Annotated in this window: 80 protein-coding genes, 1 tRNA gene and 1 pseudogene (2 of these 82 running past the window's edge); 32 read left to right on the plus strand and 50 right to left on the minus strand. The window is 36.9% G+C overall.

Annotated elements, in window-relative coordinates; all coding sequences use genetic code 11:
* Both ACSHWW_RS03495 and trmB read right to left on the minus strand, forming a co-directional pair.
* A protein-coding gene (locus tag ACSHWW_RS03495) for a LysE family transporter (protein WP_435681030.1) crosses the window boundary here: on the minus strand, positions 1-137 show its beginning. The gene continues 493 nt to the left of window position 1, outside the view; only the first 137 of its 630 coding nucleotides appear in the window; it begins with the start codon at positions 135-137; the stop codon falls past the left edge of the window.
* The gene (gene trmB, locus ACSHWW_RS03500) at positions 138-806 is read right to left on the minus strand and encodes a tRNA (guanosine(46)-N7)-methyltransferase TrmB (protein ID WP_435681031.1); all 669 of its coding nucleotides are present in this window, start codon (positions 804-806) and stop codon (positions 138-140) included.
* A gap of 69 nt (positions 807-875) precedes the next feature.
* Here trmB and ACSHWW_RS03505 point away from each other — a divergent pair, with 69 nt between their 5' ends.
* Positions 876-1,976: a glycosyltransferase gene (locus ACSHWW_RS03505; protein ID WP_435681032.1), complete on the plus strand. Its 1,101-nt coding sequence runs from the start codon at positions 876-878 to the stop codon at positions 1,974-1,976.
* On the opposite strand, the gene ACSHWW_RS03510 is transcribed toward ACSHWW_RS03505, so the two are convergent.
* Together ACSHWW_RS03510 and ACSHWW_RS03515 are read right to left on the minus strand one after the other, a co-directional pair.
* Positions 1,889-2,980, minus strand: a complete 1,092-nt coding sequence (locus ACSHWW_RS03510; protein WP_435681033.1) for a sensor histidine kinase — start codon at positions 2,978-2,980, stop codon at positions 1,889-1,891. The genes ACSHWW_RS03505 and ACSHWW_RS03510 overlap by 88 nt on opposite strands.
* Positions 2,970-3,656, minus strand: a complete 687-nt coding sequence (locus ACSHWW_RS03515) for a response regulator transcription factor (RefSeq protein ID WP_435681034.1) — start codon at positions 3,654-3,656, stop codon at positions 2,970-2,972. The genes ACSHWW_RS03510 and ACSHWW_RS03515 overlap by 11 nt, the downstream gene beginning before the upstream one ends.
* A 228-nt stretch (positions 3,657-3,884) precedes the next feature.
* Between ACSHWW_RS03515 and ACSHWW_RS03520 the strand changes: the two genes are divergently transcribed.
* The 3 genes from ACSHWW_RS03520 (at position 3,885) to ACSHWW_RS03530 (ending at position 9,657) form a co-directional block, all read left to right on the plus strand.
* Positions 3,885-6,488: a T9SS-dependent M36 family metallopeptidase gene (locus ACSHWW_RS03520; protein WP_435681035.1), complete on the plus strand. Its 2,604-nt coding sequence runs from the start codon at positions 3,885-3,887 to the stop codon at positions 6,486-6,488.
* A gap of 123 nt (positions 6,489-6,611) precedes the next feature.
* The gene (locus ACSHWW_RS03525) at positions 6,612-8,603 is read left to right on the plus strand and encodes a lamin tail domain-containing protein (protein ID WP_435681036.1); all 1,992 of its coding nucleotides are present in this window, start codon (positions 6,612-6,614) and stop codon (positions 8,601-8,603) included.
* 82 nt (positions 8,604-8,685) lie between these two features.
* Entirely contained in the window at positions 8,686-9,657 is a 972-nt protein-coding gene (locus ACSHWW_RS03530) for an acyl transferase (protein WP_435681037.1), read from the plus strand.
* Here ACSHWW_RS03530 and tyrS read toward each other — a convergent pair whose 3' ends face one another.
* A complete protein-coding gene (gene tyrS, locus ACSHWW_RS03535; protein WP_435681038.1) occupies positions 9,658-10,956 on the minus strand; it encodes a tyrosine--tRNA ligase in 1,299 nt (432 codons plus the stop codon). It lies immediately after the preceding gene.
* An 82-nt stretch (positions 10,957-11,038) separates the two neighbouring features.
* Here tyrS and ACSHWW_RS03540 point away from each other — a divergent pair, with 82 nt between their 5' ends.
* Complete coding sequence (locus ACSHWW_RS03540; RefSeq protein WP_435681039.1) at positions 11,039-12,040, plus strand: NAD-dependent epimerase/dehydratase family protein; 1,002 nt, start codon at positions 11,039-11,041, stop codon at positions 12,038-12,040.
* On the opposite strand, the gene ACSHWW_RS03545 is transcribed toward ACSHWW_RS03540, so the two are convergent.
* From ACSHWW_RS03545 to ACSHWW_RS03555, 3 genes are read right to left on the minus strand one after another with little or no spacing between them, the layout of a single operon-like run.
* Entirely contained in the window at positions 12,019-12,462 is a 444-nt protein-coding gene (locus ACSHWW_RS03545; RefSeq protein ID WP_435681040.1) for a DUF4296 domain-containing protein, read from the minus strand. The genes ACSHWW_RS03540 and ACSHWW_RS03545 overlap by 22 nt on opposite strands.
* Positions 12,459-13,799 (minus strand): dihydroorotase, encoded by a 1,341-nt coding sequence (locus ACSHWW_RS03550; protein WP_435681041.1) that lies wholly within the window; start codon positions 13,797-13,799, stop codon positions 12,459-12,461. Before ACSHWW_RS03550 ends, ACSHWW_RS03545 begins: the two co-directional genes overlap by 4 nt.
* Positions 13,796-14,524: a polyprenol monophosphomannose synthase gene (locus ACSHWW_RS03555; RefSeq protein WP_435681042.1), complete on the minus strand. Its 729-nt coding sequence runs from the start codon at positions 14,522-14,524 to the stop codon at positions 13,796-13,798. The genes ACSHWW_RS03550 and ACSHWW_RS03555 overlap by 4 nt, the downstream gene beginning before the upstream one ends.
* Positions 14,525-14,599: 75 nt before the next feature.
* On the opposite strand from ACSHWW_RS03555, the gene ACSHWW_RS03560 reads away from it, so the two are divergent.
* Together ACSHWW_RS03560 and ACSHWW_RS03565 are read left to right on the plus strand one after the other, a co-directional pair.
* Complete coding sequence (locus tag ACSHWW_RS03560) at positions 14,600-15,259, plus strand: DUF4271 domain-containing protein (RefSeq protein ID WP_435681043.1); 660 nt, start codon at positions 14,600-14,602, stop codon at positions 15,257-15,259.
* A gap of 17 nt (positions 15,260-15,276) precedes the next feature.
* The gene (locus ACSHWW_RS03565; protein WP_435681044.1) at positions 15,277-16,017 is read left to right on the plus strand and encodes a uroporphyrinogen-III synthase; all 741 of its coding nucleotides are present in this window, start codon (positions 15,277-15,279) and stop codon (positions 16,015-16,017) included.
* Between the two features lie 85 nt (positions 16,018-16,102).
* Here the strand turns inward: ACSHWW_RS03565 and pckA are convergent, their stop codons facing one another.
* Positions 16,103-17,713 carry a phosphoenolpyruvate carboxykinase (ATP) gene (pckA, locus tag ACSHWW_RS03570; protein ID WP_435681045.1) on the minus strand — a complete coding sequence of 537 codons (1,611 nt, stop codon included), beginning with the start codon at positions 17,711-17,713 and terminating at the stop codon, positions 16,103-16,105.
* Between the two features lie 62 nt (positions 17,714-17,775).
* Positions 17,776-18,171, minus strand: coding sequence for a DUF423 domain-containing protein (locus tag ACSHWW_RS03575; RefSeq protein ID WP_435681046.1), 396 nt, complete (start codon positions 18,169-18,171; stop codon positions 17,776-17,778).
* A gap of 53 nt (positions 18,172-18,224) precedes the next feature.
* Here ACSHWW_RS03575 and ACSHWW_RS03580 point away from each other — a divergent pair, with 53 nt between their 5' ends.
* Positions 18,225-19,589 (plus strand): saccharopine dehydrogenase family protein, encoded by a 1,365-nt coding sequence (locus ACSHWW_RS03580; protein WP_435681047.1) that lies wholly within the window; start codon positions 18,225-18,227, stop codon positions 19,587-19,589.
* A gap of 72 nt (positions 19,590-19,661) precedes the next feature.
* Here the strand turns inward: ACSHWW_RS03580 and ACSHWW_RS03585 are convergent, their stop codons facing one another.
* Positions 19,662-20,348, minus strand: coding sequence for a zinc metallopeptidase (locus ACSHWW_RS03585; RefSeq protein ID WP_435681318.1), 687 nt, complete (start codon positions 20,346-20,348; stop codon positions 19,662-19,664).
* Between the two features lie 133 nt (positions 20,349-20,481).
* Here ACSHWW_RS03585 and ACSHWW_RS03590 point away from each other — a divergent pair, with 133 nt between their 5' ends.
* Positions 20,482-20,898, plus strand: coding sequence for a group III truncated hemoglobin (locus tag ACSHWW_RS03590; RefSeq protein WP_435681048.1), 417 nt, complete (start codon positions 20,482-20,484; stop codon positions 20,896-20,898).
* Here ACSHWW_RS03590 and ACSHWW_RS03595 read toward each other — a convergent pair.
* The 10 genes from ACSHWW_RS03595 to ruvB form a co-directional block, all read right to left on the minus strand.
* Positions 20,873-22,987 carry a gliding motility protein RemB gene (locus ACSHWW_RS03595; protein ID WP_435681049.1) on the minus strand — a complete coding sequence of 705 codons (2,115 nt, stop codon included), beginning with the start codon at positions 22,985-22,987 and terminating at the stop codon, positions 20,873-20,875. The genes ACSHWW_RS03590 and ACSHWW_RS03595 overlap by 26 nt on opposite strands.
* Positions 22,988-23,092: 105 nt before the next feature.
* Entirely contained in the window at positions 23,093-23,929 is an 837-nt protein-coding gene (locus tag ACSHWW_RS03600) for an energy transducer TonB (RefSeq protein ID WP_435681050.1), read from the minus strand.
* Positions 23,930-24,037: 108 nt separating this feature from the next.
* Positions 24,038-24,766: an energy transducer TonB gene (locus ACSHWW_RS03605; RefSeq protein WP_435681051.1), complete on the minus strand. Its 729-nt coding sequence runs from the start codon at positions 24,764-24,766 to the stop codon at positions 24,038-24,040.
* 60 nt (positions 24,767-24,826) lie between these two features.
* Positions 24,827-25,243 (minus strand): VanZ family protein, encoded by a 417-nt coding sequence (locus tag ACSHWW_RS03610; RefSeq protein ID WP_435681052.1) that lies wholly within the window; start codon positions 25,241-25,243, stop codon positions 24,827-24,829.
* Positions 25,236-25,616 carry a glycine cleavage system protein GcvH gene (gene gcvH, locus ACSHWW_RS03615; RefSeq protein ID WP_435681053.1) on the minus strand — a complete coding sequence of 127 codons (381 nt, stop codon included), beginning with the start codon at positions 25,614-25,616 and terminating at the stop codon, positions 25,236-25,238. The genes ACSHWW_RS03610 and gcvH overlap by 8 nt, the downstream gene beginning before the upstream one ends.
* A gap of 62 nt (positions 25,617-25,678) precedes the next feature.
* On the minus strand, positions 25,679-32,938 hold the full coding sequence (sprA, locus tag ACSHWW_RS03620) for a cell surface protein SprA (protein WP_435681054.1): 7,260 nt from the start codon (positions 32,936-32,938) through the stop codon (positions 25,679-25,681).
* 3 nt (positions 32,939-32,941) lie between these two features.
* A complete protein-coding gene (gene ruvA, locus ACSHWW_RS03625) occupies positions 32,942-33,523 on the minus strand; it encodes a Holliday junction branch migration protein RuvA (RefSeq protein WP_036583929.1) in 582 nt (193 codons plus the stop codon).
* A 46-nt stretch (positions 33,524-33,569) separates the two neighbouring features.
* On the minus strand, positions 33,570-35,894 hold the full coding sequence (locus tag ACSHWW_RS03630) for an NADP-dependent malic enzyme (RefSeq protein ID WP_435681055.1): 2,325 nt from the start codon (positions 35,892-35,894) through the stop codon (positions 33,570-33,572).
* 247 nt (positions 35,895-36,141) lie between these two features.
* On the minus strand, positions 36,142-37,491 hold the full coding sequence (locus ACSHWW_RS03635; protein WP_435681056.1) for a cytochrome P450: 1,350 nt from the start codon (positions 37,489-37,491) through the stop codon (positions 36,142-36,144).
* Entirely contained in the window at positions 37,491-38,519 is a 1,029-nt protein-coding gene (ruvB, locus tag ACSHWW_RS03640; protein ID WP_435681057.1) for a Holliday junction branch migration DNA helicase RuvB, read from the minus strand. The genes ACSHWW_RS03635 and ruvB overlap by 1 nt, the downstream gene beginning before the upstream one ends.
* A gap of 150 nt (positions 38,520-38,669) precedes the next feature.
* On the opposite strand from ruvB, the gene ACSHWW_RS03645 reads away from it, so the two are divergent.
* On the plus strand, positions 38,670-39,176 hold the full coding sequence (locus tag ACSHWW_RS03645; protein ID WP_435681058.1) for a peroxiredoxin-like family protein: 507 nt from the start codon (positions 38,670-38,672) through the stop codon (positions 39,174-39,176).
* 60 nt (positions 39,177-39,236) lie between these two features.
* On the opposite strand, the gene ACSHWW_RS03650 is transcribed toward ACSHWW_RS03645, so the two are convergent.
* The 8 genes and pseudogenes from ACSHWW_RS03650 to ACSHWW_RS03685 all read right to left on the minus strand — a co-directional run bounded on the left by ACSHWW_RS03650 (position 39,237) and on the right by ACSHWW_RS03685 (position 50,746).
* Entirely contained in the window at positions 39,237-41,057 is a 1,821-nt protein-coding gene (locus tag ACSHWW_RS03650) for a cytochrome c oxidase subunit I (protein ID WP_435681059.1), read from the minus strand.
* Positions 41,058-41,062: 5 nt separating this feature from the next.
* Positions 41,063-42,139, minus strand: coding sequence for a cytochrome c oxidase subunit II (locus ACSHWW_RS03655; protein WP_435681060.1), 1,077 nt, complete (start codon positions 42,137-42,139; stop codon positions 41,063-41,065).
* A 22-nt stretch (positions 42,140-42,161) separates the two neighbouring features.
* Positions 42,162-43,535, minus strand: coding sequence for a quinol:cytochrome C oxidoreductase (locus ACSHWW_RS03660; RefSeq protein ID WP_435681061.1), 1,374 nt, complete (start codon positions 43,533-43,535; stop codon positions 42,162-42,164).
* Between the two features lie 21 nt (positions 43,536-43,556).
* Positions 43,557-44,264, minus strand: a complete 708-nt coding sequence (locus ACSHWW_RS03665; RefSeq protein WP_435681062.1) for a c-type cytochrome — start codon at positions 44,262-44,264, stop codon at positions 43,557-43,559.
* Between the two features lie 44 nt (positions 44,265-44,308).
* Entirely contained in the window at positions 44,309-44,842 is a 534-nt protein-coding gene (locus tag ACSHWW_RS03670) for a DUF3341 domain-containing protein (RefSeq protein ID WP_435681063.1), read from the minus strand.
* 53 nt (positions 44,843-44,895) lie between these two features.
* Positions 44,896-46,287 (minus strand): annotated as a pseudogene (nrfD, locus tag ACSHWW_RS03675) (NrfD/PsrC family molybdoenzyme membrane anchor subunit); the annotation flags it as partial.
* Between the two features lie 28 nt (positions 46,288-46,315).
* Positions 46,316-49,384: a TAT-variant-translocated molybdopterin oxidoreductase gene (locus ACSHWW_RS03680; RefSeq protein WP_435681064.1), complete on the minus strand. Its 3,069-nt coding sequence runs from the start codon at positions 49,382-49,384 to the stop codon at positions 46,316-46,318.
* A gap of 21 nt (positions 49,385-49,405) precedes the next feature.
* Complete coding sequence (locus tag ACSHWW_RS03685) at positions 49,406-50,746, minus strand: c-type cytochrome (protein ID WP_435681065.1); 1,341 nt, start codon at positions 50,744-50,746, stop codon at positions 49,406-49,408.
* Between the two features lie 185 nt (positions 50,747-50,931).
* On the opposite strand from ACSHWW_RS03685, the gene ACSHWW_RS03690 reads away from it, so the two are divergent.
* Positions 50,932-51,306, plus strand: a complete 375-nt coding sequence (locus tag ACSHWW_RS03690) for an SPOR domain-containing protein (RefSeq protein WP_435681066.1) — start codon at positions 50,932-50,934, stop codon at positions 51,304-51,306.
* Positions 51,307-51,381: 75 nt separating this feature from the next.
* Here ACSHWW_RS03690 and infB read toward each other — a convergent pair whose 3' ends face one another.
* Genes infB through rimP form a run of 3 tightly spaced genes read right to left on the minus strand, consistent with a single transcriptional unit; the run spans position 51,382 to position 55,955 of the window.
* The gene (infB, locus tag ACSHWW_RS03695) at positions 51,382-54,216 is read right to left on the minus strand and encodes a translation initiation factor IF-2 (protein ID WP_435681067.1); all 2,835 of its coding nucleotides are present in this window, start codon (positions 54,214-54,216) and stop codon (positions 51,382-51,384) included.
* A gap of 29 nt (positions 54,217-54,245) precedes the next feature.
* A complete protein-coding gene (gene nusA, locus ACSHWW_RS03700; RefSeq protein ID WP_435681068.1) occupies positions 54,246-55,478 on the minus strand; it encodes a transcription termination factor NusA in 1,233 nt (410 codons plus the stop codon).
* A gap of 9 nt (positions 55,479-55,487) precedes the next feature.
* Positions 55,488-55,955 (minus strand): ribosome assembly cofactor RimP, encoded by a 468-nt coding sequence (gene rimP, locus ACSHWW_RS03705; protein WP_435681069.1) that lies wholly within the window; start codon positions 55,953-55,955, stop codon positions 55,488-55,490.
* Positions 55,956-56,100: 145 nt separating this feature from the next.
* Between rimP and ACSHWW_RS03710 the strand changes: the two genes are divergently transcribed.
* Positions 56,101-56,922: a universal stress protein gene (locus tag ACSHWW_RS03710; RefSeq protein WP_435681070.1), complete on the plus strand. Its 822-nt coding sequence runs from the start codon at positions 56,101-56,103 to the stop codon at positions 56,920-56,922.
* 227 nt (positions 56,923-57,149) lie between these two features.
* Here the strand turns inward: ACSHWW_RS03710 and ACSHWW_RS03715 are convergent.
* A tRNA-Gln gene (locus ACSHWW_RS03715) sits at positions 57,150-57,220 on the minus strand.
* 198 nt (positions 57,221-57,418) lie between these two features.
* Here ACSHWW_RS03715 and ACSHWW_RS03720 point away from each other — a divergent pair.
* Together ACSHWW_RS03720 and ACSHWW_RS03725 are read left to right on the plus strand one after the other, a co-directional pair.
* A complete protein-coding gene (locus ACSHWW_RS03720) occupies positions 57,419-60,775 on the plus strand; it encodes a protein O-mannosyl-transferase family (protein ID WP_435681071.1) in 3,357 nt (1,118 codons plus the stop codon).
* Positions 60,776-60,779: 4 nt separating this feature from the next.
* Positions 60,780-61,418, plus strand: coding sequence for a polysaccharide deacetylase family protein (locus ACSHWW_RS03725; RefSeq protein ID WP_435681072.1), 639 nt, complete (start codon positions 60,780-60,782; stop codon positions 61,416-61,418).
* On the opposite strand, the gene ACSHWW_RS03730 is transcribed toward ACSHWW_RS03725, so the two are convergent.
* On the minus strand, positions 61,393-61,689 hold the full coding sequence (locus ACSHWW_RS03730) for a thioredoxin family protein (RefSeq protein ID WP_435681073.1): 297 nt from the start codon (positions 61,687-61,689) through the stop codon (positions 61,393-61,395). The genes ACSHWW_RS03725 and ACSHWW_RS03730 overlap by 26 nt on opposite strands.
* Positions 61,690-61,726: 37 nt before the next feature.
* Positions 61,727-62,965 carry a metallophosphoesterase gene (locus ACSHWW_RS03735; RefSeq protein WP_435681074.1) on the minus strand — a complete coding sequence of 413 codons (1,239 nt, stop codon included), beginning with the start codon at positions 62,963-62,965 and terminating at the stop codon, positions 61,727-61,729.
* 127 nt (positions 62,966-63,092) lie between these two features.
* On the opposite strand from ACSHWW_RS03735, the gene ACSHWW_RS03740 reads away from it, so the two are divergent.
* The 5 genes from ACSHWW_RS03740 to polA all read left to right on the plus strand — a co-directional run bounded on the left by ACSHWW_RS03740 (position 63,093) and on the right by polA (position 75,546).
* On the plus strand, positions 63,093-63,965 hold the full coding sequence (locus tag ACSHWW_RS03740; RefSeq protein ID WP_435681075.1) for an alpha/beta hydrolase fold domain-containing protein: 873 nt from the start codon (positions 63,093-63,095) through the stop codon (positions 63,963-63,965).
* Between the two features lie 161 nt (positions 63,966-64,126).
* Positions 64,127-66,061 (plus strand): tetratricopeptide repeat-containing sensor histidine kinase, encoded by a 1,935-nt coding sequence (locus tag ACSHWW_RS03745; protein WP_435681076.1) that lies wholly within the window; start codon positions 64,127-64,129, stop codon positions 66,059-66,061.
* Positions 66,062-66,158: 97 nt separating this feature from the next.
* On the plus strand, positions 66,159-66,842 hold the full coding sequence (locus ACSHWW_RS03750; protein ID WP_435681077.1) for a LytR/AlgR family response regulator transcription factor: 684 nt from the start codon (positions 66,159-66,161) through the stop codon (positions 66,840-66,842).
* Between the two features lie 138 nt (positions 66,843-66,980).
* Positions 66,981-72,476 (plus strand): tail fiber domain-containing protein, encoded by a 5,496-nt coding sequence (locus tag ACSHWW_RS03755; RefSeq protein WP_435681078.1) that lies wholly within the window; start codon positions 66,981-66,983, stop codon positions 72,474-72,476.
* Between the two features lie 214 nt (positions 72,477-72,690).
* On the plus strand, positions 72,691-75,546 hold the full coding sequence (gene polA, locus ACSHWW_RS03760; RefSeq protein ID WP_435681079.1) for a DNA polymerase I: 2,856 nt from the start codon (positions 72,691-72,693) through the stop codon (positions 75,544-75,546).
* Positions 75,547-75,683: 137 nt separating this feature from the next.
* On the opposite strand, the gene ACSHWW_RS03765 is transcribed toward polA, so the two are convergent.
* Positions 75,684-77,192 (minus strand): family 16 glycosylhydrolase, encoded by a 1,509-nt coding sequence (locus tag ACSHWW_RS03765; RefSeq protein ID WP_435681080.1) that lies wholly within the window; start codon positions 77,190-77,192, stop codon positions 75,684-75,686.
* A gap of 166 nt (positions 77,193-77,358) precedes the next feature.
* Positions 77,359-78,432 carry an aminotransferase class V-fold PLP-dependent enzyme gene (locus tag ACSHWW_RS03770; RefSeq protein WP_435681081.1) on the minus strand — a complete coding sequence of 358 codons (1,074 nt, stop codon included), beginning with the start codon at positions 78,430-78,432 and terminating at the stop codon, positions 77,359-77,361.
* A 35-nt stretch (positions 78,433-78,467) separates the two neighbouring features.
* Here ACSHWW_RS03770 and ACSHWW_RS03775 point away from each other — a divergent pair, with 35 nt between their 5' ends.
* Both ACSHWW_RS03775 and fabD read left to right on the plus strand, forming a co-directional pair.
* Positions 78,468-79,391, plus strand: coding sequence for a dihydrofolate reductase (locus ACSHWW_RS03775; RefSeq protein ID WP_435681082.1), 924 nt, complete (start codon positions 78,468-78,470; stop codon positions 79,389-79,391).
* Between the two features lie 376 nt (positions 79,392-79,767).
* A complete protein-coding gene (gene fabD, locus ACSHWW_RS03780; RefSeq protein ID WP_435681083.1) occupies positions 79,768-80,655 on the plus strand; it encodes an ACP S-malonyltransferase in 888 nt (295 codons plus the stop codon).
* A gap of 80 nt (positions 80,656-80,735) precedes the next feature.
* Here the strand turns inward: fabD and ACSHWW_RS03785 are convergent, their stop codons facing one another.
* The 3 genes from ACSHWW_RS03785 to ACSHWW_RS03795 all read right to left on the minus strand — a co-directional run bounded on the left by ACSHWW_RS03785 (position 80,736) and on the right by ACSHWW_RS03795 (position 85,912).
* On the minus strand, positions 80,736-81,719 hold the full coding sequence (locus tag ACSHWW_RS03785; RefSeq protein ID WP_435681084.1) for an SMP-30/gluconolactonase/LRE family protein: 984 nt from the start codon (positions 81,717-81,719) through the stop codon (positions 80,736-80,738).
* A 148-nt stretch (positions 81,720-81,867) separates the two neighbouring features.
* Positions 81,868-83,160 carry a 2-oxoglutarate dehydrogenase complex dihydrolipoyllysine-residue succinyltransferase gene (gene odhB / locus ACSHWW_RS03790; protein WP_435681085.1) on the minus strand — a complete coding sequence of 431 codons (1,293 nt, stop codon included), beginning with the start codon at positions 83,158-83,160 and terminating at the stop codon, positions 81,868-81,870.
* Positions 83,161-83,164: 4 nt separating this feature from the next.
* Positions 83,165-85,912: a 2-oxoglutarate dehydrogenase E1 component gene (locus ACSHWW_RS03795; protein ID WP_435681086.1), complete on the minus strand. Its 2,748-nt coding sequence runs from the start codon at positions 85,910-85,912 to the stop codon at positions 83,165-83,167.
* A 113-nt stretch (positions 85,913-86,025) separates the two neighbouring features.
* On the opposite strand from ACSHWW_RS03795, the gene ACSHWW_RS03800 reads away from it, so the two are divergent.
* Together ACSHWW_RS03800 and ACSHWW_RS03805 are read left to right on the plus strand one after the other, a co-directional pair.
* On the plus strand, positions 86,026-86,568 hold the full coding sequence (locus tag ACSHWW_RS03800; protein ID WP_435681087.1) for an alpha-ketoglutarate decarboxylase: 543 nt from the start codon (positions 86,026-86,028) through the stop codon (positions 86,566-86,568).
* A 90-nt stretch (positions 86,569-86,658) separates the two neighbouring features.
* Positions 86,659-87,408 (plus strand): hypothetical protein, encoded by a 750-nt coding sequence (locus ACSHWW_RS03805; protein ID WP_435681088.1) that lies wholly within the window; start codon positions 86,659-86,661, stop codon positions 87,406-87,408.
* Here ACSHWW_RS03805 and ACSHWW_RS03810 read toward each other — a convergent pair whose 3' ends face one another.
* Complete coding sequence (locus ACSHWW_RS03810; protein ID WP_105070377.1) at positions 87,409-87,714, minus strand: hypothetical protein; 306 nt, start codon at positions 87,712-87,714, stop codon at positions 87,409-87,411.
* Positions 87,715-87,798: 84 nt separating this feature from the next.
* A complete protein-coding gene (locus ACSHWW_RS03815) occupies positions 87,799-88,782 on the minus strand; it encodes a polyprenyl synthetase family protein (protein ID WP_435681089.1) in 984 nt (327 codons plus the stop codon).
* Positions 88,783-88,955: 173 nt separating this feature from the next.
* Between ACSHWW_RS03815 and ACSHWW_RS03820 the strand changes: the two genes are divergently transcribed.
* From ACSHWW_RS03820 to ACSHWW_RS03835, 4 genes are read left to right on the plus strand one after another with little or no spacing between them, the layout of a single operon-like run.
* Positions 88,956-89,573, plus strand: coding sequence for a TetR/AcrR family transcriptional regulator (locus ACSHWW_RS03820; RefSeq protein WP_435681090.1), 618 nt, complete (start codon positions 88,956-88,958; stop codon positions 89,571-89,573).
* Complete coding sequence (locus ACSHWW_RS03825; protein WP_435681091.1) at positions 89,574-90,944, plus strand: TolC family protein; 1,371 nt, start codon at positions 89,574-89,576, stop codon at positions 90,942-90,944. It begins immediately after the preceding gene.
* 24 nt (positions 90,945-90,968) lie between these two features.
* On the plus strand, positions 90,969-92,141 hold the full coding sequence (locus tag ACSHWW_RS03830; protein ID WP_435681092.1) for an efflux RND transporter periplasmic adaptor subunit: 1,173 nt from the start codon (positions 90,969-90,971) through the stop codon (positions 92,139-92,141).
* A gap of 2 nt (positions 92,142-92,143) precedes the next feature.
* Positions 92,144-95,668 (plus strand): efflux RND transporter permease subunit, encoded by a 3,525-nt coding sequence (locus ACSHWW_RS03835; protein WP_435681093.1) that lies wholly within the window; start codon positions 92,144-92,146, stop codon positions 95,666-95,668.
* A 236-nt stretch (positions 95,669-95,904) separates the two neighbouring features.
* Here the strand turns inward: ACSHWW_RS03835 and ACSHWW_RS03840 are convergent, their stop codons facing one another.
* From ACSHWW_RS03840 to ACSHWW_RS03855, 4 genes are all read right to left on the minus strand, one after another.
* A complete protein-coding gene (locus ACSHWW_RS03840; protein ID WP_435681094.1) occupies positions 95,905-98,151 on the minus strand; it encodes an inorganic phosphate transporter in 2,247 nt (748 codons plus the stop codon).
* Between the two features lie 81 nt (positions 98,152-98,232).
* Complete coding sequence (locus tag ACSHWW_RS03845) at positions 98,233-99,453, minus strand: porin (protein WP_435681095.1); 1,221 nt, start codon at positions 99,451-99,453, stop codon at positions 98,233-98,235.
* Positions 99,454-99,746: 293 nt separating this feature from the next.
* Positions 99,747-100,889, minus strand: coding sequence for a hypothetical protein (locus ACSHWW_RS03850; RefSeq protein WP_435681096.1), 1,143 nt, complete (start codon positions 100,887-100,889; stop codon positions 99,747-99,749).
* A gap of 89 nt (positions 100,890-100,978) precedes the next feature.
* Positions 100,979-103,714, minus strand: coding sequence for a TonB-dependent receptor domain-containing protein (locus ACSHWW_RS03855; RefSeq protein ID WP_435681097.1), 2,736 nt, complete (start codon positions 103,712-103,714; stop codon positions 100,979-100,981).
* Positions 103,715-103,871: 157 nt separating this feature from the next.
* Here ACSHWW_RS03855 and dgt point away from each other — a divergent pair, with 157 nt between their 5' ends.
* Positions 103,872-105,209, plus strand: coding sequence for a dGTP triphosphohydrolase (gene dgt / locus ACSHWW_RS03860; RefSeq protein ID WP_435681098.1), 1,338 nt, complete (start codon positions 103,872-103,874; stop codon positions 105,207-105,209).
* Positions 105,210-105,243: 34 nt separating this feature from the next.
* The gene (locus tag ACSHWW_RS03865; RefSeq protein ID WP_435681099.1) at positions 105,244-108,090 is read left to right on the plus strand and encodes a T9SS type A sorting domain-containing protein; all 2,847 of its coding nucleotides are present in this window, start codon (positions 105,244-105,246) and stop codon (positions 108,088-108,090) included.
* Here ACSHWW_RS03865 and ACSHWW_RS03870 read toward each other — a convergent pair.
* The gene (locus ACSHWW_RS03870; RefSeq protein ID WP_435681100.1) at positions 108,080-109,909 is read right to left on the minus strand and encodes a 1-deoxy-D-xylulose-5-phosphate synthase; all 1,830 of its coding nucleotides are present in this window, start codon (positions 109,907-109,909) and stop codon (positions 108,080-108,082) included. The two genes, ACSHWW_RS03865 and ACSHWW_RS03870, sit on opposite strands and share 11 nt — an antisense overlap.
* Positions 109,910-109,963: 54 nt before the next feature.
* Positions 109,964-110,908 (minus strand): energy transducer TonB, encoded by a 945-nt coding sequence (locus ACSHWW_RS03875; protein WP_435681101.1) that lies wholly within the window; start codon positions 110,906-110,908, stop codon positions 109,964-109,966.
* A gap of 171 nt (positions 110,909-111,079) precedes the next feature.
* Between ACSHWW_RS03875 and ACSHWW_RS03880 the strand changes: the two genes are divergently transcribed.
* Positions 111,080-111,529 carry a nucleoside deaminase gene (locus tag ACSHWW_RS03880; RefSeq protein ID WP_435681102.1) on the plus strand — a complete coding sequence of 150 codons (450 nt, stop codon included), beginning with the start codon at positions 111,080-111,082 and terminating at the stop codon, positions 111,527-111,529.
* Positions 111,530-111,532: 3 nt separating this feature from the next.
* Here ACSHWW_RS03880 and ACSHWW_RS03885 read toward each other — a convergent pair whose 3' ends face one another.
* Together ACSHWW_RS03885 and aspS are read right to left on the minus strand one after the other, a co-directional pair.
* Positions 111,533-111,763, minus strand: a complete 231-nt coding sequence (locus tag ACSHWW_RS03885; RefSeq protein ID WP_435681103.1) for a hypothetical protein — start codon at positions 111,761-111,763, stop codon at positions 111,533-111,535.
* A gap of 411 nt (positions 111,764-112,174) precedes the next feature.
* A complete protein-coding gene (aspS, locus tag ACSHWW_RS03890; protein WP_435681104.1) occupies positions 112,175-113,923 on the minus strand; it encodes an aspartate--tRNA ligase in 1,749 nt (582 codons plus the stop codon).
* A gap of 233 nt (positions 113,924-114,156) precedes the next feature.
* Here aspS and ACSHWW_RS03895 point away from each other — a divergent pair, with 233 nt between their 5' ends.
* Complete coding sequence (locus ACSHWW_RS03895) at positions 114,157-114,516, plus strand: toxin-antitoxin system YwqK family antitoxin (protein WP_435681105.1); 360 nt, start codon at positions 114,157-114,159, stop codon at positions 114,514-114,516.
* 172 nt (positions 114,517-114,688) lie between these two features.
* Positions 114,689-115,343, plus strand: the 5' portion of a protein-coding gene (locus tag ACSHWW_RS03900; RefSeq protein ID WP_435681106.1) for a TetR/AcrR family transcriptional regulator. Its footprint extends 29 nt past the window's final position; the window shows 655 of its 684 coding nt (coding positions 1-655); the start codon lies at positions 114,689-114,691; its stop codon lies off the right edge, out of view.

The following is a 115,343-nucleotide window of genomic DNA, read 5'->3' on the forward strand; positions in this document are numbered from 1 at the left end:
CCTAAAGCAAATACAATTGCCGCGCGGCGGTTTTGTTTTACACTTATTTTGGCAGCTGTTAAATTGAGCAGTCCCGGCGGTATTACACCTATAAAACCGATTCCAAAACCAAAAATAATATGTAAAAATGTAAGCATCTAGCGCAGGCGGAATTTGATGTAAGTTATCGCTTTGTTTTGCTCAAGATACTGCTTTTCATAAAAAGTTTGTGTTCCTATGACTTCCTCGGGTGCTTCAGTATTTGTATAAACATCGTGATGCGCATAGATAATTTCTTCTCCTCTACCTTGTAAAAGCCCTAGCGTGTAGCCATGCATGAACTCTGAATCTGTTTTTAAGTTTATACATCCACCTTCTACAAGAATATTTCTATAACTCGCTAGAAAATCTGGATTAGTCATGCGGTGCTTAGTACGTTTATATTTGATTTGCGGATCTGGAAACGTGATCCATATTTCATCGATTTCATTTGCTCCAAAAGCATCTTCAACCAGCTCAATTTGAGTTCTCAAAAAAGCTACGTTTGTTAAGCCTTCTTCAATTGCCGTTTTTGCTCCACGCCAGAAACGTGCACCTTTAATATCTATTCCTATAAAATTGCGGTCAGGATATTTGCGAGCGAGATCTATGGTGTATTCTCCTTTTCCACAACCTAGTTCTAGTGTAATAGGATTGTCATTTTTAAAAAAAGAAGCCCATTTTCCTTTCCATTTGAAATCTGTAGTCATCTCTTCACGAGTAGGCTGGATGACGTTTTCAAACGTTTCGTTTTCGTTAAATCTCTTTAATTTATTCTTTGATCCCAATACAATTATTTAATAGATGATTAATATATGCTTCATGTCATGAGTCCTAAAGACTCTTACATTTGCAGTATGCAAATATCTAAAAACATTCTGGTTGCACCACTAAATTGGGGACTAGGTCATGCAACTCGTTGCATTCCTATCATCAACGCGATCCTTGCAAACGGCGACACGCCTATTATAGCAAGCGATGGAATGGCTTTAGCACTTTTAAAAAAAGAATTTACTCGACTACAATTTGTTGAATTACCTAGCTACGGAATCGTATATCCTGAGAATGGAAAGTTTCTAAAGCTTAAAATGCTCCAAAATACTCCACAAATATGGAATGCCGTGAGAAAAGAACATGCTTTACTTAAACAATTGATTACAGATTATCAACTCAATGGTGTGATATCTGATAATCGATTAGGTCTGTACAGTAAGTTAATTCCTTGTGTTTACATGACTCATCAACTTAAGGTGATGTCCGGTAATACTACATGGCTGAGCACGCAATTGCATTTAAATTATATTAAAAAATTTGATTCTTGCTGGATACCAGATTTTAATGAGCCTCAAAATCTATCAGGCTTATTATCCCAGAATGATGACATGACTATTGATAAAGTTTATTTAGGTCCGTTGAGTAGGTTTAAACGCAGCGCAATAACTCAAAAGAAGTATGATTTAATGGTACTGCTCTCTGGACCAGAACCTCAACGAGGAATTTTAGAACGCAAACTCTTTAATGAAGTAAAACACTTTAATGGTAAGGTTCTTTTCATCGCTGGAAAGGTGAAAGGTGAGCAAGAAATGATTAAAAAAGGCAACGTTACTTACTACAATTACCTTTCTACTCAAGGCTTACAAAAAGCTCTAGATCGCAGTGAAGTTATTCTATGCCGTAGTGGATATACCACTATTATGGATTTACAAAAACTCGGTAAAAAGGCCTTTTTTATCCCAACTCCTGGTCAGTTTGAACAGGAATATCTTGCAAAGCATCTAGAGCAACAAAGACTGGTTCCCTATGCCACACAGGAAAACTTCAATATTGAAATGCTGGATATGGTTCAAGAATATAAAGGACTGGCTCAAGTTTACTCTTCTAGGACTATATCAATATCGGCTATGTTAACGGAGACCTTTTCTAAGGTGAAAGAAAATTCAGATCCTATTCCAAATTGACTTTCTACATAAACGCTTTCATCATGCGCTTCAATAATGTGCTTAACAATTGCTAGGCCAAGACCAGATCCACCTTCACGTCTAGAACCGCTCTGATCAACTCTAAAAAATCTTTCAAACAACCGCGGAATGAATTCTTTTTTGATTCCTTCACCATTGTCAGTAACTCTTATGATGACTTTATTATTGATAAGATCTTCAACGGCAACCTCAGTAGTTCCATTTTTCTTACCATATTTTATAGAGTTGACGATAAGGTTTGCTATGACTTGCTGGATACGATCTTGGTCTGCTACTACGTTTATAGCATGATCATAATTCATATCTAAGGTTAATGTGATATTCTTTTTTGCTGCTTTCATTTCCAGCTGGTCAAACACCTGTTTGATCAGTTCAACTACATTAAACTCTGTTTCATCTAGAGACATATCACCTATTTCTAATTTGGTAATCATGTCTAGATCTTTAATAATGTAGGTAAGTCTTTCTACTCCTTTTTGAGCACGAAGCAGGTATTTTTTTCTGATTACTTCGTCCTCGTGTGCTCCATCTATGAGTGTATCTATATAACCTTGAACTGTAAATAGTGGTGTTTTGAGCTCGTGAGAGATATTCCCTAAAAACTCTTTTCTGTATGACTCTCTCACTTTAAGAGATTCAATTTCAATTTTTTTATTCTTTGCAAATCGTTCTACTTGCTCTGTAAGAGAACGCATGTCTGTAGCAATCTCGCGATCAGGTAAGTTAGTAGTCTCTAATAAACTTACATCTTCATATATTTTTTTAATACGACGGTATATAAATCGTTGTACTCGAAACTGAATAATAAAAAAAGAGCTGGCAAAAAGTAGGAGAATCATCAACAGTTCATGCCACCATGCTTGAAACTCAAGTTTAAAAACTAAATGAAACAGCACTAGCAGTAACCCAAAAACAATGGATAGGAAGAGTGATGATCTTAATGCAAATCTATAGCTGCGTTTTGATGAGGTATTATTTGACATATTTATAACCTACTCCTTTTACCGTCTTAAAGCTATCGTCTCCCAGTTTCTCTCTGAGTTTTCTTATGTGAACATCAATAGTTCTACCACCTACGATTACTTCATTTCCCCATACCACGTCTAGAATTTCTTCTCGTTTAAAGACTTTTCCTGGCTGAGATGTGAGTAGTGAAAGTAGCTCAAACTCCTTGCGAGGTAATGAGATTTCTTCTTTTTTGTAAATAATTTTATATTGATCTCTGTCTATAACTAGATCTCCTATTTTAAGGACGCCACCTTGCTCACTTTTAGGCGCAGAATTGCGCCTTAATAGGGATTTTACTTTACTTACTAGGACTCGAGGCTTGATAGGTTTAGAGATATAATCGTCTGCTCCAGCATCAAAACCTGCAATCATTGAATAATCTTCACTACGCGCTGTTAAGAATGTAATTATAGTATGGTCTAATTCTGGAATTTTACGGATTTTCTCGCATGCTTCAATCCCATCCATCACTGGCATCATCACATCAAGTATGATAAGATCTGGCTTTTTCTTTATAGCTTTTTGAACTCCTTCTTTACCATTCTCTGCGGTAAAAACTTGATAACCTTCATTTTTCAAATTGTAACTTACAATTTCTAGAATATCTGGTTCATCATCTACTAGTAAAATTTTTGCAATGGCATCTTTCATCGTAGTGTTGTGTAAAATGCTAAGTTAATAAGTTTTTGAGCAACTAGAATCAATTCAGTGTTAGGTTAAGGTTAAGTCTATTTTAAAAGAATAAAGTCGTGATTAGATCCGCTTTCGCGAAAGCGTAATCAACAACTATCCAGTTCATAAACAATCTCTTGTGATACATTTATGACATTCCTTGCGTATATTGTCAACCCATTAAAAGATTAAGTTGATTAAGTCCCTATGAAAATTTTACTTCCATTACTCCTTTTATTTTTATGTCTAAAAGGAATTGCTCAAGATTATACTAGTGCTGCGCATTCTTTCTTAAAACAAAATGAAAAAACATATAATTTTGATAATCAGGATATTGCAAGCCTTAAAACAAGCTCTAGCTCATTCTCTAGTAGCTTAAATGCACAAACAGTTTACATCTCACAATATTATCGAGGTGTTGAAATTTTAAATAGTTCATCCCTTTTTCTGATAAGAGAAAATGAAGTGCTTCATGCCGCCTTATCTTTTGAAAAAGGACTATCTACCCGAGTAAATAGTACAAATGCTAGTTTAACGGCGGCAACAGCCATTAATTATGCTCTTAATTTTAAAGACATCTCTATAACTGGACCGTTACAGGTTGTTGAATCTCAAATAGATGGTGCATTTCAATATAAAAATGAATCTGTTTCTGTTAAACCTATGACTGTTAAACCGGTTTATGTTGCAGTAGGAGAAGAATTTATACTAAGCTGGGAAGTTTATATCGAGACTATAGATAATCAGCACATGTACCTTCTTTATGTAAATGCTTTAACTGGAGCGTTAATTAAAGAGCAAGACCTAGTGATTAACTGCACTTTTTCTTCGCATAGTGAGCCTAATCACGTTCATAGCAATTCAAAGAGTTATTCTTTTCAAAAAGCGGCTTCTGTAAGCACTGCTATGTTTATGGATAATTCAAAATATAATGTATACGCTCTACCATTAGAAAGTCCTAATCACGGGAATGAAACTCTAGTTAATAGTCCTGCAAACGTTACAGCATCTCCTAATGGATGGCATGATACTGATGGAATGGCTGGACCAGAGTTTACGATTACTCGTGGTAACAATGTTTATGCACAAGAGGATTTTGATGGAGATGGAAATACTTTAGGAGCTGCTCCTGATGGAAATCTAGTGCTCAATTTCAATTTTCCCCAGCAACTTGATGTGCCAGCAAGAGATAATATAAATGGCTCAACGATTAATCTATTTTACATGAATAACATGATGCATGACATCTGGTATTCTTACGGATTTGATGAAGCTAGTGGTAATTTTCAATCTAACAATTACGGGAATGGTGGTTTAGAAAACGACTTTGTAGTTGCAGATGCTCAAGACGGAAGCGGTTTTAACAACGCTTCATTTGGTACACCAGCAGATGGTGGTAATCCTAGGATGAATATGTTTTTATGGAATGCGCCTACTACTGGTGGTGTAGACCCTATAACTCTCAACAATGGTAATCTTGCAGGAACTTACTCAGGAGTTACAGCAGGTTTTGGACCTAGTTTTCCTAACCCATCAAGTGCTATTAATGCTGACCTAGCACTAGTTATAGATAATAATTCTGGCGGCGTTTCCACTGATGCTAATGATGCATGTGACGTCATCACAAATGGTGCTTCTCTTTCTGGGAAAATCGCAGTAATGAATCGTGGTAATTGTCAATTTGGAACAAAGGTATTAGCTGCCGAAAACCAAGGAGCCATTGCTGTAATAGTAATTAATAATGCCGCAACTGCTCCTTTTACAATGGGCGCAGGAAACGATGGTGGAGCAGTTACGATTCCTTCGATTATGATAAGTCAGGCAGACGGAAATCTACTTTTAGCAGAGTTACAAAACGGAGCAGTAATAAACGCCAATTTAAATAATACAGGACTATTCCGTAAAGATGGTAGCCTAGATAATGGGATAGTCTCACACGAATATGGACATGGAATCTCCACAAGATTAACCGGTGGACCTGCAAATCCTGGATGTCTAGGTAGTATTGAGCAAATGGGTGAAGGCTGGAGTGACTGGTTTAGCCTAATAATTACTATTGAACCTGGTGATGCAGGAACAGACACCAGAGGTATAGGGACTTTTGCTATAAATCAACCTATAACTGGAGGCGGAATCAGAAACTTTCCGTACAGTACAGATATGAGTGTTAACCCAGTAACTTTTGCAGACACAAATAATACAAACTTCTCCGTTCCACATGGAATGGGATCTATATGGGCAAGCATGCTATGGGATTTATCATGGCGATTTATTGATGATTTTGGATTTGATCCAGACCTTTATAATGGAACTGGTGGTAACAATATCGCTATGCAACTTATTATGGACGGTATGAAATTACAGCCTTGTAATCCTGGTTTTCAAGATGGAAGAGACGCTATCTTACAGGCAGATGCCATCGCAAATGGCGGTGCAAATAGAGATAGAATCTGGGAGGTTTTTGCAAACAGAGGTTTAGGTTTCAGCGCTAGTTCTGGTGATGTGAATAATCGTTTTGATCAAGTTGAAGCGTTTGATACTCCACCACCATTGAACATCTCTAGTGAAAATGCTACGGTATTTAATATTTCACCTAATCCTTCTGATGGAATTATTTCTATCTCGACGACTAATACAATTAAAAATGGAATAATAACTGTTTATGATTTTAACGGTAGATCAGTTTTCACTAAAAATGCTGAGTTTGATTCCATTGAAAAATTAAATTTAGGTACACTGAACTCTGGAATTTATCTTATTTCCATTAAAGGTGATGATGTAAATCATGTTGCTAAAGTGATTATCAACTAGCTCATAAATAGATAATTATTAACATGAATACATTATAACTACTTATGTTATGTTAATATTAAATCGTTTAAAATCAAGGTTGCAGGCTACTGAAAATCGTATATTTGCAAAAAATAATAAACGATGAAACAAATTTACTTTAGCGTTGCAATGTTTTTCTTTGCAGCAATTTCCTTTGCACAAACTACTGATTTACTAATTAGTAAATACGGTGAAGGAACTTCAAACAACAAATTTTTTGAGATCTATAATGGAACTGGTGCTGCTGTCAGCTTAGATGGTTATGCATTTCCAAGTGTTTCTAACGACCCTACTGTTATCGGAGAATATGAGTTTTGGAATACTTTCACACCAGGTGCTGTAATAGCAAATGGAGATGTTTATGTAGTAGCTCACGGTAGTGCAGATGCTCAAATTCTAGCGCAAGCAGATCAGACTTTTAATTTCCTAAGTAATGGTGATGATGGAATGGCTTTGGTACTAAACGATGGAACATTTAACGATGCAAACATGGATGGTGTTGTTGACGCTGGTGAAATGACTGGTTATACAATACTCGATTTCTTGGGAGATTTCAACGGTGATCCAGGTTCTGGATGGGACATTGCTGGTGTTACTAATGGAACTGCAAATAATACTTTAACTAGAAAATCTTCAATTTGTAGCCCTAATAATAATTGGGACTCCTCAAGAGGTTATGATGCTACAACCATGTTAACTACCGCTGCAGCTGCAGAATGGGTTGTTACAGGTTCAAATAGCGGATGGAATACTATCGGTTCTTTTGTAGGATGTTCTACAGCAGCTGTATTGAATATTACTTCACCAGCAGATGGAACTGCTTTACCAGGCGGAACAACAAGTGCTGATATCGTATTTAGCGCTCAAAATGCTCCAGCGTCTTCAACCTTTGATATCATAGTAGATGGTATGACTACAACTGGTGTAACATCACCTTTTGCTGTAACTGTTCAAGATGGTGGATCTTATATGGTTACTGTAAATCTAGTTGATGGTGGTGCTACTATCGCGTCAGATGTTACCAACTTTACGGTGGCTTTCCCATGTGATTTACAAATAGGAACAATTACTGAAACTTGTCAAACGAGTACATCTGGAGTTGACTTATACGATGTAACAATAGACTATACTGGTGGAGGAACTTCTACTTATACTATTGACACAGCTGGAAATGGTACTGTTGCTGGTGATGACCCATCAACAGTTGCTGCTGGTCAAATCACAATCACAGGCGTATCAGAAGGAACTAACTTTACTGTAACTTTCTCGGGAGACCCTGCAGATAGCAGCTGTAGTTTTACACGCAGCATCACGAGCCCATCTTGTATTGGAAACGTAGTTTGTGCTAACCCAGGAGACATTATTATCACTGAAATAATGCAAAATCCAAATGCTGTAGGCGATAGTGTAGGTGAGTATTTTGAAGTATACAACACTACATCTACTGCCATAAACATGCAAGGATGGGAAATTAAAGATGACGCTACTGCATCAGAAATGCACGTAATAAGCAATCTTACTGTTCCTGCAAATGGATATGCCGTATTAGGCTTGAGTGCTGACATGACTATAAATGGTGGTATCGCTGTAGATTATGAATATAATGGAGTGAGCTTAGGTAATGGTACAGACGGAATAATGATTGAATGTACAGGAACTGTTATAGATGTAGTTATATATGATAACGGAGCTACTTTCCCTGATGGAACTGGAGCAAGTATGGAGCTGGCAGTTTCTAAATATAATGCTACTGACAATGATTTAGGTGTAAACTGGGGTCTTGCTGTAAGTACTTATGGAGCTGGTGATCTGGGAACTCCTGGAGCAGTTAATGACTATACATTATCTAATGAGCAATTTTCTTTAAATAGCTTTAAAATGTATCCTAACCCTATTACTGGAAACGAGTTAACCATTTCTATAGAGAATGGTAATGCCGTTGACGTAACGATTTACTCTGCTTTAGGTCAAGAAGTTATCACACAAAATGAGGTAACTAACTCCATTAATGTTTCTTCATTAAATGCAGGACTTTACATCGTAAAGGTTTCTCAAAATGGAAATACACAAACTAGAAAATTAGTAGTTCAATAAGAATTACAAATCTTTTATAAATCAAGCGCTGCAGTCTAACTGCGGCGCTTTTTTATTTACTTTTGACTTCAAATACAACTGATTGTTTGACTCCATATTTCATATTAACTCTATTGCTCAATTTGAAGAAAAGGCGCTCGCTATTTTTCATTATCAACTAGAGCATAATAAAGTCTATGGGAAATATTGCCAACTACTAAAAAGAACCAATCCGCAAAACTTTAAAGAAATACCTTTTCTACCTATTTCATTTTTTAAAAGTCATCAGGTAATAAGTAATAGCAATTCTCCTGAAATAACTTTTACGAGCAGTGGAACTACAGGAATGGTTACTTCTAAACATCATGTGACTAACATGAGCGTTTATGATTCAAGCTTGGACAATAGTTTTAAGCAAACATATGGACGCCATGAAGACTATGCAATCCTTGCTCTGTTACCTCATTACTTAGAACGTAACGGTTCCTCACTAGTTTATATGGCACAACGGTGGATAGAGAAAAGCAATCATCCATCCAGTGGTTTTTACCTCAATAACATAGAAGAATTAGCCGGAATACTTGAAGAACTCAAGAAAAAAAACCAAAAAGTGATTCTTATAGGAGTCACATTTGCCTTACTACAACTCGCTGAACAGTTTCCACAAGAACTACCGCAAACTATTATCATAGAAACCGGTGGTATGAAAGGAATGCGTAAAGAAATCATTAAACAGGAACTGCACGAGATTTTGAAATCCGCTTTCGCGAAAGCGAGTATACAAAGTGAATACGGCATGACCGAATTACTCTCGCAAGCTTATGCTACTGATGGAATACATTTTGAAACACCATCATGGATGAAAGTGCTGTCACGTGACACTAACGACCCATTAACATTACTCAATAACTCAAAAACTGGCGGACTCAACATTATCGATCTAGCCAACTATAATTCCTGCTCTTTCATAGCCACACAAGACTTAGGAAAAGTAATGCCAGACGGTACTTTTCAAGTCCTAGGAAGATTTGATCAATCAGATATAAGAGGTTGTAATTTAATGGCTGTGGAGTAATTACTTGACCAACACCAAAAAGTAATTACGTTTCCCACGTTGTAACAACAACATATTCTCAGCAATTAAATCGTTTGTTGTGATGACCGTCGCATCGTTTATCTTATTCTTATTAATAGAAAGGCTATTCTCTTTAAGAGCTCGTCTTACTTCACTATTTGATGGTAAAAAGCTCGTTAAGTCTGCCATGAGAGTTACGGGATCTACACCATCTTTTAAAGCCTCTTTAGAAATCTCAGCCTGTGGCACACCTTCAAAAATATCTAGTAAGGTTTCTTGATTAAATTCACTCCATTGCTCTGGAGTTACTGTTTTACTAAACAAGATTTGAGATGCTTTAAGTGCTGTTTCATACGCCACACGACCGTGAACCATTACGGTTACTTCTTCGGCGAGACGTTTTTGTAAACTTCTATATCCTGGATCTTTTGCATGTTCTTCAATTAAAGACTCACATGTTTCTTTATCTAAGAAAGTGAAAATCTTAATCCAGTTGATGGCATCTTCATCAGTAGCATTAAACCAAAACTGAAAGAATTTATAAACAGATGTCTTATCTGCATCTAACCAAATGTTTCCAGATTCTGTTTTACCAAATTTAGTTCCGTCTGCTTTTGTAACTAGAGGAGTCGTAAGTGCATATGCCTTTCCTCCAGCTTTGCGACGCACGAGTTCTGTTCCTGTGGTAATATTTCCCCATTGATCACTACCACCTATTTGTAATTTACAACCCATATTTTCATAAAGGTATAAGTAATCATATCCTTGAAACAGCTGGTACGTGAATTCTGTAAAGCTCATTCCGTCACCTTCGCCAGACACACGCTTTTTTACAGATTCCTTTGCCATCATGTAATTCACGGTGATGTGCTTACCAATATCACGAGCAAATTCTATCAAACTGAAATCCTTCATCCAGTCATAGTTATTGACTAAAACCGCACGCGTTTTATCATCACCTTTTTCAAAATCTATAAATCGCGAAAGCACAGATTGCACACCTGCGATATTTTTATCTAGGATATCTTGAGTTAACAAATTACGCTCTGCACTCTTACCAGATGGATCACCAATCATCCCAGTCGCTCCACCTACTAGCGCAATGGGCCTGTGACCAGCACGCTGCAAATGCATCAATAAAATAATTTGAACCATGCTTCCTATGTGCAAAGAATCAGCCGTTGGGTCAAAACCTATATAACCACTAACTACCTCATCTTTAAGTAATTCCTCAGTACCAGGCATGATATCATGTATCATTCCTCTCCATCTTAGTTCCTCTGCAAAATTGTAAGCCATTTCAAATTATTTAAGCTGCAAATATATAGGCTTTACCGCACTTTTAAGAGTATTTCAAGTGCGGTTTGTGTACTTTTACCATATGATTTTAGTAACTGGCGGTACTGGACTAGTAGGTGGACATTTGTTATATCGCTTTCGCGAAAGCGGTATTCCCACAAGAGCATTATATCGAGATCTCAAGAGTATCGATAAAACTCGTGCTATTTTTAACTCTTATGGCTCCGGAAAAGAGTCCTTAGTGGATGACATAGAATGGGTTCAAGGTGACATTCTTGAGGTCCCAAGTCTGGAAGATGCCATGAAAGGTATTACCCAAGTTTATCATTGTGCAGCGGTGATTGACAGCGTTCCCTTCTGGAAAATGAAAAAAGTAAATGTCACTGGAACATCAAACGTGATAAATGTAGCTCAAGCACATCAAGTAGAAAAACTATGTTATGTGAGTAGCATTGCTACACTAGGTGATCCAGTAGGAAAACGTGCTATTAATGAAGAAGATTTTTTCAATCTAGATGCAAAAAATAGCAACTACGCGATCTCTAAGTATGGTGGCGAGATGGAAGCCTGGCGTGCGACTCAAGAAGGCATGAATATTATTATAGTAAATCCTGGTGTTATTTTAGGAGAAGGAAACTGGGAAAGTGGTTCTGGTAAAATATTTTCTCAGACTTTTAAAAAACAACCTTTTTATACTGATGGTTCAACAGGTTTTGTAGATGTGCGAGATGTGACGCGAGTAATGGTTGATTTAATGGAATCTCCAGTCATTAACGAGCGATTCATTCTGGTAGAATCTTCTATTACTTATAAGAAAGTCCTTCACAAAATCAGTAAGAGTTTTAATAAGAAACCGCCGAGAATTAAGTTATCTAAATGGATGCTGTATTTAGTCTCTGGAACTATGAAAATAGGTCACTGGATAGGATTTAATAGAGGTCTGGAACGAGCAACAGTTGTGTCACTTACTTCTCATAGCAATTATGACGGTTCAAAAATAGAACGCCATATAGAATTCAAATACACTCCTCTAGAAGAAACTATTCAACGAGTAAGTGATTATTATTTGCTTTCAGTAGGGTAGCTTTTAATACTACTTTTTAAAGAGTCTGGAATCTTTGTTAAGTTTGCCGGAGTGATATTAGTTACCGGTTTTTTAGAGTTGAGCTGTCTTGTATTTACACTGTCCTTAATAACCGCTAGCTTTTCATCTACAATATCTAGAACCAGTAAAAATTCATCTACTCGATCTGCGTAATAATTAAAATTATTACTGAAAGAAACACTATCAATATTGTGTTTTTGGTAAATATAGTCATCGGCAATAATTCCTAACTCTGCAAACGATTTACGATTTGCAGTCATGGAGCCTTCTACAAGATAAACATCAGTCATAATATCTGCCATTTCTTGAGTATCAAAAAACGGATCTGGTTTAGGTGTTCTTTCAATTCTAGAACAAGAACCTAATAAGATTACAAATAAAATGAGGATTGCTTTTCTCATCGCGCAAAAGTTAAAGCTTGAGCACTTTTCACATCACTCACTTTAAAGTTATTATAAGCAAGTTGACCATTCACAAACGTATGTGTGATACGACTATTAAACGTTACTCCTTCAAACGGTGACCATCCACATTTTGCTAGGATATTATCCTTAGTCACAGTCCAAGGGTTATTAGCGTCAACAATTACAAGATCTGCCTTATATCCTTCTCTTATATAACCACGATCTGCGATATCAAATAATAATGCTGGATTATGGCACATTTTCTCTACCACTTTTTCAACAGATATTTTTTCTTGAGCAACAAACTGCATCATAGCTGGCAAAGCATGTTGAACAAGTGGTCCACCACTAGGGCAATTTAAATAAGATTTTGATTTTTCCTCCATAGTATGAGGCGCATGGTCAGTAGCTATTACATCGATACGATCATCTAGTAAAGCTTCCCATAATTCATCTCTATCTTTTGACGTTTTAACGGCTGGATTCCATTTTATTAGTGAACCTTTAGTCGCATATTCCTCAGCAGTGAACCATAAATGATGGATACAAACCTCAGCAGTGATTTGCTTCTCCTTGATAGGTTTTTTATTGTTGAAAAGCTTCGTTTCCTTTCCTGTTGAAAGATGAAATACATGAACCCTTCCACCAGTTTCTTTTGCTAGTTCTACAGCACCAGATGAACTAATGTAACAAGCATCTTCACTTCTTATGATAGGATGTTGATCCATAGGGATCTCATCTCCATAAGTATCTTTTGCTTTTTGCAGATTAGTTTTTATTGTTGCTTCATCTTCACAATGCAAAGCGATTCTCAACTTTACGTTTGAGAATATTTTTTTAAGTACTTCTTTATCATCCACTAGCATATTTCCAGTAGAAGAACCTAAAAATAATTTCAAAGCAGGAACTCTTGTAATGTCCACTTTTAAAATTTCTTCTAGATTATCATTTGTTCCACCAAACATGAACGCATAGTTAGCATGACTATCCTGCGCGGCAGTTTCCATTTTTTTCTCCCATTCTTCAATAGTAGTCGTTTGTGGAGAAGTGTTAGGCATTTCCATGTAGGTAGTAATACCACCAGCTACTGCAGCGGCACTTTCAGTGGCTATATTACCTTTATGCGTTAAACCTGGCTCTCTAAAATGAACCTGATCATCAATAACTCCTGGTAATAGATATTTCCCTTCGGCATCTATAATGACTGTATTGCCATCTTTGGCACTTATACTGTCTGCTATTTCTTTGATGACATCGCCTTCTATAAGAAGATCTCCATCTCGAGTAATACCATCAGTAACGATTTTAGCATTTTTAATTAACGTCTTTCTCATATTTCCAGTTTCCCTATCAAACTTTTAATTTTCATTTTTAAAACTCCAAAAACGGCTTCATTAATAATGCCACCACTCATCTTTGACTTACCTCTAGATCGATCTGTAAAAATGACCGGTATCTCAACTATATCTGCTTTAAGCAACCATGCTTTAAACTTCATTTCAATTTGAAACGCGTAGCCTACAAATTTAATCTTATTCAGCTTAAACTTCCTCAACAATGAGCTCTTATAACAAACAAATCCTGCTGTAGTATCATGAATTTGCATTCTAGTAATCAAGCGCACATATTTAGAAGCTCCATAAGATAATAGTACACGTGACATAGGCCAGTTTACTACATTAACACCTTTAACATATCTACTTCCTATCGCAAGGTCTGCACCTTGAAGACAAGCATTATGTAATTTTTCAAGATCTTCAGGATTATGCGAGAAATCTGCGTCCATTTCAAAAATGTAATCATAATCTCGCGCAAGCGCCCATTTAAAACCATGGATATATGCGGTTCCTAGTCCTTGCTTACCAGCACGTTTCTCAATAAATAATCGTTCTGAATATTGCGATTGGAACTGTTCCACTATTGACGCTGTTCCGTCAGGAGAATTATCATCGATAATTAATAAATGCACCTCATTATATAAAGAAAGTACAGCCTCAATCATTAAAGCGATATTTTCCTTTTCGTTATAAGTAGGTATGATTATTAACGAATTCTTCATAAGACAGACAAAAGTAATGAAATAAATAGCCTAGCAGTATTAACGAAAAACAAAAGAACTTATTTTTACATCCTCATGGAAGTGTTTGAAAGACCTATTCAATATTATAACTGGATTACTATAGTGATGGCAATTTGCCTACTATTGCTCGCTGTCGTAAAATGGATTTATAAAAATGAATTCAATCACCTACTCAGTGCCGCAGTTAGCGATCGATACATAAAAGTATCACGCAATGAAAATCCGCAGGATGGATTACGTATTACTGTGGTTATTATTTATACGATAGGACTCGCTTTGTGGATTACTAAAATCACCGTTATGGAAAGCGGCAATAGTCTTGAGTTTAAAAACTTTGCTTTAATTCTTACCGGTATCTCTTTTTTTATCCTTGCAAAAAGATATCTCTCTATGATGATAGCCTCATTAATGAAATTTGATGAAATTCTTGAATTAATAGAATACCATAGAAATACTTACAGAGCAGTTCTAGGAATATATTTAATACTCATCAACCTGATTATTTTCTATGCTTTTCCCGACTCAGTTGAAATAATACGAGCCGTGAGTATTATAAGCGCCTTTATATTCTTGTCTTATAATTTTATAATTCTTTATACATATTCTAAGAGCCTACTACAGCACTCCTTTTATTTTATTTTGTATCTTTGCACGCTCGAAACAGCACCCTATCTACTTTTATATAAGTATTTTATGCTGTTGAGAGCCTACTAATAAAGAAAAGTATGCCTATGAAAGTGAAGACAATTTTAGTTTCCCAGCCCGAACCTAAAATGGAAAATTCACCCTATCAGACTTTAGTAGATCGTACTAAGGTTAAGATAGATTTCCGTTCATTCATCCATGTAGAAGGAGTTCCTTCTAAGGAAGTGCGCGAGCAAAAAATAGACATTAGTAAATACTCAGCCATCATTTTAACGAGTCGCAATAGTGTGGATCACTTCTTCAGAGTTGCTGAAGAAATGAGATATAAAATTCCAGATTCTTTAAAATATTTCTGTCAGAGTGAAGCGGTTGCTTACTATCTTCAAAAGTATGTGGTGTATCGCAAACGTAAAATTTATGTAGGTAAACGTACTTTTAAAGAACTTATTCCACTGATTAAAAAGCATAAAACTGAAAAGTTTTTAATGCCTAGCTCAGATAAGATTCAGGATGATGTTTCAGTACAAATGGACGCTCTAGGTGTTACTTGGAGTTCAGGTACATTCTTCCGTACGGTTATTAGTGATCTTTCAGATCTTGCTGATGTGAAATATGATATCCTTGTATTTTTCAGCCCGAGTGGTATTGAATCTCTATTTAAAAATTTCCCAGAATTCACACAGGAACAAACTCGTATTGCCGTCTTCGGTAACACAACTATGAAAGCTGCTGAAGAAATGGGATTGCGTATTGATATTCAAGCGCCTACTCCTCAATCTCCATCTATGACTATGGCGATTGAAAATTATATTAAAGAAAGTAAATAGTATTATCTCGCTTTCGCGAAAGCGTGATTCTTATCCATAAAAAAAGTCCCTTTCTCAAGGGACTTTTTTATTGCATCAAATTTATTTAATATTTCAAAGGTGCTCCAGCCATAATCTCTGGAGAAGCGTTTTCTTCAAATTGCTCAAAGTTCTTTTTGAAAGCATTGGTCAACTTAGATGCCGTTTTATAATAACCTTCATCATTATTCCACGTAGCACGCGGACTCAATACATCAGTAGGCACATTAGGACAAGTACGTGGTTGTGCAACTCCAAATACGGAATGAACGTGATAGTTATCCTTATTTGCTGCTTCAAGACTTCCATCCATTGCAGCAGTAATCATGGCTCTGGTATATTTTAATTTCATGCGTGATCCTACTCCATAAGGTCCACCAGTCCATCCCGTATTTACAAGCCATACGTTCACGCCAGTTTCTTTCATTTTTGCGCTTAACATCTCGGCATACTTAGTAGGGTGCAATGGCATAAATGGTGCGCCAAAACAAGCTGAAAAACTAGGTACTGGTTCTGTGATTCCTGCTTCAGTTCCAGCAACTTTTGCGGTATATCCACTAATAAAGTGGTATGCAGCCTGTCCTGGAGTTAATTTTGAAATAGGAGGAAGAACTCCAAAAGCATCGGCAGTAAGGAAGAAAATATTCTTAGGATTATTCCCTACTGATGGTTTTTTAATATTTTCAATATGGAAAATAGGATAGCTTACTCTTGTATTTTGAGTAATGCTTGTGTCTTTAAAATCTACAGTTTTATCATCATTAAGAACTACATTCTCAAGAATAGCTCCTGGCTTGATAGCGTTGAAAATCTCTGGCTCACCATCTGCATCTAGGTTTATCACCTTTGCATAACAACCGCCTTCAAAATTGAACACATCATTATTTGAGGTCCATCCATGCTCATCATCTCCTATCAATGCACGATCAGGATCTGTAGATAATGTAGTTTTACCTGTTCCACTTAAACCAAAAAAGATGGCTGTACTTCCATCTTTTCCCACATTTGCGCTACAGTGCATAGGTAATGTGTTCTTATAAACTGGAAGAATAAAGTTAAGCGCACTGAAGATTCCTTTTTTAATCTCGCCTGTATAGCCGGTTCCACCTATTAAAGCAATCTTTTTAGAAAAATTGAGAATAGCAAAATTATGTTGACGTGTACCATCCTCATCAGGAACCGCCATAAATCCAGGTGCGTTTATTACAGTCCACTCAGGTGTGAAATTTTCTAATTTATCGTTTTCTGGCCTCAAGAACATGTTATAAGCAAACATGTTAGACCATGGATACTCGTTGATAACTCTTATGTTTAAACGGTAATCTTGATGTGCACAAGCATAAGCATCACGCACATAGACATCTTTCCCGTCCAGATAAGTTGTTACTTTTTTAAGTAGCGCATCAAATTTACCCGACTCAAATGGTAAGTTTATATTTCCCCACCACACTTTATCCTCGGTAACTTCATCTTTTACAATAAAGCGATCCATAGGAGATCTACCTGTAAACTCACCTGTATTCACAGCGAGCGTACCATTTGCGGTTTCCTTTCCACCATAACTAGCCACAGCTACTTTCTGTAGTTCCTGTGGTGGTAGTTGATAATGAATTTTGGAGTTATTTATTCCCCATTGTCCTAACGAAATCGTTTTCGTAACTAAGGTGTTTGAACCCATAATAATCCTTTTGTTTTGTATCAGATTTATAATGCAAAAATAGAAATGCTAAATCGCTCTGACTAACTATTAACAGAATTATTTGAAATAATTTTCCACAATAAGACGACCCAACCTATGATAAGTAGCATTCCTCCTACTGGAGTTACAGGACCTAAGAAAGAAAAACTTGTATTCCACATACTAGCAGTAGACAGCAAATAAATACTAACAGAAAATAAAATAATTCCAGATGTGAATAGGTAAAAGACTGTTTTCTTAGTCTTATTAGTAATCATAGGTATTAAAGCAACTAGAATTAATGCGAGCGCATGATACATTTGATAACGCACACCTGTTTCAAAACTCTTTAATTGATCTGGTGTAATATATTTTTCTAAGGCATGAGCACCTAACGCACCTAAAACCACAGCTGTAAGTGCAAACAAGATTCCTGCTATCAATAACTTTTTAACCATTTCTATATCTATTTAATAGAAGTCCTTTAAATTGCTGCAAAATTACAACACATATGCGTCACATACTGATTATAGGTGCAGGTAAATCTACTGGTGTACTCGTAGATTATCTCTTAAAAAAATCAGATGATGAGAAATTACAACTCATCATAGCAGATAAGGACTTAGCCCATGCTGAATTCCTTGCTCAAAACCATCCTAATGCTCAAGCTATAGAACTCGATGTTTTTAATGCTGCACAAAGACAAACTTACATACAGAAAGCTGATATCGTTATTTCCATGTTGCCAGCTCGTTTTCACATAGAAGTAGCACGAGATTGTATTACTTATGAGAAGTCTATGGTAACTGCGAGCTACGTGAGTCCTGAAATGCAAGATCTTCACGACAGTGCCGTTGAAAAAAACCTTGTCTTTATGAATGAGATAGGTGTAGATCCAGGAATAGATCACATGAGTGCTATGCAAGTGATCGATCGCATAAGAGAACAAGGCGGAAAAATGCTGTTATTTGAATCATTCACCGGTGGACTCGTTGCACCAGAAAGTGATGATAACCTATGGAATTATAAATTTACATGGAATCCACGTAATGTGGTTACAGCTGGTCAAGGTGGAGCCGCAAAATTTCTACAAGAAGGACAGTATAAATATATTCCGTATCACAAACTCTTTAGAAGAACAGAATTTCTAGATGTAGAAGGATATGGACGTTTTGAAGCTTATGCAAACCGCAATAGCCTTAAATACCGATCAGTATATGGTCTTGAAGACATCCTTACTCTTTACAGAGGAACTATGCGTCGTGTAGGTTTCAGTAAAGCATGGAATATGTTTGTACAACTAGGAATGACAGACGATACTTACGTTATCGAGGATTCTGAAAACATGAGTTATCGTAGTTTCACAAATAGCTTTTTACCTTACTCACCTACAGACTCTGTAGAACTCAAAATGCGTCACGTTCTTAAAGTGGATCAAGATGATATTATGTGGGACAAATTGCTCGAACTCGATCTATTTAGTAAAACTAAAATGGTCGAACTTAAAAACGCTACTCCTGCACAAGTGCTTCAAAAAATTCTTGAAGATTCATGGACCTTACAACCAGGTGAGAAAGATATGATTGTGATGTATCACAAATTCGGTTATGAATTAAATGGTGAGAAGAAACAAATAGACAGCACCATGGTTTGTCAAGGTGATGGACATTTACAAACCGCCATGGCAAAGACTGTAGGACTTCCAGTCGCCATTGCAGCACTTAAAATCCTCAATAAAGTAATTAACACTCCAGGTGTTCAAATTCCTATTACAGCTCCTATTTATGAGCCTATCTTAAAAGAGTTGGAGGATTATGGAATCCGCTTCCGCGAAAGCGAGATGGATTATCTAGGCTACAATCCACTAAGTTTATAGTTTCAATTATTATTTACAAAAAAGAGGATGATACCAGTGTACCATCCTCTTTTTTGTAAAATAAAATCCGGTTTATCTTCTTCTCATGAAAATAGAAATAAAATAAACTAAGGTCGCCAGCGAACCAATTGCTGCCACTAAATAGGTGCGCGCTGCCCATTTAAGAGCATCTTTTGCTCCTGCGTGTTCTTCGGCCGTGAGCATGTTTTCATTTTCTAACCAGGCGAGTGCTCGATTACTTGCATCATACTCCACTGGTAGGGTAACAAAAGCAAATAAAGTTCCTGCTCCGTACATAATTATTCCTATCAATAAAACCGTATTACCAAAGGCAGATGCAGCAGCAAGTGCTATTCCACCCATGATTACATACTGGGAATACTTAGACGCAATACTTACCACAGGAACAAGTTTAGATCTCATTCCTAACCATTTATAAGCTCTTGCATGTTGAATGGCGTGACCTACTTCATGCGCCGCAACAGCTGCTGCAGCTGCATTGCGCTCAGAATACACAACTTCACTTAAATTCACTGTTTTGTCTGATGGATTATAGTGATCTGTAAGTTGACCTTTTACAGAGATTACTTTAACATCTGTAATTCCATTATCGTCTAGCATTTTCTGAGCAATCTCAGCACCACTCATTCCATTCTTTAAGTGAATTTGTGAGTACTTTTTAAACTTACTCTTCAGTTTGCTACTCACAAACATACTAAGTAAAAACACTGCTCCACCTATAATATAATAACCCATCATACCACCCATGATATCTTTTTTAAAAATTAAGACCTAAAAATAGCTTTTAAAAATGACTCTTTTAAAAAAGTAAATCTGTTTTATAAAAGTTACTTTTGATACAGACCTATCACCTTTTTCATCGGTAAGTATTATGGAATCAACGGCACTTCTAAATTCACGAGAACAAATCGCTTTCTTAGTAGATGAATTTTATAAAAAAGTGAGAGTAAATCCTGAGATAGGTCCTATTTTCAATCAAGTCATCACAGACTGGCCACATCACTTAAATCACCTTACTAATTTCTGGGAAACAAGCTTGTTAAGAGCAAAAAGTTACAAAGGCAATCCTATTGAAAAACATCAAGAAGTTGATAAATCTGTAGATCATTCCATAGAGATGGAACATTTTGGGATATGGCTACAAATGTGGTTTGAAACTATAGACCATTATTTTCATGGAGAAACCGCACAACTTGCAAAAAACCGCGCTCGTAACATGTCTACTTTTATATTCTTAAAGATCTATGAAGCTAGAAACAATTCTAGCGATCAAACGACCAATTCATAATATCTGTACGCAATCCTAGATTAAGCCATGTGGTGTTTTGCTCCTTTACATCACCTACCTCAAAATGAGGATCAAAATCTCTAAAGATGACTTGCCCAAAAATCTTCAATCGACTTGCAGGATTAATAACATATCCAGCTTCTACCTGAGCATATAAAAATGTAACTCTGTTTCCTTGTCCTACCTCATTTCCATTATCTGAGATACGATCATCTTCACTACGGTAAATATCACCACCGTAATATGCGTTATCAATACCATCATTAATATCAAGTCCTCGTTCACCTATGGTTAATTGAGCATTTCCATACCAGCGATCCTTAGTATATCTACCTATCAAGGTAGTTTCATAGAAGTTTGCGCCCCATGGATGAGCAAGCGCTTGATTGCTGTTTGCATAATTAAGAACAACCGTATTGTGACTATAGGTGTAAGGTCGCACTCTATTATACTCTGCTTGAAGCATTAAATTCTTAACTTTAAAAGCATTCTGCCATTTTAAACCAAATTGATAAGCACTTTTATTTTTAAAACTACCATCACCGTTTACAACCGATGCTCCAGAGAATTCATCGAGTACTAGTTGTGCATATCCTGTAACGCGATCTGTAAACTTATACTTGGCCGTTGCTCCTATCAGTGCATTTCCACCTCTAGAACCCGTTTCTAATTCCACGGTTTGATAAAATATAATCGGGTTTAAATAATTGAAATCAAAACCACGCTGGTTATCATCTTGCCACAATACACTTTCAAAGAATCCTACATTCAGCTTCTCTGTCGCATTCCAACTTAGATAGTGGTGCACCATAAACTTAGTACGGAAAGAATCGTCGGCGGTTACGGCAGATCTTACATCTCTCAATGAAGTGTAAAGAACTGTATAATCTAGTTTCCAAAATTTTGCATTCACCTTTGCATACGGGAATGGTTGTGAATTATCACTCAATATTAAAGAGCGATATCCATCACCTATAAAATGCTGTCCATGACCTAATTGCAGGTCAAAATACTTACTAGGTTTATAGTTAATATAACCTGTAGCTACTGGATAATCATAGATCGTATCTCCACCATCTTCGGCAATTCCACGTCCCGGAACAATTCCTGGATTCCCACCATCTGGCGCTCTACTTTCTATTTCTCTATTAAAATAACCTGCAAATCGACCTTGACTTTCTTGAATACTAGCGCCAAAGGTGATTTGCTTTCCTATTCCACCACTCACGTTTACCAGTCGTGTGTTATTAAAAGTATTAATATCATCACCGCTATCTTTTCCTAGCTGTAAATCCACTCCTGGATCTACTACAAACCAGTAATCTTCTCCTGCTACTTCAAAGAAATGTTCATTCCACCATTTTTTTCCTAACCATGTAGTTTCTTCTCTCATTAAAGATTCACGTTCTGCCTCAATATCAAAGTATTGATCTACATAAGAAAACGTATAAGGTTTTACAGCAGTATGCGCGTTATTACCTACGCGATTCATAGCAGCTTCATATCTATGGTATCTTTGATAAGAAAATGGAATTATCCCATCAGACTTGAGTTGTTGTCCATCGTACTGATTTGAAATTATTTCTGGGTATTCTTTATTCGCTTTCGCGAAAGCGATACTATCCAACGCAGTCATGTTCTCATTTACATTTTCTTGCTGTTGTTCTTTACCGTTGAAAACTTGAAAAGAACCGTCTTGAGTCATAGGAACTGGCACTCTTAAAATAAACTGCATATAAGTAGGTGCTCCGTTATAAGTAGGCGCGCCGATGACTGGCAATTTATTGAACGATTTCTCTACGGCAGCAGTAAGTTCTGCATAAACCGCGTCAAATCTTATAGGAACAAATTTCCCTTCACGATCAACTTCAAAACGAAGCGTCACTTTCTCTGCATTATTCAAAGGCAATTGTTGCGGATGCTCGTAATTCTCATATAAAGCAGCGTATAGACTTTTATAAAAACAATCTTCCAGCTGATTCACTGGTAGCGTTTTACATTCCTCAAAGAAAGGAAATTTCTCAACGGGATTTTGAGCCATCAACGTTCCCACCGTCAATAAAGTAAAAAGTAGAATAAATTTATTCATAGCAACCACATCTAATTAGACCGCTAAGATACCGGTTTTATAGATGTTTTTAAATAAAAAAGGCTGTGGAGAACCACAGCCTTTTCCTATATTAAGTAAAGCAAATTAGTTGCGTACTTGAAATCTAATAGGTAAATGAAAATAAACACTTACTGGTTCTCCTTTAATTTTACCTGGTTCTATTCTAGGTAGTTTTCCTACTAAACGATATGCTTCTTTTTTGAGAATTTCGTGTGGTGCTCTAACCTTTACATCTACCGGTAAACCTTTTTCATTAATGGTAAACAGAATATCTATTTTAACCATATCACCGTCATTTAAGTTGATATCATCTGCAAGGTCTTTATTGAATTTGCGCTGTACAAAACGTTGCATTTTTTCATTAAAGCACTTTTTACGATCCTCATTGTTATCTAATGATTCACAACCAGGAAATAGTGGCATAGAATCTACTCCATCAAGTGTAGTTGTGATAGGGGCTTTAACCGCAGGCGCTGCAGCTGTAGTTTTTGACTTAGCATCTGTCACTGGTTGATCATTAGGCTCACCATCAACTGGATCAACTGGATCTACCGGATCTACGTCTGGCTCAGGTTCTGGATCTGGATCTGTGTCTGGAACTTCAACTGGTGGTAATTCCTTATTTACTTTAGGAGTTTCAGGTTTTTTCACGACCTCTTTTTTCACTTCCTCGTTAGGAACTTCTGTGAATTCTTTATGAACCCAATCTATAGGTTCGTTATGTGCAATTGTCCTAATAGGATTAATAGTTTCTACTTGAGCAGTAGAGACTTCGATAATCACGAGTGCCAGAAGCAACGCTGCGACCACACCTATTTGAAAATTGATAAATGGGTTGACTCTTACATTGACATTTTTTTTGTCAAAACGGTCTTTCTTGGAAGGCGTTGCAGCACCTTCTTGAGATAAAGTAGTTTTCATAATTAATGGATTTGTTATTATTATGAAAACACTTCAAGAAACATACCACAATAAAAAAATCCGAGCTGTAAAGCTCGGATTTTCAAGTATATTGTAAAATTCTATTACTTAATCTTGTACTTGGAAGATAATAGGTAGTGCATAAACTACTGTTACTGCTTTACCTCTTTGCATTCCTGGAGTCATTTTAGGTAGTGCGTTAATAACGTCTGCAGCTTCTTGTTTTAATCTAGGATGCGGTGCACGAGATTGAACTCCTACTACATTACCTTTTGAATCAATTTTGAACTGCACAGTAATCTTCTGACGACCTTCAAGACCTAATTCATTTGCAAGACCTGTATCAAAGTTTTTATCTACAAATCTTTTGATCTTTTCATTCATACACTTCTTGCGATCATCATTAGTCTTCATTTTTTCACAACCAGGATAAACTGGTACAGACTCGATAATTGCAAAAGGAACTTCGGCGATTTCTTCAACCACACCTACTTCTTCAGCTACCTCTTCTACCTCAACGATTTCTTCTTCTTCAGTAGTTTCAGTGTTTTCAATGATTACTTCTTCAATTTCCACTTCATCCTCAACAACCTGCAACACTTCTGGTGCTGGCGGTGGTGGTGGCGGTGGTGGTGGCGTGTTCATCATCATTGTAATAGGCACTTCTTCCTCTTCTACAAAGGCCTCAGGCTCTACATATTCCTCAACTTCAGTAATTTCTGTAGTTTCATATTCTAGTCCTTGCCATGATAGCAATAACATAAAAGCAAGTCCCATAAGGGCATACACCCATATGTTCTTACGTAAATCTGCTGACTCTGATTTTTTAATTTCCATAATTGGATCAATTTTGAATGTTAAAAATAAATAAAAACCTGTATATAAATACAAGTTTCCTTAGGAATGTGTGTTAAATCTTTTAGACACTAACCACAAAAGAACAATTGCAATAACAATGCCAACTGTATTTGCTAGTGCATCCATCATATCCATAGTTCTATTAACTGAAATATACTCTTGCGCAAACTCTACTAAAACGCCAACAATGAACGAAAGAACTGCTGCTGATATTGCAATAATTCTAGACCATGAGGCTACAATATCTTTCCAAGTAAATTTAAAATGAGATTGCTGCGTTAAAAAACGGCTGTAAAAGAAAAAATACCAAAGCATAGCCATTATAAAATAAGCTCCACAATGGTAGATTTTATCTATGTTACTAATATCAACTGGTGGCGCTGGGCTATTTCCTATTGAAAAGTAAATAATTAAGGCTGTATAGACTGGCGCAGACCAATAAAATAGTTTAGCCACCTATAAGTTCTTTATAAGCATCAGCACTAAGCAAATCCTCAATTTGCGAAGCGTCAGAAAAAGTCATTTTAATCATCCATCCATCTCCATAAGGATCTGAATTTACTAGTTCTGGCTCATCTTCTAATTTCTCGTTAAAATCTGTAATTTCTCCAGTTAATGGCAAGAATAAATCAGATACAGTTTTTACTGCTTCTACAGTTCCAAAAACCTCTTCTACATCTAGTGTCTCGTCTACTGTTTCAACCTCTACATAAACGATATCACCTAACTCACTTTGTGCAAAGTCTGTGATTCCTATTACTGCTGTGTCTCCTTCAATACGGATCCACTCGTGATCTTTAGTATATTTTAATTCTGCTGGGATATTCATAATGATTTTTTAATGGTCGTAAATTTAATATAACTCCTCAAGAAATAAGCTATGATTTTTTACTAATTACCAAAGCTGTATCTCAACGTAACTCCACTTCTTATAGTAGTCTGTGGGAATGCAGTAGAAATAGCAAACTCAGAGAATGTATGGTCATAATAAAATATCGCTGTAAAGGCTTGACTCAAATTATAATCTGCCGTGAATTTGAGACCATAAATAGTTTGTCCTGCAGTCGCCTGACTGTTATCAAGGTCTAAGTATCTTACTATAGTTACATTATCTCTTACAGACCCATCTAATCGCATATTTAAATCACTTTTAATGATTTTACTGCGACCACCTACATTAGTCTTAAACTTTAAATCCTTAATTCGGTATCCTAGACCTAGGATAAATTCATTTCCATTAATCTCAGTCAGTAAGTTGTTATCAAAACTTAATGATACTACTCGATCTTTTCTTACCTCAGCAGCAATAGAAACAGAATTTTTCATTTCAAAGTCTAGCTTGATCAATGGACTGAATTGCTCTGATAAGTTGATGTTGAAAAAGAGATTACGTGACTTGAAATCTCCCGTTTGATTCAAGGCATTTGGACTTTGATCTGCATAGCTCAAGTTTCTATTACCTGCAGAATAATCGAGATTAGTCTGGAATTGATTAATAGTATAAGCAGATCGATATCCATGGTTGATAGAGAACCTGCGGAATCTTTTCTTAAACCATTTCAAATTCATCAATCCTGTATACTTTACAGTCCAGTTAGGTAAAGGAACATCCTTGAATGCAGTCGTCTTTTGATCTTGTGCATCACGACCTTCATAAGCAGCAAGAAATGCTGGTAATAAGACGTCCTGACTGTTTCTACTGAAACCTTCTGGATAACCTTCACCATCACGAGAATAAGTATCATTCCCATAAAATTCCTCAGCAAGTCGCTCTGCGATGATCAATCTATTGTTTCTAAAGTTATCGAAGTTTTTAGATCCATCAATGGTGCTCTTGTTAAAAGCAGTTCCTATCATATTTGTAGTAATGTTATAATTACCAAAAGTGTTAGGTGTCAATGATTGATATGTCAAATTAGTAGGATCTACACGATAGTTCTCTGTATAGGTTTCTTGATAGGCACGATTTCCTATTAAATCTATTTTTAAATCTTTAAGCAGGTCGATATTTACATTAACATCTAGCTGTCTGCTTTCTATTTCACTGTATTGCTGGTTGAAATCTTGGAATAATGTAAGCCAACCTTTTCTTGCTGCAATATCTCTAATCTCAGCCTGTGACCCAAAGGTAAATCCTGTTGTAGGTTTTAATGTACCTATAAAACCTATTGCCGGCGTGTATCCTGGCAAGAAAATACCGTTATTCTCTTGATAATTAATCTGCGCACGCTTTACAGATGTTGCAATACCTATTAAGGTATTATAAGCCTTATTCCCGAAGTTTTCTTTAGGTGTTTTATCTTTTTCTTCTTTAGCTGCTGTTGCACCTGGAGCAGTAGGTCGAGCGTTGCGCGATCTAGCGTTGCGACTGCGTGCTCTGTTTGCTGCTGGACCAAATTTCACTTTCTCTAATCCTACGTACTTATACAGTTTATCTAAGTCTAGCGTTGTATTGATTCTATGCGTGTTTGCATTTTGAACTGTGTTTCCTAAGTTAGGAATGTCGTCCAGCTGTGCAAATTGTTGAGAGTTACGTTGCCAGTTGAAATCTGCTGTGTAGGTGTAGCTCGCTTTCGCGAAAGCGAGAAAAGGAAACTTATCAAACGGCAATTTATAAGTTGCTTGCAACTGTTGTGAGTGTGAGTTAGGGATTCCTTCATCTAAGAAGTCTGTCCATATACCGTAGCTTTCATCTATCGTGTCATCATCTTCAATGTAACTGCGTATCACGCGATCGTTGTTTGCAGATATGTTGAATTGTAATGATTTAGTAATATCCCAGTTGATAGCATACTGATGATTCATAGTGAAATTACGATTAGATAATGGATCGATGCTTATGTTCTGAGCATCTGGAATACCATCTCCGTCTGTATCTACTGGATTAGTATCTAATTGTAAATCTCTAAATTTTTGCGTGTTATATTGTCTCAATATGTTTCCACTAACCGCAAAACTATTAGGCAACAGATTCACGTTTAAGTCTTTTACAAACTGTAAATATTTGTTATCACCCAGCAAATTCTTGAAAGGAGTCACCTCAGCCTTAGGGAACGCATAATTATAAGTGGTTCCCACATTAACAGATTGATCCTGGAACTTTTCTACCTCAAAGTTGCGCTGATCTGTCTGATTATAAGAACCTGAAAATGTGAAATTCTCTATGTCATAAGGCATAGGCTTTGCGTCACCGGTGCGTTCTTTGCGCACACCTATAAGATTCACGCTCTGTCGCATGGTATAATCCTCAGATTGATTTCTTATAATGTCACGCTCTGCATCATTTGCAGCGTTCTCTAGTCGTGTTTCTAACTCGATATCTTCAAACTGTGGATCAAATTGTGGCGTGATGGTTTCTTCTCCTATACTGTAAGAGAATGGTAATTTTACGCCCCATTTTTTAGGCAGTAACTGACCTAAATTCATGTTTGTAGTTACATCATACTGTGTAACATTTTCACGATCTCTTTCATTAGGACCTTGCTCTATTGCCCCAAAACCTATCGTACTTCTTCTTCCTGTAGCACTTACACTTGCAAAATCTGCAAGGTTTGCATCCATATTCATGATGGCAGCATATCCACCTTGATTTTTTAATCCAGAAAGTCGCAATTCATTAAACCATACTTCACCACACACATTTCCAGTGGACGCATTACGCACACCTATCATCATAGCTCGTACATCACCAAAATTAGGATTTCCTTTAATCCCATAGATATGCTGATTTTCATTTCCAGCAGTAGCAGTAGTTAAAGATGATTCTGGGAAGAAGTTTGCAGTTGCAATATTTAATGATGGATTACTTAAAACACGTGCTTTAATATCTTGCAGTAATGACAAATCGATATTAAACTCATTTGCAAGTGGCCATACATCTTGTCTATTGGTCGTGTTAGGTGGCGTGATTTTTAATGGTAATCTTATTTCATAATAGTTATCTGTGTAATCAACACCTAATCTTATAAATGCTTCCAGCTCATCATCACCAGCTGTATTTCCTATTAAATCACCAGAATCTGCATGCGTGAACATACGTAGTGATTCATACTGACGCATGTCTATTCTTATATTCTTGAAAACGGCTCTTGCATCATCTGGTTCTAGGTCACAAACTCTTAAGGCTAGAGACTGCTCATTCTGTCTTATGTTTTGGTTTTGGGTTCTTAATTCCTCACGTTCTACTCCAGGTGGTAACACATAATTTACTGGAGAGCGATCTGTGTTGTTTTCAATATTTACTCCTTGAACTTCAAAGGTAGTTGTGTTATTAGGCAATGATCCATCTGGCTTTAAACTAGCTGTATACTGACGATAATCTCCACGTACTAAATCCATGGAACCAAAACGCAACAGCGTTTCCTGATCAAAATCAGTCAAGTACATTCTCATGAAACGTATTGCTCTGAAATCATTGATCTCACCTATTCTTCTATAATTTGTATTTCCTGCACCTTCTAACTGTCTCAATGGAACTCTAAACTGCACCCATCTTCCTGTGATAGGATTTCCGTTCGGTAAGGCTGGCAATCCAGATCCAGCTGTGTTTCCTAAATCACGTACTTCAGATATGAATTCACTTTCAAGTGTACCACCGTTATTTACAATAGGAATATCATACTCATAATAACTATCGATGGTATTCATCGTGTTATCTCTGTTGATATCCTCAACATCTGGCAGTGTAGTAGAGCCACGATCATCTTGTGAAACTGCAGTAGGTGAATTACCTTGAGTATTATTATATCTTCTATATCGAGTAACGATATCACCAGTCGCAGCTAAGAAGTATTCATAATTATCTTGAGCTGGATCTTCAGGACCAAAAGCTCCGAACTGCTGATTTTCTTCAACATCACTTAATCCATCTAAACCGATATCCTGATTAGTACGCTGTGCACCGTCTGTATCAAATGCATAAACTAAGGACTGATTTGATGGTACTTTTCCAAAATCAGTAGGGATCGTTAATAAAGTTCCTCCATCATCTGGAAGACCATTTTCATATTGCTTGCGATTATCCTTAACTATATCCTCACTGATACTACCTAGGTTTAAGGTAATAGTTCCTCCAGGATTAGTAGGGTCGTACTGGAATGGGTCTAACATCCAGAACTGGATATACTCTACATTAGTTTGTTCAAAATCTGTACTGGAGAATTGTCTCATGATTCCAGCCCAGTTATCATCTGGAGTTGGTAATATGTTACTTCCTGCAGCTGCTGGATTATAATTATAAGGTCCACGTTGTGCTGGTAAATAATGCAAATCAAGTGTATTTATCACTTGTTGCTGTCCTTGCTGAATGTCAGTTTGTGGAAAAATTTCTTCTACAAACACACGTCTAGTTCTGGGATCAGAAACTTCATCATCAGTAACGTCTGCTGGGCGCTGTGTTCCATAGAAAATAGGATCTATAGAATACCAAGAAAGTTGTGCTCTTCTAAATCCGCTTTTTGTGATGTTTTCACTAGGATCAGTACTCATACCTTCATAACCAAATGGCACACTAGCAAGCGACCATGAAAAAGGCGCGAGAATATCAATAGAAGTTTGCGATCCTTCAAAATCATCTACATAAGCAGCGGCTTGCCCTTGAAAATTATCTCCTTGTGGTGATCCAGGAAACAGATAAGCAAATTCACCACGTAATGACACTGCAGACTCTACGTCTGTATCAATGTTAGGTAATTTGTTTACCATTCTTGTTAAGAAAGGAACTTCTGTATTATAAATAAAGTTAGTTCCTATGATAGAATTATTTATAGGCTCAAATCCGTAAGTAGATTTTTGAGTAATAGGTCGTTCTTTTAAATTCAAGAATGTTCCACCTAATATGAAATCATCACTAAATTTATGTTCTACATTAATTCCTGTAAAACGTTTTACTTGTTGATTAAATACAGAATTGTTTTCTGTAGAAACTTGAATAGGTGTATTTGAATTTAATAAAGCTTGATCTAGTATAATTACACGTCCACCGGCATAATCAACTGTATAATCTATTCCTTCTTGCAGTGTTCTTCCACCTGCAGTAACATTTACAGATCCACGAGGCACATTAAATGCACCGATAGGAATTCCTTCTCTACCAGTAGCTTTGTATTGACCTTTTATGAGGTATTTATTCTTATCGGCAGTTTGTTGAGCCTGTGCCTTTGTGGTGACATACATATCACGATATACGTATTTTGCTTGGTTAGCATTATAGGTGTTAGGCTGGTCATAATCTGTTCCCGCAGTAGTATCAAGCTTATCAAATAAATGACTACCAAAAGGTTCTACCGTGGTAAACATAATGCGACCATTATCCTGATCAATGGTCAGACCTGGAATAAAGTCAAAGAATCCATCACCATCAGGTTGTGGATCACCTTGCTGGTTCAATCTATCTAGGTTAAATACTTTAATTAAAGTAGTTTGATCCACATCAGCAGGTAATGGTAGTGACGGATTTGTCATCGTACCTACAGCTGGTGTGATGTAGTTTAATTCTGGTGGGAACTGGTAGAAGATATTCATTTTAAAATCTTCTTGAGATAATTGAGAACCACCTAGATTATAGATATTCTTCATCATCAAATCCCAGATAGGCTCACTTACATTTGTCAGGTTACTCTTCAATAACTTAACGACTAGATTTTGATTATTTACTGGTGGTTGATTAGGATTAGGACTCGCAATCACGTCTGTAGCAATAACTCCATCGTTTGCAAATTCACCTACTTGATAGACTTTTCCTCCTGCGGTATATTGAAAAGCTACGGCAAGAACTTCATCATTATTTAATCGCTGTCTTAGGGAAATATATCCTAGCTGCGTATTTAAATTGTATTCATTATCGGTTAACTTTCTTGCGTTTTCTAGAGTTACATAATCAGTTCCTTCATTAACCGTAACTCCAGTAAAACCTTGAGACTGAACCGTTGCATTATCTCTTATTGCCGCAGTTAATCTAGTTTGCTGTCCGGTATTTATTCCACGCGGATTAAAATCGTTGTTATCATTTGAAGGGAAACTTCCTGCTGGCACGTTGATAAATCCACCTGGAACGTTATTCAAACCTATGTTTGAAATATCAGATTCACCTATGTCTTGAATCGCAACAAGGTTTCTTACATCTTGAGTTCTATTTCCACGGTTGGTAATCCAAACTTCAGCTCTTGTGATTTGAATATTTGAATTTATAAACGGATAATTTGCAAGCGACTTATCATAAGTATCACGGAAGTAATGGGATAAGAAATAATGCCTGTTCTCATCATAATCCAGTGAGAAAAAGTCAAAATCATTAACTGATGCGCCACCTTCTGCCTGTACCGTTCTGGACTCAGATTGTTGCTCAGAGAAAACGGTTGTAATTCTAGTTTTACCGAACTGCAGCTCTGCCTTTACACCGAAAAGACTCTGAGCTCCACGAATCAACGTGGAGTTGAGCGGCATGCTTATATTACCTATCTCGATACTTTGTAAAATATCATCCTCTGTAGGTGTATAATCTAGTTTGATTTGATTCTGGAAGTTAAATGTACTTTGCGTATCATAATTTGCATTTACATTTACTCGAGTTCCTACTTTACCTACTAGACTTAAATTAATACGTTGTGTAAAATCAAAAGTGGCACTCTGTCTATTGCGAGGAGAAAAACTAGGATTATCTGACTTATTAAACAACATCCCTAAATCCACCTCTACAGATCCTTGTGGAACGACAGAAATCTCTGTTCCTCCAAAAATGCTCTCAAACAAATCTGAATTCACGTAAAAGTTAGGAAGTAGGTTTTTCTGTTTTTCTTTATCGGCTTCCGTTTTTCCAGCGATGGCAGCAGCTTTATCCTTAAAATATTGCCTCATGCGCTCTTTCATCACACGATCAAGATAATCTTCACGTGTCAGCATGAATGGATAACCTATCTGGAAACCATTAAATTCACTTTTATAAATGTAGCGATCTAGGTCTGGATCATATACATAGAGAGTTACAATGCTTGGTGGATCTGGCAATTCAATATCACCTATGATTATACCAGTTTTAGTACTGTCTTGAGCCGTGGTAGGTGGTTCTGTTTGCGCTTTCGCGAAAGCGAATACCAAAAAACATCCCAAGAATGTCACATACCTATTTACAAGTTGAAGAGAACTATATTCCAAATCTTACAGCTGTTTTAAAGCGCCTTTTATTAATTTTTCCACTGTAGCGTCTGGCTCGCTTGCCAAAATTTTATCCACCACTTTTTGCGCTTGTTTACGTAAGTAACCTAGCGTTTCTAGTGCAGATAACGCTTCATCGCGTCCCGTATTGCTTGAATGAAGAGAAATATCTTCTCCTTCCAAGACTTGCAAAATTTTATCTTTTAAATCTAGGATAACTCGTTGCGCTCCTTTTGCACCTATTCCCTTAACACTCTGTATAGTACGCACATCACCACTGGCGATAGCCTGCGCAATTTGACGTGGTTCTAAACTGGATAACATGGTACGCGCCGTACTTGCTCCTATACCTGATACCGATAAAAGCAATTTAAAAACCTCGCGCTCTGACTTTTCCATAAAACCGAATAGTCGCTGAGAATCTTCACGCACTTGCATGAAGGTGAAAAGCTTGATCAATTCACCATCAGGAATTAACGAATATGTATGCAGTGATATCTCCACAAAATATCCCACGCCACCGCAGTCTATGACCACGTCTGTGAGATTTTTTTCTACGAGCTTACCTTGCAACTGCGCTATCATTTCTTAATTTTAAGTTAAGACAGCAAATGTAATAAATTTAAGACGACTAAAAGACACCTTGGTTCGTACTATTTCTAGTCTCTTCCTGTCGTTTTTGCTCGTGCTTTTCTTTCTGTTGCGCATCAATCACAGCCACCGCACACATATTTACAATTTCATCTACGCTTGCGTTCAATTGTAGAATGTGAACTGGTTTTTGCATTCCCATCATAATAGGACCTATCGAGTCTGTTTGATACAGTTCCTTTATCAACTTATAGGTCGAGTTTGCTGCTTCAAGATTAGGAAAAACAAGTGTGTTTACTTTTTTACCAGCAAGTTTAGAAAACGGGAATTTCTTTTTCAGTAGCTCTGGATTCAGAGCAAAATCGGTTTGAATTTCTCCATCTACGGTAATATCTGGATAATACCTGTGTAGATAATTTACAGCCTCAGTCACTTTACGCGCATGAGGATGCTCTGATGAACCAAAGTTTGCATAACTAATCATCGCCACCGCAGGTTCAATACCAAACATGCGTGCTGTGCGAGCAGTCATTTGAGCAATTTTTGCGAGTTCTATAGCGTCTGGATTGATGTTTATAGACGTGTCTGATATAAACATAGGACCACGCTCCGTGATCATCAAGTTAGTCGTGGCTACTTTTTGAACACCTGGAGCTTTTCCTATAATTTCCATCATAGGTTTAACAGAAATGGGATAAGACTGCGCCACACCAGTGATAAGCGCATCTGCATCGCCTAGTTTTACCATCATTGCGGCAAAATAGTTGCGCTGGCGCATCAATTTCCCAGCGTCAAATTCTGTAACTCCTTTGCGAGAACGCATGTTCCAGAATTCCTGTGCGTAGCGATCTTTACGAGCTTTCTCCTCGTCAGCCTTTGGGTCTATGATTAAGATATGGTCATCCCAATCAATCTCTTCCATTAACTCTTCAATCACATCACGTCTTCCTAATAAGATAGGTACAGCAATTCCTTCCTCATGAACTATTTGAGCTGCTTTTAAAACATCTAGGTTATCAGCCTCTGCAAATACGATACGTTTAGGATTAGTACGTGCACGATTCAATACGAGACGAATCAATTTATTATCTGATCCCATGCGAGATAACAACTGGTCTTCATATTTTTCCCAGTCTTGTATAGGCTCTAGAGCCACACCACTTTCCATGGCTGCTCTCGCCACCGCTGGCGGAATGGTTGATATCAAACGTGGATCAAATGGTTTAGGAATAATATATTCCCTACCGAAGTTAAGCTTCGTCTCTCCATAAGCAATGTTCACTTGTTCAGGAACTGGTTCTTTAGCAAGCTGCGCGATGGCGTGACACGCTGCTAGTTTCATTTCTTCATTAATCTTAGACGCACGTACATCTAGCGCACCTCTAAAGATGAATGGAAATCCAAGTACGTTATTCACCTGATTAGGATGATCACTGCGTCCAGTCGCCATGATTAAATCCTCTCGAGTTGCAACAGCAGTATCATATTCAATCTCAGGATTAGGATTTGCCATCGCAAACACTATAGGATTATCACTCATATCCAGCAACATCTCAGGCGTCACAATATTCCCAACTGAAAGTCCGAGAAAAACATCTGCTCCTTTAAAGGCTTCTTTTAATGTGATAGGATTCATGTCGCGCGCAAATTCCATTTGCTCTGGACCTAAATCTGTACGATCTGAAGTAATTAAACCATCTATATCAAACATGAGGATATTCTCTTTGCGAGCTCCTAATTTTGCATATAAGTTAGTACAAGAAATAGCCGCACTACCAGCACCACTTATGACGATTTTTACATCTTCAATCTTTTTCTCAGCAATTTCTAGCGCATTTAATAGTGCCGCACTAGATATGATTGCTGTTCCATGCTGATCATCGTGCATTACTGGAATGTCCAGTTCTTCCTTTAATCTTTTTTCAATCTCAAAAGCCTCTGGAGCTTTTATATCTTCTAAGTTGATTCCTCCAAAAGTAGGTACGATGTTCTTCACCGTTTGGATGAACTCCTCTACATTCTTAGTGTCAATTTCTATATCAAAACAATCTATGTCTGCAAAAATCTTGAAAAGCAGTCCTTTACCTTCCATCACAGGTTTAGAAGCCTCTGGACCTATATCGCCTAGACCTAGAACTGCGGTACCGTTTGTGATTACTGCGACTAGATTACCTTTAGTCGTGTATTTATAAACGTTTGCTTTATCCTTTGCTATTTCCAGACATGGCTCTGCCACTCCAGGACTGTAAGCAAGAGAAAGATCTCTCTGGCTGCTGTATTTTTTAGTAGGAACTACTTTTATTTTACCTGGTGTAGGCTTTGCGTGGTACACGAGTGCCTCACGTCGTTTGCTATCTTTACTCATAAATAACTGGGTTATTTTTAGTCCAAAAACAAAAGTAAGTTATAATGTTCACATGGGTTTTTACAGCCCGTGAAATTTGTTTGAATTATGCTTGCGCGAAAAGGTAATTATAATGATCTCGTGCTTTTCACTTTGAATACGTTGCAAATGTGAATGACTTTAATAGAATTGTTGAGTAAAACAAACAGATTCTATATCGCGCTCGCACCTCACTTCAACGGAATGACAAAGATTTAAAAAGTTAACTTTAATTTCTCATCTCAAAAACCAAATTTGCATTCTTAGGCTTCAAGGTAATTAATGGATGATAGTCTATGTGATCTTGAACGATTGTGAATTCAAATCGTTCCACTATTCTTCTTATCACCAGCATCATTTCCATCATGGCAAAGTTATTCCCTACACACATGCGTGGTCCTGCACCAAATGGAAAATAGAAATCTCTGTAGGCTTTTGCTTTTTGAGGTTCAAATCTTGATGGATCAAATGCTTCTGGATTTTCCCATAAGTCCTTACGACGGTGCATCTCATAAAAGGACACTAGCCAAATGCTTTCTTTTTCTATAGCGATATCTTCACATTCGTCAGCCTCAAGCGCTACACGGTCCGTTACATAAGCTGGTGGATATAATCGCAAGGTTTCTTCCACACATTGTTTAATGTAAGGCATGGCCATTAATTGATTCATTAATGTCTCCTCATGATTTGCTTTTGAAATGTCTTCTCGAGCTTGTTGAATCGTCTCTGGATGATGCGCTAGTAACTGTGCAGCAAAGCTTAATGCGTTTGCTGTAGTTTCATGGCCTGCGATAAACAGTACTAAAATTTCATCTACAAGCTGGTCGTCTTCCATATGACTTCCATCTTCATAAGTGCTATGCAATAACATGTCAAGCAAATCGCCAGGTTCATTTTCACTATTCCTACGATTATTGATAATCGTGCGTAATAATTCTCTAGCTTCATCAATCAATGACAGCGCATGAGGAACACTATTAGTTCCTGAAAGCCATTCTCTATCAAAATACCACTTCATCCATGGAATACGTAGTTCTTTAATGAGCATTTTTTGGGCTTGTTCTGTAATTTCTTGAAGTCTGGAAATTTTTTGCTCTAGATTTTCAATATCAGCAAAATCAAATAGACTTCTTGCCACTACTTTAAAAGCTAAGTCATTAAAAATAGCATAAACGTCTGTGACTTTCCCTGGTTGAATACGGTCTAATTCTTCTGTGATGACCACATCCATGGTATCCATAAAATTATTGATGGATTTTTTATAAAAAGCTGGCTGGATGAGTTTGCGATTTGCTCGCCACTTCTCACCATTTTCAGTCAGCAATCCATGACCTATGTATTTTCCTAAATCCTCAGTTTGTAAGGTAGATTTATGATAGTTCTTTTGGTTTTTTTGAAGGATATGCTGCGTGATTTTCTCATCACATGTAAAGTGAATCATGAGTCCTGGCTTAGGACTTATCTTAAAGGTATTTCCATACTTCTGGAAATTCTCTCTATGAAAAGGCAACGGATTCTTATATATCTGTCGAGATTTAGACAGGAATTTGAGCGCAGGAATTTGAGCTATTTCTCTCATTATTGTTCAAATAAGCCTCCTAATGCGTTTCCTTTTGTTTTACCTAAATGTTTATATGCAAGCTCAGTTACTTCACGACCACGAGGCGTGCGCATGATAAAACCTTGCTGGATTAAGAATGGTTCATAGACTTCTTCAATAGTCTCTGCACTTTCAGAAACTGCTGTAGCAATAGTCGTTAAACCTACTGGTCCACCTTTAAATTTATCGATAATGGTTAACAGTATTTTGTTATCCATCTCATCGAGTCCATTTGCATCTACATTAAGTGCTTTTAAGGAGTACTTAGCAATCTTTAAATCGATGTTTCCATCACCTTTAATTTGTGCAAAATCTCGTACTCTACGTAGTAATGCATTTGCAATACGAGGTGTTCCACGACTGCGGCCTGCGATTTCTATGGCTGCATCTTCATGAATAGGTACATTTAAAATCTCTGCACTACGAGTAACAATGGTAGAAAGTAATTCAGTTGAGTAGTATTGCAATCTCGATTGAATACCGAAACGAGCGCGCATAGGTGCTGTCAACAATCCAGAACGAGTTGTTGCACCTATTAAAGTAAATGGTGCTAGATTGATTTGAACGGTTCTGGCATTAGGGCCAGTTTCAATCATGATGTCAATCTTATAATCTTCCATCGCAGAGTATAAATATTCCTCTACTATAGGGCTTAACCTATGAATCTCATCTATAAAAAGAACATCACGTTCATCAAGATTAGTGAGCAATCCTGCAAGATCTCCTGGTTTATCTAGAACTGGTCCTGAGGTTACTTTAATCCCTACACCTAGCTCATTTGCTAGAATATGAGCTAGAGTTGTTTTACCTAAACCTGGTGGACCATGAAATAAGGCATGATCTAAAGCTTCTTCTCTCTGATTTGCTGCTTCAACAAAAATCTTAAGATTCTCAAGCACTTGATCCTGACCTGCAAAGTCATCAAAACTAAGTGGTCTCAAAGCTCTTTCAACATCATTCTCCTCATTTGAAAAATGATTACCGGTAGGATCTAGATTTTCGTTCATGTATCAAAGATAATATTCAAACTTGTGCTTTAAGGAAATGGAAGTGATTTTATTACGCTTTCGCGAAAGCGTGATAACAAAAGTTTAAATCTATTTAATAATTCCTTATGACAGGATGATTCTCTACCTACGTATATTGAAAATAAAAAAATGAAACCGACAGAACAAACACCCGATCTCGAACTCAATTTAATTAATGGAACCAATTGGTCTTTAAAGAAACAGGACACTGAAAAATACACGTTGGTCGTTTTTTACAGAGGCTACCATTGTCCTGTTTGCAAAAAGCAGCTTTCTAGCTTAACAGACCATCTTGAAGAATTAACTGATCGAGGTATACATGTTATAGCAGTAAGCATGGATACTGAGGAACGCGCAACTAAGAGTAGTGAGGAATGGGAAACATCTAATTTACCTATAGGTTATGCGTTGAGCGAAAAGCAAGCTAAACAATGGGGACTTTATCTCTCAAAAGGAGTGAGCGATAAGGAACCTGAGTTATTCTCAGAGCCAGGAATGTTCCTTGTCAAGGAAGATGGAACACTCTATTTCTCATCTGTTCAAACGATGCCATTTACACGTCCTAATATTGAAGAGGTGATTAAAGCTATAGATTTTATTGAAAACAAAAACTATCCAGCTAGAGGTGAATATTAACCCATTTAAATGCATAAAAAAAGCCGCTTAATAGCGGCTTTTTTTTATCAATTCTTTTTCCTAGTGATGCATTTCTTCTTCACCATCCTGCATAGGGATATGCTGTGGAGCGTAATCCTGTCCAGGAATGACGTACTCACCGTTCTCATCTACCTTAGAATAATCATAAGGCCATCTGTGTACATGAGGGATAGGTCCATCCCAGTTACCGTGAATATGCGTGTCTCCAGTGGTCCACTCTAATGTATTAGATTTCCAAGGGTTTGCTGGCGCTTTCTTACCATAGAAAATAGACTTTACAAAATTGTATACAAAAATCAACTGTGCCAATGCTGTCGCAATAGCAAAGTATGTAATCAATTGATTAGTATCTGCAAGATCATCAAAGTAAGGGAAGTTTGTATTTGTATAATAACGACGTGGTAAACCAGCCATTCCTATAAAGTGCATAGGGAAGAATACTCCATAAGCTCCAATCGCAGTTAACCAGAAGTGAGCATAACCCATATTCTTGTTCATCATTTTATTAAACATCTTAGGGAACCAGTGATAAACTCCAGCAAATAATCCATACAATGCTGAGATACCCATTACCAAGTGGAAGTGAGCTACTACAAAGTATGTATCGTGTACATTAATATCTAGAGTACTATCTCCAAGGATAATACCAGTTAATCCACCGGTGATAAACGTAGATACTAGTCCTATAGAAAATAACATCGCCGGATTGAGCTGTAAATTACCTTTCCACAACGTAGTTATATAATTAAATGCTTTTACTGCCGATGGAATAGCAATAAGCAATGTTGTAAATGTAAATACAGATCCTAGGAATGGATTCATTCCTGAAATAAACATATGGTGACCCCATACAATAGTAGAAAGGAAAGCAATCGCAAGAATAGATGCAACCATCGCGCGATAACCAAAAATAGGTTTACGTGAGTTAGTAGCAATAATCTCTGAAGTGATTCCTAGCGCTGGAAGTAATACGATGTAAACTTCTGGGTGACCCAAGAACCAAAATAAGTGCTCAAATAATACTGGAGAACCACCTTGATGAGCAAGTACTTCACCTTTAATATAAATGTCTGACAGGAAGAAAGAAGTACCGAAACTTCTATCCATGATCAATAATAATGCTGCTGCAAACAAAACAGGGAAAGAAACAATACCAATAATAGCAGTTACAAAAAATGCCCAAATTGTTAACGGAAGTCTAGTCATAGACATTCCTTTAGTACGTAAGTTAATAACCGTTACTACATAGTTCAAAGAACCAAGTAATGAAGAGGCAATAAAAATTGCCATAGAGACTAACCACAATGTCATTCCCATTCCTGAACCTGGCATAGCCTGAGCTACTGCACTTAACGGTGGATAAATAGTCCATCCTGCTGCTGCTGGTCCTAACTCAACAAATAATGACCCAATCATTATAACTGAAGAAAGGAAGAACAACCAGTAAGAAACCATATTCAAGAAACCTGAAGCCATATCTCGTGCTCCAATTTGTAATGGTATTAAAAAGTTAGAAAAAGTTCCACTTAGTCCAGCTGTCAATACAAAGAATACCATAATAGTACCATGTATAGTCACAAGAGCTAAATAGATATTAGGGTCCATAATTCCACCTGGAGCCCATTTACCTAATAAAGCTTCAAAAATCACATTAGGTTCTGCTGGATTTGCAATTTGCATTCTCATCAACACTGACATCATGATACCGATAGCACCCATGATAAGACCAGTTACAAGATATTGCTTTGCAATCATCTTGTGATCTTGAGAGAATATATATTTAGTTACAAATGTTTCTTTGTGATGGTGATGTCCATCATCGTGTCCATGCTCTGTTGCTGCTGCAATCGCTTGTCCCATATATCTTAGTTTTTAGCGTTAGCTAAAGTTGTTTCAAAAGTTGTTTGAGTTTTTAACCACTCGTTGTAATCTTCTTCGGACTCAACTACTATCTTCATTTGCATGTTATAGTGTGATGCTCCACAAATCTTATTACATAATAAATAATACTCAAATTCGTATTGATCTAGAGCAACATCACCAGCTGCTTCTAGCTCCTTACTTTTCTGTCGTCTAATTTCATTAATCTTACTAACTTTTTTAGTCATAAATTCAGTAGACTTGTAATCCTCTGATGTTACGGTAGGTGTGAAACTAAATTTAGTGACCATTCCCGGCACAACATTCATTTGTGCTCTAAAGTGAGGCATGTAAGCTGAGTGCAAAACATCCTGACTACGGAAGTTAAATACCACTGGACGATTAACTGGCAAATGCAACTCAGTTGCTACCATATCATCCTTACCATCAGCATCAGTTGGGTCAATACCTATGATGTTACTACCTTCAATGAAGCGCACATTTGCATCACCTAGCGTATTATCTGCACCACTATATCTTACTTTCCAACCAAACTGGTAAGCATATAACTCAACTACTAATGGATCTTCATGTTTATCAACATCCATAATATCATTCCATGAAAAAAGACCCCATAAGATTAATCCTGCTAGAACTACTACTGGAATTGCTGTCCAGATGAACTCAAGTCTATCGTTGTCTGCGTAGAACAATGCCTTTTGACCTTTCTTTCCTCTGTACTTGTAACTGAACCAGTGTAATAAAGCTTGTGTTAAGAATTGTACTACCATAATTACAACAGTAGTAAGCAATAACAAGGAGTCATACTCTGCACCATGAGCAGAAGCAGCATCAGGCAAGAAAAAATCTTGATAACCGATGAAGCAAGCAATCATCATTATGTACATAGCTATTACAAAGTAAAGCATGTATTTTCCTTGACGATCATTATCAGCATCGTTTGCTATTTCACCATCAGCAGTTGATGCCTCTGGTGTTTTACCAAGCTGAACGATTTTGGATATTTGCCATAATGCTATAACAAATAAAGCGGCAATTAATATGATTAGAAATGCAGTCATTTCAATAAGTTTCTATAATTAATTAATAGTGAAAATGTTTACTTTCTCCAATGAATGGATCTCCTTTTGCAAGTAACGGAGCTTTTGAAATCGTATTAAATACTACAAGCAAGAAGATTCCAGCAAATAACATAAACGATCCAATCTCTGGCATACCTATGAACCAAGATTCACCTACGGTAGCTGGCATAACCATTACATAAATGTCAATATAATGACCTAAAAGAATAAATATACCTGCAGTAACCACAAACCAATTCACACGTTTAAAGTCGGAATTCATTAATATTAATAACGGGAATAAGAAGTTAATTGCTACCATACCGAAAAACAGTATGTTATAGTCCTCAATTCTAGTAATAAAGTATGTTACTTCTTCTGGAATATTTGAATACCAGATCAACATAAATTGTGAGAACCATAAGTAAGTCCAGAAAATACTTATCCCGAACATGAATTTTGCCAAATCATGGATATGAGAATCATTAATATATTCTAAATGACCTCTCGATTTCAAATAAATAGTAACTAAGGCAATTACAGTAATTCCACTCACAAACATACTTGCAAACACGTACCATCCAAACAATGTTGAGAACCAGTGTGGATCAAAACTCATAATCCAGTCCCAAGACATAATAGACTCTGTAACGATAAAGAATACTAGGAAGATGGCACTTTGCTTAAATCCTTTTTTGTACCATACATTACCTTCTGGCTCTTCGTCCTGCTTCAATGAAATTCTACGAATGCTCCAACGGTATAAGTTCCAACCTATCAAGAATGCTGCAGCTCTAATTAACCAAAAAGGAACATTTAAGAATCCTGTTTTACCAGCTACTAAAGCATCATAATTTTCATGACCAACTTCGTCTATACCTGGTTCCATCCATGTAAAAATATGGTTTACGTGAAATCCACTAAGCAATAGAAGTATAAACATTAAGATACCACCTACTAAAAGATAACTGCTGATTCCTTCCATAACTCTAAATAGTCCAGGAGACCATCCGGCTTGAGAGACTTTTTGTATTGCATAAAATGCTGTACAACCTAAAGCAATCATAAAGAAAAAGAAACAGGCTACATAAACAGCAGACCATGGTTTATTAGTAAGTTGATGAAACACGTGATTTGCGTGCTCATCATCATGAGAAGATGCATGTGCATCATTACCGTGACCAGAAGTTGCATGATCATCACCGTGACCAGCTACTTGATGTGTATCTAACGCAGTGCTGTGACTACCACCATGTGCAGCGGCATCTTCGGCTAGCATTTCTTTTACATCATCTACAGAAGCTGGAACAGTTAAAAAACCAGCTACAGTAAGCAATGCTCCTAATCCTATAAGGACAAATGCGAAAATTTTTAATTTACTTGAAACTTTGTACATATTATCAAATTTCGTGGTCGATTACTCGCCTTCTGTTGATGAATGATTCTCTTCTTGATTGTCGTCATGATCACCATCGTGTGAATCTTCATCGTGCATTTCCGCACCATGTTCATCCATTTCGTGATTTTCTACATCATGGCTTTGTTCATCAGCATGCATATCATGACTTTCTTGAACAACAACAAATTCTTGACGGTCTTGACCTTTTAAGTCCTTTGTTAAGGCGTCTACATGATGTGCTATTTGCCATCTCTCTTCTATTGAAGTTTGAGAAGCATAAGAACCCATGTAATTGATTCCCCAATACATTACGTGATAGATTGATCCTTGAGAGATCTCACGATCTGCATAAGAAGGAACACCTAATATTTTTTCAGTCGTTACTAAATGACCTTTACCATTTCCTTTCTTACCATGACATATCGCACAATAAATATTATAAAGCTCTTCACCTGTTGCAAGGTTTTCTTCAGTATATGGTAATGGGTTTGTTAGTTCTGCTTTCGCGGAAGCGTATCCATCATTAGTATCCTCATACTCATATGGCATCCAACCTCTATTTACTGTTCCCTCAACAGGAAGTTGAGCTTCTACATTCCCAGGGAATATCTGACCTTCTTGGTAAGTTTCATAACCTACAGACTCGTACATATTTGGGAAATATTGAACACTTCTACCCGATGTTGTATCTACTTCATTTTTATCTCCACCGCATGATATAATCATAAGTGTAGCAAAGGCGTAAATGAATGTTTGAAAATATCTATTCATTAGTGTGCTTCTTTGTCGATTATTTTTATCTCTACTGCTCCAGTGTCATAAAGAAATTTGCTCATTTCTTCAATATCCTTTCCTGCTGCATCTACTTCCATAAGGAAATGGTCATCTGTCGTTCTAACATCTGGGTTTTCAGCTTTTTTAAATGGCCATAGTCTACTTCTTAAATAAAAAGTAATAACCATAAGGTGAGCAGCAAAAAATACTGTTAATTCAAACATAATAGGCACAAATGCTGGCATATTCTCTAAGTAAGAGAAGCTAGGCTTTCCACCTATATTTTGCGGCCAATCTTGAATCATAATATAATTCATCATAACAGTCGCAACGGTTAAACCAATGATTCCATATAGGAAAGCATTAATCGCTAGACGTGTGTCTGCAATACCCATCGCTTTTTCTAATCCGTGCACAGGAAAAGGTGTAAAAACCTCCTCGATATGATAATGCTGTTCTCTGACTTGTTTTACTGCACCGAGTAAAACATCATCATCAGTATAAAGAGCATGTATAGTTTTATCTGACATAATTACTACTTTGAAGGATGAGCTATAGGATCGCCCGAAGCGGTATCCGATTGAATGTTAGTTCCTTTTTGTTCTCTTAATTTCTTGTATTTACTTCCACTAGCTTTTAAGATGGATTTCACCTCTGCTTGTGCTATTACTGGGAACGTTCTAGAGTACAATAAAAAGAGTACAAAGAAGAATCCAATAGTACCTATAAAAATACCTATATCTACAAATGTAGGTGAGAACATAGTCCAAGAAGATGGTAAGTAATCTCTGTGAAGAGAAGTTACAATAATTACAAAACGCTCAAACCACATTCCTATGTTTACAACGATAGAAATCACAAAGGAGAACATGATACTAGTTCTTAATTTCTTAAACCACATGAATTGTGGAGAAAATACATTACAAGTCATCATGGCCCAATAAGCCCATGCATAAGGTCCAGTAGCTCGATTCAAGAATGCGTACTGCTCATATTCTACTCCTGAATACCATGCAACAAACAACTCAGTGATATAAGCCACACCTACTATAGAACCTGTAATCATAATTACAATGTTCATTAACTCGATGTGTTGAATAGTAATATAATTTTCAAGGTTTACCACTTTTCTCATAACTATAAGAAGCGTGTTTACCATTGCAAATCCAGAGAATACCGCACCTGCTACAAAGTAAGGCGGGAAAATAGTGGTATGCCATCCTGGAATTACTGACGTTGCAAAGTCAAAAGATACAATCGTGTGTACTGAAAGTACTAGCGGAGTTGCAAGACCTGCAAGAACTAATGATACTTCTTCAAAACGCTGCCAGTCTTTTGCTCTACCTGACCATCCAAATGAAAGAATACCGTAAATCTTTTTATTAAAAGGTGTGATTGCTCTATCACGGATCATTGCAAAATCAGGAAGTAATCCTGTCCACCAGAATACTAATGAAACTGATAAATATGTCGAAATTGCAAATACATCCCAAAGAAGTGGTGAATTAAAGTTTACCCATAAAGAACCAAACTGGTTAGGAATAGGTAATACCCAATAAGCTAACCATGGACGACCCATGTGAATAATAGGAAACAATCCAGCCTGAATTACAGAGAAAATAGTCATCGCCTCTGCAGATCGGTTAATTGCCATTCTCCATTTTTGACGGAAGAGTAATAGTACCGCCGAAATCAATGTTCCTGCGTGACCGATACCTACCCACCAAACGAAGTTAGTAATATCCCAAGCCCATCCTACAGTCTTGTTAAGACCCCAAACACCGATACCGGTAGAGATCGTATAAATAATGCAACCTATTCCATAAAGAAAAGCTACAAGGGCTATTGTAAATACAATCCACCATTGTTTATTAGCAGCACCTTCTACTGGTGCGGCGATATCTCTTGTTACGTCTGAGTACGTCTTATCTCCTGTAACTAGAGCTCTTCTTATGGGCGCTTCGTAATGAGCCATAATGTATTGATTAGTTTTCCTTAATTATTTATGAGTTCCTTACCTTAACTTGATAAATCACGTTAGGCTCAGTTCCTACCTCTTCTAGTAAGTGATACATACGATCACTATTTTTAAGTTTGGTTATCTCTGCATCTTTATCATTGATATCACCAAACTTAATTGCTCCGTTTGAACAAGCGTTTGAACATGCAGTTGCAAATTCACCATCCTTAATCATACGACCATCTTTCTTAGCTTCAAGAATTGTCATTTGTGTCATTTGCATACACATAGAACATTTCTCCATCACACCACGAGATCTTACAGTAACATCAGGATTGATTACCATGCGACCTAAATCGTTATTCATGTGATAATCAAATTCATCATTCCCATTATATAAGAACCAGTTGAATCTACGCACTTTATACGGACAGTTGTTTGCACAATAACGTGTACCTACACAACGGTTATATGCCATGTGATTCTGACCTTGACGACCGTGTGAAGATGCTGCGACTGGACAAACCGTTTCACAAGGCGCATGATTACAGTGTTGACACATTACGGCCATAAAAGCAACTTGCGGATTGTCTGCTGGTTGTTCTAACTCACCAAAACCTCCTAAAGATCCATTATCACCAAATAAACCATCAAAACCATCTTTCTTCTCTTCATCTGCCTCAAAACTATCAGTTGAAGAATAATATCTATCAATACGTAACCAGTGCATATCGCGAGATTTTCTAACCTCACTTTTACCTACAACAGGAACGTTATTTTCTGCATGACATGCTATAACACAAGCACCACAACCGGTACAAGCATTTAAATCTATAGACATGTTAAAGTGATGACCTGTTGAACGATCAAAACTTGTCCATAAATCTACATCTGGTGAAGTCACTGGAGTTTCAATGTGATTTAAAGAAACTTCTGGAACTGGATTAAACTCATGTTTATCTCCAGAAATATAAGTAGCTAGATCTGTTTCACGAATAATATCGCGACCCATCATAGTATTTTGTAATTGCGTACATGCAAATTCATGAGAACCACCAGCGTTTTCAACAGTTACTGCTTGTACTGCAGAACCACCTTTATAAAACGGATATGCATTAACACCAGTCTGCATTTCAGATTGAATAGCTGCTGTTTTTCCGTAACCTAATGCAATTCCTATAGTTCCTTGTGCCTGACCAGGTTGAATTAATGCTGGCAACTTACGTTCCACACCATTCATCTTTACAACTACGTAGTTACCATTCAAACCACCATTTGCTACATTCTCATTTTCAATACCTAATTGCTCAGCATCTTTTTGAGAAATAGTAACGTAGTTATCCCAAGTTGTTCTCGTAATAGGATCAGGAAGCTCTTGTAACCATGGGTTATTTGCTTGTGAACCATCACCTAAACCTGTTTTAGTATATAATATCAATTCAAAACCAGAAGGTTTTTTTGCGCCAGCCATTTGAGATAATGCGTTACTATCTGAAATAGGAGCTGCCATTTCTGTGAATCCAGAAGCAGCAGGCGTTCCATTTGACATGAAAAAACCATCTTGTAAAGCCTTAGACCAACTTGCTCCGCCGGCTACAGATGTTTCTTTTAAATAATCTTTATAAGTCTCATCACTTCCTGACCACTTCAATAATGTATCCTGCATTTGACGAGTATCAAATATTGGACGGATAGTTGGCTGTGCAAGAGAAACTAAACCTTTCTTAATTTCAGTATCACCCCAAGACTCTAAATAGTGAGGAGTAGTTGCCACGTAATCACATTTCTGAGCTGTTGCATCTTCACGTGAGGCAAATGATACCTTAAGTGATACTTTTTCCATCGCTTTCGCGAAAGCGTCACTATCATCATAACTATAGATAGGATCAACACCTGCTATAAACAAAGCTCCAATTGAGCCTGCCTGCATATCTTTTACTAATTGTTCCAAAGCTAAACGACTACCTTGACGAGTCAAGATAGGTGCTGCAGTATCAACTATAGTGCTGTTTAATTTTTCATTTATAGCAAGAACTAATTGTTGTGCCGCTTGATCAGGAAGACCACATAACACTACGGCTTTACTACCTGCTTTAGATAGTTTTTGAGCCGTTTGCTCAACTACCTTTGAAACTTTATCACTCAATGAAACATTTGCCGCTCCACCTACTAGCTTACTGTATAGTGCAGCAAGAATATATTTTTGTTCTGTAGGTGTTACTGGGTAACGTAAATCTGCATTTGCACCAGACAAAGTCATGTTAGACTCAAACTGTACATGATGAGACATTTTACCATTTGAAGGAACTCTTGATGCAGAGTAACCTTTATCAAATCCTCCACCTTGCCAGTTTCCAACAAAATCTGCTCCTATTGAAACAATAGTTTCAGCATCTGTGAAATCGTAATCTGCAAGACCTCTTACTCCATATTTTGCTTCAAATGCATTTAACGCTCCATCTTCACTAACTGCATCATATGTTACATGACGCACATTAGTGTACTTCTCCTTAAACATTTCAATAATTGCCGCTGTAGAAGGACTAGCAAAAGTTTGCGTTAAAACAGCAATTGACTTACCATTTAAATTGCTCAATTTTGAGGCAACCTCATTATCTAGAGTTTCCCAAGTAGATTCTACTTTGTTAACTAATGGTGTTTTTAAGCGATTATTATCATATAAAGAAAGAACTGAGGCATGTACACGCGCATTTGCATGACCACGGAACTCAGCGTCTCTATTACTTTCAATTTTAATAGGACGACCTTCACGTGTTTTTACAAGAATACTTGCAAAATCAAAACCATCTGCTATGGTAGTAGCATAGTAGTTTGCCATTCCAGGAATGATTTGCTCCGGTTGGTTTACGTAAGGAACAGAATAAATTACTGGTCCTTCACAAGCTGCAAGGGATGCAGCAGCAGTACTGAAACCTACATATTTAAGGAAATCACGACGAGTTGTAGCAGATTCCTCCATTACCTCATCATTTCCTAAAAATTCATTAGTAGGAATAGGTGTCGCAAATTCGTTTTGCTCAAGATTTTTTACAATCTCATTGCTTTCATCGAGTTGCGCTGTACTTTTCCAATATTTCTTAGTAGTAGCCATATATCTCTCTAAAACTATTTATTAATAGTGGCATTTACCACATTCAAGACCACCTAAATCTGCTATAGTAAGTTGCTTACCACCACGTTTTTTAGATAATTCTTCATGAATTTTTTCGTAGTATCCATTATTAGCTAGATCTACGTTAGTTTCTCTGTGACAGTTAATACACCAACCCATAGTAAGCGGTGAATACTGATACATCACTTCCATTTCTTCAACTGGTCCGTGACATTGCTGACAAGCAATATTCCCAGCAGTTACGTGCTGTGCGTGATTAAAGTATGCTAAATCAGGTAAATTATGAATACGAACCCATCTTACTGGTTTAGTTTCACCAGTAAATTTCTGCTCGTCTGAATCCCAACCTGTAGCTGCATATAACTTTTGAATCTCTTTGTTATAATCTACTCCATATTCACTCATTCCTTCTTGATAAGTAGCATCTGCCACCTCACCGATTGATTTGTGACAGTTCATACAAACATTCAATGAAGGTATTCCTGAATGTTTAGACTCACGTGCACTAGAGTGACAGTACTTACATTCTATCTCATTTGTCCCAGCATGGATTCTGTGAGAATAGTGAATAGGTTGAACAGGAGCATATCCTTGATCAACTCCTACAGACATCATCGCACCGTAAGCAAAATAAGCACTCACTAATAACAAGAAAACAGCACTAACCAATACTAAAAATTGATTCTCAACAAACGCTTTCCAAATAGGGCGACGTTCATCTTTTTCTTCAGCTACATCAGTTTGAATACCATTTGCATCAGCAAAACGCTTTAAAGTATTGTTTACAACAAATAATAATGCAACAAGCAATACCAATATTAATGCTAGAGCCGCAAGAACTATACTATTTAATGAATTATCGGCTGGACCTGAATTTGTAGCACCGCCGTCAACTACCGCAGTTTGAGGTGCAGGCTTAGGAGTGTCTGTATAAGCTAAAATGTTATCAATATCAACAGTAGTCAACTGCTCAAACGAGTTCATGTTAGACTGATTGTACTCATTATAGATTTCAAGTGCTCGTTGATCACCACTAGCAATCAAAGCTGCAGAGTTGTTAATCCACTTATACAACCACTCACGCTCGTACTTTTGAGAAACTCCATTAAGTGCAGGACCTACTGCCTTTTTATAAAGTTTGTGACACGCAGCACAGTTTGCTTTAAACAAAGCCTCTCCTGCCACAGCGTTTCCATTACCGGATGCTGCTTCTACAGGTGCCGCTGGCTCGCCATCACTAGTGGCCGCATCCTGACCGTAAACGTTTAAAGTTGAAAACGTTACAAAAACAGACGCAAGTATAAATTGCCAAGCGGAAAAATGTAATTTCCTTTTTATCATGTCTTTTACTGAATATTGCAATAAATTTGGCACAATAATTACAGTATTTTACTGTATCGTAAATGCTGCCGCAAAAATAAGGTATAAAGTCTTTAATTTTGCAGCAGTTATTTTCAACAAAATAATTTATATTAATTCTAAATAAACACGCTTTCGCGAAAGCGAATTCTTTAAAAATTAAAAATATGTTTAAGCAACTGAATTTAAGAATAGTACTTGTCTTAGTATTGATTCTAACTGGCTCGATAGTGAAAGCGCAAAGCCCTGATAAAATTGAAGAATCTAAAGTTGAAAATCTTATTTCAAAGAAGATTTCAATGGATAAAGAAGGTAAATTCAAAGACAGATTCACTATACAACTCTATTATGGAGAGATTGATGGTGCAAAAAGAGCCAAAGCGTCTTATGAATCTACATCAATGTCTTGGGAAGCAAACATGGAATATGAAGCTCCTAATTTTAAAATTTGGGTAGGAAGTTATAGAAACAAATTAGAAGCAGAAAGAGCACTAATTGAAATTAAAAAGGAATTCCCAAATGCTTTTATCCTTAAACCTTAAAAGAAAATATCACTAATAAAAAAAAGGCGATTTCATTTGAAATCGCCTTTTTTAATATAACTAAATGAAGAGTTTTTACTTCAACTTCTTCTTCACTTCTACTTCTCTGAAACACTCTATAACATCACCTTCTTGAAGATCGTTATAGTTCTTTATTTGCATACCACATTCATATCCTTTTGCAACTTCTTTCACGTCATCCTTGAAACGTTTTAATGCAGATAACTCACCAGTGTAAACTACCACACTATCGCGTATCAATCTCACGCCACTATTGCGATAAATCTTACCGTCAGTAACCATACAACCTGCAATAGTACCAACTTTAGATATCTTGAAGGTAGCTCTAATCTCTGCATTACCAGTGATCTCTTCTTTCAACTCTGGAGAAAGCATTCCTTCCATTGCATCTTTAAGATCATTAATTGCATCATAGATAATTGAGTACATACGGATATCAACTTCTTCTTGATCTGCTAGTGTTCTAGCATTTCCTTGAGGCCTCACGTTAAATCCTATAATAATAGCATCTGATGCTGAAGCGAGCAATACATCACTCTCAGTAATTGCACCAACGGCTTTATGTATAATATTAACTTGTATTTCTTCAGTAGATAACTTCTGGAATGAGTCTGTTAATGCTTCAACAGAACCATCAACATCTCCTTTAAGTATTAAGTTTAATTCTTTAAAGTCTCCTAATGCTATACGACGACCTATCTCATCAAGTGATAATGTTTTCTGTGTTCTTACAGACTGCTCACGCTGTAATTGAGTACGCTTAGAAGCGATATCTTTTGCTTCTTTTTCGTCATCAAATACATTGAACTTATCACCTGCTGTAGGTGCTCCATCTAAACCTAGTATAGAAACAGGAGTTGATGGACCAGCAACCTCTACGTTATGACCACGTTCATCTTGCATGGCCTTAACTTTACCATGATTACGTCCAGCAAGAACATAATCTCCTACTTTTAATGTACCAGCTTGAACTAATATCGTAGATACATATCCACGACCTTTATCAAGGAACGCTTCCACTACAGTTCCTATTGCAGGCTTATTTGGATTTGCTTTAAGATCTAATATTTCTGCCTCAAGCAATACTTTCTCTAATAACTCTTCAACACCTTGACCGGTTTTTGCAGAGATATCATGAGATTGAATTTTTCCACCCCAATCTTCAACGAGAAGATTCATTTGAGCTAGTTTTTCTTTAATTCTTTCAGGATTTGCTGCTTCTCTATCTACTTTGTTAATAGCAAATATAATAGGAACACCAGCAGCTTGCGCGTGACTGATTGCTTCCTTAGTTTGAGGCATCACATCATCATCGGCCGCAATTACGATTATAGCAAGGTCAGTAACTTGAGCTCCACGAGCTCTCATCGCTGTAAATGCTTCGTGACCAGGTGTATCTAAAAATGCAATTTTTTGACCACCTTTAAGTTGAACACCATAAGCACCGATGTGTTGAGTAATCCCACCACTTTCACCTGCAATTACGTTCTCTTCACGTATATAATCTAGTAAAGACGTTTTACCGTGATCAACGTGTCCCATTACAGTAACAATAGGAGCACGAGGCACTAAGTCCTCTTCATTATCTACAACTTCAGTGATACTTTCTTCAATGTCTGCATTTACAAACTCTACGTCAAAACCAAATTCCTCAGCTACAATCGAAATCGTTTCTGCATCCAATCTTTGGTTCATCGTTACCATCATTCCTAAAGACATACAGGCACCAATAATTTGGTTAACCGCTACATCCATCATGGTAGAAATATCGCTTACAGTAACAAACTCTGTTACTTGTAAGATTTTTTCTTCTGAATCTGCTTGTTCTTGAGCCTCTACTTTTTCACGGTGAGAATCTCTTTTATCACGACGATATCTTGCTGCTTTAGACTTAGAGGATTTCCCTTGAAGTTTTTCAAGAGTTTCTCTTACCTGCTTTTGAATTTCTTCTTCAGTAGGCTCAGCCTTCACAATTGGAGTACGCTTTTGACCAGGACCACCACGACGATTATTACCGCCACGATTACCTACTGGACCAGATCCTGATGCACCAGGTGCTTTAGTAATTCTCTTACGCTTTCCTTTTCTTGCGTCTTCTTTTTTCTTAGGTTTCTTAAATTGAGAAAGATCAATTGTTTTACCTGTGACTTTTAAACCACCGAGTTTTTGATACTCAGTTTTAATTTTTTCTGGCTCTTGAGAACCTTCAGCAGCAGGCGCGTCTTCAGCTGGAGTTGAAGCAGTTGCTGGTTCTTTTGCATCTACTTTCTTTTCTTCAACAGGCTTAGTTTCTTCTTTAGCTTTTGCTACAGAAGATTCTTTCTTTTCAACAGGTTTTGAAGCTTTAGGCTTTTCAGCTGCAGTTTCTTTTTTCTTAGGAGCTTTCTTTTTAGGCTCTAAGTCAATTTTACCTTTAAGTTTAGTTTCCTGAACTTTAGGTCTATTTGAAACCACTTCTGGCTCAGGTTCCACTTCAGGTTTAACTGGCTCAACTTTCTTTTCAACTGGTTTTTCAACCTCAGCTGGTTTTTCAGTTTTAGAACCGCCAGACAGGTCTACTGTACCGACTTGTTTAGGACCATTTAGGGTAGCCTTAGCTTTTATAACCTCTTGTCTTTTTTGCTTCTCTTCCTGCTCTTTCTCGCGTTTCTCGCGCAGTTCTTCCTGCTCTTTACGACGCTCTTTTCCAACTTCTTTGGAAGCAACTTTTTTACTCTTGTCAGTTTGAAACTCGTCTGCTAATGCTTTGTATACATCTGCATCGATTTTTGTGGTAGGTCTTGCCTCTATTTCTATTCCTTTAGAGGATAAATGTTCCACAGCACGATCCAGAGAGATATTAAATTCTCTCAGCACCTTATTGAGTCTCATATTTTTTACTTCGGCCATAAATGGTTATGGATTGACTTTTATTTTAACTAATCTTCAAATTCTGATTTGAGAATATTAACAACCCCAACGACTGTCTCTTCCTCTAAATCGGTACGCTTTACTAAATCAGCAATATCTTGTTCTAGGATACTCTTTGCAGTATCTAAACCTATCTTACTGAATTCTTCTATAACCCATGATTCGATTTCATCGCTAAACTCTGTAAGCTCAACATCTTCTTCAGAACCATCTCGTATTACATCTATATCATAACCAGTTAATTTACCAGCTAATCTAATGTTGTGTCCTCTTCTACCTATTGCTTTTGAAACCTCTTCAGGATTCAACTTCACCTCTGCTTTTTTAGTCTCCTCATTTATTTCCATAGAAATAATTTTGGCAGGACTTAAAGCTCTGGCGATGTATAACTGCGTATTTGCAGTCCAATTGATAACATCTATATTCTCATTACCCAGTTCCCTCACGATACCGTGAATACGAGAACCTTTAACTCCTACACAAGCTCCAACCGGATCGATACGATCATCGTAACTATCTACAGCGACTTTTGCTTTTTCACCTGGCTCACGCACTACAGCTTTAACTGTAATTAAACCATCAAAAACTTCTGGAATCTCTTGCTCAAACAATTTCTCTAAGAACTTAGGAGATGTACGAGAAAGAATGATGTTAGGTTTATTACCTCTTAATTCAACACTTTCAATAATACCTCTTACGTTTTCTCCTTTTCTAAAGAAGTCAGAACTAATCTGACGGTCTTTAGGCATGATGATTTCATTTCCATCATCATCTAATAGGATAATTGCTCTGTGACGTATGTGATGAACCTCTGCACTATACAATTCACCTTCTAATTCCTTGAAGTGCTTGTATATGTTAGTATTATCATGCTCATGAATTTTTGCTATAAGATTTTGTCTTAATGCAAGAATAGCACGTCTTCCTAACTGTATAAGCTTCACTTCTTCAGCTACATCTTCACCTACTTCGTAATCTGGTTCGATTTTGCGGGCTGCGGTTAATTCAATTTCTGAATTATCATCCTCTACTTCACCATCTGCAACCACGACGCGATTACGCCAGATCTCTAAATCTCCTTTATCTGGATTGATAATAATGTCAAAGTTTTCATCATCGCCGTACTTTCTTTTGAGAGCACTTCTAAAAACATCTTCTAAGATCGCCATCAACGTGACGCGATCTATCATTTTATCATCTTTAAACTCAGAAAAAGACTCGATCAATGCGAGATTTTCCATATTCACTTATTAATTAAATGTTATAATCACTTTTGCTTGTTTAATGTCGTCATACTTGATCGACCACTCTTTTTGAACTGTTACCTTACCTTTCCCTACTGGTTTAGGCTCACGAGCTTTCCACTCAATAGTAACTCCTTCATCATCTGCCTTAACTAGCTCACCAGTCTCTTTATTCTTCTCTCTATCTATAACCTCTAGCTGCCTTCCTACATTTCTTTTAAATTGTCTAGGAAAACTAAGTGGCGCACTTGCTCCACAACTTGCGACTTCAAGTGAGAAATCAATCTCATCTCTGTCTAGATTATGTTCAACAGCTCTAGAAACAAAAATACAGTCCTTAACAGTAACTCCTTCATCTCCATCTATGATAACCTTAATCTCGTTATCACCATCAATAGTCATATCCATAAGGAACAAATCTGGTCGTTCCTCAAAGGCATCATCTAACAGGTCTTGTACTTTTTCTTTCAGCATATTTTATAAAAAGAGGGGACATCTGTCCCCTCATATTGTTTAAATACTTTGCAAATATACTACTTTTTTAGGCTTTTGCAAGTGATATTTATCTCTGGGAACTTGAAACTGAATTCCTTATATTTATACCCCAAAATCTAACCAAATGAAAAAAATTATAGTCCCTACCGACTTTTCTGAGCAAGCAGATAACGCACTACGTGTTGCTGCTGATATAGCCAGAGAAAATAATGGTGAAATCTTCTTACTCCATCAACTAGATTTACCACTACACCTTGCAAATAACGCTAGTTCAAGCATGCCAGAAGCTGTGTTTTTTATGAAACTGGCTAAGGAAAAATTTGATAATCTTTTAAAAGCAGATTATCTTAATGGTGTAACTATCCATGGAGACGTTGAAACTGGCGCTGCATTTAGCGGTATTATGGACACTGTTAAAAGACACAACGCTGACCTTATTGTTATGGGTAGTCATGGCGCAAGCGGCATGAAGAATATTTTCATAGGATCTAATGCTGAGAAAATCGTGCGTAATTCTGAAATTCCAGTACTTGTAATTAAAGATCGTAAAAAAAGACTGGATGTAAATGATTTCGTTTTTGCTACTGATCTTGATCCAGAGTCTGCAGGAGCTTTACAAGAAGCGGCTAAGTTTGCCAAAGGCACTCACTGTAACCTACATTTACTTTATGTAAACACTCCATCTAACTTTTTAAACTCTCAAAAGGCAGAGCAAAAAGTAAAAGAATACCTTAAAGAGGTAAATGTTGAACCTACAGACTTCACCATTTATAATGATTTCTCTATCGAGGAAGGAGTTTTTAACTTTACCAAAGATATTAAAGGTGATCTTATAGGAATGGCAACCCATGGACGCCGTGGTCTATCGCACTTCTTTAATGGTAGTGTGAGTGAAGATATAGTAAACCACTCTTCGCTACCAGTTGTTACTTTTAGAATAAAATAAGATAATTATTACGCTTTCGCGAAAGCTAACTAATAAAAAGCATCTTCATACAGAAGGTGCTTTTTTATTAAATACAATACATAAAAAAATCCTGACTCAATTAAGAATCAGGATTTACAAGTTGTCCCACAAGGACTTACCGCAACAAGTGCGGCATAAACTTCTCGTCCTAGGTCATTTTATTTCATAAAAAATCCCGAATCAAAAATTGATTCGGGATTTACAAGTTGTCCCACAAGGACTCGAACCTTGAATGACGGTACCAAAAACCGGAGTGTTACCATTACACCATGGGACAAAATGGGATGCAAATTTAAAACAATTATATTTTTGAACAAACAGAATCAAGTTTTTTTATTGATTTGTATCAATTTTTAAATTTTGCACGTTAACAATAAGTCCATTTAGAAAGTAATTCATTTGCAACTGAGGAAGTTGGGATGTGCCACTTAGTTTAGACATATTAATATTATTTTCGCAATAGCTAACTACAACTATGAAATTGAACTATAATCAACTTAATAAAATTACAGGATGGGCAGTTTTTGCCATAGCATTAATCACTTATTGGCTCACTGTTGAACCTACTGTGAGTTACTGGGATGCCGGTGAATACATTGCTACTTCCTCTGGATTACAGATAGGTCATCCACCAGGAGCACCACTTTATCAAATGCTAGGTGCGTTTTTCTCAATGTTTGCCATAGACCCTAGCAATGTTGCTTATATGGTGAATTTGATGTCTGTCTTTTCAAGTGCATTTGCTATATTATTCATGTTCTGGTCGCTTACTCTATTACTCAAGAGACATATTTTAAAAGAATCCAGTAATGATGTCATGGTATTGGGCGCTGCAGCTATAGGTAGTCTTGCTTATGCTTTTTCAGATAGTTTCTGGTTCAACGCTGTTGAGGCAGAGGTTTATGCACCTGCTGCACTTTTAATGAGTGCATTGTTTTACATGGGATTATTATGGGAACGTGATATGCACTTGCCTCGTGGTAACAAATGGTTGGTGCTTATTTCTTTTGTAGTAGGACTTTCTTTTGGTGTACACTTTATGGGGATACTTACCATTCCTGCAATAGGTCTGTTATGGTATTTCAAACACTATAAAAAAATCACAGTAGCTAATTTTGTAATTGCAAATATTGCCGTTGTCGCTGTTTTACTTTTCGTATTCAAATTACTTCTTCCTTATACCCTATCCATTTTTGGTTATATGGAAGTGTTTTTTGTAAATGATATCGGGTTGCCATTTAACTCTGGCTCTATTATAATGCTATTACTCGTTGTAGCGCTATTTGTTTTTCTGATTCATTTTTCGCGCAAGCATAATAAACCATTGCTTAATACCATTACGCTGTGTGTTATGTTCATATTAATAGGTTTTTCTTCATGGACGATGTTACCTATAAGAGCAAATGCTGGTACTCCTATCAATGAAAACAATCCTAATGATGCACGTGCATTACTTGCCTATTATAATCGTGAGCAGTATCCGGCACCAGCTTTATTTTATGGAGAAGCGTTCACAGATATCTATGCTGGGTTAGATCCAGACAAGCCTTACCTAGATGAGAAACCTAAATACGAAAAGGACTATGAATTAGGTAAATATGTGATCGTAAACAATTATACTAATTCGCTTCAAAATACTCATGATGATCATAAAGGATTGTTCCCGCGTATGACAGATCCATCTAGAGCTAGTAATTATATAGATTTTATGGGAGGTTTAAATTATCATATTAAACCTGAGTACTCGACAAATCAAGAGTTACTATCTGTTCTAGCAGACTATAAACGTAATTATGATAACCGTAGAATAGATGCCGAAGAATATGTAGATTTCTTAGTGCAACTGAGAGACGCTGTGGTCATTGAAAAACCAGATGGACTAGATAACGCGTCTTATTTCCTTAATTATCAAGTACAATATATGTACATGAGATACTTCATGTGGAATTTTACAGGAAGACAGAATGATATACAAGGTGAAGGTGGACCGTTTAATGGAAACTGGATCAGTGGGATTTCTTTTATAGATGAGATACGTTTAGGGAATCAAGAAAGCTTATCTGAAGATATGCTTAACAATAAAGGCCGCAATACTTACTTCTTTTTGCCGCTTATTCTAGGGTTGATAGGAATGATTTTCCATGCTCGTAAAGATTTGAAATCCTTTTATGTGACGCTGGTTCTATTCCTTTTTACAGGACTTGCCATTATCGTTTACTTGAACCAAAGTATGTATCAAGTGCGTGAACGAGATTATGCTTATGTAGGTTCCTTTCTCGTATTTGCGATGTGGATAGGAATGGGTGTTTACTCGATTTATGAAGGTATCAAGAATTCTATTTCTAGAAAAGTTGCACAGTCACTTACTCTGGTAGTTTGCTTTATGGCAGTTCCTTTATTAATGGCTTTTCAAAACTGGGATGATCATAATCGTTCTGGGAAGTACACAGCATTTGCCAGTGCAAAAAAATATCTAGACAGCTGTTTGCCTAACGCACTCATCTTTACTATAGGAGATAATGATACATTCCCATTATGGTATTTACAAGAAGTTGAAGGTTATCGTACTGATGTGCGTGTAGTGTGTACTTCATTACTTGCAACCGATTGGTACATGGATGACATGAAGAAAAAAGCATGGGATAGCGAGCCTGTTCCAGCCACTCTTACTCACGATAAATATACTTACGGGACTCGTGATGCACTATGGTTTGCAGACAAAGAACGCATCGCTCAACGCACCGGTGGCAAAAGTTTTCTACCAGACACATTAGACCTTAAAGACTGGATGGAATGGGTTGCGAGCGATAAGAAGATTACTCAAGAACAAATGCGCAATGAGCACTGGGAACATACTTTCCCAACTAAATTTATACGTATTCCAGTAAATAAGGAAGCTGTTCTTAAAAATGGTGTGGTTCCACAAAAAGATGCTGATCAGATTGTAGATGAAATTGTCATAGAAATCAACAGCAACCTAGTCTATAAGAATAGAATGTTTATGCTAGATATCATAAATGCAAATAACTGGGAACGTCCTATTTATTTCTCTGGTGGAGCATTTGGTGATGATGATTATATATGGATGAAGGATTATTTACAACTGGATGGTTGTGCCTTTAGATTATTACCTATTAAAACAGAGCCTGAAAATAGACGAGATCCATTTGACATGGGCCGTGTAGATGCTGACCATGGTTATGAGATTCTCATGAACTGGGATTGGGGAAATAGTAGTGATCCTAACATTTATCACGACGTAGAAACGCGTCGTAATAGCGTAGGTTATCGCAGTAATGTGACCAGAGTTGCAGAGGCACTTACTAGAGCTGGTGACTATAAAAGAGCTGAGGAGATTCTAGACTTGGGTATGGAACAAATGCCATTAGATCTTTTTGGTCATTACTCAATGATAGAACCATTTGTGAATGGTTATTATGAAGTAAAGAAAACTGATAAAGCTCGTGATTTACTAGATCGTGTCATTTTAAAGTATCAAGATGAAATAGATTATTATAAATCTCTAGACCTTGAACAACGTAGAGGAAATTACTCAGATATAATAGCAGCTGTAGAACGTTATAGAAGTCTTGTTGAGTCTGCTATATTCTATGAGGATGATATGATGGTTAAAAAGCATAAAGACATCTTTAATAAATACGTGCTAGAATTTTCCCAATTCTATAGTCCCGATGAAGTTATAGGTGGTAATGGTAGAGAAGAATTCCCAACTGGCGAACTCGACAATATCTTCCAAGAAGCCTTAAATAGTTCTCCAGATAATACCGAAACTGAAGAAGTTATAGAGGTAGATCCTCAAAATACTCCTTAAAAAAATGCATTGGTATCCTGATACTATAAAAGACTGGTTTTCCAGTTTATTTACAGGATACCAGTGGCATGGTTCACGCAATAAGAAAATTGTTCACCTCACCTTTGATGATGGACCACATCCAGTCGTCACACCATTTGTATTGAACGAACTGAAAAAGCATCAATTTGAAGCGACGTTTTTTTGCATAGGTGACTGTGTGCAAAAACATCCTGAGGTGTATGAAGAACTATTACAATCTGAGCATGCCGTAGGAAATCATACTTTTCATCATTTGAATAGTTGGAAAACTTCAACAATCACTTACTTAACTGATGTGAAAAAGGCTGGACAAGTCATCGACTCAAAGCTATTCCGTCCACCATATGGTAGAATCAAGAGTAGTGTGGCACGTGGACTTAGAGATTTAGATTATAAAATTGTAATGTGGGATGTTCTTTCTGGAGATTTTGACAACAAAAGAACTTCTAGATCCTGTTTGATAAATCTTAAAAAGAACACCAAAAACGGAAGCATCATCGTTTTTCACGATAGTGAGAAAGCTTATGAAAAACTCAAAGAAATATTACCAGAGTATTTTAAATTTTTAAAAAAAGAAGGATTTCAAACAGCTGTTATTAAGCATACTGCTTCAACAACGTGATCAGTGCGTTAGGATCTTGGACACCACTTTGCCTCCATTTCATCTCTGCATTTTTATAAATAATGAGAGTAGGTAATCCTTTAATGCGCAGTGCATCACAAAGCTCCTGATTTTTATCAACGTTGATTTTAATGACTTTTGCATGATCACCTAAAGCTGCAGCAACATTTCTTAAAATCTCGTGCATACTGGCAGAATCCTCGTTCCACTCTGTAAAGAAATTGAGTAAAACTGGCACGTCTGTACTAATAAGTTCCCCAAACTTTGACATAATCGCTGTATTATCTTATCAAATGTAATCAAAAATGCTATAAACCAGAGCGTTTTAAGGTAATCACTGTAATTTCTGGCCAGATCCCAGCTCGCCCAGAATATCCTAAAAACCCAAAACCACGGTTCACATTTATAAATCTACCAAATTCTTTATAAACTCCAGCCCACTTTTTATAAACAAACCATGCTGGGCTTAACTTAATAAAACCAGGGATTTCTATACCGAACTGCATGCCATGCGTGTGACCACTCAATGTTAAGTGATAATTCAAATCGGCGTGTTTAACCTCATCTTCCCAATGGGATGGATCATGACTCAATAAAATTTTAAAATCGCTTTTCTTTAATCCCGTTGAAGCCTTTTTCAAATTACCATATTTAGGAAAACGACCATTCCCTATGTTCTCCACACCTACTATATGTAGCGATTCTGCTCCACGTTTTACAGCAACATTCTCATCTAGTAATAATCTCCAGCCCATTTTATCCTGGATGTTATACAGCTCTTGCATGTTTGCTTTTTTCAACGCAACGACCTCTTCTCTAGTTCCTTGCCATCCATAATAATCTCCATAGTCGTGATTTCCCAGTACTGAATAAACACCATCTCGTGCCTTTAATTTACCGAAGACATCTTCCCATCCATACATCTCTGTACTGATGTTATTTACAAGATCTCCAGTAAAAAAAATTGCATCACTAGCCTGTTTATTTACTAAATCAATGGCATACTTGACTTCTTCTCTATCATCAAAACTACCTACATGGATATCACTAATCTGAGTGACTTTATAACCATCAAATGCTTGAGGCAAATCATCAAAGGTCATTTCATATTCACGCACTTGATAATTATATTTTCCTTTCCACGCACCATATAAAATCGCCCCAAATGGAAGTGCGGCTAGTCCTAATCCTACTTTAGAAATAAATGATCTTCTGCTAGGCAGGAATGATGTGTGTTCTTGCTTTCGCGAAAGCGTATTTAAAACACCTTCAAAAAACCTATAGATATCTTCACTAAACATGACCAGCATCATTACAGCTTGTGCGGCAAAAAGACCTAAAAATATGGTAACAGCAAAATCCCTAGATCCATTAATTTGAGCACGATCTGGATGCCAAACAAATTGCATGATAAGATTTACTAAAATAAGAATAGTAACTCCTAAGTAAACCCATTTCCACCAGTGACCACGTGACAATGTCCTGATCAATTGGAATGAATACACCTGAAAAACTATAAATATGAGGATGGCAATTATAAAACGCATAGCGCAAAATTAGTATGTTTAACATTTAAAAATGTTGCCATAGCGTTAATGTCTTAAAAGAATTGAAAAGACTTCATTTCCTCCTAAATGAACTACTTTTAAACATCGTTGATGAAATAATCATATTATGAAACTCTACAAACTTATACTTCTCAGCACTTTATTCATCTCAGCACTAGCGTCTTGCACTAGTGAAGAAGGTGATAATAATGGGAACAACCCAGAAATACTTGAGGCAAAAACAGAATTTAATGTAAGTTATGGAACTCATGCACAGCAAGTTTATGACATCTACTTACCTGCAGGAAGGAACGCCGCGTCCACTAAAACATTACTTATAATTCATGGTGGAGGATGGACTGCTGGAGATAAAACCGATATGAATGGTATAGTCGCACTTATGCAACCTGTGCTGCCAGATTATGCGATTATCAACATGAATTATGTACTGGCAAATGGCAGTTCTATACCAGCATTTCCTAATCAATTGAACGACATTGAAAGTGTGCTGAATAAAATTGAGGCAGATAAATCCATGCTACAAATAGATGGTACCGTTGCCCTTTTTGGGCTGAGTGCAGGAGCTCACCTTTCTACCTTATATGGCTACACTAGAAATGATGACGACCGCATTAAAGCCGTTGTAAATATGGTAGGTCCAGTAGATTTTACAGATCCTTATTACACAAATAATCCAGCATTTCAACTATTGCTTAACTCTTTAGTAGATTCTAGTGCGTTTCCTGCAGGCAGCAATACCGCAGAGTTGGTAAGTCCTACTCTACAAGTAACTCCACAATCGCCACCTACTATTAATTTCTATGGTAATCAAGATCCACTCGTGGCCGTTTCTCAATTAACACGACTAGAAGCAGCTTTAAACAGTAATAATGTGGTGAATGAATCCACTATCTATAATGGTGGACATGGCAACTGGAATGCCACACAATATCTCGATTTACAAACCAAAGTAAAGGCTTTTCTTGAATCAAATTATTAAAATAATAGCTTATAGTTTCTTTAATGTGGATCAATAATATTAGGTGTTTCGGTATATAAAAAAATGTAGTAATTAACTCCGTTGTAATTAACTCTTTTAAATATTCAAGAAAGTAATTGCTTTAAAATTAGTAACTTCGAGAAGCATTAAACCTCATATTCTTGAAAGACTACTACTCTATTATTTTATTTTTAGTTTTTATTTTCAACATATCCTATGGTCAACAGGAAAGTCAAGTTGAAAAAATTATAAGGGATAGTGATACTATTGAACAAACTTATGAAAGAGTAAGATACATCAATGGCATGGCGGGAAGAATGCGCTATGCTACAGAGACGATTGATTTACTGAATCATTCCAAACAAATAGCCGTTAACGATATCAATTCACAAGCAGATACTTACTATAGCTTAGGGAATTATCACTATTTCAATAATGCTATTGATTCTTCCATATTTTACTTAAATAAAACAATTGAACTAGAAGGACTTTTTAAAGATCCCTTTATTAAGGCTAGTGCATTATCAACTAGAGGTGGAGCCTATAATAAATTAGGGAATGTTCCTCTTACCATTTCTAGTTATCTAGAAGCACAGGTATTATTTGATGCTATAGACACTACTCAATTAGAAGGCAGAAATATTATTAGACATAAAGGTAAATTGATGGAACTGCATAATGCCATTGCAAATTTCTATAACAATAATGGAGAGCAAGAAAAGGCCATCACATATTATGAGAAAGCTATTGAAAAAGCACTCGGACTTAAGGCTGGAATAAATGCCGGAATCATCATAGGAAATAAAGGTGATGTGCTTCTTAAATTAGGAAGAAACGAAGAGGCTTTAGATAATTTCCTTAAAGGAATGAGGCTTAAAAAAGAGGGAAATGCGCCCAATCGATTAATTGCAAACTCTCACTTGCATTTAGGAAATGCTTACACAGCATTAGATAAATATGATAAAGCCTTAATTCATTTTAAGGAATCGCTAGAAGTTTTTACTACTAATAAGCTAGACGATAAGACGGCCGAAGCATTATCTGGATTAGGTAAATTACAATTAAATAATAATCTCTTTAAAGATGCCATTGTAAATTGTGAAGAAGCTAAAAGCAAAGCACAAGCGAGTCAATACAAAAAAATGATTGTTCAGTCTTGCGACTGCCTGCACAAGGCTTATAAAGAAACAGGCAAATTTAATCTTGCGCTAGAAAATTTTGAGATCTATCAAGAAACTCAAAACTCCATTTTCAATGAAAATAATGTTAAAAAGCAAACGCAGTTAGAAATGCAATATGAGTTTGATAAGACTCAGGCCATAAAAGATCTTGAGATAGAGTCTAAAGAAAAACAAAGCAAATTGTATTCAATTATTGCGGTTGTTTTAGGACTATTCGCCTTGTTATTAGGATACTTTTTCTACAAGCGCAGCAAGACTAACAAAGTTTTATCGTCTCAAAAAACGTTACTTGAAAAGACCATAGATCAAAAAAATGTACTTCTTAAAGAGACACATCATCGAGTAAAAAATAGTTTCCAGATGGTGAGCAGTCTCCTTTATATTCAAGGTGAAACCACTGAACAAGTTGACGCACAAATAGCAATTAAAGAAGCTCAAAACAGAGTACGCTCCATGGTCCTCACGCATCAAAAATTGTACAATACTGAGGACTTAGTTGGTATAGATACTAAAGAATATATAACTGATCTCACAAAAGATGTGGTAGACAGTTATAATCTTCAAAACAATGTGGATTACAATATTGAAGCAGAAAAACACATACTCAACATAGATACCATAACTCCACTGGGTATTATTCTCAACGAGTTGGTGACTAATTGTTTCAAACATGCCTTTAATGAAACTATAGAACAACCATTAATTTTTGTAGGGTTCAAAAAAGAAGATGAAAACTATATCCTAGAAATCAGTGATAATGGAATTGGAATTTCTAGCGATAGGCGAGATGGAGCACTAGGGCTCGAACTCCTTGATAGCCTTGCGCAAAAATTGAATGGCACTTTTACCATTGCACCGCATGAAAAAGGTGGTACTCATGCAATTATTAAATTTGAATTATACAAACTAGAGTAATTTCATTCACTAAAAAAAACACTTATTGGCTAAAATTATATTTTGAAAACAAAGTAAATCCTTAGCTTTCAATTTTTATCACAGAGCCTAAGTAATTATGTCGCTTAAAATTTATATCGTAGAAGATGAACCATTAATAGTCACCACTATTAAAATAGCGCTTAAAAAAAATAATTTTGAAGTAATAGGTTGTTCAGGTGGTTATGTTAAGGCCATCAAAGAAATTAAAGAATCTCAACCTGATTTAGTACTACTGGACATACAACTTACTGGAATCAAGGATGGAGTTCATGTCGCTCAAGAACTAGACGTACTGAATATAAATTACCTCTTTCTTACTTCTCAGAGTGACCCAAGCACTATTGCTCGTGTAAGTCTTACAAGTCCACTGGGTTATATAGTTAAACCATTTACAGAGGCTGGACTCATTAGTAATATTGAACTTGCAAAAAACAAAATCAATAGCAATCAAAAAGAGTTTATAAAAATCAAGCAGGATGGACGCACTATTGCCATTAATCAAGCACATATTCAATATTTAAAAGCGTTTGATAACTATTGTTATATACATACCGCGACAGAAAAATTCCTAGTCTCACACACTCTCAAACATATTGCAGAACAACTTAACCCATCTCGATTTGTTCAATCCCATCGCTCTTACTGGATAAATATTGATAAATACAGAAGCAGCAGTTTTAAACATATTAATATAGACGGTCATGACATTCCATTAAGCAATACTTATAAAGATATTATTATGTCTATGATTAATGAATAAACTGCACTTGCCGATTATTCTTACCACTTATAATTTTCACTAAAAAAAACAGCGCTTCACTTAAAAATAACTCTATTACCAATTCATAATTAGCAACTTAGTAGTCCACCTAGGATGACTAACCATAAACTTCTAGTTATGAAACTCTCTATTAAAATTACTGTATTAGCACTTTTTTTCACCGCTTTCGCGAAAGCGCAAGTAGGAATAGGCACCCAAGATCCTAAAGCAGCTCTAGATATAAGAGCCACTGCAAATCCACAGGAATCTGGAATCTTGATACCAAAGCTAGCCGCATTTCCAACAGGAGTGACGGCAGATCAAGATGGAATGCTCGTTTACATAGATGGATCTCTAGCTACCAGCAAAGGATTTTACTATTACGAAGAAGTCACAGATACTTGGATACCTATAGCAGGTGCTGCGGCAGCAGACAACCAGCAAATAGATGTGCTCAATCTAAATGGCACTACGCTTGAATTATCCTTACAAGATGACGGACAAGCCACTCAAACTCTGGATTTATCATCACTGCAAGATGGCAATACACAAAACACCTTAGATGGAGCTTATGATGAAGGTGGAGCTGGAACCGGAAGAATCATAACTGCAGACACTGGAGCGGTAGAAATTCAAGGAAATGGCGGACTGTTGGTTGAAGACGACATTACAGCTGGTAATGCCATTTTACATAATGGAGATGCAGATACTTTTCTTCAGTTTACTGATAATGTTATTGATCTAAATGCTGGTGGAAGAAATTACCTCAATATCAATCATGCAAACCAAGAGTTACTGATCAACTCATCTGGTGCTACAACAGATTTTAGGGTGCGAAGCGATAATGAAACAAATATGTTTTTTATAGACGGTAGCGAAGATAAAATTGGGATTGGCACAAACAACCCTTTAAACCCATTTCACATAGGTATTCGGACCACATTTGACACTAATGTTGCTAACTCAGGTCAAGATGGAATATTCATTAGAGGTAGTGGAGCAACTGGAATAAATGAAGTAGGTGGTTCTATCAGTTTTGGAGGAGCACATCCTACTAGAGATAATTCTAGAAGAGCTGCTATAGGGTCAATGCAAACTGGTATAGATGAAGACAATGTAGGATTATCCTTTTTTGTACATCAAGGTCCTATAAACACAGCACCTATGGTCGAAGGAATGCGATTAACACATCAACGATATTTAGGGATAAATAACAACAATCCTTCAGCTACGTTAGATGTAGTAGGCTCTATACAATTTGAAGATGGTAACGAGGCAGCTGGCAAAGTACTCACTAGTGATGCCACAGGAAACGCAACTTGGCAAACACCTCTAACTGCAACTGACACTGATGACCAACAAATAGACGTACTCAATCTCAATGGAACCAATCTAGAAATCTCACTACAAGATGATGGTGTTGCGACACAAACTTTAAATCTCGCGCCTCTACAAGATGGTACTGGAACAGATGATCAAAATCTAACCACTCCTACTCTAGTAGGAACAACTTTAAACCTCAATATTGAGAATGGAACTGGAACTAATATTGACTTAGCGCCGCTTCAAGATGGAACTGGAACTGATGATCAAACTATAGATAATTTCAACTTTAATTCTGGAACAGGAATTCTTACTTTAGAATTAGAAGACGACGGTATCGCGCCACAAACGGTAAATCTATCTTCTCTTGCAGGTTCTGGTGGAACAGATGATCAACAAATTGATGTACTCAGCTTAAATGGAACAAATCTAGAAATCTCCCTAGAAGATGATGGAGTAGCCACACAAACCTTAAATCTCGCTCCTTTACAAGATGGAACAGGAACAGATGATCAAAATCTAACCACTCCTACCCTAGTAGGAACTACTTTAAACCTCAATATTGAGAATGGAACCGGAACTAATATTGACTTAGCGCCGCTACAAGATGGAACTGGAACTGATGATCAAACTATAGATAATTTCTCATTAAGCGGTTCTACGTTGAGACTATCTTTAGAAGATGATGGACAGCCTTTACAAACCGTTAATCTTGCAGGAATTGATACAGATAATCAGCAAATTGATGTACTAAATCTTAATGGAACCAATCTAGAAATCTCACTACAAGATGATGGTGTTGCGACACAAACTTTAAATCTCGCTTCATTACAAGATGGTACTGGAACTGATAATCAAACTATAGATAACTTTTCTCTAAGCGGTTCTACCTTAAGATTATCCCTAGAAGACGATGCACAACCTTTACAAACCGTTGACCTATCATCCTTGACAAACTCAGATAATGATTGGAATATACCTGGAACTACTATGACACCTACCACTATTAATGATGACATTTATACTTTAGGAAAGGTAAACATTGGCTCTAGTACTACACCTACCGCAAGATTAGAAGTTGTAAGTAACTTTAATACAGAGAATGAGACTTTGAAAACCACAAATTCTGGTTATGCTAGTAGTGAAGTTCGTGCTATCAATAATGTGTTTAACAGCACAGCAGGTTCTAGTAGCAATTTAATAGGTCTGCATAATGATTTTAATAGTAGAGGAAATACTCTATTTACCTATGGTATTTACAATGATTTTGATGGTTCAGCAAATTCTACAAACCTTATAGGAGCTCAAACAAAATTTGCAGGAACTCAACCCGGAACAAGTTTCAGAGTCGGATATAATAATCAAGTATTGGGAGGTGATGTTTCAACTACTGGATTTAGAATGACCGTGAATTCTCAATACAGTATAGACAGAACGGTTACAGGAGTTGATATCAGTATGGGCGCATTTGGAACAGGTCGTCGGTTTGGTACTAGAAATCAGATCTCAGGAACAGGTACTGGTGATAAATACGGACTATACAATATAATAGACAGCGCGTCACCAGGAATACATTATGGTGTTTATAGTGAAGCTACAAAAGCTGATGGTTACTCGGGTTACTTTATAGGACGTATGTCATTAGGTACTTCAGATAGCGCCGGTCGCTACTTAATGCCTGCTACAGATGGAACCGCAGGACAAGTAATGACCACAGATGGTGCTGGCAATGTAACTTTTCAGAATGCTAGTGCTAGTGGTGGAACATTAGATCAAGCTTATGATTTTAGTGGTGCAGGTAATGGAAATACCATAAATGCTACTGATGGCGCTGTTTCTATAGCTGGAGAAGATGGCTTTATAGTTACGGGAACATTTGGTACAGGAGATGCTATTACTACAACAGGTGCTGGAACGCGTATGTTTTTTAATCCACGTAAAGCTGCTTTTAGGGCTGGATTTGTAGATGGTGCTCAATGGGATGATCTTAATGTAGGTGTTTATTCTAGTGCCTCGGGACGTAACACAATTGCTACAGGTTATGCCGCTACGGCTTTTGGTAGCGGTAACTCAGCCACTGGGAATGGCTCCTCAATTTTAGGATATAATAACCTGACTTCAGGAATCGGAGCATCGGCCATTGGACAAGGAAATTCTGCTGCAGGAGATTTTGCTGTGGCATTGGGGTCATCAAATAATGTTAATGGAAGAGGTTCGTTTGCTAGTGGAGAAAGTAATAATGCTAGTGCCAGTTATTCTGTAGCAATGGGAAATAATAACGATGCTTCTGGTTTTGGAGCGATGGCGCTTGGAACATATAACACTGCTGCTTCATATTTTGAAACAACTTTAGGTTCATTTACAACAAATTATACACCAGCAAGTACTGTGAGCTATAATTCTAATGATAGGCTTTTGAGTCTAGGTAATGGAATTAGTGAAACTAACAGAAGTAACGCATTAACCATTTACAAAAATGGCCTTATGAATATTAATGATGAGTATAATATGCCACTTACAGACGGCACTTCAGGACAAGTCATGACCACAGATGGTGCTGGCAATGTATCCTTTCAAAATAATATGCAAGAATCAACCACCGCAAATAACGGTCTTACTCTAAACACTGGAACGGTTCAATTAGGTGGAGTACTTACCCAAAACACAGTGATCACTCAAGGGACTAGAAGCCTAGACATCAACCTCAATTCAACAGGAGATTTTGCAATTCAAGATAATGGTAGCGATGTGTTTTTTGTAGAAGATAGTGGTGAAATAGGCATAGGAACTAACGTTCCTGTTTATCCATTGCATATGGTAGAAACTGGACCTTATAATAATGGGTTTTTTATGACTAAAATAGAAACCAGTAGTGCAGAAACCTCCGGTATGAGAATCGAAAAACAAGGATTAGGAACTGGAAGAAGTCACGGTTTATACACCGTTATTTCAGGATCTGGTACTGGACAAAAATATGGAGTATTTAATCGATTAAGTGCTACTTCTAATGGAAATCAATACGGTACACGTAATTATCATTCAGGAGCCACTGCCTCTTCACAATTTGCAACCTTTAATAATCTAGATAATGCCGGGACAGGAAATCGCTATGGAGTTTACAATGGTATGCGTAGCGCAAATGCAGCAAATCTTTATGGTGTGTTTAATGAATTTGAAAGAAATTACTCTACCGCGACCGATATTGTAGGAGTACGCAATAGATTTACGGGTGGTACGCCAGGAGCAGCAGGAATGAACGGTATTTGGACAGATTTTACCTCTAATGCTAATGGTAATTATTATGGAACACGCACAGAATTCTCAGCTGCAGCAACAGGTACAGGAAATAAATACGGAACTTATAATCTAATTAGTACAACAGCTGGTGGCACGCATTATGGAATCTATAATTCCGTAGGTGTAAATGATGGTTGGGCGAGTTATAACCTTGGTAAAAGCTACATTTCTCAACGATTAAGCATAGGTGAGACCGATAATGCGACCGCCAGATTGAGCATTTTAAATAATAGCGGTGGTAGTAATCCAGCGCATATCGAATTAAGAGAAACAGGAGCTAATGATGGTGCTCGTATACGATTCAGCAATAATGTAGAAACCACAAATGAATGGATCCTTTTTGGTCTAGCTGATAATACGACCGCAAATAGCAGATTTAATCTTTTCCACACCTCAACTGGAAATGTTATGGTTGCAACGGGTAATGGTGATGTAGGTTTTAAAGGAACTCCAGACGTAGATCATCACATCTTTCATGGAAATAATGGAAATGCAGACGGTATGAAATTACAAAATAACAGCGATAATAGCTGGTGGCGATTCTACGTTTCTTCAGGATCAGATGATTTGAGATTGTATTCAACCAGTCAGGGAACCACAATTATAGGTGCATTTAATGATATTACAGGTGCTTATACAGCTACTTCAGACCGTAGATTGAAAGAAAATTTTAAAGACCTATACTTTTCTTGGGATCAATTTTTAAAGTTGGCTCCGCTTACTTACGCTTATAAAGCAGATCAAAATAAGACCTCAACTATAGGAATGGTAGCGCAAGATGTAAAACAAATTTATCCAGAATTAGTAACTTACCATGACGATGAAGATATCTACCACATGGACTACTCAGCAACTGGAGTGATAGCTATAAAAGCAGTGCAAGAATTAAAAAAAGAGGTGGATATAATTGCTAAACGCAATACACAACTAATGGAAGAAAATGCTGCTCTAAAAGCAGAAAACAATCGTCTCAAAGAGCTTGAAAAACGCATAGAAGCTCTAGAGCAACGATAGGATTGAAGTAATTACGCTTTCGCGAAAGCGTATTCATAAAGAACCATAATAACCTTTTGAGAGAGTTTACGCATATTATGGTATAACCGCTAGAGGCCTAAGGGGAATCTAGCGGTTTCTTATTTACATCGTGAATAAAAACTGAGTTTTATCTCCAATGAACTCTTATTAAGTCTTCTAAGAATTTTATCTTTAACATCCATAAAATTTAACGATGACTAACGACGGAACGGACGATAAAAGATTATTTCTACTCGATGCTTATGCCTTGATCTTTAGAGGTTATTATGCGTTAATAAAAAACCCTAGAATCAATAGCGCTGGTATGGACACCAGTGCGATTATGGGATTTACAAATTCGCTATTTGACGTGATACGTCGTGAAAAACCTGAATATCTAGCAGTGGCTTTTGATAAAGGTGGAAGTGCAGATCGTGTAGAGATGTACGAAGATTATAAAGCAAATCGTGATGAGACTCCTGAGGCTATAAAAATAGCCGTTCCTTATATTATGCGCATCTTAAAAGCAATGCACATTCCCATAGAAGTTGTAGAAGGAATCGAGGCAGATGACTTGATAGGAACTCTAGCAAAACAAGCCGAAAAAGAAGGTTTTACCACTTACATGGTAACACCAGATAAGGATTATGCGCAACTAGTTTCTGAAAATATTTTCATGTACAAACCTGCCCGTATGGGTAACGGTATTGAAATATGGGGAATTCCTGAGGTTCAAAAAAGATTTGAAGTAGAACGTCCAGAACAAGTGATCGATTACCTAGGAATGATGGGTGATGCTAGTGATAACATTCCTGGATTACCTGGTGTAGGAGATAAAACGGCCAAGAAATTTATAGCCGCTTATGGCTCGATGGAAGGATTATTTGAAAATATCCATAAGCTTAAAGGTAAGATGAAAGAAAAAGTAGAAGCTAATCAAGAGTTAGGATTGCTTTCTAAAAAACTGGCTACCATAAGACTGGATTGCCCAGTGACTTTTCATGCAAAAAACTACCAGTTAGACGATCCAAATGTGGAGGCAGTTCACGAGATTTTTGATGAGCTAGAATTCCGCCGTGCAAAAGAAACACTGGCAAAGATCTTTTCTAAGGATGTCAGTTCGAGCGCAGTCGAGAACGGTTCAAGTTCAAGTTCAAGTTCGAGTTCGAGTTCGAGTTCATCAGCAGGCGCTGGACAATTTTCTCTATTTGATGCTCCAGGATCAGGAACAGCTGCTGAGGCTGTTACAACCGGTCGCCAGACTCTAGCTACTACAGAGCATTTATACCAGCTTGTTCAAGAAGGAATGGGAACCAAGTTATTTCTTCAATCGTTGATGCAACAATCCAGCGTTTGTTTTGATACAGAAACTACAGGATTAGATCCTCTGGCTGCAGAGCTCGTAGGAATTGCATTTTCATGGGAAAAAGGAAAAGGATTCTATCTTCCTATTCCTGAAGATCGCGATGCTGCGCAAGCCGTTGTAGATCAACTCAAACCATTTTTTGAAAGTGAAAGCATTGAAAAAGTAGGACAGAATTTAAAGTACGATATTAAGGTTCTTGACAAATATGGAGTAGATGTAAAAGGACCTATGTTTGATACTATGCTGGCTCATTACCTCATCAATCCTGACATGCGTCATAATATGGATGTGCTAGCAGAAACTTATTTGAACTATACGCCACAATCCATCGTAGAATTGATAGGTAAAAAAGGAAAGAACCAACTTTCTATGCGCGATGTAAATCTTGAAAAACAAAAAGAATATGCTGTTGAAGATGCTGATATTACTTTTCAATTAAAAGAGCATTTTGTTCCAGAACTGGCTAGCGCTGGAACTGATAAATTATTCCACGATATAGAAATGCCTTTGCTGGACGTACTGGCAGCTATGGAAATAGAAGGAATAAATCTAGATGAGGAATTTTTAAGCTCGCTATCCGGCGATTTAGAACGAGATATTGCTCAGCTAGAAAAAGATATTTATGAAGTTGCTGGAGAAGAATTCAATATAGGTTCTCCTAAACAACTGGGAATTATTCTTTTTGAAAAGCTGAAGCTCGTAGACAAACCTAAAAAGACCAAAACCGGACAATATTCCACGGCTGAAGATGTATTAAGTTACCTCGCAAAAGACCACGCCATTATTCAAAACGTGCTCGACTATCGCGGACTCAGTAAATTAAAATCTACCTATGTAGATGCATTACCTCATCAAGTTGATGCAAAAACAGATCGCATTCACACCAACTACATGCAAACGGTTGCTGCAACCGGAAGATTGAGCTCTACAGATCCTAACCTGCAAAACATTCCTATAAGAACAGAACGTGGTCGTCAGGTACGTAAAGCATTTGTACCTCGAGATGAAAACTACACACTCGTCGCTGCCGATTATTCTCAAATAGAATTGAGAATCATCGCAGCATTGAGCGAAGAAGAAAACATGATCGCTGCTTTCCAGAGTGGTGAAGATATTCACGCCTCAACTGCTGCAAAAGTTTTTAACGTCGCACTTGAAGATGTTACTAGAGAACAACGTAGTAATGCCAAAACGGTGAACTTTGGGATTATCTATGGAGTGAGCGCCTTTGGACTAAGTAATCAAACAGATTTGAGTCGTGGAGAAGCAAAAGAGCTTATTGAAACTTATTATGCGACTTATCCTAAACTGCGCAATTATATGTCTGAGCAAGTAGATTTTGCTCGTGAAAATGGTTACGTAGAAACCGTTCTAGGAAGACGCCGTTACTTAAAAGACATCAATAGTTCTAATGCCGTAGTACGCGGTGCCGCAGAACGTAATGCGGTGAACGCGCCTATTCAAGGAAGCGCTGCAGACATTATCAAGATTGCTATGATCAATATTCACAAGAAGTTTGAAGAGATGAAATGCAGGTCTAAAATGTTACTGCAAGTACATGATGAACTTGTCTTCGACATTCATAACGATGAACTAGAAGACATGAAAAAACTCATTCAAGAAGAAATGCAAAATGCTTATAAAATGACGGTTCCACTTGATGTTGAGGTTGGCGTAGGACAGAATTGGTTAGAGGCGCATTAGGCTTTAGGCTTTAGGCTTTAGGCTTTAGGCTTTAGGCTTTAGGCTTTAGGCTTTAGGCAAAATTAAAAATGAGCAAATCAATCAGTTGGTTTGCTCATTTTTATTGATAACATCTGCTATTTAGAACTGTTGAATTCTTAATGCGAGACTACTAATTGCTCCGTTTGCATCTGATTTCCAGAATATATTTTTAATACATACATTCCATTATCATACTTAGAAACGTTCAATGAATTGCAATTCTCTGTTTTTTCAAAAACACGTTGCCCTAGCATAGTGTATAATTCGATTCGATCTATGGTGTCTGTAGAAGAAATGGTGACCACATTACTCGATGGATTAGGATAAACCATAACATCAAAAGAATCAGCATCAACATAACTTAATGTGTTTTGATAAACCCGCACATAGTCTATGACCATACTGCTTTGTATAAAGTTAGGATCAATAACTCCTGCAACTCCACCCATTGCAATATTCAATAACATATATTGATCTTCATAAAACGGATAGGTATTCACGTCTTTTACCGCAGGATTATAGGTGTAAAATGGCACATCATCAATTAAAAACGTGATTTGTTGTGGCGACCAGTTGACAGAATACACATGAAAATTATTTGCGACATCTTGTAAAGTAGTCGATTGGAAATTCATCGTGTTTCCCGAGCAACCATTACAAGCAGTATGTAATGCACTTGAAACATGATTAGTTGCTCCTAATCCATGTTCCATGATATCTATTTCTCCACATAAAGGCCAGTTAGTAGTTCCATAAGTATTATCCCAATAGCCACCATCTTCATTGATGTTTTTACCCAGCATCCATATCGCTGGCCATGTTCCATCACCAAAAGGTAATTTTGCTCTCACATCTACTCTACCGTAGGTAAAGGCAAACTTTGAATTAAGTCTCGCACTCGTGTATTGCTTAGTCTGTCCTTGATCTGTAAAGTTCTCACGCTTTGCAACTATGTTTAGAAACCCATTCTCCACATAAGAATTATCAGTTCGATTCGTGTAATGCTGTTGTTCTCCATTAAACCAATTTCCACCAGCTGGTAATTGTGTTTGATGAAACCATTTTGTAGCGTCAATAGGGTTATTTGTTCCTGACGTATCAAACTCGTCTGACCAAACTAAATCTGTATAAATCACATCAACTGGACTTACTGTGACAGGTGTTGAGCCATCATCTATATCATCCACATAATAAGTTCCAGCGACATTCAATCCTAAATCTACAAAGAGCGTAATTCTATTATAAGTTCCACTCGCGTTAACGGTATTACTAGTTCCTGAAACGGTAGCATTAGAAAAATCAAAAGTTGTAGTAATCCAATTTTGATTTGCGGTAGCGCCTACATTTTGTACTACTTCCACATTACTATTTATCCCATTTTCTAGTTTAATGGCAATGTTATGAGAGACAGCGTCTGTAGCGTAAAATCTTAAGGTTATAGTTTTTTGAAAATCTAGATCTATAGGTCTGTTAAGGTCTAGATACACACCTTGAAAAGGCGCGCTACCATCATTGATAATTTGTCCTACGTCATTTGTAGCACCTGTAGGATCTGTAGTTCTATTAAATGTTGCACCAGAAAACGTTGAGAATGATTCGGCTGCGTCAATAAAGTCCAAAGGCATTTGTTGAGCGCCGACTAATTGTACTCCGATAATAAACAAAATTAGAAAACGTAAAAATGTCATTGCTTTATATTTTACGCTAAACTAAGTTGTAGGATTTTAAAACAACCATAAATGACCTATACATGAACTATACAACACCATAAAATCGCTAAGATTGTATTTCTCACGCATCCAGCGTCTTTAATAGTTGATCTAAATCTTCTTGACTATTAAAATAAGAAAAACTTACTCTTATTCCATCGCCACGCAGTGAGGTGATAATGTGACTCTTATTCAATCTATCATACAGCTCTTGATCACCTTTTATATTAAAAATGGTGGAGTGCTGTTCTCTTTGGACGACATCATTATGAAGTAAATTTCGGTTTTGAAATTCGGTTTTTGCAAGTTGAGACCAGTGATTTAATTCTTTTTGAATGTGATCTAGACCTATTTTCTCAACGGTTTCCATTGTAAATTTCAAACTACCAAAAGCCGTCATATCTTGATGACCAGGTTCAAATCGACCTATAAATTCTGGTACAGCATCCATTACATTGCGAGTACTTCTGTAGCCTATTCTGCTGGGTTTGATGAATTCTTTCACTTGGTCTTTTACGCATATAAACCCATTCCCGTCGCCGGCATTGAGCCACTTGTAACAACTTGCTAGGATGATATCGAGTCCGCTTTCGCGAAAGCGGAATTCCTCACAACCTACGTACTGTGTCAAATCGCCTATGAGAATCATATGGGGAAACTGCTGTTTGAGCTGTTTGATAAACTCCAAATCCATCTTAATTCCAGAGATATATTGCACGACCGAAAAACAGAAAAAATCGGGTTGATGTTGCTCGCATGCCTTGAGAATATTTTCCTCCATATTTTGGTCGATCGCAGCATAAACGCAATCGAATCCACGAGTTTCTACAGGCCAGTTCACAGATGGATAATCACCTTCTAATAAAAGAAACTTAGCTTTTTTATTAATTCCTTCCATGAGAATATTGAATCCTGTAGAGAAATTAGGAATCACAGCGGTATTTTCAAATGGAGCATCCATAAATCTCGCGATAGTGGCTCGTACTTCATCTATAAAAACATTTCGCTTGTTCGTGTACAAACTCGCAGTATCACGCATTTTATTCATTTCATTAATTCGATAATCAATCAAATCTTGCGAAATCAAACCATGATTTGCCGTGTTGAGATAGGTGTAATTTTCAAGAATGGGAAACTGGGAACGTATTTTATGCATTTGTAAAGATTAAATCGCGCGAGAACTGCTTAAATTTGAATATAAAAGTACGTTATATGTTCGGTAAGAAGAAAAAAGAAACGCCTGCAATTGATCCTGTACAAAAGGAGATGATTGAAAACGCTCAACGACGCATTAAAGAAAAACGCGGATTGTTCACACACTTTGTAGTTTTCCTAGTAGGTGCGGTAGGGTTGATTATTATAAGTCAAGTAATGATGCAAGTAGAGCCTATGAAAATCCTCAACATAGAATGGTGGATTTGGGTATTATTTGTATGGTTACTACTTCTTATATATCATGCTTTCAAGGTTTTTATCACTAACAGACTTCTAGGTCCAGGATGGGAAAAGATCCAGTACGATCGTTTAGTGCAAAAACAGAAAGACCGTATTGCACAACTAGAGGAAAAAGTAGCCACTGCACATCCTCTACCCGACACAAAAATTATTACCACATCATCTAGCAAAAAACGCATCATTACTATGATTGCGGCAGCTGGAGCAAATAATGAATTAGGTAAAGATGGCGATTTAGTATGGCATTTACCAGATGACTTCAAACGTTTTAAATCTCTTACAACTGGACATCACATCATCATGGGACGCAAGACTTTTGAGAGTTTCCCTAAACCATTACCTAACCGTACTCATATTATCCTCACGAGAGATAAAAATTATAAAACCGATGTTGGCATAGTAGTACACGATTTATCTACTGCACTAGCAGCAGCGTCTAGCGATGAGGAACCTTTTATCATCGGTGGCGGAGAGATCTATAAATTAGGTCTTGAAGTTGCAGATCGTATTGAGTTAACTCGGGTTCACGGCAGTTTTGATGTTGATACTTATTTTCCAGAGATTAATAAATCAAACTGGAAACTGATACGTACAGAAAATCATCCAGCCGACGAGAAGCATCAATTTGCTTTTGACTTTGAAACTTGGGAACGCATTTAAAGTTTAGTCAACAGTCGCAGTAACAGTTTGCAGTTTTTAGTAGGCAATAGGCAGGTCGCACAATCGCTTCGCTCTTTTAGCGGTAAGTAGGAAGTCGTTAATCTGAATACTTAAGTAAAATCGCACACGATGACTACCTGCTCACATTTTAAGTTGCGTAGCAAACTTAAAATCAACCTGCCTACTGCATACTTTTTTATTTAAATACTATTCTGGTGAACTCCTTATTAAAGCGAAACCTTTCCCTAACCCTAAAGGGTAGGTTTCTATTTCGGTAAATTTTACTAATGTAATTTGTTTCCGCACCCTTTAGGGTTGGAGAACGGAAACTAATCTACAAATCATTAAATTTGCCACACCAATTAACTAATACATTATGAAAGCATACGTTTTTCCAGGTCAAGGAGCTCAATTCACAGGAATGGGTAAAGACTTATATGACAACTTCCCAGAAGCGAAAGAATTATTCCATAAAGCTGACGAGATATTAGGATTTGAAATTTCTAAAATCATGTTTGAAGGAACTCCTGAAGAATTGAAAGAAACTAAAGTAACTCAACCTGCTATCTTTTTACACTCGGTAATTCTAGCAAAAATGATGGGTGATAATTTTAAACCTGAAATGGTTGCTGGTCATTCACTAGGCGAATTAAGTGCGCTTACTGCCGTTGGAACTCTAAGTTTTACTGACGGATTGAAAATAGTTTCAAAACGTGCTCTTGCCATGCAAGCGGCATGTGAACATCAATCCAGTACCATGGCAGCAATCTTAGGATTAGAAGATTCTATTGTTGAAGATGTTTGTAAAACTGTAGATGGTGTTGTCGTAGCAGCAAACTATAATTGCCCAGGACAACTTGTAATATCTGGGGCAACACAAGCGGTAGAAAAAGCTTGCGAAATCTTAAAAGAAAAAGGAGCAAAACGTGCTTTAATGTTACCAGTAGGTGGTGCATTTCATTCTCCGTTAATGGAGCCTGCACGTGAAGAACTTGCCGCTGCTATAGAGGCAACAGAATTTGAAACTCCTTTGTGTCCTATTTATCAAAACGTTACTACCATGGGCACGACTGATGTAGATGACATTAAAACTAATCTTATTTATCAATTAACTGGCCCTGTGAAATGGACACAGTCTGTTCAAAACATGATTAAAGATGGCGCTACCGACTTTATCGAAGTAGGTCCAGGAAGAGCATTACAAGGAATGATTAAGAAAATAGACCGCGAGGCACAGGTTAGTGCTGGTGTGGTTGGTGAGTAAAATATTTAGATGTTAAATCTTAAAAACTTCAATGGAAATTACATTTCTATTGAAGTTTTTTTTATTCCAATACTCTGATTCTATTTCAAAAATAGAGGACTCTCGACACCTTTTACATTTGTTCTTACAGAAAAAACAGACCCAGCCAGCGGATATTCTATTTTCTCCTCTGCAGTCATATCTACAGATGCTGTTGTGATGTAAAGCGTTTTTAAATCTGAACCACCAAAGGCGCACGATGTTACATTATGAGCTGGGACTTCAATTTTAGAGATGAGTTCACCAGTTTTACTATTATAATGAGCGATTCCATTGCCATTCCATAATCCTACCCAAAGATTATCATTATCATCTATTGCCATTCCATCTGGAAAACCTAATGATTCTGGAATGGTAACAATTACTCGTTCGTTTGATATTTCGCTCGTTGTTTTATCATAGTCATAAGCTCTTATGTTGCCCTTTTTAGTGTCTATATAGAACATCGTTTGAGCATCTTTACTCCATACGATTCCGTTTGAAATGCGCACGTCCTTAAGCATTACTTTTACTTCTCCTTGAGAATCTACTCTATATAATTGAGCCGTTGGGTTTTCTCCACCTTTAGACATCGAACCTACCCATAAATTACCATTAGGATCAACCTTTCCATCGTTCAATCTACTGCCCTTTTCTTCTCTTGGAATAGCTGCGATATCTGTCAAGGTATGATTGTTTAAATTTAAATAACTGACTCTATCCTCGAGTGCTACTACTACCTGATTTTCATCATAAGAAACAACTGTTCCTACTTGAGAAGGTAATTCATAAGATTTATTTATTCTGGTTTTGGGATTATATCTATGAAAGTTCTGCCCTATAATATCAACCCAATACAATTCTTGAGTTGCCACGTTCCATAAGGCTCCTTCTCCTAATTGAGCTGCAAATTTATATTCTAATTTCACTTCATCAGTAGTTATTTCATTTTCGTTCTTTTCCACTTTTTTCAACATTTGACAACCCGTCAAGCTTACTAAAAATGCTAAAATGACTGACTTGATAATAAACGATTTTGATTTCATATACTTCAAATATAATTTTAAAATAGTAGTGCTCAACTAAAAACCGCCCATAGAAAACACAAGTTTTCTATGGGTGGTTTTACTTTCAACAAAAAACCCCAAAGATTTTGAAATCTTTAGGGTTTTTTAATATTTAAAATGTGTTAGCCTATAATTCTAGTGCTTTCTTCACATCATTATCCATCAAGATTTCGATAGGATTTTCTAGAGCTTCTTTAATAGCCACTAAGAAACCTACAGACTCTTTACCATCAATGATACGGTGGTCATAAGAAACGGCAAGATACATCATAGGTCTTGCAACGATTTCTCCATCTACTACTACTGGACGTTCAATGATGTTATGCATTCCTAGAATCGCACTCTGTGGTGGATTAATAATAGGTGTACTCATCATACTACCGAAGACTCCACCGTTTGTAATCGTGAAAGTTCCTCCAGTCATTTCATCAACTGTAATATCTCCATCTCTTGCACGTAATGCTAATCTCTTCACCTCAGATTCTACACCTCTAAAGGAAAGGTTCTCTGCGTTTCTAATTACTGGCACCATTAATCCTTTAGGACCTGATACTGCAATAGAAATATCTGCAAAATCATAAGAAATCATTTCCTTACCATCAATCATAGAGTTAACCGCTGGATACATTTCCAGTGCTCTAGTCACAGCCTTAGTAAAGAATGACATAAATCCTAAACCTACTCCATGCTTTGCTTTAAAAGCATCTTTATATTCTGTACGTAAAGCAAAAATCGCATGCATGTCAGCCTCATTAAATGTGGTTAACATTGCTGTGTCATTTTTTACACTTACTAGACGTTCTGCGACTTTTCTACGTAACATAGAAAGTTTAGAACGCGACTCACCGCGAGATCCTCCAGTCGTAGGAGTTCCCATCGATGGTTTTGCTTGTACAGCATCTTCTTTAGTAATGCGACCATCACGACCAGTTCCAGACACAGACTTAGAGTCCACACCTTTTTCATCGAGAATCTTTTTTGCAGCAGGACTTGCGACACCGCTTGCATAAGTTTCTTTTGCTTGAGCAGGTTGTGGAGCTTTATTAGAATCTGCAGATTTTTTCTTGTCTGCATTTTCATTTTTCATCTCTTTGGCTACATCACCATTGTTTCCTCCTTCATCGCCACCACCCATAGTTGATGGAGCGTTATCTACATCTTGAGATCCACCATTAGGATTAGTTGCTTCGGTATCAATTAAGCAAACTACAGCGCCTACGGCAACTGCATCACCTTCTTCAGCTTTTAGGGTAATGATACCACTAGCTTCTGCAGGTAATTCAAGTGTTGCTTTATCGCTATCAACCTCTGCAATTGCTTGGTCTTTTTCAACCCAATCGCCGTCAGCTACTAGCCATTCTGCTATTTCTACTTCTGTAATCGACTCGCCTGGTGAAGGCACTTTCATTTCTAGAGCCATAATTTTATTTGTTGGTATTAAATACGTCTTCTATTATTCTTGCTTGTCTTGCCTTAGATCGCGTTGAGCTACCTGAGGCTGGTGCTGCATACATATTACGTGAACACACGCGCCAGTTTCTAGTCTCTGGCATGTGTAACATTAAATGTGCATAAGCGCCCATATTTCTAGGTTCTTCTTGTGCCCATACGACATCTTTGGAACCATATTTTTTCATCACTTCCTGGATTTGCTCGATAGGTAATGGGAACAATTGTTCTAGTCTTACCAGTGCAACATCAGTGCGATTATTTTCTTCTCTATATTCTAGTAAATCGTAATAGAATTTTCCACTTGTAAATACTAGTGTACTCGCTTTCGCGAAAGCGTCTCCATCAACATCTATCACCTCTTGAAAGTGACCATTTACTAACTCATCCACACTGCTCACCGCTCGTGGTGAACGCAACAAAGATTTAGGAGTGAAAACCACTAATGGCTTGCGGTAATTTACTAACATCTGACGGCGTAGCAAGTGAAACATATTTGCTGGCGTGGTACAGTTTGCCATAAACATATTATCCTTTGCACATAGTTGTAAATAACGTTCTATACGCGCACTCGAGTGCTCTGCTCCTTGACCTTCATAACCGTGCGGTAATAATTTTACCAGACCGTTTTGATTCTTCCACTTATCTTCTCCAGCACTTATGTACTGGTCCATCATAATCTGTGCACCGTTTGAGAAATCACCAAACTGTGCTTCCCAAATCGTCAAGGTGTTAGGTTGTGCCAGTGCATAACCATATTCAAATCCTACTACTCCATATTCAGATAAGTGCGAGTTGTAAATCTCTAATTTACCTTTTGCTCCTTCTATAGCATTATGTAAAATAAATTCATTCTCATGATTTTCAGACTTCACTACAGCGTGACGGTGCGAGAACGTTCCACGCTCTACATCCTGTCCACTCATGCGCACGTTATATCCTTCCATCATTAAACTACCATAGGCAAGGTGTTCTCCCATTGCCCAGTCCAGTTTATCCTCATCAAACATAGTCTGACGTACCTCGATGATTTTCTTAATTTTTCTTATGAAATTCTCACCTTCAGGTAATTGAGAAATAGACTTAGTGATCTTTTCTAGAACCTTACGATCTACTCCACTATCGACCTTTTCCATCATCTCAACCTCAGTAGCTTGTTCAAAGCCTTTCCACTCATCTTGCATGAATGGTGTGATGATAGTGTTTTCTTTTTCGCGAGAAGTTTCTAGTTGTTTCTCTAATTTACTTTTATATGCTTTTTCAAATTTCTTTACCGTAGTATTATCAATAACACCTTGGGAAAGAAGTTTCTCTGCATAAATATCACGCGGATTCTTATGCTTACTGATTGCTTTATATAATTGTGGTTGAGTAAAACGAGGTTCATCACCTTCATTATGCCCATATTTTCTATAGCCTAATAAATCGATAAATACATCACGACCAAATTCCATGCGGTAATCCAGCGCAAAGTTCATAGCATGAACGACAGCTTCAGGATCGTCTGCATTTACGTGAAGTACTGGAGACAAAGTCACTTTGGCGATGTCTGTACAATAGGTTGAAGATCGTGCGTCAAGATAATTAGTTGTAAAACCTACTTGATTATTCACTACCATGTGGATAGTACCAGCCGTTTTATATGCATCGAGTTGTGCCATTTGCACTACTTCATAAACGATTCCCTGACCAGCGATTGCTGCATCACCATGTATCACTATAGGTAATACTTTTGAAAAATCATCTGGTGTGTGCATGTCTTGTTTTGCACGCGCAATTCCTTCTACGACAGCTCCTACAGTTTCTAGGTGTGATGGATTAGGAACAATATTTATATTAATATCCTTACCAGAATCTGTTTTACGTTTACTGGTGTATCCTAAGTGATATTTTACGTCTCCATCAAAAATATCTTCTTCATAATCTTTCCCATCAAATTCAGAAAAGATGTCCTTTACTGGTTTTCCAAATATATTAGTAAGCACATTTAATCTACCACGGTGCGCCATTCCCAGCACAAAGTGATTCACTCCTTTATTTGCTGCACTTTCTACAAGTGCATCAAGTGCCGGAATTAAAGATTCATTTCCTTCTAGAGAGAAACGCTTTTGACCTACGTACTTTGTATGTAAAAAAGATTCAAAAGAAACAGCTTCATTAAGTTTCTTAAGAATTTGAAGTTTATCATCCTTGTCAAACGTAGGATGATTATCATTTTTATGTAACCAGTTTTGAATCCATTTCACCTCAGCAGGTTTGCGTATATACATGTATTCTACACCTATACTTTCACAATAAACTTTCTTGAGATGTGCAATAATATTTTTAAGACTTGTTTTACCTAGTCCTATGATATCTCCACTGTTGAAATCTGTATTTAAATCTGCATCTGTAAGTCCAAAGTTTACTAAGTCGAGTGTAGGCTCATAAGTACGGCGTTCTCTTACCGGATTAGTCTTAGTAAATAAATGTCCTCGTGTGCGGTATGCGTCTATTAATTTTACAACTTGAAATTCTTTTTGAACATGCTCAGGAATGGCAACTGGCGCTGCCGCCTGATTCATCTCAAAATCATCTTCATGAGCGGTTTCCATTCCAAAGTCAAATCCCTGAAAGAAAGCTCTCCATGATGGTTCTACCCTATCCGGATTAATTAAATATTCATCGTAAAGTTGTGCGAAGTGTGCTGTATGTGCAGCATTAAGAAATGAAAACTTATCCATATATCTAAGGAATTCTCCTTTTTATCAAATATTGAAGCAAAAATAAAGAAAACCACTCGGTTGGCATCAACTTTTGTATTTTTATAACTAATTAAATATTAAAAAATAGCATTATGAAAAATGGCTCACCGTTAAGCATTGCGATATTCACAATAATCAGTCTCTTTTTTTATCAATCCCATGGTCAACAAGACAAGCAGAAGTCTGATTTTTGGCAAAACGTAAGGTTTGGAGGAAATGTAGGAGCTAATTTTGGAAATGATTATTCCTCGGTTTTAATTGCACCGCAAGCTATTTATCAAGTCAATGATTTCGTAGGGTTAGGTGCTGGATTAAACTATAGCTATACAGAATTTAATCCTCGAAGAGGTTCTAATTTATTAGGTTCAAAATCAACCATCGCTGGTGGAAGTTTAATTGCTATGGCTTCTCCTATCGACTATCTTCAGGTAAGTGCAGACTTTGAATACCTTAACGTGAATAGGAATTTTGAAGATTCCAGTTTTGATGATAACTACTGGGTTCCAGCGTTATTTCTAGGAGCTGGTTATAGACAAGGTAACTTTGTCATAGGTGCACGATATGATGTGCTTTTTAACGACAATCGTAGTGTTTATCAAAACGGACTCCAGCCGTTTGTGCGCGTTCTTTTCTAGAAAAACAATATTTGTAGATACATTTTAGTTTGCTTTTAACTATTTAAAGTAAGTAAATACTGTAATTTGCAGTGTAAACGGGCTATCACAATGAAAAATTTATTTTTAACACTCTTCTTAAGTGCTGCTTTTTTAAGCCACGCTCAAGTAGGAATCAATACAGACTCACCAGATCCTAGCGCTATTCTAGATATAGATTCCACCACACTAGGTGTAAAACTACCTCATGTTTCTATTACTGGTTTTGAAGATGTCACCACGATCCCTTCTCCAGCTGAAGGTTTAGTTATTTATAGTCCAGTATCCAACACTGCAGTTCCAAATGGAATTTATTTTTTCAATGGAACTAAATGGAATCTTATGGGTTCCAAAGAAGGTTTTGATCGGATTATAAGAGATGAAATCACATTGGCAAATGCTACTTACACAGAATATAATGGAAACGATAATGGATATGGTGATTACACAACACTATTTAACGGTGTAGATGAAACCGGAGCAGCAACATTTCACTTTAATATGAATGGTGGCAACACAGCAGATTGGGGTTTTGGCTTTAACTGGACTGATAATTATAATATTACTAGCGTTACGTTAGACGGACGAAATGGTTGCTGTACAAATCGTATTGATAACGTCTATGTAGAAATTTTCAACGGTGGAACACTAGCATATACATCGTCAATCGTAGGTACTGCGGTAACAGGAGACAATGTAATTGCTATTCCAAATATAGAAGGAAATGAAGTGCGACTCACTGTAGCCAATGGAGGCAATTCTAGCGCTACACAAGCTGTAATGAATTTTACAGAGCTCAAAATTGCGGGAACTCGTATCTAATCACTGCCTTAATCTAAACTGAATCTTAATCCATTCTCGATTGATAAAACCTAGGATGATGCCGTGTTGCAAGTGTCGTTCTTGCACATCGGCCAGATAGTAGAGTTGTTGTAGTTTAGGATTTGAATCTTCTATAGCTTCATTGAGTAATGATGCGAGCTCCATTAAAAACTCTTTAGGATTGTTTTCCTCTATAGCCTCAAATCCTGAGCGTTCCAGATCTTTATTCACTTGATTTTTATAAATCGTGAACACATGGTGTCTGGATTCTAGTTTTTCTTGTATTTGGGGTAATAAATCGCTCATGATGGGAAAAGTAGATAACTATTAAATTATGGTTTAATGAAACATTAATAACCTCTCGACTCCGCTCGAGGAGACATAAAATCATTAACTAATACGGCTCATTAAATCTAGAGAAAAGTCAGTCAACTGCTTTTTAGAATCATCACTTATGGATAATTGTTTAATGATGCGCAGCGCTTTATCTGTATAAGACTTTATAGCCTCTAGTGTTGCTGCAGCTCCACCACTTTCTTCAAAAAATACTTTTACGGTTTCTTTCTTCATCTCGATTTGCTCTTCATTCATTTCTTTATAATCCATGGCAAACCATTCTTTGAGCTCTGTAGCACAACCTTCATCTTCTATACTTTTAAGATATAAATAGGTCTTTTTATTTTCTCTTATATCGCCACCTACTTCTTTACCGAAGGTTTCTGGATCACCAAAAGCGTCCAGATAATCATCCATTAACTGGAATGCAAGTCCTAGTAACACTCCATAATCATAAATTAATTGTTGTTCTTTTTCATCTACACCTGCAATTATAGCACCCATTTTCAACGCACAACCTACTAGAACAGAGGTTTTCAACTTAATCATATGGAGATATTCTGGAATCGTAACATCATCACGAGTTTCAAAATCTACATCATACTGTTGACCTTCACATACTTCAAGCGCTGTTTTAGAAAACACCTGATTCAACTCATAAAAAGTTTGAGCGTCATAAGAATTGAATAATTGATAAGCTATAATAAGCATGGCATCACCAGACAGAATCCCAGTATTTACATCCCATTTCACATGAACCGTTTCTTCTCCACGGCGCAAGTCTGCATCATCCATTATGTCGTCATGCAACAAAGTGAAGTTATGAAAAACCTCAACTGCAATTGCAGCATCCATAGCCTTATCAAACGTGGAGCCATACATTTGAGCACTCATAAGTGTAAGTAATGGACGCAAACGCTTCCCACCTAAATCAAGAATGTAATGTACTGGATCGTAAAGTGATGTAGGTTCGCTTTGCGTTATTCTAGACTTTAACGCAGCTAGAAAGACTATTTTAAGTTGGCTCATATTATTCATATGGTAAAAGTAACACCATATCTCGACTCTCGCTCGATATTGTATTTGGTTTTCATAAAAATTAACCATTTGAGGTAAAAAGGAAATTAATATGTTAAAGAATTACAAAACTTTGGAAACTTAAAACGTTTTTAAAGTTTCCACTGCTTATATTTGCAGCCAATTATTAGATAATGAGTGAATTAAAACCCCAAATTCTTGACACTTCCATAGACCTGTTTCTTACACTAGGCTTTAAGAGTGTTACTATGGACGAGATTGCTGCAAAATTGGGTGTGAGTAAAAAAACACTGTACGCTCATTTTAAAAATAAAAGCCAGCTCGTAGAGGAATCATCTGTACACATTTGCAATCACATTTGTGGCGCCGTAGATGAAATTATGGATTCTAATACTGAAAACCCAATTGAGCAGCTTTACACTGTAAAGAAATTTGTGATGAAGCAGCTTAAAGGAGATGACACTTCTCCTATGTATCAATTGCATAAATACTATCCTGAGGTTCATAAGAAACTAACTGACATCCAGTTCTCCCACATGAATAATTGTATCAATCGCAATGTTTCTAAAGGAATTGAGCAAGGATTATACAGGGATAATATAGACGCAAACTTCATTTCACGCATTTATTTTATAGGTATTCAAGGGATTAAAAATCTGCAATTTTTCCCTACTGATCAGTTCCCAGTTCAATCTTTATTTGAGCAATACTTGGAATACCACCTGCGTGGAATTGTTACTCCAGCAGGCAGACAAATACTCAACCAAATCACTAATACAAATCACGATTAAATGCCCAGTAAATTTAAAATAGCACTGATTGTTTTTGGACTCGCTTTCGCGAAAGCGTATTCTCAAGAACCTACTTCATCCAGCTACAGCTTTACACTTGAACAAGCCATCGAGCACGGATTGGAACATAATTATCAAGCCATAAATGCCCAACGAGACATCGCAAAAGCATTAAAGCAAAAATGGGAAACCACAGCTGCTGGATTACCACAAATTAATGGTTCCATAGATTATCAAAACCAGTTGAAACAACCTATTACTCCATTACCAGGAGAAATAGTAGGTGGTGCTCCAGGAACTTTTGTACCGGTTGCATTTTCTCCTAAACAAAGCATGAATCTAACGGCAACTTTGAGCCAGCTCATCTTTGATGGTTCTTATTTAGTGGCACTTGAAGCTTCAAAAACTTTTCTAGACTTTTCTGAAAACGCAAATAATAAGACCAAACTTGAAGTGAGAAAAGGGATTATTAACGCTTATGGTGGTGTATTACTGACTGAAGAAAACATAGAAATCATCACAAAAAACCGTGATGCACTGGAAAAAAACCTCAATGAAGTGACAAAGATTTTTGAAAACGGACTTACCGAAGAGGAAGATGTTGAGCAACTGCAAATCACTTTATCACAATTAGATAACCAACTAAACGGTGCACTTAGACAGCGAGAAATAGCAATGGACATGTTGAAACTTGCTCTAGGTATAGAACTTGAAACTCCAGTAACTTTAAATGATGACCTTGAATCTCTTGCTTTGAGCAACATAGACCCATCTGTTACTGATGATTCTATAGAGGTAGAAGGAACCGTGGATTATCAAATTGCTTACAACTTCACCCAGCAGCGCCGTCTGGAGCATAAATTGGAACTTGCAAAAGGATTGCCTACTATCAGTGGTTTTGTGAATTATGGAACACAGACCTTTGATGATAATTTTGTGTTTTCTAATAATAACCAGCAGTGGTTCCAGCAATCTATTGCCGGTGTGAGTGTGAACATTCCTATCTTTAGTTCTATGGGAAAAAGAGCTGCTCAAGCGCGTACTAAAATCGCTTGGGATCAAGCCGAAACTGATTTACAACGCACTAGCGAAGAAATACGCCTTAACTACCAAAGTGCTCTTAATAATTATCAAACTGCCATAGATAATTATATGACTAGTAAAGATAACCTAGCACTTGCTGAGCGTATAGAGAATAAGAATAATATCAAGTTTAGAGAAGGAATAGCAACCAGCTTTGACCTAAGACAAGCGCAAACGCAGCTTTACAGCACTCAAGCAGAGTTACTCAATAGCATGTATCAAGTTATTACTGAAAAAGCTTCTCTTGAAACCATATTAAATACACCCAATTATACTACCCAAAAATAAATCAACCTACAGAATCTACCGAACATGAAAAAAATATTAATCATACTTACAGCAGCATTTATCGTCTCTTGTGGTGGCAAAGAGCCTACCATAGATGAAATCATTGCTACCGGAGACACTAAAGCTATAGCTCTTAAAAAAACAGAGTTGCTTAATGCAAAGAAAGAACTCGAGAATGAAATTAAATCTATAGAAAAGTACTTAGATAAAAACAGCGTAAAAAAAGATGGCGCTCTAGTTAGTATAGAGACAATCAATGATACTGTTTATAACCACTTTATAGAATTACAAGGTAGTGTGAGTACTAAACAGAACATCACCTTAATGCCTGAAGTTCCTGGTATTCTTACAAACGTTTATGTTAAGGAAGGACAGCGTGTTTCAAAAGGACAACGACTTGCCCGTATAGATGATGGAGGAATGGCACAAAACATTGAACAAATGAAGGTTCAATCTCAGCTTGCCAAAACGACTTTTGAAAGACAGAAAAGACTATGGGATCAAAACATAGGATCTGAAATTCAATACTTGCAAGCTAAAGCTAATTATGAATCTCAAGAGAGCGCTATCAGATCCATGCAACAGCAACTAGGGAAAACTGTTATTACAGCTCCTTTCTCCGGTGTTATAGATGATGTGATGATTGAGCAAGGTAACACGGTGAGTCCTGGGATGTCACAAATCTTAAGAATAGTAAATCTTAATGATATGTACATTGAGGTAGAAGTTCCTGAAAATTATATCAGCTCTGTTACTAAAGGAACAGATGTAGAAGTGGATTTTCCAGTTTTAGGAGAAAAAGTAACAAGTAAAGTAAGACAGACTAGTGCTTTTATAAATCCTTCAAACAGATCATTTAAAATTGAAATTCCAGTTGATAATAAAAAGGGAACTATCAAACCTAATCTTACCGCACGTTTAAAAATCAACGATTATACAAATAAAGAAGCATTATTGATACCGCTTGCTGTGATAAGTGAAAATCAAAATGGTGACCAGTATGTTATGGTAGCTGCAGACTTGAAAGACGGAAACGATTTCAAAACTGCAATTGCAAAACGTAGAGTTATTAAAACTGGGAAAACCAGTGAAAACATGATTGAGATAACTAGCGGTCTTGAAAAAGGTGATAACATTATCATAGAAGGAGCTCGTAGTGTTAAAGAAGACCAACAAGTAAGAATTAAAAAAGCCTAACGATGGGAAAGAAAAGTGAAAAAGAGTTTGGATTTTCCTCATGGGCAATTAACAACTCCACCGTTATATGGATCCTAATAGCACTGGTACTCGTTCTAGGAGTTCAGGGCTATTTTGCAATGCCACGTGAAGATTTTCCCGAGGTAAAAGAAACAAAAATTTACATCTCAAGTGTTTATCCCGGTAACACTGCAGAGGATATCGAGCGACTCATTACAGATCCGCTGGAGGATCGATTGAAAAATATCTCTGGTGTAGCAAAGGTTCTTTCTACTTCACAGGAAGATTACTCTATAATTACTGTAGAATTTGATGAAGGTTCTATTCTAGGATCGAGTATTACCGTAGAAGCTGCAAAGCAAAGCGTGAAGGATGAGATTGATGTAGAAACTTCAAATGAAGACTGGCCTACATTTAATGGAGCTAAGATTGAGCCCAATGTATTTGACCTGAAAATGAGTGAAGAGGTTCCTATCATGAACATCAATTTGCGTGGTGATTATACGGTACGAGAACTCAAAGAATTTGCAGAATATTTACAAGACGAGATTGAAGGTCTTCAAGAAATTAAAGAAGCCAGTATAAGAGGTGCCCAAGAATTAGAAGTTGAAATTGCTGTAGACATTTATAAAATGACTGCGGCTACCGTGAGTTTTGATAATGTGATTAACGCAGTGCGTGGAGGAAATGCCACCATGAGTGCAGGTAACATTAAGACCGAAAACCAGCGTCGTACTATAAGAATACTCGGAGAAATTACTGATCCTGATCAATTAGAACGATTTGTTGTAAAAAATGAAACAGGTCCAATCTATCTTAAGGACATCGCTGAGGTTAATTTTAAGGAAGAAGATAAAACGACTTTTGCCAGAGAATCTGGAGATGCCGTTGTGATGATAGATGTAAAAAAATCATCTGGTAAAAACATGATTACTGCCTCTGAGAGTATCAGAGAAATAGTAGCTGCTTCTCAAGAAAATGGAAAAATCCCTGATAACGTTGAAATCACTATTACAAATGATGGTTCCAGCCGCACGCTTAATCAAGTTGATGATCTTGTGAATAACATCATTTTTGGGGTTATACTGGTTGTAACTGTATTAATGTTTTTCTTAGGATTTAGAAACGCACTATTTGTAGGGTTTGCGATTCCTATGTCTATGTTGATGAGTTTTATTATTCTCAACTTCTTAGGATACACCTTAAACACGATGATTCTGTTTGCCATGATTATGGGATTAGGAATGCTGGTGGACAACGGTATTGTGGTGGTAGAGAACGTATACCGTTTAATGGATGAAGAAGGAATGTCTCGTATAAAAGCTGCAAAAATAGGAATAGGTGAAATAGCAGTACCTATTATTATTTCTACCTTAACTACAGTAGCTGCCTTTGTACCTATAGGTTTATGGCCAGGAGTTATGGGAGAATTTATGAAGTATTTCCCTATCACATTATCTGTAGTGTTAGGAAGTTCATTAATCGTTGCGATTTTCTTTAATTCTATGCTCGTTTCTAAATATATGAGTATTGATGAGAAACGCATTCCGCTTAAAAACTTAGTTATTATCACCATTGTAATGGGTGGAATAGGTTTATTAATCATGCTTTTAGGTGGTGCAATGAGAGGTTTAGGAACGGTAATGGTAGTTACGGTTATCCTATTATGGCTTTATAAATATGTAGTGAAAGGTGCCACATTATTTTTCCAGCGTAGAATATTGAAATGGCTGGATAATATGTATGAGCGATTCTTAAGATTTGCGTTAAGAGGTAAGAAACCATATTTCTTTTCGGCGGGAATGGTATTTATGTTTTTTGGAGTATTGGCTCTTTATTTTGGATGGTCTGTAGGATCTGGACGTACTGAAATTCAATTCTTTCCTGAAAATAAGCCTAATCAAATTATAGTTTATATAGAATATCCACAAGGAACTTCTATTAGAAAAACAAATGAAACTACTAAGGACATAGAAACTATAGTTTATGATGTCATTAATGAGGAAATGTACTTAGACAGCGATGATAAAAATGTACTTGTGGAAAGTACCGTTTCCCAAGTAGGAGAAGGCGCAGGAAATCCACAAACAGATGGAGGAAGCGCTGCCGAGATGCCTAATAAAGGGAAAATTACCGCATCCATGCGCGAGTTCAAATATCGTAATGGTACAGATAGTGAAGAATTGCGTAAAAAAGTTCAAGAGGCTGTTCAAGGAAAGTTTCCAGGAATTGCTATAAGCGTTGAAAAAGATGCTGCAGGACCACCAGCAGGATATCCTATTAACGTTGAACTTCAAGGTGATGATTATGACGAGTTAATTGTTACTGCAGAGCGTATGGTAAAATTCTTAAATGAGAAGAATATCGCTCCTGTTGATGAATTAAAAATCGATGTTAATAAGAGTAAACCTGCTCTACAAGTAAAAGTAGATCGTGAGAAAGCTGGAGAACTAGGTATAAGCGCAAGTCAAGTAGGAATGCAATTGCGCCGTTCTATCTTTGGAGAGAAAGCTGGTGTTTATAAAGAAAACGGAGAAGACTATGACATCTACGTGCGATTTAATGAAGAGAATCGCTATGACCGCAGTTCTTTGTTTAACCAGCGCATTACTTATAGAGACATGGCGACTGGTAGGGTTTTAGAGATTCCTGTAAGCGCAGTTACTACTCAAGAAAACGTATCAGGATTTAGTTCTATTAAACACAAGAATAATAAGCGTGTAGTTACCGTTTATAGCGCCCTAAAACCTGGCTATGCAGACGCTGGTGCGGCCGTAGCACAAATTCAAAATGAGATGCTCGATTTTGAAGGTTTATCAGATAATATTAAAATAGATTACACAGGACAGCTTGAAGAACAGAACAAGCAACAAGCCTTCTTAATGACGGCTCTTATGGTAGGTCTAGCATTAATCTTCTTTATTTTGATTTTCCAGTTTGGAGGTATTTCAAAACCTACGATCATTATGATCTCTATTTTCCTAAGTTTTATAGGTGTATTCCTAGGACTTATGTTTACAGGATGGCCGTTTGTAATTATGATGACCATGATGGGAATTATCTCGCTTGCTGGTATTGTGGTTAATAATAGTGTGGTACTTATCGATTATGTAGATATTTTAAAACTGCGCCGCAGGGAAGAATTAGGAATAGATAATGATAAACACCTCATCAGTAAAGAAGATTCATTTAACGCGATTGTTCAAGCTGGAAAAGCTCGTTTGCGACCAGTGTTGCTTACAGCGATTACTACGGTTCTAGGATTGATACCGTTAGCTATAGGATTTAACATTGATTTCTTCAGTTTATTTAGTGAATTTGACCCTAAGATTTATATGGGTGGAGATAACGTGATTTTCTGGGGACCACTAGCATGGACTGTAATCTTTGGATTGCTCTTTGCGACGTTCTTAACGCTTATCATTGTACCTATTCTACTATATATGGTACATCGCGTTAAGCTGAGATTACAAGCTTGGAAAAACCCAGATACTTCTGATGTAAATAAGCAATCTAAGGCAGCTTAAAAAGGCCTTTACTAAAATATCTAAAAGTCCTAATCAGTTATATGATTAGGACTTTTTATATGCTCATAAATGCCCTATTCAGGTTTATTTGACTTTGTGTATCACGCTTTCGCGAAAGCTAACTCAAACACTACATTAATAGATTTAAAGCTATTGAGTACGTCTCATGAACTTCAACCAACGAAAAAATCCCATCTTAAATAAGATGGGATTTTAATACAGTTAATTATGGAACCTTATTCTTTTTTATAACTAGAATAATACTCTTCCATTAAGTTCATAATACTAGTCACTAGATCTTTAGTTTCTAATAATATGTTGAAGTATAGAGTTGTATTCTTTGGGCTAGATTCCTCAGTTCTTGTGCGCTCTATTTGAGTATGAATCTTAGTAGATAAAAGTCCTAATAACTCTTCTTTTCTAGAAAGCACATAGCTTATACGCTCAAACTTTTTACTATTAAACACTTCTTCAATTTCAATAAGTAGTGCGCTTAAAGATTGATCAACTTCTTTCAAATCTTTAATTTGACTGTATCTCAATTTCTTATGCTCATTGTTGATGTGCTTGTAACTTTTCTTTGAAATAAACTCAAGTGACTGAGCAACATCAGTTAAATAGGCTAGAATGGTGATGTAAAAATTACTTCCACGTACACTAGTTTCATCAAGGTTTTTGATAAAGTAGAAGATATTATCTCTTAACTCTTCAATTTCCTGCTCTAATTTATCAACTCCTTTTTTACTCTTTTTGAGAGATTTTTTATTTTCAGTTGCTAGTCCGTTTAATACCTCAGTATAGATTTTATTTGATCTAGAAACTACGTTTGAAATATTATCAGCACTTTCTAGGATTATTCCTTGTACCGTGCTGCTTTCATGTTTCTTAAGACTTTTAGGATCAATACTAGTCGTACTTTTCTTTTTGTGAGATAGATAATTTCTCACTAAAAGGATAGCAGTTAGCAATAATAGAATAGGAATCATTACTTCTTTATTCCAGTGGATTAAGAAAGCTACTGTTCCTGCTGCTATCAATGCTGCAAATGCTGTAAAGAACCATCCACCTATAACGTTAAGTACACCAGCGACGCGGTAAACTGCGCTTTCTCTTCCCCAAGCTCTATCTGCAAGAGAAGCACCCATCGCAACCATAAAGGTTACATAAGTAGTGGAAAGTGGTAACTTCATAGTAGTCGCAATGGAAATCAAAACACCAGCCACCATTAAGTTTACAGAGGCGCGGATCATGTCAAATGCTGGAGCATCTGGATTTTGAGATAAGGTTACTGCTTCATCAGTAGGTTTCTCAAAACTAGCGTTTATCTTAGCTTGTGTACTTTCAGGAATAATTACACTAACGGCATTTGATAACCAGGTAGTACCTTTAACTATTCCACGAGATAACATATTAGGTTCAAACTTTTCACGACCTTCACCTTGACGAGACAAGCTAATTTCGGTCTCAGCCACTGTTTTAGCTTTCTTAGAGAACCATAAAGTAACTACCATAATTCCACCAGCGATAAACAATAAGTAAGGTTGCGCAGGCATTTTAGCATCTAAAACTTCCATAGTAAATAAAGCAGGATCTATTCCCGAACCTGACCATGCTTCATAAGAATGGTAAGCTGCCATAGGAACACCTATAAAGTTCACTAAATCATTACCTGAAAAGGCAAGTGCTAGACCAAAAGTTCCTACACCAATGACTACTAGAAGGATACTCTTTTTTGTGATTTTTTGAAAAAGGTAAGATAACAATGTGAAAAGCACAAAACCTCCTAAAATGATAAGGATTTCATTACCTTCTATAACACCTTTCATGTCTTTGTAATAAGGAGTTCCTTTAAGTCCTTTCATGAAAATGAAATACAAAATTGCTGTTAATGCAACTCCACCAAATAGTGCTCCAAAATTCTTAATCTTCTTCTCATACTGAAAAGTAAATATCAATCTAGAAATCCATTGTACTAGTGCTCCTACACTAAAAGCTATAAATACAGAAAGGAAAATTCCAGTTATTATTTCAATCGCTTTTTTAGTATTGATATATTGCCCTAGGTCAGCTATCGTTTGAGAGTCTGACGCACTAATCTTAATAAGTGACATTACAATTGCAGCTCCAAATAAGTTGAAAACAATGGACACTGTAGTTGAAGTAGGTAAACCTAGTGTGTTAAAAAAGTCTAGTAATAAGATGTCAGTTATCATTACAGCCATAAAAATGACCATAATCTCTTCAAAACTGAACTGGCTAGGCACAAAAATACCTTTACGAGCGACTTCCATTAAACCACTAGAATATACCGCGCCCACAAAAATACCTAGACTGGCAACAATCATGATTGTTTTTACAGGTAACGCTTTTGAACCTATTGCAGAGTTCAAGAAGTTAATCGCATCATTACTTACACCTACTACGATATCTAGTACCGCTAGTATAGTAAGAGCAACTAACATTAATAAGTAAATATTATCCATGGGTTTTATAATTTAACTGGCGCAAAGGTCTGTAATAAGTTGACCTTACTTGTTACCAAATTGTTATGAATTTAATTATTTTTAAAAATGTAAATCAAAGCCTAGTCTGAACATGATGTTATCGTCATTTCCATCTAAACTAGTGTAACTCAAGTCAGACTGCACTTTAAGTTTATGACCTACAATATACTTAGAAACACCCAAAGTATATTGATTTTCACTTGCTCTGCTTGTTACACTATCAAAGTTTGTTGAAGTATAACGACCTACTACTTCATAATTACTTTTAAATAAATAACCAGCTTGCATGTTAAATGCGTTTCCTACTTGTACAATTATAGCATCTCCATCTTCATCAACTGCGGCAATTCCGTTTGATTCTACAGCAATAGGTTGAGAAGCATCACGGTTTGCATATTCAGTCATTATAGAAAGACCTTTATATTTAAACATCGCATCTACAAAAAGTGTGGTGATGTCTGTTTCATATAAGGAACCATCACTCAATATCATATAGCTACCTAAATTACTTCTGGTTTTTACAGCGTCTTGATTATAGTCATATGTAGCTCCTACCATTAATTTAGGAGTAGGTTCTCTTTTTAAATCTGCTTGAGTGTAATCACCTTTAGACTTGAATTCTCCAAATGGTAACATTTCTAAACGTGCAGTATATTGTAAACCACCTTCATTACCTTGAGTAACGTTTCTACCTTCACCTTGAGAAATTGAAATCTTTTCTCTTGTCATAAACTTATCGGTAATGTAAGTGTGGTGACGTAGTTGAGCTCCTACATCACGGTCTATATTAAATCTACTATTTAATAGAGATCGATTTATTAATTGGAGATTACCTGAAGACACGACACGTTCTAAGTTTCCAGGAAGTTTAGTTTGCCCTACCCAAAGTTCAAAGTTCTCATGGAAATTCCACATAATAACGGCATCCAAGATATACCGTGGAGTATTTCTTGTAAATGCGCTACCACCTGATATATCTCGATTTGAAAGACCTAACTCGATTTTATATCTAAGTTTTGGCGAATAAGCAAAACCATCAAATTTTAAACGCGCTCTACGTATTAAAAAATTATGTTCAACAGTTCCATATTGATCTCCATCATGATCCCATGAAGAGATGGACCTAAATTGAATACGTGGTGCAAACTTTACACTCCAGGTACTGTCTTTGGCAACGACATTAATCATTCCTTTACCAAATGAATTTTTAGTTACATCCTGTGCAAGTGATATTTGTGATAAACATATAATAGCAAGACAAACTATGAACCGATTTTTCATTTTATTTTGATTTTTGACGCTGCAAAGAACTTTATATTTTACGGTTCCAATGTTTCCTTAACATTAAGCTTTTAAAATATTGTTTTAAACATTTGATTATCAGGTATTTAATTTTATGATTTTAAGCGTTATTTTTTATAAAACGAAGTATTTGGTCCAATTTTTGAGAAAATCCTACTTTTTTATGCATATTTAGCTTGTTATGAGTACGCTTTCGCGAAAGCGTAAACTAAATTCACAAAAAAAGGCCACTCAATCGAGTGGCCTTTAAAAATTTATAACTTTTCTATGTACTAGAAAGCGTATCCAGTCCAAGAGAATGCTGCCTCATTTGCTCCAGTATTAGTAGCAGTAACATTAACGGTAGCACCAGGAGCATTTTTTATATCAGTACCATCTGCAGTTCCACCAGCGGTTGCATCAATAGATGTTGTAGCCGTTGCAGTTCCTTTTGAATCTTCTAAATCGATAAAATCAGACGCTGTTGCAGTTCCTGTGGTAGTTGCTAAAGCATTTGTAATAGTAGCCGTTGCACCGCGACGTACTTTTATTAAGTCTGAAAAGTCAACCGTGTTTGCCTCGTGGCGTATTGTTAACCCATTAATAGTAAAATCAGATTGATTCAAGTCAGTAGGAGAGTTTCCGTCTAGGTTACCATCTGCCTCGATTCCTCTTGGGTCAGAAGTTACAGCGTTATAACCGTTTTCTCTTATTCCATAAAGGTTAGTACAAGTTCCTCTATATCCTTGTGTGAAATCAAACATATCATCTTTTGCATTTAATACAAATATGTTACTAGCGTTTACTGATCCACCGAAGAACTCGATTCCATCATCATCCCCATTTGCAATCCAAATGTTTGAAAGAGTTGTTCCAGAACCTACACCATTTAAGGTAAGTCCATTATGCTCAGCCTCACCATCGATACGTGCACCTGTATATTCTATGATTACATATTGCATAGAACCTGAGCTGTCAGCATCATCAGTTCCACCAAAAAGTAAACTTGCATTCACCTCAGTTCCTGCTTCATTTCCTGTTGCTGCTTGCCCAGAGATAAGCGCTTTACCATTTAAGATAATTCCGCCCCATGCAGCTGGAGATTGTTGTGAACTTGTAAATTTAATAGGTGCAGCGGCAGTACCATTTGCAATTAATTTTCCGCCTGTTTCAACTAGTAAGTAAACTGATGTTCCACCAGCTTGAGCAGTAATAGTCGTTCCAGCTTCAATAGTTAATGTCGTTCCACTTTTTACAAATAATGGTCCATTAAGTACATAAGGATTCCCAGCTGTAAGTGTCGTGTTTTCTGCAAGGTTACCAGATAACATAAAGTTATCTTGAACTCCACCACCTACGATTTGTACATCATCAGTTTCACAAGATGTGAATACCATTGCTGCAACAGCTAAAAATAAAAGAGATAATTTTTTCATGATTTTTTAATTTATTGAGTTTCTGTTTTGGTTGTGACAAATTAACAGCCAAAAGAATTATTTGATGTTAAGCGAACTTTACCAAAGCATTAAAACTTGTAGCTGTATCCTAAGCTAATGTCAACTCCACGTTTATACTCGCTTAACACAACGTTACCTAATCCTCCATTTCCTTCACGTTCTAGGCGGTACTCTGGGTTTAATAAGTTTCTAGCTTTAAGTGATAGTTTACTATTTTCAGTAAGTCCTATAGAGCCCACAAAGTCAAGTGTAGGCACTCCTATTTCATTTATGTTTTCAAATCCTCTAGTTCCTACTGAGTAAACTCGTTCTGAGAAGTAACTAAATACTAAAGCTGTATTTATACTACTCTTATTGATATAAGTATTATAGTTCAAATCAAAGTTTACTAAAAATGGTGCAGCACCTTGTAATTGACTTGTCGCATTTGTAAACTGCGCTAACGGATTCACTTGATCTTGTTCACTATGAATGTATGAAGCATTAAGTCCCATAGCTAGTTTATTACTGCGGTTCACATCATATCCTGCTTCTGGTAATTCTTTTTCAAATAAGTTTTTGCGTAGTTCAAATTCTACTCCTAGAACCGTTGCCTGATCACCTACATTAAGATAAGTAAGTGTGTTTCCACCACTAGGGATTTCAGTACGAGCGATAGGATTATCTATAATCTTATAAAATCCTGTTACAGAAAGTAATTCTCCTTTGGCTGGATAATATTCATAGGCAAGATCAAAGTTAGAAACTTTAGAAATTTGCAAGTTTCTATTTCCTTGAGTAGCGGTTCCACCTGGATTATCATATCTAAACGGTGCTGTTTCTTTAAATCGAGGCATGATATAAGACTGACTACCGGCAAGTCTAAAAATATTTTTATCGTTTGCTGTGTACTTAAATCCTAAACTAGGTAAGAATAGATTTTCATTAATTTCTGCTATACCTTCATTGGCGCTACTGGCTATGTTAGTATCATACTCAACTTCTTGAGATACATTCTCATATCTCAAGCCTGCATTCATCAATAATTTATCTGTAAATCCTTTTACATAATTTCCTTGCCCTGCAAAAATTACTTTATCTCCTATATAATAGAATGGATTAAAAGCTTGTGGATTAATAGCACTACCACGACCGGTTTCAAGTCTGAAATTACCATTATTAATATTAGGCTGATTAAATACCTCATCTGGATTATCAATATCCACTGCAATACGAGTATTAAAGGTGTGGTTAAAAATAGTCGCTTGAAAAACGTGATGCGTCCATCTCACATCTCCACCTGCAGTAAAATAATTCAAACGATCATCTTCCTCGTTAGTATTTAAATCATACTTAAGATTCACATTTGCATTGTAGTCATTCTCCTGAATTTTACTGAAATATCTCTGGTTATTTCCACCAGAATCTATGTTAGGAGAATAAAAACCATCTCTCAATAAATATTCAAAGTTTCTACGATCTGGCTCGCTACCTCTCAATGCATTAAAAGAACCTTTTACATCCAGTTCTAAGCGATCAGAGAACTCATAATGAGTTAATAATTGATTTACAAACAGGTTGTTATCATTAGTTTGCTGTCTATTTACATAAACTAAATCGCCGTCTTGCTCAGGATTATTAAATCCATTATAATCCTCAAAACTCTGTGTGTTTTTATGGATATACATAGAGATCCATTCAATTTTATTCTTACCAAAACGGTAATCCACATTAAATTGTCCTATTTGAGAAGTCTCATATTGATACTTTTGAAAATCTTGATCAAGAAATATATTTCCTGTACTTCCAGTATTACGTATCGTACCGTCTACAAATCTGTAGCCATTGTCAAAAGTCAATAGCCCATAAACGTTTAAATAATTATCTCCTATATCAAATCTCTTACCGCCGTTTATAGAAAGTCCTAGATTGATAAGGTTGTTTTGATTAGTCGCTGCAAGTTTATTATCAAAACCATAAACATTTAAATTATTTACTGGCAACTCTGCATCACTGAAACCTAAAAAACTCTCACCATCTATTCCCTTAAAATCTTCACCTAGTGTTTGCATATTTGCTCCAGTAGAAACACTTACACCTAGTGCTTTTTTACCGGTAAGACCTTTTAAATCTATATTGATATTTGCTCCAGCTACATCACCACCTATCTCAGAAGTAAATACTTTATTAATGTCTACAGACTCTATTAAATCAGTACCAAAAAAGTCCAAAGCAATATTCTTATACTCTGGATCTTCAGACGGTAATGGAAGACCATTAAGAGAAGTAGAATTATATCGATCACCTAGTCCACGTACAAATACATTTTTAACACCAGCCTGTTTAGAAACTCCACTTACTTTAGTAACGGCACCTTCTGCATCACTCACTCCTTTTTGAGAAAGTTCTTCTGCACCTATCGATTGAACGATGGTAACTGCTTTTTTCTTTTCCTCAATTAATGCTGCAGCACTTTCACGAGTTTTGGTAACACTTAAAACAATTGCTTCAAGAGCAGCAGCCTCAGCCACCATAGGAATTTCAATTGTTGTGGTATTTCCAGCGGTAACGGTAACTGGAATCTCCACCGTTTGCATTCCCACAAATGTTACAATAATAGTATGTGTTCCTGGAGCAATAGAAATAGTAAACTTACCATCCATATCAGACTGCGCACCTTTAGTCGTTCCTTTTACTTGGATAGAGGCAAACGCCACTGGTTCGTCATTATAATCTTTATCTATAATCGTACCTGATATAGTTCCGTTTTGCGCTGACGTTAAAGCAGTTACAAAGAATAATAGAATAATTAAAATCTTGTTCATTATAGGTTGTTTATAAAATGCAAAGAAACAATGCAAAGGTTCTCTAAATGGTTACGTGAATATTAAGAGTCTGCAATCTGTTTGTTAAGAAATCGTAAAGTCTGGTTCTTCTATTTAATCACAAAGCATTCTTATCTTGCAACCATAAATGACTGCTATGAATTGGGAAAACTTACTTTCTTTAAAACGCCATGGTGATGTGGCACCTAGACCACGAGATTTACAAGATGAACTACGTTTAGGTTTTGAAGTAGATTATGATCGTATTATTTTTTCGCAGCATTTCCGCAGTTTGCAGGATAAGACTCAGGTGATTCCACTGAGTCAAACTGGATTTGTACACACTCGATTGACACACAGCCTTGAAGTCTCTGTAGTGGGAAGATCTTTAGGTCGCATGGCAGGACAGCGCATACTTGAAAAACATCCAGAATTAGTAGCTTCTGGTTATAAAATGCAGGATTTTGGTGCGATTGTCGCAGCAGCATCCCTAGCACACGATATTGGTAATCCACCATTTGGACACAGTGGAGAAAAAGCAATAGGCAGCTATTTTACAAGTGGTAGAGGAAAAGGTTTTATGGATTCGCTTTCGCGAAAGCAGCAACAAGATCTCATAGATTATGAAGGAAATGCAAACGGTTACCGACTTCTCAATCTAGATTCTCCAGGAACTCCTGGTGGATTGCGACTTTCTTATGCAACTCTAGGTGCATTCACAAAATACCCTAAAGAATCACTGCCTTTAAAACCGACAGATCATATCTCGCAGAAGAAATTTGGCGTTTTTCAGGCCGATGTAGATCATTTTAAAGACGTAGCAAAGGAACTAGGAATTAAAAACGCCGACTCCAGTATGGAACCATACATGCGTCATCCACTTACTTACCTCGTTGAAGCTGCAGATGATATATGTTACACGATAATTGATTTTGAAGACGGAATTAACTTAGGCTGGATTGCCGAGGATTTTGCACTGGAATATCTCATCAATTTAGTGCGCAAAAACATAAAATCTGAGGTGTATTCACAGCTCACTACAACCTCAGAGCGATTGACTTATTTAAGATCGCTTGCCATCAATAATCTTATCACAGATTGTGTAGATGTGTTCATGAATAATGAAGATGCTATACTCAATGGAACTTTCAAACATTCCTTAACAGATAAGTCTCAGTTCAAACCGCAAATAGATGATATTCTTGCCATTACAGTAGATAAAGTTTATCGCAATGACGAGGTGATTCAAAAAGAAATCGCTGGATATAAAATCCTTACCGACATTTTACATGCGGTGATTACGGCAACCGTTAACGATCTAGAAGAAAATAAATCTGCTTATGATAAGTTGATTTTAAACGCTTGTATAGGTCTACAACGCGATACAGACTCTCTATATGAACGCATGCTCAACGCCTGTGGCTATGTGGCTTCATTAACTGATAGTCGTGCATTGCAACTCTTCAGTGTAATTAACGGCTCTATCAAACAATAGGGTTTTTGTACCTTTATTACTTTAAAAATTTATTATGAAAAATCTGGTTTGCATTCCTCTAGTAGCAATCTCATTCATAGTTCTCACTATAACGAGTTGTTCTAACAACACTGAAAATTCAAATACAAGTGATGATGTTAAGATAAAAAGAGAGCTGCATGAGCAATTTCTAGCCAGTAGTCCTTATCAAGAAACTAAAAATCTCTCAAAGGAAAAACGTAAAAAGCTAGGCATTCCGCCAAATGCTTACAACGAACGTGAATGGGAATTAACCATGAATCCAGCCTTGGGAATACCTACGCCATTTCTAGTAGAAGGAACAGCTCCACAATTATATACTACAAATGGAGCACCAGGAAACGCAACTACCCCATGGACAGAACGTGGACCATTAAATACTGGAGGAAGAACAAGAGTTGTGTTTTTTGATCCTAATGATGTAGGAGCAAATAATGGTGATGGCGTAGATTACAATCGTGTATTTGCCGGTGGTGTAGGTGGTGGATTATGGGTAAATAATGATATTACAAGTGCATCTTCATCATGGAATATAGTTCCTGGAATTGCTGGCGATTTAAGTGTGAACTCTTATGCTATCGACCCTAATAATCCTTTAAATATATACATAGGAACTGGTGAACAATATGCTCAAGGCGCTGCCATAGGAAATGGCGTCTATCAATCTACAGATGGAGGAACAACTTGGAACAATGTGAATATCCAAGCGGCTGGACCTGGAACTGTAAGTGGTGGTGGCTCCTTATTTAAATCTGGGATTTTTAATGTGAACGACATGATTATAAGAGATGTCAATGGAGTGAGCGAGATTTACGTAGGAGTAGGTTCTATTTTTTACGCAGCACCTAATGGAAATATAAGCAACCCATCTAACGTGTTAGGTGCGCAAAGTGCAGGTTTATATCGCAGCATAGATAATGGCGCGACCTGGAATCGAATTGAAAACCCTACAATGGCTTACAATTTTTCGGGACTCACATTTTATGTAACTCCTAATGACCTTGAAATCACAGCAGATAATACCTTGCTTATGGGAACCATATCTGCTCCTGGAATAGGTCAAGGTGGTGGACGTATCTATTCCAGTACTGACGGAACCTCATGGGCACTTTCTCAATTTATAGCTTCCAGCGATCGTATAGAACTAGCAACCTCAACCACAAATGCTAATTTAGTTTATGCCGCAGTCGAGGCAGCATCTGGTGCAGATTTGTATGTTTCAAATGATAAGATGACAACCATAACAGCTATTAATGAACCTAATGACGCAGATAACGGAATTCCAGCAACTGACTTCACTCGTGGTCAAGCGTTTTATGACCTTGTTATTGAAGTAGATCCTTCAAACGATCAAATTATTTATGCAGGTGGAATCGATCTTCATCGATCTTTTAACGGTGGAACTAATTGGTCTCAAATTTCAAAATGGTCAGAAAACCCAAATCTAAACGGTCTAAACGTTCCATTTGTTCATGCAGATGTGCATGCTCTTACTTTTAAACCAAATAATCCAGACCAAGCGCTTATAGGATCTGATGGTGGAGTTTCTTATGCTACATCGCTTAACGCTGCCGTATCAAATTCTAATTCAATAGTAACTAGAAACAATGGATATAACGTTACTCAATTCTATTACGGTGACATAGCAGATACTGATACCGCTGACGGCGATGATTTTGCAGGTGGAACTCAAGATAACGGTTCTCAAATGACTAATGACGCACCAGCAAATGGACTTGCTACATTTTTTGACCCGATCGGTGGTGATGGTGGCTATGCAAACATAGACAAAGATGGAAATTATGCTGTTCTATCAGTAACAGGTCAAACACACCTTTATGTAGATTATCCTGTGCCACCTGGTAGTGATATCAATTTCCTTTTTGCAACTGGAAGAATTTATTTGATTGCACAAGGAAATGGCGGTGACTTCATAAATGTAGCAGAGCTCGATGAAAATCTAGATGTGTTTTTTGCAAACGGTTCTACTTTTAATGGAAGTAATGGAATTTTAGTTTGTGGATTAGGACCAAACGCCGCAAACTGTAATACAATTTCAAACACGCTTATTAATGGTTCACGACCTACTGCGATGAAAGTATCACCTTATACAACTAGCTCCTCAAAATTATACCTAGGAACCGTCAATTCAAGGTTGATAAGAGTTGATAATGCTAACACGTCAACTCCTACATGGACAGAGATAACAGGATCACAGTTTTTAGGTTCTGTGTCAGATATCGAATTTGGTGCAACAGAGCAGGAAATTCTCGTAACCATGCATAATTATGGTGTTGATAGCGTTTGGTATTCTACTGACGGTGGAGCAACTTGGAGTAGCAAAGAAGGGAATCTTCCAGATATCCCAGTTAAGGCGATTCTTAAAAATCCATTATTAACAGAAGAAGTAATCATAGGAACTGAAGAAGGAATCTATGTAACTGGCAACTTTAACAGTGCTAGCCCTACATGGACGCAAACTAATAATGGAATGACTAGTGTTAAAGTAGTAGATCTCGATTTGAGATCAAGTGATAACACTATTCTAGCAACCACTCACGGTCGTGGCATGTTCACTGGCCTGTTCAACACACTTGGATTTGAAGAATCACAAGTAGCTCAAGGTGAAGTCAAATTGTATCCTACTGTGAATAATGGGACTATAAACCTCGTTTCAGATATGGAGTTGAATGATGCTCAGGTTTCTATTTATAATTTGAGTGGTCAGGAAATTTTCAGTTCCACCATGAGTTTATCAAGTCAAGAACAAAACATCACTTTAAACAATCCAGCAAGCGGTATTTACATAGTAAATATCCAAGCAGGAACTTATAGTCAGAGTTTAAAAATGATTATTGAGTAGATAAACTTTTTATCAATTTCAATACGGTCTCACGGTCTATTCCTGCTAGTTGATGCAGGTCTGCGGTGGGACCATGTTGTATAAAAGAGTCTGGGATTCCTAGTTTGTAGATGTTGTTTTTATACGCTTTCGTACCGCAACTAGTGCGGCATAAACTTTCATTTATTTCGCTTTCGCGAAAGCGAAAATCATTACAAGCGTAATCAATCACCACACTACCCAAACCACCGATTATAGTCCCATCTTCAATAGTAATGATGTGCTGGTGTTGCTCAAAAATAGCATCAAGCATTTGAGTATCAAAAGGTTTCAAGAAACGCATATCTACATGAGTAATGTCGAGATTTTCATCGCTAACTAAGTCGTCCACCATCGCACCAATGGATCCAATGGATAGAATTGCAATTTTAGAACCGTCGTGAATTACACGTGCTTTACCTATTTCTAGTTGTTGAAAAGGTTGTTTCCAGTTTAAAATACGACCACGACCACGCGGATATCTAATCGCAATAGGCATTTCCAAACCTAGTTGCGCCGTAAACATCATGTTACGTAATTCTATGGCATCCATAGGTGCAGCAATAATCATGTCTGGAATGCAATTCAAGTAAGCGAGATCAAAATTGCCATGATGTGTCGCTCCATCTTGACCTACAAGTCCTGCTCGATCGAGACAAAATATGACGGGAAGTTTTTGCAAGGCTACATCATGAATGACTTGATCATAAGCACGCTGTAAAAAAGTGGAGTAAATATTACAAAACGGAATCAGTCCTTGAGTTGCCATTCCTGCCGCAAGAGTTACTGCATGTTGCTCTGCAATCCCTACGTCAAAGGCCCTTTCAGGTAACGCATCCATCATTATTTTCATAGAACTACCGGTAGGCATAGCTGGTGTGATTCCTATGATGTTCTCGTTTTGTTGTGCAAGTTCCACAATCGTATGACCAAAAACCTCTTGAAATTTAGGTGGTAACAAACTTGTGTCTGATGGTGTTAAATCTCCTGTAGTTTTATCAAATTTACCAGGCGCGTGGTAACGCACTTGATCTATTTCGGCTTGTTTAAGACCTTTCCCTTTTGTGGTTCTCACATGTAATAGTCGCGGACCTTTTAGAGTTTTTTGTCTTTTTAATTCTTGAAGCAACAAATGTAAATCGTGACCATCTATAGGACCTGAATAATCAAAGTTCCAAGACTCAAATATATTATCGCGTCCTGTTTCTTTACCCGATTTAGTTCTAGTGAGATAATCTTTTAAAGCTCCTACGGCTGGATCTATTCCTATTGCATTATCGTTGAGGATCACCAATAAGTCTGCACCGCTTACTCCAGCATGATTCAATGCTTCAAACGCCATACCGCTGGCAATACTCGCATCACCTACCACTGCGATGTGTTTTCTATCGATTCCTTTGAGCTGACTCGCCATTGCCATTCCTAAAGCCGCACTTATAGAAGTCGAGCTATGACCTACACCAAAGGTATCATATTCACTTTCATCTCTTTTAGGAAATCCTGAGATACCATTCAAGTCTCTATTGGTATGGAAAACGTCTCGCCTACCCGTTAAGATTTTGTGCCCATATGCTTGATGACCTACGTCCCATACCAGCAAATCGTCTGGTGTGTTGAATACATAATGTAATGCAATGGTCAACTCAATAACTCCTAGACTTGCACCTAGATGTCCTTCTTTAGTAGCTACAATCTCAATGATAAAATTGCGCAATTCTTGAGCGATTTGCGCTAACTCATTTTCACCTAGACCTTTTAAGTCGGCAGGTGAGTTGATTTGAGAAAGTAGTGTTTGAGACATGGCTCAAAGGTAATTCTTATGAATTTGAATTTGAACTCGAATTTGAAATTTGAATCATTCTGGTGATTCAAAAATGATAGGTAAATAATAAATAACCGAAGTCACCTCTCCGTTTTGTTGTCCTGGTTTCAAAACTGGCAATAAACTTAAAACTCTTATTGTTTCTTTTTTTAATAGTTCCTGTGGAGCTTTTACTTTAATGTCAACTATTTTTCCAGTTTTATCAATGGTAAACTGGGTGATTATCCTTTGTTTTCCTTTAAGTTTTGGAGAGACGTTAATGTCAAAATTATCATCAAAATGGTTTTTTATCTTATTTTGAAAACTCTTTTTTAGCTCTTCTTCTGTTAAACCAACTTGAGTATCTGGGAACTGAGGAACTTTCTCAACGATAGTAAATGGAACTTCTGGAATCTCTGGAACATCCCAGCCCATTCCACCTTGAACCTCAATAATTTCTCCTACTATAGGTGGTGGAGGCGGCGGAACAGGTAATTTTCCAACTATAGGAATTAAGTCTTCTTCTTGTTCTTGATGAGTGGAATCTATTGCCGATTTACATGAATTAGGATCCATAGGTGGTGCATGTAATCCTCCAAGCATGGGAATATCATCAAACGATTGTCCTAGAGAATCAACAACCTCAACCTGATCAATCTTTACTTTATTACCATAATCATCTTTACAGCTCATCAAACTTGTTCCCATCACCACTAATAACGCGAGTAAAAAGCATCTATATCCTAACCTATGCGTATTGAGTACTTCTACAGGCACTTTAACATGAATTAAATCCAGTTGTGATTTTTTTACATGACCACAAAGTTTTTTCCCTTGATTCATCAATAAAAAGTCCTTTATCTCATAGTCGCTCATTACCGTAAAGTCAATAACCGTTTTATCACAAGAACTACAGTGTCTTCCTTTATCGCTAGGCGTCATAAGATTCCAGTCTTCGTGGCAAGGTTCTGGAATGCGCAATGAATAGTACTTTTCCATAATAGATGATTTAAGACTTTCTTAACATCAAGTTTCTTGCCATAAACAAGGACAGATTTGTTAATCGAATCGCTTCCTTCCCTGACCCTAAAGAGAAGAAGCTTGCTCAATTAGATGCAAAAAAATCAAGTTCAAGTTCAAGTTCGAGTTCAAATTCTCTACTTTTATAAAATGATAGAACCCTACGACCACGAGTATTTTATGAAAAAAGCGTTGCAAGAAGCACGAACAGCAATGGATCGTGGTGAGATTCCCGTAGGTGCTGTGATTGTTACGCAAAACCGTATTATTGCTAAAGGTCACAACCTTACTGAAACACTTACTGATGTAACAGCTCATGCAGAGATGCAAGCCATTACCGCTGGAGCAAGTTTTATAGGCGGAAAATATTTAAAAGACTGTACTATTTATATCACACTGGAACCTTGCCAAATGTGTGCTGGTGCATTGTATTGGTCACAAATCTCAAACATCGTTTATGGAGCAAGTGATGTGCATAGAGGTTATTTAAAAATGGGTACGCAATTGCACCCTAAAACAAAAGTCGTTTCAGGAATTCTAGAAGAAGAATGTAGTGCTATTATAAATGAGTTTTTTGCCAGAAAAAGAAGTCTGAACTAGAGCTTATTCTTCCTCATCATCCTTCAACGCATCGGGATTCCAGATGAAGGATTTTAATTTCTTGTCTTTATAGCGCACGATTAAAAATGCAGGAATAAGAATAAAAAACAAAGTTACTACAGCACAACCTATCGTTTTTTGAGCAAGCGCATAATCACCACCATTATACAGGTTATAAAAACCTATAATTAAAGTGATAATGACTGCTATTAATAAAACGGAAATTATTCTCATTATATGTATTTGTATTCACTAATCTCCTTCGACAAGCTCAGGATGACATTTAATTTTATAAAAAAGTCTCCCTTTGAAGACTATCGAGATTAAATTATAATTTAATTGAAGATACCGAGCGTAGCTCTTTAGAGGGATGTCCGCCATCTTCAAAAACGACAACCGCATTTAGAGAGCTAAGTCGAAACCTTTTCCCCAACCACTTCGACAAGCTCAGTGCAGCGCCTAAAGGGTGAGGTTTCTAATATCTCAATATTCAGTATTCCTTAATCGTTTCGATATTCAAAAAACTACAACCGCATTTCGAGTGCCTCAATGCTCGATGAATTGCGAGGTCTGAGGTGGTCACTGAGTTTACCGAAGTGCTCTCGAAGACCGGAATCACCAACTCAAAAACTCAAAAACTCAAAACTATAAAGTAACCTTCAAATTCAATTCCGTCAACTGTTCTTGATCAATAGCACTTGGCGCATCTATCATAACGTCGCGACCACTGTTGTTTTTAGGGAATGCTATAAAATCTCTAATTGTTTCTTGTCCACCTAAAATGGAAACTAATCTATCAAAACCAAATGCTAATCCTGCATGTGGCGGCGCTCCATATTCAAATGCATCCATCAAGAAACCGAATTGTGCTCTTGCCTCATCTGGAGTGAATCCTAAATGATCAAACATTAAAGCTTGTAATTTCTTGTCAAATATCCTTACTGATCCACCACCTATCTCGTTACCATTCATGACTAGGTCATAAGCGTTTGCACGCACATTTCCTGGGTCAGTTTCTAGTTTAGCAATATCTTCTGGTTTAGGAGAAGTAAATGGATGGTGCATGGCGTGATAACGCGCTGTATCCTCATCCCATTCTAGTAATGGGAAATCTACAACCCATAATGGAGCAAATACTTCTGGATCACGCAATCCTAAACGCTCAGCCATTTCCATTCTCAATGCACTCAGTTGTGCGCGTGTCTTATCTGCAGGACCAGAAAGGACACATATTAAATCACCAGGTTGTGCACCGGTCGCTTGTGCCCAGTTGGCTAGATCTTCTTGATCGTAGAATTTATCTACACTTGATTTAAAAGTACCATCTTCATTGCAACGCACGTAGACCATTCCCAGCGCTCCTACCTGTGGACGTCGCACCCAATCAATTAATTTATCGATCTCTTTTCTCGTGTAGCTATTAGCACCAGGAACTGCTATTCCTACGACTAGTTCTGCCTCGTTAAAGATTTTGAAGTCCTTCGCTTTCGCGAAAGCGTCTAACTCACCAAACTCCATCCCAAAACGGATATCTGGTTTATCATTACCATATTTCTTCATCGCCTGCGCATAAGTCATGCGAGGAAAATCTGCGATGTCGATGTTCTTTACTTTTTTCAATAAGTGACGTGTCATTTCCTCAAAAATGTTCAACACATCTTCCTGTTCTACAAATGACATCTCGCAGTCTATTTGTGTAAACTCAGGTTGACGATCTGCACGTAAATCCTCATCACGGAAACATTTCACAATCTGGAAATACTTATCCATTCCACCTACCATAAGCAATTGCTTAAAAGTTTGCGGCGATTGTGGTAAGGCATAAAATTGTCCTTCATTCATGCGTGATGGCACGACAAAGTCACGAGCACCTTCTGGCGTAGATTTAATAAGTACAGGAGTTTCCACCTCTATGAAATCTTTACCTGCGAGAAAATTACGTACTTCCATCGCCACCTTAGAACGGAAGATCAAGTTCTCACGTACTGGATTACGACGTATATCTAGATAGCGATACTTCATGCGCAACTCTTCTCCACCATCAGTTTTATCCTCGATGGTAAAAGGTGGCGTTTTAGACTCACTTAAAATGTTTAATTCTTTTACTAGAATCTCAACGTCACCTGTGGACATTTTAGCATTTTTAGACTCACGCTCAATCACAGTTCCTTTCACTTGAATCACAAACTCACGACCTAGTTTTTGAGCTCTTGCTAATAGCGCTTTATCAGTGCGTTCTTCATCAAAGATGAGTTGAGTCACACCATAGCGATCTCTCAAATCCACCCAAACCATAAAACCTTGATCACGGCTTTTTTGAACCCAACCGGCAAGTGTTACTTCTTTATTTATATCGCTAGCACTCAGGCTACCACAATCGTGTGATCTATACATATCTATAAGTCTAATAAAGCTGCAAAAATAAGCCGATTTTCCACATCTCAAGTAGCAACCTTATAAAGATTATCAATTAATATTAATGTAAAACCTTAATAAAGCTATAAATAGTTAATACATAAATTACTCATTATCACTTTATTATAGCTTTAATGTAAATTTAATGTTACGTAAATGTTGCGTGTAAGTTTATAAAAATTTATATTTGAGTACATTAAAATGATGGAACGATGAAGAAAATACTTTTTATATGTGCACTTTTTGTAGGAGTACTTGCAATGGCACAGGATGTAAAACCACAGTTTGACAAGCAAGAAGACGGAACTATAAAAGCAACTTATTACTATTCAACTGGTGCTATTGCTCAAGTAGGAACGTTTAACGCAGATAATGAAAGACATGGTGAGTGGATTTCTTATAATCTAGAAGGACAAAAAAGCGCTCAAGCCGAATATCAAAATGGTGAGAAAGCTGGAAAATGGTTTTTCTGGAATGAGGAAAACTTAACTGAAGTAGATTATAGTAATAATGCTATTGTGTCTGTAAACACATGGGTAAATAAAAATCCAGTGGCTACTAATAAACCATAGAGCAACACACTATCAATCTAGAAAATCCCTCTTGAAACTTTCAAGAGGGATTTTTTTGTGCTTATTTCTTATAATCACACTCTTTACTACTGCAAAATCTTAACATAGTTTTGTTTAAACTTATATGGTGATAAGTTAAACAGGTTGTATCTTTACTTTAAAGTAATTGATTATGGCAACTGCAAAGAAAACTACCGCAAAAAAGACCACTAAAAAGAAGGAAATCACTCGTCACGACGTGATTACCGCTTATATGGACTATACTCTTGAGCATGAAAAAACTCCTAAAAGCATTTACAAGTTTGCTAAGGATAATAACATGACTGAGGCAGATTTCTATAACTTCTTCGGTAATTTTGAAGGATTGCGCAAAGAAATCTGGAACACTTTCTTCACTATGACTATGGATGTGGCTCATAAAAATGAGGAATATGCACATTTCTCTAACCGTGAAAAAATGCTCACGTTCTTCTATACGTTCTTTGAACTATTGACTTTGAATAGAAGTTATGTACTGTTCACACTACAAGAGAATCAGCACATGATGAGTAAGATGGAGCAGTTAAAAGGCTTGCGCAAACATGTAAAAGGATTTGCAAAAGAACTGATTCAAGAACGCAACGAGAATAAAACAAATCTTTTACTAGAACGTAGCGAGACTATATATAGTGAAGGTGCTTGGGTTCAAATGTTGTTTTTACTCAAGTTTTGGATGGATGATGATAGTGCCGGCTTTGAAAAGACAGACATGGCGATTGAGAAATCTGTAAACACGATTTTTGATGTTTTTGATAACACGCCACTAGATGCTGTTTTGGACTTTGGTA

Origin of the sequence: Nonlabens sp., from assembly GCF_051251825.1 — a bacterium.
Classification (GTDB): domain Bacteria; phylum Bacteroidota; class Bacteroidia; order Flavobacteriales; family Flavobacteriaceae; genus Nonlabens.

Coding starts and splice junctions, on each gene's coding strand:
- ACSHWW_RS03505 (WP_435681032.1), top strand. CDS start 876: ATGCAAATATCTAAAAACATTCTGGTTGCACCACTAAATTGGGGACTA.
- ACSHWW_RS03510 (WP_435681033.1), bottom strand. CDS start 2,980: ATGTCAAATAATACCTCATCAAAACGCAGCTATAGATTTGCATTAAGA.
- ACSHWW_RS03515 (WP_435681034.1), bottom strand. CDS start 3,656: ATGAAAGATGCCATTGCAAAAATTTTACTAGTAGATGATGAACCAGAT.
- ACSHWW_RS03520 (WP_435681035.1), top strand. CDS start 3,885: ATGAAAATTTTACTTCCATTACTCCTTTTATTTTTATGTCTAAAAGGA.
- ACSHWW_RS03525 (WP_435681036.1), top strand. CDS start 6,612: ATGAAACAAATTTACTTTAGCGTTGCAATGTTTTTCTTTGCAGCAATT.
- tyrS (WP_435681038.1), bottom strand. CDS start 10,956: ATGGCTTACAATTTTGCAGAGGAACTAAGATGGAGAGGAATGATACAT.
- ACSHWW_RS03540 (WP_435681039.1), top strand. CDS start 11,039: ATGATTTTAGTAACTGGCGGTACTGGACTAGTAGGTGGACATTTGTTA.
- ACSHWW_RS03545 (WP_435681040.1), bottom strand. CDS start 12,462: ATGAGAAAAGCAATCCTCATTTTATTTGTAATCTTATTAGGTTCTTGT.
- ACSHWW_RS03550 (WP_435681041.1), bottom strand. CDS start 13,799: ATGAGAAAGACGTTAATTAAAAATGCTAAAATCGTTACTGATGGTATT.
- ACSHWW_RS03555 (WP_435681042.1), bottom strand. CDS start 14,524: ATGAAGAATTCGTTAATAATCATACCTACTTATAACGAAAAGGAAAAT.
- ACSHWW_RS03560 (WP_435681043.1), top strand. CDS start 14,600: ATGGAAGTGTTTGAAAGACCTATTCAATATTATAACTGGATTACTATA.
- ACSHWW_RS03565 (WP_435681044.1), top strand. CDS start 15,277: ATGAAAGTGAAGACAATTTTAGTTTCCCAGCCCGAACCTAAAATGGAA.
- pckA (WP_435681045.1), bottom strand. CDS start 17,713: ATGGGTTCAAACACCTTAGTTACGAAAACGATTTCGTTAGGACAATGG.
- ACSHWW_RS03575 (WP_435681046.1), bottom strand. CDS start 18,171: ATGGTTAAAAAGTTATTGATAGCAGGAATCTTGTTTGCACTTACAGCT.
- ACSHWW_RS03580 (WP_435681047.1), top strand. CDS start 18,225: ATGCGTCACATACTGATTATAGGTGCAGGTAAATCTACTGGTGTACTC.
- ACSHWW_RS03585 (WP_435681318.1), bottom strand. CDS start 20,348: ATGATGGGTTATTATATTATAGGTGGAGCAGTGTTTTTACTTAGTATG.
- ACSHWW_RS03590 (WP_435681048.1), top strand. CDS start 20,482: ATGGAATCAACGGCACTTCTAAATTCACGAGAACAAATCGCTTTCTTA.
- ACSHWW_RS03595 (WP_435681049.1), bottom strand. CDS start 22,987: ATGAATAAATTTATTCTACTTTTTACTTTATTGACGGTGGGAACGTTG.
- ACSHWW_RS03600 (WP_435681050.1), bottom strand. CDS start 23,929: ATGAAAACTACTTTATCTCAAGAAGGTGCTGCAACGCCTTCCAAGAAA.
- ACSHWW_RS03605 (WP_435681051.1), bottom strand. CDS start 24,766: ATGGAAATTAAAAAATCAGAGTCAGCAGATTTACGTAAGAACATATGG.
- gcvH (WP_435681053.1), bottom strand. CDS start 25,616: ATGAATATCCCAGCAGAATTAAAATATACTAAAGATCACGAGTGGATC.
- ruvA (WP_036583929.1), bottom strand. CDS start 33,523: ATGATAGCGCAGTTGCAAGGTAAGCTCGTAGAAAAAAATCTCACAGAC.
- ACSHWW_RS03630 (WP_435681055.1), bottom strand. CDS start 35,894: ATGAGTAAAGATAGCAAACGACGTGAGGCACTCGTGTACCACGCAAAG.
- ACSHWW_RS03635 (WP_435681056.1), bottom strand. CDS start 37,491: ATGAGAGAAATAGCTCAAATTCCTGCGCTCAAATTCCTGTCTAAATCT.
- ruvB (WP_435681057.1), bottom strand. CDS start 38,519: ATGAACGAAAATCTAGATCCTACCGGTAATCATTTTTCAAATGAGGAG.
- ACSHWW_RS03645 (WP_435681058.1), top strand. CDS start 38,670: ATGAAACCGACAGAACAAACACCCGATCTCGAACTCAATTTAATTAAT.
- ACSHWW_RS03650 (WP_435681059.1), bottom strand. CDS start 41,057: ATGGGACAAGCGATTGCAGCAGCAACAGAGCATGGACACGATGATGGA.
- ACSHWW_RS03655 (WP_435681060.1), bottom strand. CDS start 42,139: ATGACTGCATTTCTAATCATATTAATTGCCGCTTTATTTGTTATAGCA.
- ACSHWW_RS03660 (WP_435681061.1), bottom strand. CDS start 43,535: ATGTACAAAGTTTCAAGTAAATTAAAAATTTTCGCATTTGTCCTTATA.
- ACSHWW_RS03665 (WP_435681062.1), bottom strand. CDS start 44,264: ATGATTATATCATGCGGTGGAGATAAAAATGAAGTAGATACAACATCG.
- ACSHWW_RS03670 (WP_435681063.1), bottom strand. CDS start 44,842: ATGTCAGATAAAACTATACATGCTCTTTATACTGATGATGATGTTTTA.
- ACSHWW_RS03680 (WP_435681064.1), bottom strand. CDS start 49,384: ATGGCTACTACTAAGAAATATTGGAAAAGTACAGCGCAACTCGATGAA.
- ACSHWW_RS03685 (WP_435681065.1), bottom strand. CDS start 50,746: ATGATAAAAAGGAAATTACATTTTTCCGCTTGGCAATTTATACTTGCG.
- ACSHWW_RS03690 (WP_435681066.1), top strand. CDS start 50,932: ATGTTTAAGCAACTGAATTTAAGAATAGTACTTGTCTTAGTATTGATT.
- infB (WP_435681067.1), bottom strand. CDS start 54,216: ATGGCCGAAGTAAAAAATATGAGACTCAATAAGGTGCTGAGAGAATTT.
- nusA (WP_435681068.1), bottom strand. CDS start 55,478: ATGGAAAATCTCGCATTGATCGAGTCTTTTTCTGAGTTTAAAGATGAT.
- rimP (WP_435681069.1), bottom strand. CDS start 55,955: ATGCTGAAAGAAAAAGTACAAGACCTGTTAGATGATGCCTTTGAGGAA.
- ACSHWW_RS03710 (WP_435681070.1), top strand. CDS start 56,101: ATGAAAAAAATTATAGTCCCTACCGACTTTTCTGAGCAAGCAGATAAC.
- ACSHWW_RS03720 (WP_435681071.1), top strand. CDS start 57,419: ATGAAATTGAACTATAATCAACTTAATAAAATTACAGGATGGGCAGTT.
- ACSHWW_RS03725 (WP_435681072.1), top strand. CDS start 60,780: ATGCATTGGTATCCTGATACTATAAAAGACTGGTTTTCCAGTTTATTT.
- ACSHWW_RS03730 (WP_435681073.1), bottom strand. CDS start 61,689: ATGTCAAAGTTTGGGGAACTTATTAGTACAGACGTGCCAGTTTTACTC.
- ACSHWW_RS03735 (WP_435681074.1), bottom strand. CDS start 62,965: ATGCGTTTTATAATTGCCATCCTCATATTTATAGTTTTTCAGGTGTAT.
- ACSHWW_RS03740 (WP_435681075.1), top strand. CDS start 63,093: ATGAAACTCTACAAACTTATACTTCTCAGCACTTTATTCATCTCAGCA.
- ACSHWW_RS03750 (WP_435681077.1), top strand. CDS start 66,159: ATGTCGCTTAAAATTTATATCGTAGAAGATGAACCATTAATAGTCACC.
- ACSHWW_RS03755 (WP_435681078.1), top strand. CDS start 66,981: ATGAAACTCTCTATTAAAATTACTGTATTAGCACTTTTTTTCACCGCT.
- polA (WP_435681079.1), top strand. CDS start 72,691: ATGACTAACGACGGAACGGACGATAAAAGATTATTTCTACTCGATGCT.
- ACSHWW_RS03765 (WP_435681080.1), bottom strand. CDS start 77,192: ATGCCTTTGGACTTTATTGACGCAGCCGAATCATTCTCAACGTTTTCT.
- ACSHWW_RS03770 (WP_435681081.1), bottom strand. CDS start 78,432: ATGCATAAAATACGTTCCCAGTTTCCCATTCTTGAAAATTACACCTAT.
- fabD (WP_435681083.1), top strand. CDS start 79,768: ATGAAAGCATACGTTTTTCCAGGTCAAGGAGCTCAATTCACAGGAATG.
- ACSHWW_RS03785 (WP_435681084.1), bottom strand. CDS start 81,719: ATGAAATCAAAATCGTTTATTATCAAGTCAGTCATTTTAGCATTTTTA.
- odhB (WP_435681085.1), bottom strand. CDS start 83,160: ATGGCTCTAGAAATGAAAGTGCCTTCACCAGGCGAGTCGATTACAGAA.
- ACSHWW_RS03795 (WP_435681086.1), bottom strand. CDS start 85,912: ATGGATAAGTTTTCATTTCTTAATGCTGCACATACAGCACACTTCGCA.
- ACSHWW_RS03800 (WP_435681087.1), top strand. CDS start 86,026: ATGAAAAATGGCTCACCGTTAAGCATTGCGATATTCACAATAATCAGT.
- ACSHWW_RS03805 (WP_435681088.1), top strand. CDS start 86,659: ATGAAAAATTTATTTTTAACACTCTTCTTAAGTGCTGCTTTTTTAAGC.
- ACSHWW_RS03810 (WP_105070377.1), bottom strand. CDS start 87,714: ATGAGCGATTTATTACCCCAAATACAAGAAAAACTAGAATCCAGACAC.
- ACSHWW_RS03815 (WP_435681089.1), bottom strand. CDS start 88,782: ATGAATAATATGAGCCAACTTAAAATAGTCTTTCTAGCTGCGTTAAAG.
- ACSHWW_RS03820 (WP_435681090.1), top strand. CDS start 88,956: ATGAGTGAATTAAAACCCCAAATTCTTGACACTTCCATAGACCTGTTT.
- ACSHWW_RS03825 (WP_435681091.1), top strand. CDS start 89,574: ATGCCCAGTAAATTTAAAATAGCACTGATTGTTTTTGGACTCGCTTTC.
- ACSHWW_RS03830 (WP_435681092.1), top strand. CDS start 90,969: ATGAAAAAAATATTAATCATACTTACAGCAGCATTTATCGTCTCTTGT.
- ACSHWW_RS03835 (WP_435681093.1), top strand. CDS start 92,144: ATGGGAAAGAAAAGTGAAAAAGAGTTTGGATTTTCCTCATGGGCAATT.
- ACSHWW_RS03840 (WP_435681094.1), bottom strand. CDS start 98,151: ATGGATAATATTTACTTATTAATGTTAGTTGCTCTTACTATACTAGCG.
- ACSHWW_RS03845 (WP_435681095.1), bottom strand. CDS start 99,453: ATGAAAAATCGGTTCATAGTTTGTCTTGCTATTATATGTTTATCACAA.
- ACSHWW_RS03850 (WP_435681096.1), bottom strand. CDS start 100,889: ATGAAAAAATTATCTCTTTTATTTTTAGCTGTTGCAGCAATGGTATTC.
- ACSHWW_RS03855 (WP_435681097.1), bottom strand. CDS start 103,714: ATGAACAAGATTTTAATTATTCTATTATTCTTTGTAACTGCTTTAACG.
- dgt (WP_435681098.1), top strand. CDS start 103,872: ATGAATTGGGAAAACTTACTTTCTTTAAAACGCCATGGTGATGTGGCA.
- ACSHWW_RS03865 (WP_435681099.1), top strand. CDS start 105,244: ATGAAAAATCTGGTTTGCATTCCTCTAGTAGCAATCTCATTCATAGTT.
- ACSHWW_RS03870 (WP_435681100.1), bottom strand. CDS start 109,909: ATGTCTCAAACACTACTTTCTCAAATCAACTCACCTGCCGACTTAAAA.
- ACSHWW_RS03875 (WP_435681101.1), bottom strand. CDS start 110,908: ATGGAAAAGTACTATTCATTGCGCATTCCAGAACCTTGCCACGAAGAC.
- ACSHWW_RS03880 (WP_435681102.1), top strand. CDS start 111,080: ATGATAGAACCCTACGACCACGAGTATTTTATGAAAAAAGCGTTGCAA.
- ACSHWW_RS03885 (WP_435681103.1), bottom strand. CDS start 111,763: ATGAGAATAATTTCCGTTTTATTAATAGCAGTCATTATCACTTTAATT.
- aspS (WP_435681104.1), bottom strand. CDS start 113,923: ATGTATAGATCACACGATTGTGGTAGCCTGAGTGCTAGCGATATAAAT.
- ACSHWW_RS03895 (WP_435681105.1), top strand. CDS start 114,157: ATGAAGAAAATACTTTTTATATGTGCACTTTTTGTAGGAGTACTTGCA.